The sequence below is a fragment of the Gordonia sp. OPL2 genome, assembly GCF_003797825.1.
GTDB lineage: Bacteria > Actinomycetota > Actinomycetes > Mycobacteriales > Mycobacteriaceae > Gordonia.
In genome coordinates this window covers 56630-171972 of record NZ_RKME01000001.1, presented here as the reverse complement: position 1 = coordinate 171972, position 115343 = coordinate 56630, and the positions used below count along the sequence as shown (strand labels likewise).

Here is a 115343-nt window from a genome sequence, read left to right as displayed (position 1 = left end):
AACAGCGCCCGGGTGAGGTCGGCGAGCGTCAGGGCCCGCTCGATTCGTCGCCCGATGTCCATGAACAGCCACCCGGCGTCGTGCACCATCGACTCCGCCTGGAGTCCCGCGAGGGCCAGCACACCGTGCAGCACCTCGTCGTGGGCGAGCCGCAGTTCCGATCCCGGCTCGAGGCCGGAGTCGGTGGCGTGACCGGTGGAGTCGGAGACCTCGTCGACGCCGAGGCGGTCGGCACGGACCTGCGCGCCGAGCCGTTCGATGGCCCGCTCCACCGGCGCGAGCACCATCCAGGTGCTCGTCGACATCTGGTCGCGGACCGCCCTCGCCGACGACACAAGCCGATCGATGGAATGCGCGATGGTGCCAGGGACCGCCCGCGCCACGGTCAGATCCGTGATCGTGGCGATCGCCTCGTCGACCCGGTCCGCGGTCGGTGCCGTGTCGGCGTCGTCCGCGAGCAACGCGGCACTGTCGAGATAGCGGGCGGTCCCGGTGATGATCGCGGTCGCGTGCAGGATCATCGGCACGGCGGCGGGCCCGCTCATCCACGGGCGGTACTGGACCTCCTGATAGCGCTCACGGGCGACCTTGGCCAGTCGCGTCGTCGATTCGACGCGCTCGCCGTAGCGTCCGAACCAGAACAGATCCGACAGCACACGCGGGCTGGCCGCGGCAGCGATGTCGGAGTAGCCGGTCCGTGTGGGACGCCCAGGTGCGGGCACGACGAGGACGTCGTCGTCGGGAGCGGCGCGTGTCGACGACTTGCGCGAGACGTGGCCGCCGACATCGGCACTGGTCACCCAGACATCCTTGGCCGCAGCCACGTGATGTGCCGATCCGGCCGGGCCGTCGGCGAGGACCGATCCGAGCCCGCCCGGCAGGACGGCGTACGTCGGCCCCTGCGCGACACTGAACGCGCGCACGCCGACCGGTGCCGCGCGCAGCGTCGCGGCGCCGAATCCGCCGCGCGCGGCGGTCATCGACGGGGCCATCGACGTGGGTCGCAACGTGCGGGCGACCCACTGCCACGTCTGCGACTCGATGCGATCCCGCAGATGGGCGCGGGTGGCGGAGTCGATCAGCGGCATCACGTACTCGTCACCGGACCGGATGTCGGTGATCACCAGATCGTCGAGATCGGCGAGGATCTTGCCGCGCTGCAGATCGTCACCGGCCCACAGTGTCGGCACCGACGGGAGGGCCAGCTCCTCGTCGAGCAGGACCGGCGCGAGCCGCTCGAGGACGGTGTGCATCGCCGGGTTCTCCAGCACCCCGCTGCCCAGGGTGTTGACCACGGTCACGTTCCCGCGCGAGATCGCCTCGACGAGGCCGGCCACACCGAGCCGCGAATCGGTGCGCAGATCGAGCGGGTCGGCATACTCGGCGTCGATCCGACGCAGCAGCACGTCGACCCGTTTGAACTTCCCGAGCGACCGCATGTAGACGACCCCGTCGCGCACGGTGAGATCGGTGCCCTCGACCAGCGGCAGACCGAGCACGGAGGCGAGGTAGGCCTGGTCGAACGCCGTCTCGGACATGCTGCCCGGACTCAGCACCGCCACCGTCGGGTCGTCGACGCCCGGCGGCGCGTAGTCGAACAACGCGAGTCGCAGCGTGCCGGCGAAGCTCGTCATCGCCCGCGGCGCGCACTGTTGGAACAGCTGCGGGAACGTCCGCGACAGCAGCCGCCGGTCGACGATCGCGAAGCCGATGCCCGACGGGGCCTGGGTGCGGTCCGCGTAGACCTCGAACCGGCCCTCCGGAGATCGGACGAGGTCGAGTGCGTGCAGGAACAGACCGTGCGGCCCGGGCACCTCCAGTCGCGCCGCCTTGCGGATGTATCCGGGGTGTCCGAAGACCATCTCGGGAGGAATCAGCCCGGAGGTGATGGTCTTCTGGTCGCGGTAGAGGTCACGCAGCAACAGATCGAGGAGCATCGACCGCTGGGTGACGGCCTTCTCCAACTCCGACCACTCGCTGCCGTCGACGATCAGCGGGACCGGATCGATCTGCCAGTCCCGGGCGACGGTCGTGACACCGTCGAACTGGTTGTAGACGACACCCTCGTCGCTGACGGCGGTGGCCAGGCGGGCGGCGGCCGCATGCAGACGGGCCTCGCCGCGGGCGGCATATCCGTCGACGAGATCGGTCCACGCGGTCCGGGTGCGGCCCGCGCTGTCGAGCATCTCGTCGAACGGGATCTCCGACGACGAGGTGCCGTCGTGAGCGAGCCGGTCGATCTCGAAGAGTGCGGAGCCGTCCGGCCGATATCGGTCGAAGACCTCGGGCAGAGCACCGCCGATCGGGCTGCCCGACGAAACAGTCACCGGAGAACTGTACGTGCCCGACGCAGGTCGAGGATGGCCGGGACCCCGGAATCGGTGGCCAGCCGGGCCTGACGTTCGCGCAGGAGCCCGACGTCGACGGCACCGGTCGTGTGTCCCGTCGACTCGAAACGCCCGTTACGGCGAGACTCCGCCTCGACCGCGTTGACCGGCGGACGATCGTAGGCCCGTCCCCCCGGGTGCACGACGTGATACGTCGCGCCGCCCACGGACCGCTCGCTGACGGTGTCGATGAGGTCGAAGGTGAGCGGGGTGTCGATGGTGATCGTCGGATGCAGGGCGCTCGGCGGCTGCCACGCCCGGAAGCGGATGCCGGCGACCCGTTCCCCGGTACGCCCCGTCGGTCGTAGCGGGATCGGGAAGCCGTTGCAGGTCAACAGGAATCGATCGTCCTCACCGCCGAGCACGCGCACCTGAACGCGCTCGACGGACGAGTCGACGTACCGGGCCGTGCCGGTTCCGGTCGATTCCTCGCCGAGCGTGTTCCACGGCTCGATCGCCCCCCGCAGCTCGACCTCGTGATCACGGATCGCGACGGTACCCAGCCGCGGGAAGCGGAACTCGGTGAACGGGTCGAGCCATGCGGTGTCGAACGGATATCCCGCCTCGCGCAACTCCTCGGCGACGAGCGCGATGTCGGCGATGAGGTGGTGGGGCAACAGGTATTTGCCGTGCAGGTCGGCACCGTGCCGGATCAGCCGGCCACGGTAGGGCTGCTCCCAGAACCAGGAGACGAGCGATCGCACGAGGAGCGACTGCACCATGGCCATCTGATGGTGCGGTGGCATCTCGAACGCCCGCAGTTCCAGCAGGCCGAGGCGGCCCCGCGAGGAGTCGGGACTGTAGAGCTTGTCGATGCAGAACTCGGCGCGGTGGGTGTTCCCGGTGATGTCGGTCAGCAGGTGACGCAACGCCCGGTCGGTGACCCACGGATTCGGCGGCGCGTCGGCGGCCACACCGCCGGCCGCCTTCACCGCGAGCCGGTCGATCTCGGCGAACGCGATCTCCAACTCGTACAACGACGACTCGCGGCCCTCGTCCACCCGGGGTGCCTGCGAGGTCGTACCGACGAACCGGCCGGAGAACAGGTAGGACAACGCGGGATGCCGCTGCCAGTACGTCAGCATCGACACGAGCAGATCCGGTCGACGCAGCATCGGCGAGTCGGCGGGCGTGCGTCCGCCGAGGGTGATGTGGTTGCCGCCGCCGGTGCCGCCGTGGCTGCCGTCGAGGTCGAAGGTCTCCGTGCCGAGCCGTGCGTGTCGAGCATGTTCGTAGAGCGACTCGAGGAGTTCGGACTGTTCACCGAAACTGTGCGTCGGCTGGATGTTCACCTCGATCACCCCGGGGTCCGGTGTCACGGTGAGCGTGGTGAGGCGTCCGTCGGCCGGCGGTCCGTAACCCTCGACGACGATCGGTGTGCCGATCGCCGCGGCCGCCTCCTCCAGCATCTCGATGACCGCCAGGAACTCCTCCAGCGCAGCGGTCGGCGGCAGGAACGCGTGCAGCACATCGTTGCGGACCTCCGCGACGATGGCTGTGCGCGGGACGAATGCGGACGGATCCACCTCAGTCACGGTCCACCCGAGCGCCTGGGCCGGATCGTCGGGCAGGGCGTCGGGGCGAGCCGACGGGTCCACCTCGAAGACGGTCGGCGCGGGCCCCCAGGACAGTGAGTTCAGCGGCAGACGGAGTCCGGCCGGGGAGGTGCCCGGGGTCAGCACGAGCCGGCCGCGGCGGGTCGTCCAGCGTGCGGACTGCCAGGCGGAATCGTCGTCGCTGCGACTCAGCGGCAACACGAATGCGGTCGGCCCGGCCACCGAACCGTCGAGTCGCCGCAACAGTGCCTGCCGGGCGGCGGTGGAGTCGTCGACCGGTCCGAGGTCCTCCTCGAGTTCTTCGGCCTCGGCGGCCGCCACGGCTAGTTGCGTCGCGCGCACCGTCCGCAGGGTCGGGTCGTCGGCAGGGTCGCCCGGGGGCAGGGTGGACAGCTCGCGCATCCGGACCAGCGGGTCCTCGAACGCGGGCATCACCTGCGACAACGGGAGTCCGAGGCGGGACGCGAACGCGATCAGCAGCTTCTCCGCCACGCCGGAGGACGCCGATGCGTCCGGTCCCCCGCCGTGCGTCTCGGTCTGCATGCTCGCCTCGGCGGCGGCACGATCCGACCAGGGGTCGGCGAGTAGTTCCGGACGACGCCAGATCGGCAAGCCGTCGGTACGCCACATGAGCGCGATCTGCCAGCGCGGCAACGGTTCCCCCGGATACCACTTGCCCTGGCTGCGTTGCACGAGCCCGGTCGGCGCGTAGGCCGCCTGCAGCCGGCCCGCGAGGTCGGAGGCGAGTTGCCGTTTGTGCGGGCCGTCGGCGGCGGTGGTCCACTCGGGATCGGTCTGGTTGTCGATCGAGACGAAGGTCGGTTCGCCTCCCATCGTCAGCCGGACGTCGTTGCGTTCCATCGTGGTGTCGAGGGCGGCACCGAGTTCCTGGACGCGCTCCCACTGCGACGGTGTGTACGGCAAGGTCACCCGCGGGTCCTCGTGGAACCGAGTCACCGTGTTGGAGAAGTCGAGGGTGGCGTGACAGGGGCCGGTCGCACCGGTGATCGGTGCCGCACCACCGGGATTGGGCGTCGCGGCGAGCGGGATGTGCCCTTCTCCGGCGAACAGGCCGGAGGTGGGATCCATCCCGACCCAGCCGGCGCCGGGCAGATACACCTCGGTCCAGGCATGCAGGTCGGTGAAGTCGGCGTCCGGTCCGGACGGACCGTCGATCGACTTGACGTCGGAGGTGAGCTGCACGAGGTAGCCGGAGACGAATCGCGCGGCGAGGCCGAGTTCCCGCAGGACGGCGACGAGCAGCCATGCGGAGTCGCGACACGATCCGATCCCGCTCGCCAGAGTGTGTTCGGGTGTCTGCACACCGGCCTCGAGACGCACGGTGTAGCCGACGGCCTGCTGCACCGCCCGGTTCACCGAGACCAGGAAGTCGATGATCCGCACGTGTCCGCTGGGCCGGTGCGCGGCGGCGAACTCGGCGATGGACGGGTGCACCGGCGCGCCCGCGAACTCACCGTCGGTGACCCCGACCGGGCGCAGGAAGATCTCGAGGTCGTCGGCGAGTTCGTCGGGATAGTCGAAGCCGTAGTCCTCGGCCCAGTCCTCGATGAAGAAGTCGAACGGGTTGATCGCGGTCAGGTCGGCGATGAGGCTCACGGTGACCGAGAGGGTCGGCGACGGCTCCGGGAACACCAGACGGGCCATGTAGTTGCTGAAAGCGTCCTGCTGCCAGTTCAGGAAGTGCTCTGCGGGTTCGACTTTCAGCGAATACGCCTCGATCGGTGTCCGCGAGTGGGGAGCCGGCCGCAACCGCACCACATGCGGGTAGATCTTGACCGGGCGATCGAACGCGTAACTCGTCCGGTGCTCGAGGGCCACCTTGATCGTCATGGTCAGAAATCACATCACAGATACCGACCCGATGCCGGATGTGCGGGCCGGATCACCGGCCCGCACCGGCGGCGTCACCGGAGGGCGGGATACTCAGCCCGCGTTGTCGGCGGTCTGCGCGGCGTCGTCGGCGCCCGGACGGTTGCGCGCCACCGGCTTCGCGTCGATCCCGGACTCCTTGCGCTGCTGCGCGGTGATCGGCGCGGGAGCGTCGGTCAACGGATCGACACCGCCACCAGACTTCGGGAACGCGATCACCTCGCGGATCGAGCTCTCACCGGCGAGCAGTGCGGTGATCCGGTCCCATCCGAATGCGATACCGCCGTGCGGGGGCGCGCCGTAGGCGAAGGCGTCGAGCAGGAAGCCGAACTTCTCCTGGGCCTCGTCGTGACCGATGCCCATGATCTCGAAGACCCGCTCCTGCACGTCGCGCTGATGGATACGGATCGACCCACCGCCGATCTCGTTGCCGTTGCAGACGATGTCGTAGGCGTAGGCCAGCGCCGCGCCGGGATCGGTGTCGAGCGTGGCGAGCGATTCCGGCTTCGGCGCGGTGAAGGCGTGATGCACGGCGGTCCAGGCCCCGGATCCGACGGCGATGTCGCCGGAGGCAGTGGCGTCGTCGGCCGGTTCGAACAGCGGGGCGTCGACGACCCAGGTGAACGCCCAATCGTCGGCGCCGGTGGGCACCCCACTCGTTTCGCTCCCGGCGCCGGGGATCAGGCCGAGGCGAGAGGCGATCTCGCCACGGGCCGCTCCGAGGAGAGCGCGCTGCGCCTTCACCGGTCCGGCCGCGAAGAACACACAGTCGCCGGGTGCGGCCCCCACGTGCGCGGCCAGTCCCGCGCGCTCCGTGTCGGACAGGTTCTTGGCGACCGGACCACCGAGCTCTCCGTCCTCACCGACGAGGACGTAGGCCAGCCCCTTTGCCCCGCGCTGCTTGGCCCACTCCTGCCACGCATCGAGTTGGCGTCGCGGCTGCGAGGCCCCGCCCGGCATGACGACGGCACCCACGTAGGGGGCCTGGAACACGCGGAAGGGGGTGTCGGCGAAGAAGTCCGTGCACTCGACGAGTTCGATGCCGAAACGCAGATCCGGTTTGTCACTGCCGAAGCGGCGCATCGCGTCGGCATAGGTGATGCGCGGGATCGGCGTCGCGATCTCGACCCCGATCAGTTTCCACAGCGCGACGAGGATCTCCTCGGCGAGAGAGATGACATCGTCCTGGTCGACGAAGCTCATCTCGAGATCCAGCTGGGTGAACTCGGGCTGGCGATCGGCGCGGAAATCCTCGTCGCGGTAGCACCGCGCGATCTGGTAGTACCGCTCCATCCCGGCCACCATGAGCAGCTGCTTGAACAACTGCGGGCTCTGCGGCAGCGCGTAGAAGGTGCCGGGTTGCAGACGTGCCGGCACCAGGAAGTCGCGAGCGCCCTCCGGCGTCGAGCGGGTCAGCGTCGGGGTCTCGATCTCGACGAAGTCGTGGTCGGCGAGCACGCCGCGGGCAGCTGCGTTCACCTTCGAGCGCAGACGGAGGGCATGCGCGGGCTTGTCGCGACGCAGGTCGAGGTAGCGGTGGCGCAGTCGCGCCTCCTCGCCCGGCGCGTCGTCGAGTTGGAAGGGAAGGGGCGCCGAGGCGTTCAGCACCTCGAGGGCCGTCGCGTTGATCTCGATCGCGCCGGACGGGAGGTTGGCGTTCTCGCTGCCCTCCGGGCGCACCTCGACGACGCCCGTCACCGCGACACAGAACTCCGCGCGCAGGCGGTGTGCGGCTTCGGCGACCGACTCGTCACGGAAGACGACCTGGACGAGACCCGAGCTGTCCCGCAGATCGATGAAGACCACGCCGCCGTGATCACGGCGACGGGCAACCCAGCCGGCGACGGTGACGGTCTGCGAGGCGTCGGCGCTGCGAAGCGAACCGGCCAGATGCGTGCGGAGCACTCAGAGTCCTTCCAAGGGGGTACGAGATGGATCTCGGGTCATCCTACTTTCGCGCCGTTGACCTGCCCGCACCCGCCCGCGCTCGGGTCCTGTGGCCCGTTCCCGGATCCCGACACGCGCCGGTGTGCGATCGATCCGGCCACCGCCACACCGCCGGCGAATATGCTCGATGCTGCCGTCCCCGACGTCCCCTGTCCGGGCCGGGACGCGGTGTTCGCCGGACCGAGGAGCTCTCATGACATTTCAGGGTGGTGGGCCACTGGACACCGGCAACGTGTCGGGCGGCGGTGGTGGCGGTGGCGTGGGACGGATCGCGCTCGGCGGCGGCGCCGGACTCGTGATCACCCTCATCGCCCTGTTCTTCGGGATCGACCCGGGCTCGATCACCGGTGGCGCGGGTACCGGAACGTCGGCGAACAGCCAGAACTCATCCGAGATCGATGCACAGATCCGCTCGTGCACGATCGAGAAGGCCAACACCGACGACATCTGCCGGATCGTTGCGACCACGAACAGCCTCGATCAGGTCTGGTCGGAGCAGATGCGCGGCTACACGCCACCGAACACGAAGATCTTCTCCGGGTCGGTTAACACGGGATGCGGTGCGGCGACGTCGGCAACGGGGCCGTTCTACTGCCCGGCCGACAGCACGGCGTACTTCGATCCGACATTCTTCGCCCAGCTGAAACAGATGGGCGGCAGCGACGGTCCGCTCGCCCAGGAGTACGTCGTCGCCCACGAGTACGGCCATCACGTACAGAACCTGACCGGCGCACTCCAGAAGGGCAACCGCATGGGTTCGCAGGGTCCGCTGTCCGGCTCGGTTCGTGTCGAACTGCAAGCCGACTGCCTCGCCGGTGTCTGGGCCTATCACTCGGACAAGGGGCCCGATGCGATGCTCGAGCCGCTGACCCAGGATCAGATCGCCACTGTCGTGCAGACCGCGAAGGCCATCGGCGACGACACGATCCAGGGAGCCAACTCGAATCCGGAGGGCTGGACGCACGGATCGGCACAACAGCGTGTCCGGTGGTTCGGCACCGGATATGAGTCCGGCGATCCGCGCCGGTGCGACACCTTCGCCACCAACGATCTGTGAGCGCCCCGGCGCCCGGCGCAACCCGTACCCCATCCGTCGTCGACCGGCTCGCGGAACGCCATCTCGCCGATCAGGCCGGGCTCGATCCGTTCTTCGCGACAGAGATCGGTGTGCCCGGCCAGGACGACCGCCTCACCGACTTCTCCCCCGGTGCCTGCTACGCCCGTGCTGCCGCCGCCCGGGCCGCCGTCGGATCGCTCGAGTCGGCGCCGGTGGCCGACGAGGTCGACCGCGTCACCGTGGCGACGATGACCGCGTCGCTCCATCGCGAGATCGCGCTCGCCGAGGCGGGTGAGCACATCGGCGACTGCAATGTGATCGCCTCGCCGCTGCAAGCGGTGCGCGACGTCTTCGACCTGATGCCCACCGACACCGCGGAGGCACGCGAGATCTTCCTGGCGCGACTGTCCGGTATCCCCGACTGCGTCGACGGCATCATCGACGGACTGCGGCATCGGATCGCGCACGGGCCGCCTCTCGCCCGACGGCAGGCCGTCCTGGTCGCGGAACAGTCCGACGCGGCCGTTGCCGGAATCGCGGCCGACACCACCGCCCTCGCCGACGACCCCCGTCTCGCCGACGCGACCGCCCGGGCGCTCGACCGCGCCGGGTCGGCGTTCGCCGCGCTGGCCGTGATGCTGCGGACCGAGGTCGCGCCGTCCGCGGTGACCGACGACGCGGTCGGACGCGAGCGCTATCTCCGGTTCCTGCCCGCCCACCTCGGCGCCGACGTCGACCCGGACGAGGCATACGCGTGGGGTCTCGATCGTCTCGCCGCCATCGTCGACGAACAGGCCGCACTGGCCACCGAGATCGTCACGGGCGGCGGGGTGCGGGAGGCGATGTCACACCTGAACACGCTGCCGCAGTACGCCATTCATGATCGTCATGAGTTCGTCGGATGGATGCAGGAGCTGTCCGACCGGGCCGTTGACGCCCTGGCCGGGATCCACGTCGACCTGCCGCCCCGACTGACGAGACTCGAATGTCGGCTCGCACCGTCGGAGACGGGGATCATCTACTACACCCAGCCGAGCGCGGACCTGACCCGACCCGGCCGCATGTGGTGGTCGGTCCCACCCGAGCAGACGGTGTTCCACACCTGGCAGGAGACCACCACGGTCTTCCACGAGGGTGTGCCGGGTCATCACCTGCAGCTCGGCTCGGCCATCGTCTCCGACGACCTCAACGCATGGCGCAAGCTCGCCTCGTTCACCTCCGGCCACGGCGAGGGCTGGGCGCTGTACGCGGAGAGACTGATGGGCGAGTTGGGTTGGCTCGACGATCCCGGCGACCGGATGGGCATGCTCGACTCGCAGCGACTGCGCGCGGCGCGGGTCGTCGTCGACATCGGTGTGCACTGTCGCCTGCCCGCGCCAGCCGCACTCGGCGGTGGCACGTGGGACGCCGACAAGGCATGGCGGTTCTTGACCGGGTCGGTCGCGATGGATCACGCCGTGCTGCGCTTCGAACTCCACCGCTACCTCGGGTGGCCGGGGCAGGCACCGTCGTACGCACTGGGACAACGGGTCTGGGAACAGACCCGTTCGTCGGCCCTGCGTGCACACCCGGACTGGACGCTGCGGGACTTCCACACTCGTGCCCTCGCCCTCGGCGGGGTGTCGCTCGATGTGCTGGCCGACGAGCTGACCGCCGGCTGAATGGGGACTCTCTAGCCGAGCAGTTGTCGTATCTCGGCCAGGACGTCGTCGAGTGCGACCTGACGCTGCTCCCCGTTCGAGAGGTCTTTCACCTCGATTCGACGCTCCTCGAGCTCGCGATCACCCAGCACCAGCGCGAGACGCGCTCCCGAACGGTCGGCCGCCTTCATCGCGCCTTTGAGCCCGCGATCCCCGTAGGCCAGGTCGACGCTGATCCCTGCCGCTCGGAGTTGCCCTGCGACACCGACCAATTCGGCTTTCGCGTCGGCGCCCAGCGGTACCCCGAACACCTGACAGCGCGCGACGTCGGCGTGCGCGACACCCTCGGCCTCCAGCGCCAGCATCGTCCGGTCGACGCCGAGTCCGAAACCGATGCCCGAGAGATCCTGCTTTCCGCCGATCTGGCGCATCAGACCGTCGTAGCGGCCTCCGCCGCCGATGCCCGATTGCGCGCCGAGCCCGTCGTGGACGAACTCGAAGGTGGTCTTGGTGTAGTAGTCGAGGCCCCGGACGAGACGCGGGTTCAGTTCGTACGGCACGCCCAGCCGCGTGAGGTGGGTCAGCACCAGATCGAAGTGGGCGCGGGCGTCGTCGCTGAGGAAGTCGACGAGCAGTGGGGCGTCCGCGGTGGCCGCCTTGACCTCCGGCCGCTTGTCGTCGAGCACGCGCAGCGGGTTGATCTCGGCACGCCGGCGCGTCGGCTCGTCCAGGTCGAGGCCGAAGAGAAACTGCTGCAACGCCTCTCGATAGGGTCCGCGGCTCTCGGCATCACCGAGGGAGGTGATCTCGAGACGGAAGCCGGACAGACCGAGGCGACGGTAGCCCTCGTCGGCGATCGCGATGACCTCGGCATCGAGAGCCGGGTCGTCGACACCGATCGCCTCCACACCGACCTGCTGGAGCTGGCGATAGCGTCCGGTCTGCGGCTTCTCGTACCGGAAGAACGGCCCCGCATAACAGAGTTTGACCGGGAGCTGCCCCCGATCGAGTCCGTGCTGGATGACCGCGCGCATCACCCCGGCGGTGCCCTCCGGGCGCAGCGTCACCGACCGGTCCCCCCGGTCGGCGAACGTGTACATCTCCTTGCTGACGACATCGGTCGACTCTCCGACACCACGGGCGAACAGCCCTGTGTCCTCGAAGATCGGCAGTTCGATGTGCCCGTACCCGGCGAGCCGGGCGGCCTCGGTCAGGGTGTCGCGGACCCGACGGAAGTCCGTCGATGACGGCGGGAAGTAGTCGGGAATGCCTCTCGGCGCGGCGAACTCGGCGCTCACAGTCCGTATCGTCCCTTCTTGACGGTGCCCGAGGCCGAGAGGTCGGCCAGGAACGGGTTCCCCGCACGCTCGGCACCGATGGATGTCTGGGGTCCGTGTCCGGGAAGGACCTGGGTGTGATCGGGCAGCGGCAACAGCTTCTCCGCGATCGAGTCGAGCAACTGCTGATGATTCCCGCCAGGCAGGTCGGTCCGACCGATCGACCCGGCGAACAGCACGTCACCGGAGAAGCAGACCGGCACGACCGAGGGGATCCTCGAGGTCGTGTCGGCGGCATCCTCCTCGCCGGGATCGACCTCGACCGGGACCTCGATGCCGAGCAGGACCGAACCCTGCGTGTGCCCGGGCGCGAGATCCACCGAGATCCTGATGCCGGCGACGTCGATCTCCTCGCCGTCGACGAAGTCGATGACCTTCTCGGGCTCCCGGAACTCGAGGGAGCCGATCATGTCGCCGAGCGCCCGACCGAGCCCCACACCGGGGTCGGCGAGCATCGGCCGATCGTCGGCATGGATGTAGGCGGGGATGGAGAACTCGTCGCACAGTTCGGCGGCGTTCCAGGTGTGGTCGAGGTGACCGTGGGTCAGCAGCACGGCCACCGGCGTCAGGTCGTGCTCGGCGAGCAGCTCCCGGACCCGGGGCGCCGCGTCGTGCCCCGGATCGACGATGACCGCTTCCGCCCCTGCCTCCGTGGCGAGGATGTAGCAGTTCGTCTGGAACATGCCAGCCGCGAATCCGGTGATCAGCATCCGTCCATTGTGGCAAACGCCGTCGGCACACTCTGACGACAGCCCGTGCCGGCGATCTCGAGGAGCGGTGGAGATGTCGGTGCAGGTGTTGGCCGAGGACTCACCCGGCCATGGAACTCTCAGGTTCGACTGGCAGACTGGCCACTCGATGTAGCATCAGCGCCGATCGCATGCCCGGCCCCGGCCGGTGGCATGCCATCCCCCGGGGGAACCAGCTACGGCACACGAGTTCAGGAGGGTCCAACCGCGTGTCCACGAACGAGGAGCGTCGCGAAGCAGCCAAGCGCAAGCTCGAGGAACGTCTCGAGCGGGAGCGGCAGGAGAAGCGCCGACGCAAGATCATCATCGCCTCGGTGTCGACGGTGGTGGTGGTCGCGATCGTGGCGACGGCGACCACGCTGATCGTCAAGAAGGTCCTCGACGACCGCGAGGCGGCGCGCTGGACCTCCTGTGCCTTCGAGGATCAGCCGAGCCGCTTCGATCAGCTCCCCAAGGAGGTACCCGCCGAGGTGCCTGCGGATCAACGCGCCCAGGCGCAGGCCTACCTCGATGAGATGAAGGCGGGCGAGTCCAAGCAGCGCACGTCACCGAAGCCTGCGGAGAAGGAACTCAAGGAAGGCACCGCCGACCTCACTCTGAACACCAACCAGGGCGCGGTGCCGATCACGCTCGAGCGCACCGGCGCACCCTGCAACACTGCCGCGATGATCTCTCTGGCGGAGAACAAGTTCTATGACAATTCGCCCTGCCACCGGTTGACCGCAAGCGACACACTGAAGGTCCTGCAGTGCGGCGATCCGACCGGAACCGGCGCCGGCGGCCCGGGATGGTCGAGTCCCGACGAACTCCCGACCGACCTCAAGCCCGCGGGCCAACCGGACCCAATGTCGGGTACCGCACCGGTCATCTACCCGCGAGGCACCGTCGCCATCGCCAACAGCAACAATCCGCAGACCGGGCAGTCGAACACCGGCTCGAGCCAGTTCTTCCTGGTGCTGCAGGACAGCCAGTTGGCGCCGAACTACTCGGTGGTCGGCACGGTGGATCCGGCCGGCCTGACAGTGCTCGACAAGATCGCGGCGAACGGCCTGATGCCCGGGCCCAACGGCAATGCCCAGGACGGCCGGCCGAAGGAGCCCGTCGACATCACCACTGCGACCGTGGGCGGCGCAACGCAGGACTGACCACCGACCTCGGTGGCCTCAGGCCGCCGAGGTCACCCGGTACACGTCGTAGACGCCCTCGACGTTCCGCACGACGTTGAGCACGTGACCGAGATGCTTCGGGTCGCCCATCTCGAACGTGAACTTGCTGATCGCAACCCTGTCTCGGCTGGTGGTCACCGACGCCGACAGGATGTTGACCCGTTCGTCGGCGAGCACCTTCGTCACATCCGACAACAGGCGATGACGGTCCAGGGCCTCGACCTGGATGGCGACGAGGAAGATCGACGACGGGGACGGCGCCCACGAGACCTCGATGATCCGCTCGGACTGCTCGCGGAGCGACTGCGCGTTCGTGCAATCGGTGCGGTGCACGCTGATACCGCCGCCGCGGGTGACGAACCCCATGATCTCGTCCCCGGGAACGGGCGTGCAGCATTTGGCCAGTTTGGCCATGACGTTGTCGAGGCCCTCGACGACGACGCCGGCGTCACCGCCCTGCCGGGTGCGGGTCGGCAGGGTGGACGGCGTCGAGCGTTCGGCGATCTCGTCGACGGCGTCGTCGAGCCCGCCGAGGGAGGCGACCAGTCGATTGACGACATGTCGTGCGGAGACGTGGTTCTCCCCCACCGCGGTGTAGAGCGCCGTGACGTCGGCATAGCGCAACTCCTTGGCGATGGATGCCAACGATTCGGCACTCATCAAGCGCTGCAACGGAAGTCCGCCTCGGCGCACCTCCTTGGCGATTGCTTCCTTGCCGGTCTCGAGCGCTTCTTCGCGACGTTCCTTGGCGAACCACTGCCGGATCTTGGCCTTGGCCCGCGGCGACACGACGAAGTTCTGCCAGTCCTTCGACGGTCCGGCGTTGGGCGCCTTCGAGGTGAACACCTCGACGACCTCACCGTTCTCGAGGGTGCGTTCGAGCGCGACGAGCCGGCCGTTGACCCGGGCGCCGATACATCGATGGCCGACCTCGGTGTGTACCGCGTAGGCGAAATCGACCGGCGTCGATCCGGCCGGCAGAGTGATCACGTCGCCCTTCGGCGTGAAGACGAAGATCTCCTGCACGGCAAGGTCGTAGCGCAGCGACTCCAGGAACTCACCCGGATCGGCGGCCTCACGCTGCCAGTCGAGGAGCTGGCGCATCCACGCCATGTCGTCGATCTCGGCGGCATCGGATCGTTTCGGGTTCTTGCCCTTCCGATAGCCGCTCTCCTTGTACCGCCAGTGTGCGGCGATGCCGAACTCTGCCGTGCGATGCATCTCGGCGGTGCGGATCTGCACCTCGAGGGGTTTGCCCTCGGGACCGATCACCGTCGTGTGCAGCGACTGGTACACCCCGAAGCGGGGTTGGGCGATGTAGTCCTTGAACCGTCCGGCCATCGGCTGCCACAGCGAATGCACCACGCCGACGGCCGCATAGCAGTCGCGGACCTCGTCGCACAGGATGCGGATCCCGACCAGATCATGGATGTCGTCGAAGTCGCGGCCCTTGACGATCATCTTCTGATAGATCGACCAGTAGTGCTTGGGGCGACCCTCGACGGTCGCCGAGATCCGTGCCGAGCCCAGCGCGTTGTTCACATCCGCGCGGACACGGGCCAGGTAGGTGTCGCGCGACGGCGCGCGATCGGCCACCAGACGAACGATCTCCTCGTACCGTTTGGGATGCAGGATCGCGAACGAGAGGTCTTCGAGTTCCCATTTGACCGTCGCCATGCCGAGCCGGTGTGCGAGGGGTGCGATGACCTCCAACGTCTCCCGGGCCTTGCGCGCCTGCTTCTCCGGCGGGAGGAAACGCATGGTCCGCATGTTGTGCAGCCGGTCGGCGACCTTGATCACCAGCACACGCGGATCACGGGCCATCGCGATGATCATCTTGCGGATGGTCTCGGCCTCGGCAGCACTGCCCAGAGCGACCTTGTCGAGCTTGGTCACTCCGTCGACCAGGTGGGCGACCTCCGCACCGAAGTCCTTCTCGAGCTGTTCGAGCGAGTATCCGGTGTCCTCGACGGTGTCGTGCAACAACGCGGCCACCAGTGTCGTGGTGTCCATGCCGAGGTCGGCGAGGATCGTGGCCACGGCGAGCGGGTGCGTGATGTACGGGTCGCCGGACTTGCGCGTCTGGCCCTCGTGACGCTCATCCGCGACGTCATAAGCGTGCTGCAGCAGCGCGACGTCGGCCTTCGGATAGATCTCGCGATGCAGGGTGACGAGTGGTTCCAGCACCGGCCGCACCGGGCTTCGGGTGGCGGTCATCCGACGGGCGAGCCGGGCGCGGACCCTCCTCGACGCCGAGGAGGACGGCGTGGCCAGGGAATCGCCGTTGGTCATCGTTCCCGGCCGTGACGGTCCGCCCGTCTCGACCGGTGATCGGTCGTTCGCGGGCGTCACATCGGCGGCGGGTGATCCTGCCGCGTCGCCGACGCCGTGACGGGCGTCGGTGTCGGTGTCGTCGTGCATCGGGACCTCCTCCCGGCTCCGTTCGTATGCGTCGGCATCAACGCGGGCGCCCCGCCATCGTCCGTCTCCACCGGAGACGCCGAGACGGTGCACCCTCATCCTGCCGAACGCCGGATGAGGCGAGTCTAGTCCGGCCGTACCGCACGGAACCGCCGACCGCGACGTCGCGCGGGCTCGGGCGGCGTCTGGTGCGCCTCAGTCGAGGGTGACAGCGTGAACCGGCAGGTCGGCACCGAGGCCATCGGCGATCGTCGCCCGCCCACCGAGACCGTCGAGCTCCATGATCACGGCGACACCGACCACCTCGGCACCCGCCCTGCGCAGCAGGTCCCCGGCCGCGACGACGGTGCCGCCGGTGGCGAGGACATCGTCGACGAGCAGCACCCGCAGGCCGGTGATGTCGATTCCGCTGGCGGGGATCTCCAGACTGGCCGATCCGTACTCGAGCGCGTAGTCGATGTGGTGAACCGGCGGCGGCAACTTGCCGCCCTTGCGCACCGCGAGCACACCGACCTCTCGTTGCCGGGCCACGGCACCGCCGAGAAGGAAACCGCGGGCGTCGATGCCCGCGACGAGGTCGATGTCGCCGCAGCGATGAGTCAGTGCGGTGACGATCGAGGCGAGCCCGGCCGGATCGGCCAACACCGGGGTGAGGTCTTTGAACGTGATGCCGGGCGCCGGGAAGTCAGGGACCGTGCGGGCGTGTTCGTCGATGGCGGTACGGGCGTCGTCGAGCGCCCGGGCCGTCACCTCGTCGAGTCCCGTGTCCTGCGTGCCCGCGTCGTCGGTCCCAGCGTCCCCGGTCACTGCGTTGCCGGTTGCTGCATCGTCACTCACGTACCGTCCACCGATCCATGTTCCATCCGGTCCCGTTGCGGCCCAGACCGGCCACCACATTATCGACCAGCCCGTTCCAGCGCTGCACCCGCGGCGCGGCGAACAAGGGGATCGACGGGAGTGCCGACCACGCGGCGTTCTCGATCGCGCGGACCAGCGGCAACCGGTCGGCGGCGAGGTCGGCCGTGACGAGCGCGTCGACGGCGCCACTGACCTCGGGACTGCGGAATCCACCGAGATTCAGCGGGTCCCCACCACGGAGCTGATACGCGTCGCGTGACGGGTTGGCGGCGCCCGCAGCGGCGAAGCCCGCCCCGTTGGCGACGATCAGCGCGTCGACGGTGCGGCCCAGAGCGCCGGGGGTGATGTCGGGTGCCCCGGCGTCCACCACCTCGATCCCCACCCGCCGGCAGGATTCGGCCATCGCGGCGACCATCTTCTGATGCCGCGCCGTCGGCGCGAGGTACCCGACCCGGACCCTCATCGAGGCACGTCCCGCCTCGGCCTGTCCGTCACCGCTGAGCGCGCGTGCCCGCGGCAGGTCGGGGCGCGCGTACGCGCGACCGAACGATCCATTCAGTTGTCCGGCCAGATTGTCCGACGGCGGCAGGACGCGGAGGTTCCAGACCTGTGCCCCCTGTCCGAACTGCCGCGCGAGGGCGTCTCGCGGGATGCACGATGCCAGTGCCTGGCGCGCCCGCAGCGTGCCGAGGGCACCTCGCTGGGCGAGGACGACCTCTTCGACGGCAAGTGCTCGATTCGGCTGCGGAAGCGGTTGCACGGCAGCATCTCCGGACGGACGGATGTCGTCGTCATCGGTGAGGCCGCCGGTGACGTCCACGATGTCGAACGAGCCGTCGGCGAGCTTGCTGTCGGTGTCGGTGCCCCGTCCCCAGATGGCGATCCGCTGTGTCTGAGGGGCATCGCCCCACCACGTGTCGTTCGGGACCAGCACCAACCCACCCGACTCCGAGTACCCCTCGATCCGGTACGGACCCGAGGACGGGAACCTGGTCTCGTCGATCGGCCCGGGCGTCAGTGCGAAACCGGAGTTCCAGGCCTTGGCGATCTTCGTGGTCACCGCACGATTCCCGCCCCGTAAGGGATCCAACACTCCGGCGACACCGGCGTCACGGGCGACGACATGCGCCGGGAGAAGGGTGCCGGCACCGAACAGCGAGAGCCAGTCGCGATAATCGCGGCCCGGGGCGAAGGCGACCGTCGCGGTGCGATCGCCCGCTGCACAGTCGATCCGATCGATGTCGCGGTAGCCCGCTGTGGTCGCCGGCCGGAAACCGGGGAACCGGCCGCTCATCGCCGCCCAGGCCAGAACCAGGTCGTCGCAGTCGAGCGCCTGCCCGTCGGAGAAGCGCGCCCTAGGGTCGAAGTCGTACCGCAGCGTCAGACCTTCACCGGGAACCGGTGTGACGGTGCCGATGTCACGGTCCGGCGTCACCTGGCCCTGCGCTCCCAGATAGCTGAATCCGGGCAGCATCCGGGTCGTCGCCATGAGTACACCGTCGGCGTTGCCGTCGACGGTGTTCGCGTTGTAGCTGCTGATGCGTGCGTCGACCACGTAGTCGATGGTCGGCGGTCCGTCGTCGCCGCACGCGGTCAGCAGACCGGTCAGCGTCACGAGCACCGCCGCCAGTACCGTCACCGTCACGGGCAGGCCGGGTCGTCGGCGGGCCTGGCGCCCGGTCTGGTCGGTCACGACCCGTAGGTTAGCGCGACCGACGACGTTTCCCGGTGGGGCTCTGCGGTGCGTCGGCGTCGTCGCGACGTGCCGCACGGCCGCTCGACGACCGGCCCCGCACCGGACGCGGTGCATCGGACAGATCGTCGCCTGCCGCCACGCGTGCGCGGCGATCGAGGACGCGCTTCGTGTGGCGCGCGATGTCCTTGCGTCGTTCCTTGAGGGTCACCAGCAGCGGCGCCGCCAGGAAGATCGACGAGTAGGCACCGACGACGACACCGACGAGCTGGATCAGCGCGAGATCCTTCAGCGTGCCGACCCCGAGGAGCCACACCGCGATGACCATGAGCGCGATGATCGGCAGCACCGAGATGACGGTGGTGTTGATCGAACGCATGAGTGTCTGGTTCACCGCGAGGTTGGCCTGCTCACCGTAGGTGCGCCGGGTCGTCTGCAGGACCGATCTCGTGTTCTCGGCGACCTTGTCGAAGACGACGACGGTGTCGTAGATGGAGAAGCCGAGGATCGTGAGGAGACCGATGACCGTGGCCGGGGTGACCTCCCAGCCGACCAGCGAGTAGACGCCGGCAGTGACGATGATGTCGAAGAACAGAGAGGCGAGGGCTGCTGTGGACATCTCGCGGTCGAATCGCACCGCGATGTAGACGAACACGATCACCAGGAACACCGCGAGCGCGATCAGCATCTTCTGCGTGATCTCGCCACCCCAGGTGGAACTGACATCCGACGAACTGACCTCTGCGGCAGTCAGTTCCGGGGAGAACTTGTCGGCGAGGGCTCGGGTCACCTGTTCGGTCTGCTGGATGCTCAGGGTCTCGGTACGCACCTGGATCGTCTCGCTGGACCCGGATCCGGCGGTCTGCACGGACTCCGGTGCGTCTCCGAGCGTCTGGGAGAACACCTCCTCGACGGCATCGGTGGTCACACCGGCCGAGACCGGGATCGACACCTGGGTACCGCCCTCGAACTCGATGCCCAGGGTGAACCCACGGATCGCGATCGATCCGATACAGATCGCCAGGATGACCGCGGTGACGATGTACCAGGTGCGGCGTGCGGCGATGATGTCGAACGCGCCGGTACCGGTGTACAGCCGCGAGAGGAACGAGCGGTCCTTCTCGGCGACGAAGTTCGCGTCGGCGGTGGGGGTATCGACCGGCTCGCTGTCCTCGACGACCAGGTCGGGGGTGGATGCGGTCCGCCCGCCCCCGCTGCGTCCGGAGTTCGGACGCGCCGGTCCTTGCGGCCCAGGGGTCTGCATGCTCATTTCGCCGATCCTTCCGACGCGGTGACCTGCGACGACCGTTGCGCGACGCGGCGCTGACGGGCCACCTCGCTGACCGCGCCGAGTCCGTTGACGTTCGGTCGCGACAAGAACTCCGAACGACTCGCCAGGACGACGAGCGGGTGGGTCACGAGGAACACGACCACGACGTCGAGGATCGTGGTCAGACCCAGCGTGAACGCGAACCCGCGCACCTCGCCGACGGCCAGGATGTAGATGACGGCCGCCGCGATGAAGCTGACGGCGTTGCCGGACCAGATCGTGCGCCTCGCGCTCGCCCAGCCGCGCGGAACCGCGGACCGGAAACTTCGGCCCTCGCGCATCTCGTCCTTTATTCGTTCGAAGTAGACGACGAACGAGTCCGCGGTCATACCGATGCCGATGATCAGACCGGCGATACCGGCGAGGTCGAGCGTGAAGCCGATCCAGCGCCCCAGCAGGACGATGATGCCGTAGACCATCAGCCCGGACAGCAGCAGCGACAGCACCGTGAGGATGCCGAGCATGCGGTAGTAGAGGAGGGCGTAGAGCAGCACCGCGATCAGGCCGACCGCACCGGCGATGAGGCCGGCCTTCAGCGACGAGAGACCCAGCGTCGCAGAGACCGTCTCGGCATCGGACGCCTCGAACGAGAGCGGCAGCGAACCGTACTTCAGGACGTTGGCCAGGTCCTTGGCCTCCTGCTGGCTGAAGTTGCCGCTGATCTCGGTCTGCGGCGTGGTGATGGCGCCACGGATCTGAGGTGCGGAGACGACCTTGGTGTCCAGGGTGAACGCGGTCTGCTTGCCGACGTTCTGTCCGGTGTACTGCGGCCAGAAGTTCTGTGCCTCACCCTTGAACTCGACCTGCACGATCCACGAGCCGGCCTGCTGGGTGGTACCGGCGGTCGCGTTCTTGATGTCACGACCGTCGATGATCTCGGGCCCGAGCAGATAGACCTCGGTGCCGTCCTGCGAACACGCGACCAGGTATTGGTCGGGCAGATCATTGCCGAGCAACGGGTCGTTGGCGCCGGGCGAACAGTCCATCTTCGCCATCTGCGCGGTGAGGGCGTCGAGATTCGCCCCCGCCGGCGCCTGACGCAGTTTGCGCTGCTCGTCGATCGCGGCCGCCGACGTCTCGCCGTTCTCGTCCTCCGCGTCCGGTTGATCGTCTTTCGCGGGCTGCGGGGTCGCCGGCTGCACGTTCTCCACCGGCCGCACGAACAGCCGCGCGGTCTGGCCCAGGGTGCGGGCCTGCTTGCCGTCGTCGCCGGGAACGGTGATGACCAGGTTGTTGCCGTTGACCACGACCTCCGAACCGGACACACCGAGCCCGTTCACACGCTGCTCGATGATCTGTTTCGCCTGGTCGAGCTGCTCCCGTGAGGGCGGCTTGCCGTCAGGGGTACGGGCGGTCAGCGTCACGCGGGTGCCGCCCTGCAGATCGATACCGAGCTTGGGGGTCGGCGATCCGCCACCGGTGAAGAAGACCAGTCCGTAGACAACGGCCAGCAGCACGAAGAAAGCGGTCAGGGGTCTCCACGGCGGCACCTCACGGGGAAGTCCCGACCGCTTCGCCGACGCCCGGCGAGGTGTGGTCACTGCTGTTCTGGTCTCCTCAGGAAAGCACGCTCAGGCGCCAGGCCCCCGATGCGCGCGGACGATCCGGTCGGTCGCCCACTCTACTGACTGTGCGGTAACCCCCGGGTCCCGGTGTCCGCGCGGAAGCACCGCGGACGGGAGGTCCCGTCCGCGGTGTGCGTCACTTGTCGTCGGTCGGCTTGTCCGCCGGTCGGTCCGCGATGATCGTGTCGTCGGCGGGGGTGTCGGCCGGGTCGGTCGACGGGGTGTGATCGATCGACTCGGGCTCGATCTGCTCGGGGCGTTCGGTCAGCGCGCCCGGATAGGTGGCCGCGGCCTCGTCGGTCGGCACCACACGCACCACGGCGAGACGGTTGAACCGGGTGACGACGCCGGTGGCGATCTCCAGGTCGACGAAGTCCGATGCCGAGTCGTCCACGACGGTCGCGAACATGCCGGAGGTGAGCTGCACACGCGCGCCGGTGGCGACGGAGTTCTGCATCTCCTGCATCTCGGACATGCGCTTCTTCTGCTTGCGGATGCTCAGGAACATGAACCCCGCGAGCAGGGCGAGCAGGAGGGGGAAGAAGAGGGACTCCATGGTGACAGCAACAATCCTTGTCGGTTCGGTCGTGGTGTTTCTGGGTGGTATGTCGGATTCGGCGGGTCGGCCGACGGCCGCACGAGGGCGCGCTCGGATGCACCAACTCCTCCGGCGGGCTCTCACCAGTGTGCCATGCCCGCGTCGGAGGATGTCCCGAGCGGTTACAGATCGTCGAAGAGACTGCCCGTCGCGTCCTCGCGCGAGCGCACCCCGAAGCTCGCGTTCATGGCACCGGCGGGTGGCGTCAGCCCGAGGTGATGCCAGGCGGCGGCAGTCGCGACACGTCCCCGCGGGGTGCGCGCCATCATCCCGGCGCGGACGAGGAACGGCTCGCAGACCTCCTCGACCGTCGTCGGTTCCTCCCCGACGGCCACCGCCAGCGTCGACACGCCGACCGGGCCTCCCCCGAAGCCCCGGACGAGCGCATTGAGGACGGCACGGTCGAGCCGGTCGAACCCGAGGTCGTCGACGTCGTAGACGGCCAGTGCGGCACGGGCGATCTCGACGGTGATGATGCCGTCGGCGCGGACTTCCGCATAGTCGCGGACGCGGCGCAGCAGACGGTTCGCGATCCGTGGAGTACCGCGCGAGCGACGGGCGATCTCGGTCGAGGCGTCGTCGAGCAGCCGGATACCGAGGATGCCCGCGGACCGACGCAGGACCCGGATGAGCTCGTCGGTCTCGTAGAACTCCATGTGCGCGGTGAAACCGAAGCGGTCGCGCAGGGGGCCGGTGAGCGAACCGGACCGCGTGGTTGCCCCGACCAGGGTGAACGGCGCGACGTCGAGCGGGATGGACGTCGCCCCCGGCCCCTTGCCGACGACGACGTCGACGCGGAAGTCCTCCATCGCGAGATAGAGCATCTCCTCGGCGGGCCGGGCGATGCGATGGATCTCGTCGATGAACAGCACGTCGCCCTCGACGAGGTTCGACAGCATGGCGGCCAGATCCCCCGCCCGTTCGAGGGCCGGGCCGGAGGTGACCCGGATCGCCGCCCCCATCTCGCTGGCGATGATCATCGCCAGCGACGTCTTGCCGAGTCCAGGTGGCCCCGACAGCAGGATGTGATCCGGTGTCCCGCCGCGGCCCTTCGCGCCGTGCAGGACCAGTTCGAGCTGCTCGCACACCCGCGGCTGACCGATGAAGTCCGCCAACGACCGTGGCCGCAGCCCGGCGTCGAAGTCACCGTCGGAGTGCAGCTCGCCCGCGCTCACCTCGCGCTCGTCGGGATCCGGGGGCAGTTCGTTCATCAGGCGGTCTTCCCCAGCAGTGCCAGCGACTTGCGCAGGACCGTGGACGCGTCGGCGTCGGGCGCATCGGCCAACACGGCAGCGACCGCCTTGTCCGCGGGGCCGGTGGTGAACCCGAGCCCGACGAGCGCCTCGGCCACCTGATCACGCACCGCACCCCCACCGGTCACCGGCCCGGCCGTGCCCTGCGCCGCAGGCGCATCGACCTTGTCCCGCAGTTCGACGACCAGACGCTCGGCGACGCGCTTGCCGACACCCGGGACGGTCGTGAGGGCTTTCACATCGGACTCGGCCAATGCCCGCCGCAGCGCGTCGGGTTCGATGACGGCGAGGGTGGCCATGGCCAGACGCGGGCCCACCCCGGTCACGGTCTGCAGCAACGCGAACAGCGCCCGCGCATCTGGCTCGGTGAACCCGTAGAGAGTCATCGAGTCCTCGCGGACGATCATCGAGGTGAGCAGCGTCGCCTCCTCGCCGCGACGGACCGAGGCCACGGTTGCGGGGGTGACCAAGACCCGATAGCCGACGCCCGCGCAGTCGACGACGACGTGATCGAGCGCGATGTCGATCACCGGCCCTCGTACGGATGCGATCATGCCGCTCCCCCCTTGCCCGCGCGCGCCCGTCCCGTCGTGCGACCGGCCGACGCCTGCGCGACTCGCTCGCGGTGGCGTCGGGCGAGCTCCTCCGCCGTCTTCTGTGCCTCGATCATCTTCTCCGTCATCGGACCACGCCAGCAGTGACAGATCGCCAGCGCCAGCGCGTCGGCGGCGTCGGCGGGCCGTGGTTTTGTCTGCATTCCGAGAATTCGCGTCACCATCGTCGTGACCTGCGCCTTGTCGGCGCGTCCGCTGCCGGTCACGGCGGCCTTGACCTCGGACGGTGTGTGGAACCGCACCGGTATGTCGCGCTGCCCGGCGGCCAGCGCGATGACGCCTCCGGCCTGGGCAGTGCCCATCGCCGTCGACACCTGGTTCTGGGCGAAGACCCGCTCGATGGCCACGACGTCGGGTCGGTGCACGTCGAGCCAGTGGGCGGCGGCGGTGTAGATGGCGAGCAGCCGGTCCGCGAGTTCCATGTCGCTGGGAGTGCGCACCACGTCGACGTCGAGCGCGGTGACCGCTCTGCCTTTCCCGGACTCGACGAGCGCGATCCCGCACCTCGTCAGTCCGGGGTCGACTCCCATCACGCGCACGCGGATCCTCCGTCTCGCCGAACCGAACAGTTGTTCGAGATTCTATCGGCAGTCACCGACGACCACGGCGAGCAACACGCGCGGACCATCAGACGACAGCAGGGACAATGGCGGGTGCCATGCCGAGCCTGCAGCCCATCTCCCCCGACGCCCTCGTCGAGCTCGTCTCCGACCTCGCCACGGACGGGCCGGGGCGGCGGATCGTCGCGGTCGACGGCGCCGACGCCGCGGAACCGGTCGCGCTGGCCACAGCGGTCGCCGACCACGTGGAGGCATCGGGGCGCGCCGCGTCGGTCGTGGCCATGGCCGATTTCCTCCGTCCCGCATCGCTGCGACTGGAGTTCGGTCACGCCGACGCCGAGAGTTACCGCACCATCTGGTTCGACCATGCCGCAGTGCGGCGCGAGGTCGTCGACGCGCTGCGGTCGAAGGGGCAGTGGTTGCCGAGGTTGTGGGATCCGGTCCGGGATCGCTCGTTCCGTGACGGGCCGCGCACCGCCGCCATCGATCAGGTCCTGGTCCTCGCGGGTCCGATGGTGCGCAGCAGCGGACTCGTCGTCGATGCGACGGTCGCACTGATCATGAGCGAGGGCGCACTGCGCCGACGCACCCCGGAGGGCGACCTGTGGACGATTCCGGCGCTACTCGAGGACGCCTGCAGCGCACCTGCGCCGGACATCGAGGTCCGCTACGACCACCCCGAGCGGCCCGCGTTCCGGCGGACGAGCTGATCCTCCAGCGGTCGCTCCCGTCAGGCGTCGAGCTCGGCGAGGACGTCGTCGCTCACGTCGACGTTGCTGTAGACGTTCTGGACGTCGTCGGAGTCCTCGAGTGCGTCGATCAGTTTGAAGACCTTGCGGGCGCCGTCGGCGTCGACCGGAACCTCCACGGACGCACGGAAATCGGCCTCCGCCGAGTCGTAGTCGATGCCGGCGTCCTGCAGGGCGGTGCGTACGGCGACGAGATCGGTGGGCTCACTGACGACCTCGAAGGACTCCCCGAGGTCGTTGACTTCCTCGGCACCCGCGTCGAGCACCGCGAGGAGGACGTCGTCCTCGGACTGTCCGTTCTTGTCCAGGGTCACCACGCCCTTGCGGGTGAAGAGGTAGGACACCGAGCCCGGATCGGCCATGTTGCCGCCGTTGCGGGTCATCGCCGTGCGGACCTCACCCGCGGCGCGGTTCCGGTTGTCGGTGAGGCATTCGATCAGGACGGCGACACCGTTCGGGCCGTAACCCTCGTACATGATGGTCTGCCAATCGGCGCCACCCGCCTCCTCGCCGCCGCCTCGCTTGCGGGCCCGCTCGATGTTGTCGTTGGGGACCGAGGACTTCTTCGCCTTCTGGATGGCGTCGTAGAGAGTCGGGTTGCCGGCCGGGTCACCACCGCCGGTGCGCGCCGCCACCTCGATGTTCTTGATCAACTTGGCGAACATCTTGCCGCGCTTGGCGTCGACGACCGCCTTCTTGTGCTTGGTGGTGGCCCATTTGGAATGGCCGCTCATGAGACTCCCGCATCCTTCTCGACAACGATGGCGGCCCGCTCGCGCACGCTCCGGCGACGGCAGGCCCAACGTCAAGATCTTACCGGGCCGGGTCGGCGGGCCGGCCCCGACTCGTCCCGGCCGCCGGTGCCGGGTACCCGATCACCCGGTCGCCGACCGCACCATGTCCACGAAGAACCGGTGCACGCGGCGGTCACCGGTGACCTCGGGATGAAAGGAGGTCGCGAGCACCCGACCCTGCCGGACCGCGACGATCCGGTCCTTGGCCGGCCCGTCGGGCACCCGGGCCAGGACCTCGACGTCCGGTGCGATCGACTCGACCCAGGGCGCCCGGATGAACACCGCGCGCATCAACGGCTGCTCGTGGCCGTCGGTGATCCCGTCGAACCGCAGGTCGGTCTCGAAGCTCTCCACCTGACGTCCGAAAGCGTTGCGACGCACCGTGATGTCGAGGGCGTCGAGATGGCCGGCATCCGGGCGGGTGTCCAGGATGGTGCTGGCCAGCATGATCATCCCCGCGCATGAACCGTAGGCGGGCATCCCCCCGGCGAGCCGGTCCCGCAGCGGCTCGAACAGCTCGAACACGGTGAGCAGGTGGCTCATCGTCGTCGACTCCCCACCGGGGATGACGATCGCATCGACCTCATCGAGTTCGGTGGGCCGACGCACGGGGCGCGCCTGGGCCCCGGCCTCGGTCAGCGCGGCGAGGTGCTCGCGGACATCGCCCTGCAGGGCGAGGACCCCGATCACGGGCGATCCGGCGGCGATCGCTGCGGTGTCGTCGCGCGGGTCGGCCGCGCTCACCGGTCCTGCCGCGCGTGCTGATCGGCCGGCATGTCGCGACCGGTTCGGCTCAGTCCCTCCTGGGTGACCGCCGCGACCATCCGGCCCTCGCGATCGAAGATCCGACCCTGGGTCAGGGCGCGCCCCGCATCGGCCGATGGCGACGTCTGGTCGTAGAGCAACCACTCATCGGCGCGGAAGGGCCGCATGAACCACATCGCGTGGTCGAGGGATGCGGCCTGCGGTTCGACACCGGGGTGCGGCACCTTCGACGACCCGAGCAGCGTCATGTCACTCATGTACGCCAGCGTGCCGACGTGGAAGACCTGATCGTCGGGCAGCCGATGCCGGTAGCGGAACCAGACGCGTTGCTGAGCGGCGAAGTAGTCGGACGTGGTCAACAGCTCCCTCGGCACGACGCGGATGTCGAAGTTCTTCCATTCCTTGAACACCGCCTTCGCCTCCTCGGGGAGATCGGTCATCCGGTCCGGCAGACCGTCCGGCGCGGGCGCCGGGGGCATCCGGTCCTGGTGCTGGATGCCGTGGTCGGTACGTACGTGGAACGACGCCGACATGGTGAAGATCGCCTCGCCGTTCTGGATACCGGTGACGCGGCGGGTCGTGAAGGACCGGCCGTCGCGGATCCGGTCGACCAGGAAGACCGCCGGGATGTCGGGATTGCCCGGTCGAAGGAAGTATCCGTGCAGCGAATGGACGGCGAAGTCGTCCGACACGGTGCGCGTCGCCGACATCAGCGCCTGCCCGGCCACCTGTCCACCGAAGGTCCGCTGGAGGTGACTCGGGAACGCCGGTCCCCGAAAGATGTCGGTCTCGATTGCCTCGACCTGAAGGATCTCTTCGATGGTTGCCACGCCGAACAGTATCTATCGGACAGGCGCCTCCGGGCGATCCGGGTGGCCTCGGCGACGACCGCGAGCAGGCATCTGTAACGCCACCCCCGGTCCCGGACGACAACCCGGGTGCCGCGGCCGTTCCCGAAACCCCCGACCCGGGAACGGCCGCGGCGCTGTGTCGGTGCCCGTCGTCTGTTGGTGGTCAGTCGCGGTCGGTCATGACGTCGTCGATCACAACTCGTCGAGGGAGATGAGGCCGTCCTGGACCGCCCGGGCGACGAGCGCGGCCTTGGTCGGCGCCGCGCGATCGATCTCCGCGTACTTGGCGCGAATCCGTGTGAGATGTGTGTTGACGGTGCCGAGGGAGATGAAGAGTTCCTCGGCCACAGCAGGTTTCGAGTCGACCATCAGCCAGGTGCGCAGCACCTGCACCTCTCGGGTGGTCAGCGACGGGCGCTCCAGATCAGCGATATCAGCCGACGACTCGGCGCAGGCGCAACGGGTGGCCTGTGCCCCGCCATGCCCGGCCGGCGTCACCAGCATCATGTGTGCACGATCGGTCGAGGCGCCGCGGGATCGTGTGATCGTCTCGCCGACGCCGGGTGTCCGGTGTCCGTCCCCCGGAAATCCGGGTAGCGGGCTGCCGGGCAGCGGCATCCGACGCTGCGCCAGGCGAGCCAGTGCCTCTTGGCGTCGTCGGTTCGCCTCGACCCGACGACGTGTATCCCGGTCACGCTCGATCGCTCCGGCGCGGACAGGAGAGTGATGCTGCGGAATGTACTGGGCGGTGACTGTCATGGCGTGTCCTCACTCGTCCGGGGGCATCTCCGTCGTTCTGCCCCGCTGTCGTGAGTTAGACGCTACGAATCGGCGTCAGGTTCCAGGATGCGCAGAACTACTCGGATTCCGGTGGGGACTACTCACCTGACCTGCGACGACCGCACCCGGCGTCGGAGGAGTCCTCAGTCGGTCTCCTCGACACCCTCGTCGGAGGTGGCCTCCTCGAAGGTGCCGTCCTCGGACACGGTCGCGCCGACTTCGACCACCACGACGGTGACGTTGTCGTGGGCTCCGAGCGCGAGTGCACCCTCGACGAGTGACTCGGCGGCGACCTCCGCACTCTCGGCCCCGCCGAGGATGTCGGCGATCTCCTCGTCGGGCAGCTCGCCCGTGAGTCCGTCCGAGCAGACCAGGATGATGTCGCCGGGAAGTGCGGCCAGCGAGAAGAAATCGGCCTGGGGTTCGGCCATTCCCGCGCCGAGCGCACGGGTGATGACGTTGCGCCGCGGGTCGACCCGCGCCTGCTCGCGGGTGATGAACCCCGCGTCGACGAACTCCTGCACCTGGGAGTGGTCGACGGTGAGCTGCTCCAGGACGCCGCTCTGCAGACGATAGGTCCGTGAGTCGCCGATGTTGAGCACCAACCAGTGTGGCTCGCCCTCGTGGGTGACCAGGACCGCGCCGGTGGCGGTCGTCCCCGCTCGACGATCGGATTCGGTCGCGATGGCGCCGATCTTGCCCTGCGCCACCGCCAACAGTTCGATCAGCTGGATCTGTGTATCGGTCTGCTCGCCCATCGCCGGGATGTCGGCCAGGGTCACCAGGGCCGCCTCGCTGGCGATCTCACCGCTGTCGTGGCCGCCCATGCCGTCGGCGAGCAGATAGATGCCGGGTGCGACGAGAGCCGCGTCCTCGTTGGTCTCGCGCACCCGGCCGACGTTGCACACCACTGCCCAGTCGAGCCGGAGTCCGCCGAGTGTGTGGGTGCCGCAACGGGATGCGTCCCGCACAATGGTCGCCGAGTCCATGGTCAGCAGATCCTACGGCAGATCGGACTACCAGCCCCGTTCGGCGAGCCGATGCGGTTGCGGGATGTCATCGACATTGATCCCGACCATCGCCTCTCCGAGCCCGCGCGACACCTTCGCGAGCACGTCGGGATCGTCGTGGAAGGTCGTCGCCGCCACGATCGCCGCCGCACGCTGCGCCGGGTTGCCCGACTTGAAGATCCCCGATCCGACGAACACACCCTCGGCACCGAGCTGCATCATCATCGCCGCATCGGCCGGCGTCGCGATACCGCCCGCGGTGAACAACGTCACCGGCAGCTTGCCCGCCTGCGCCACCTCCGCCACCAACTCGTACGGCGCCTGCAATTCCTTTGCCGCCACATACAATTCGTCACTCGGCAACGACGTCAACCGCCGGATCTCATCACGAATCCGGCGCATGTGCGTCGTCGCGTTCGAGACGTCACCGGTGCCGGCCTCGCCCTTGGAGCGGATCATCGCCGCCCCCTCGGTGATCCGCCGCAACGCCTCACCCAGATTCGTCGCGCCGCACACGAACGGCACCGTGAACGCCCATTTGTCGATGTGGTTGGCGTAGTCGGCCGGGGTCAGCACCTCCGACTCGTCGACATAGTCGACACCGAGGCTCTGCAGCACCTGCGCCTCGACGAAATGCCCGATCCGCGCCTTGGCCATCACCGGGATCGACACGGTCGAGATGATGCCGTCGATCATGTCGGGGTCACTCATCCGCGACACACCGCCCTGCGCACGGATGTCTGCGGGCACGCGCTCGAGTGCCATGACGGCGACCGCACCGGCGTCCTCGGCGATCTTCGCCTGCTCGGGGGTGACCACGTCCATGATCACGCCACCCTTGAGCATCTCGGCCATCCCCCGCTTGACCCGCGCGGTGCCCTGCCCGACCGTGGGCGCCACGTCGCGGTGGCCGTTGGCCCCCGTTCCGTTCGCAGCCGCGCCGTTGAGGCCGTTCACGGCGTCCGGTCCGGGAGTGTTCCCTGACTGGGGTTGACTCACTGATGTCTCCTGGGTCGTCATGTCCGGCGCGCAGGCCGGCACCGCATCGATGCGGATGTCACCCTCAAGTCTAGGCGAGCGTGTCGACACGATTCATCGGCCACCTCGGTGTACGCCCGTCGCCGACCGGGCTCGTGGCTCGGTGGGCGTGCCGCCGAGGCACCGGGGCGGTCAGGAGCCGCTGCTCGGCGTGACCCGTTCGATGATCTCGAAGAACTGCGGCAGTTCGGCGGTACCGCCCAGGTGCAACCACCGGACGAGACGCCGTTCGGCCAGATTCCGGGTGTCGCGCACGGCGTCGTTGTAGAAGCGACGCGCCATCATCACCCGCGTCTCGGCGTCGGCGAGTTCGACGACGAGTCCCTGCGGGCGGCTCTGGGTGTCGGTCTGGGCGAGCAATCCCGACACCCGGTTCTCCGCCTGCTCACGGAACTGCGGTGCTGCGTGTTCGGCCTGGTCTGCGGCGACGGCGAGCGCCTGGCCCGCGGCACGAGCGTCCTCGTCGTAGCTGGCGATCATCCCGGCCGCGATGGCCCGGGCGACGACGGAACGCCGGGCGAGCGCCGCGTCGAGTGCCTGCCGGGCGAGGTCCACACGCACGTTCAGTCGGTCGAGGCGGTTCGCGGTCTGGAACGCCCACCCGCCGGCCAGGACGGCGAGCAGGATGATCACCCCGACGATCACGATGGTCAGGCCTGAGATGGTCACGAGCTCCCCCTGTGGTGTCTGATCGGCGGCGCGGGTCTGGGTCGAACCCTAGGGCGTCGGACCCCGGGGCGTCGACGCCTGGGGCGCTGCACCCCGGGCGTTCGAACGCGGTTGTGCGGCTTGAAGGTCCGGGCGTCGGCCGCTGTACTCAGTCGGACACGACGACCGGTCCGGTTCCGACGGTCACGGTGTCGTACACCCGCAGGATCTGATCGGCGACCCGTGACCAGTCATACCGATCGGCGCGGCGGCGGCCGGCCTCGACCAGTTCGGCCCGCGCCTCGTCGTCTCCGAGCAGTTCGATGACCGCCTCCGCGAGATCGTCCGACGATCCCGTACGGACGAGTCGTCCGGCGCGACCGTCGTCGAGGACCCGGCGGAACGCGTTGAGATCGCTCGCGACGACCGCGGCACCCGCGGCCATCGCCTCGACGAGGACGATGCCGAAGCTCTCGCCACCGAGATTCGGTGCGCAATAGACGTCCGCCGAGCGCAGTGCGCGCGCCTTGGTGTCGTCGTCGACCTGCCCGAGGAACACCAGGTGCTCGGCCAGCGCGCCCGCACGGCGGCGGAGAGCGCGTTCGTTCCCGCCGCCGACGACGAGGACCCGCACGTCCGGAAAGCTCTCCACCACTGCGGGTAACGCACGCATGAGGATGTCGATACCCTTGCGCGGCTCGTCGTAGCGGCCGAGGAACAGGATGGTGTGACCCGGCCAGGGGTGTCCGTCGAGCGGGCGCGCGTTCTCGAAGAACGCCACGTCGATCCCGTTGGGGATCTCGACCGCGTCGGAGCCCAGCGATTCCATCTGCCAGCGGCGCGCGAGTTCGGACACGGCGATCTTCCCGGAGATCCGTTCGTGATAGGGCCGCAGGATGCCCTGGAACACGGTGAGCCACAACGATTTCGTGGTCGACGTGTGGAAGGTGGTGACGATCGGTCCGGACGCCACCATCAGCGACAGCATCGAGATGCTCGGCGCATTCGGTTCGTGGACGTGCAGGACGTCGAATCCGCTCTCGTCGACCCACTTGCGCAGCCGCAGATAGCCGGTCGGACTGAAGCTCAGACGCGACACCGATCCGTTGTACGGAATGGCGAGAGCCGGTCCCGCGGAGACGACATAGTCCGGCAGTGGCGTCTCGGGGGCCGACGGCGCGAGGACGCTCACCTCGTGTCCACGCTCGATGAAGACCTGCGCGAGTTCGACCACGTGGGCCTGCACACCGCCGGGCACGTCGAACGAATACGGGCAGACCATCCCGATTCTCATCGTTCGACCTCGCCCGCCGCGGCCTCCCCCGTCGGGGTCTCCTGCCTGGTCAGTCGCGCACGCCGCTCATCGGACCAGTCCGACTCCCACAGCGGCTGCAGCATGTGCCAGTCCTGCGGGTGCGCCGCGATGTTCGTGGCGAACACATCCGCGAGGGCCTGGGTCGCTGGTCCGACCCCGCCGGACACGTCGATCGGACGACCGCAGGAAGCGATCGAGGTGGGCGACTCGGTGAACCAGTGATGGACCGGGATGAGCGCGGCACCCGTCTCGATGGCCAGCCGTGCCGGTCCCGCGGGCATCCGTGTGCGCTCGCCGAAGAAGGTGACGGGAACGCCGTGTCGGGCGAGATCGCGTTCGCCGAGCAGGCAGATGATCTTGCCGGCCCGCAGACGTTCGGCGAGCAGCCCGAACGGCGGCTGTTCCCCGCCGCTGAGGGGGAAGATCTCGAAACCGAGGGACTCGCGGTACGCGACGAACCGGTTGAACAGAGATTCCGGTCTGAGCCGCTCGGCGACCGTGGCGAACTGACCGTAGTGCTGCACGAGCCAGACTCCGGCCATGTCCCAGTTCCCGCTGTGCGGAAGAGCGAGGATGACGCCCTTGCCCTTGGCGACCGCGTCGTCGAGGATTCCGTGGTCCTCGTCGGGCAGCGTCATCGTTGCCGCAGTCGTGGCCAGATCCTGGGCCGGCAGCCGGAACGCCTCACACCAATAGCGGGCGTAGGAGCGTACGGCGTCGGCGACGAGGTCGTCGGGCACCTCGTCCGGTGTGGTCGCGATGACGCGGGCGAGGTTGCGTCGCAACTGTTCCGGGCCACCGTTGCGGCGACCGGCAAGCTCGCCCGCCCGGTCGAACAGTCCGCGTGCCAGGGATTCCGGAGCGTGGCGCACCGCGGCCCACCCGGCCGCGTAGCCCAGATCCGAGAGCCTCGCGCTGACCCGGCTCATCGGTGCATCTCCCCCGTCGTCATGGGTGTCAGTGTGCCCCGGCCTGGGGTTGGGTGCCCGATGTCGGGGGCTCCTCGTCGGGAGTCGTGTCGGCCGGCACGGTCTCGTCGTCGGAGGAGGTGGCCAGCGGGATGAGATCCCGGGCACCCGGCGAGTTGTGGATCGACCACATCCGCTGTCCGACGGTGATCACCGAGAGCACGGCCAGGGCCCACATGGCGATGTGGATCGCCCAGGACAGTCCCAGACCGGTGAGTCCCGAGCCGACGAGCACGATGATCAGTCGGTCCGGGCGTTCGATCCAGCCGCCGTCACCATTGAGGCCGCTGGCCTCGGCACGCGCCTTCGCGTAGGAGATCACCTGGGAGGTGACCAGGCAGATCAGGGTCGCGACGAGCAGGAGCTGATGCGGCTCAGTGAAGACACACCACCACGCGAGCCCGGCGAAGATGGCACCGTCGGCGATGCGGTCACAGGTGGCGTCGAGGACGGCACCGAACCGCGTGCCACCCCCGCGGGCCCGTGCCATCGCGCCGTCGAGCATGTCGAACATGACGAACAGCCAGATGACCAGCGTGCCGGCGAACAGATACCCCATCGGGAAGAGGGTCAGCGCCGCGGCGATCGTGGCCGCCGTGCCGATCAGGGTCATGACGTCCGGACTGAGACCGGTGCGCAGCAGCGCACGACCGAGCGGCAGGGTCACCTTGGACACCGAGGCCCGGCCCCGGATGCTCAACATCTGACCGCTCCCTTCGTCCGCGACCCGGTCTCCGGGATCACAGTTGTTCTGACCAGGCCGACGACAGCAACGACCGCGTGTCGCGCAGCAACTGTGGCATGACCTTCGTCTCCCCGACAACCGTGATGAAGTTCGCGTCGCCGATCCAGCGCGGGACGATGTGCTGGTGGAGGTGTTCGGCCAGCGACCCGCCCGCGGCGTAGCCGAGGTTGAGTCCGACGTTGAACGCGTTCGGGTTCGACACCGCCTTGATCGTGCGGATCATCCGCTGCGTGAACGCCATGAGCTCCGCGGATTCGTCCGCGGTCAGCGCCTCCAGATCGGCGACCTGCCGATACGGGACGATCATCGTGTGACCGGGGTTGTACGGGTACAGGTTGAGCACGGCGTACACCGACTTGCCCCGGGCCACGATCAGCCCGTCCTCGTCCGACATCAGCGGGATGTCCAGGAACGGATGACCGGTCGACTTCGACGACGGCGGCGGATCCGCGGTGATGTAGGTCATCCGGTGCGGACTCCACAGCCGCTGCAGCCGGTCCGGGTCCCCGGTTCCGCAGTCCCGGATCTCGGCCGGGTCCCCCTCAGACGTCATCGGTCCCCTCGGCCGGTCCGACGAGCTCCGACACGGCCTCGGCCGTCGGGGACTCGTTGCGGCGCTCCGCGATCCATTCGGCGATGAAATCGGCGGCCCGATCAACGGGGACACCGTTGACCTGGGAGCCGTCGCGGAACCGGAAGCTGACCGCATCGGCGCTGACGTCGCGCTCGCCGGCGAGGAGCATGAACGGCACCTTACCGGTCGTGTGGTTGCGGATCTTCTTCTGCATCCGGTCATCGGAATGGTCGACCTCGGCGCGCACGCCACGACGCCGCAGTCCGTCGACCACCGTCTGCAGGTGATCGGCGAATGCCTCCGCGACCGGTATGCCGACGACCTGGACCGGGGCCAACCAAGCCGGGAAAGCACCGGCATAGTGCTCGGTGAGCACCCCGAAGAACCGTTCGATCGAGCCGAACAGGGCGCGGTGGATCATCACCGGGCGATGCTTGTTGCCGTCCGGTCCGGTGTATTCGAGCTCGAAACGCTCCGGCTGGTTGAAGTCGAGCTGGATGGTCGACATCTGCCAGTTGCGACCGAGGGCGTCCTTCACCTGCACCGAGATCTTCGGTCCGTAGAAGGCGGCGCCGCCCGGATCGGGCACGAGGTCGAGCCCGGATTCGCGCGCCACCTCCGCCAGGGTGTTGGTCGCGATCTCCCACGATTCGTCGTCGCCGACGAACTTCTTGGGATCCTTGGTGGACAGCTCCAGGTAGTAGTCGTCGAGGCCGTAGTCCTTGAGCAGGTCGAGAACGAACGTCAGCAGCGACCGCAGTTCGTCGCGCATCTGCTCGCGCGTGCAGTAGATGTGCGCGTCGTCCTGGGTCATCCCACGCACACGGGTGAGGCCGTGCACCACGCCCGACTTCTCGTACCGGTAGACGGACCCGAACTCGAAGAGCCGCAACGGCAGCTCGCGATAAGACCGCCCGCGCGACCGGAAGATCAGGTTGTGCATGGGGCAGTTCATCGGCTTCAGGTAGTAATCCTGTGCCGGCTTGCGAATGCTGCCGTCCTCGTTGAACTCCGCGTCGAGCTGCATCGGCGGGAACATGCCGTCGGCGTACCACTCGAGATGGCCCGAGACCTCGTAGAGGTGCGACTTGGTGATGTGCGGGGTGTTGACGAACTCGTATCCGGCCTCGGTGTGACGGTGACGCGAGTAGTCCTCGAGCTCCTTGCGGATGACGCCGCCCTTGGGATGGAACACCGGCAGCCCCGACCCGAGTTCATCGGGGAAACTGAACAGGTCGAGCTCGGCGCCCAGCTTGCGATGGTCTCGGCGTTCGGCTTCCGCGAGCAGCTCCAGGTACTCGTCCTGGGCCTCGGTCGATTCCCAGGCGGTGCCGTAGATCCGCTGCAGATCGGCGTTGTCCTGATCGCCACGCCAGTAGGCGGCGGAGCTGCGGGTCAGCTTGAAGGCGGAGATGTACTTGGTCGTCGGCACGTGCGGGCCACGGCACAGATCGCACCAGATCAGTTCGCCGGTGCGGGGATTCAGATTGTCGTAGGCGGTCAGTTCGGCACCGCCGACCTCCATCACCTCGCTGTCGGCGGCGGCGCCCTTGTCATCGATCAGCTCGAGCTTGTACGGCTCGGCGGCGAGTTCCATCCGGGCCGCGTCCTTCGACGCGTAGACCCGTCGCGAGAACCGCTGCCCCGACTTGATGATCTGCTTCATCTTCTTCTCGAGCGCCGCGATGTCCTCCGGGGTGAACGGCTCGGCGACGTCGAAGTCGTAGTAGAAGCCGTCCTTGATCGGCGGACCGATGCCGAGCTTGGCGTCGGGGAACAGGTCCTGCACTGCCTGCGCGAGGACATGCGCGCAGGAATGGCGGATCACGCTGCGGCCGGCCTCGGTGTTCGCCGCCACCGGCTCGACGTCGGTGTCGAGCTCGGGCGCCCAGGACAGATCGCGCAGGGCTCCCGCCGCATCGCGGACGACGACCACTGCCTCGGGCCCCTTGTTGGGCAGTTCGAGTTCGCGTAGCGCCGTGCCCGCGGTGGTCCCGGCCGGCACACGGATGGTGGCGGAGTGGGGCACCTGGCGTTCGTCGGGCACGGGGAGGCTCCTAGCAGTCGTAACACGCCGCGCGTGTCGGTTGGGTTCGGTTGCAGTCTGATCGTATCTGCGCGGCCTCGCGCGCCCGCACCCGCCGACCGATTGGCGGCATGGGCGGATCGGTCAGGAGAAGATCGGGCTGTCGAGCCACCCGGCGTCGATGTTCACCCACCCCGCGATGAGCCCCAGCGCTCCGAGCAGCCACAGGGTCGCGACCACGATCGCCGCGGTGCCCAGCCACACCGCGGTCTGCACCGACCAGTGCTGCCGACCGATCCAGTCGATCCACGCGTCGTATTTCCCCCGCGCGAACGTCAGTAGACGGTGTGCCCACGCGAACTCCGAGGCGAGGATACCCAGACCGAGGAAGACGATGAGCCATCCCGGTCCCGGGTACGGGATGGCGACGATCCCGCCGGCCAGCACGATGGCGCCGACGATGCCGACACCGATCCGGTAGGTGCGATACAGCTTCGGGTTGCGCCGGATGAGATAGCGCCGTTGACGGCCCCAGAGCCGCAACCGTTTCCAGGCCGACATCTTCCCCTGTTCCGTGACCGATCTGAGAAGTTTTTCGCCCGCCACCCTACGCGACGGGCACTGCCGGGTCCGTCGCGCACGCACGGGGCGCGGGAGTGACGGTCCGTCGCAGGTGACGGTCGACGACCAGCGTGGCGACGATCGTGATGAGCAGCACGAGCGGGTAGCACCCCGCATAGAGGATCACGGCGAGACGGTCGTACCACTGTGGATCCGGCCATCGCGGCATCATGAAGAGTCCCAGCGCGATCGCGTGATCGGAACCCAGTCGCGGACCGCTGTTGTACCAGTGATGCCACCACGTGAACGACAACGTCACGATCCCCGCCGGACCCAGCCAACGCCACCAGGCCGACCATCCGGAGTCGCACAGCCCCCGATAGGCGAGGTCGAAGGCGACGACGAACAAGGGGACGAACCACACCCAGTGATGGCCCCACGAGAACGGTGAGACGGTGGCCGCTGTCATGCCGACGATGGTCACGGCGAGCAGCTCCTGCCCGCGCCGGTGAGCCACAAGAGCGGCCCAGATCCCGAGTCCGGCGGCGACGAGAGCGATCGGCATCCACAGCCACCACGGCGCCTCGTACAGCGGGATGCCGCGCACCGGGTGGGCGAATCGTCGGACGTCGAAGTAGGCCAGCATCTGTGAGAGGAACCCGTTGACCGACTGATTGGCGGGTGAATCGACGCGGCCCACCCGCGCCGCTCCGCCGACATGATCGGTCCAGTACCCCCACGCGTCGCGCGGGATCACCAGCAACCCGACGACGATCGTCGCGGCGAACGTCGCCACCCCGGTCGCCAGCGCCCGCCACTGCCGTCCGGCCGCGAGATAGAACAGGAAGAAGCCCGGGGTCAGTTTGAGACCCGCGGCGATCCCCACACCGATGCCTTTGAGTCGCGATCCGGGCCTGATCAGCTCCAGCAGGACAAGATCCGCGACGACCAGTGCCATCAGGAAGATGTTGATCTGTCCCAGCCAGATGGTCGTGCGGACGGGTTCGAGCACGGTCGCGCACACGGTGAGCAGCGCGCCGAACGTCCAGAGTCGCCCGTCGAGCCGGTATCCGAGGCTGCGGAAGCCCAGCACGATCACCAGCATCAACGCCGCCGCGGTGGCCACCCACCAGACGACGGCTGCGGTCATCTGGGTCATCCACGCGAACGGGATCAGCACGAGCGCGGAGAATGGCGGATAGGTGAAATCGAGGCCCCAGAGCACCGGCCCCGCGTAGAGCGGATGGTCGTCGAGCACGGTCTGCGACCCCGCCCGATACACCCGGAGATCGGTGTAGTTGCTGAACAACCCGTAGAACGGATTGGTCGGGGACACCGCGGTCAGATGCCAGACGACGACGGCGAGCGCGGCCAGTGCGGTCACGCCGATCAGCCACCAGGTGATCTCGGGTGCGGCACGCCGGTCTCCCGCTCGGGGATTCTCGGCGGTACCGGCGCGCACGAAGCGAACGTACTCGCAGGTGGCACCCCGGGGCGAGGCGAATCGCCGTGTCGCCGGAAAGGTCGTTTTTGCGCCGCGATCGACGCGGTGCGCTCAGGATCTGCGGTAGGTGACCAGCTGCACCCCACTGGCGAGGGCACCGTGGCTCTGCAGTGTGAGGCCGGTGGCGTGTGCGGTGTCGGGGAACACCCGGAATCCGGAGCCGAGGATGACCGGGAACACGGCCAGGCGCAGTTCGTCGACGAGTCCCTCTGCCAGCAGATGGTGGACGAGGGTGCGGCTGCCGGCGACGAGGACGACTCCGTCGGTCTCGTCGCGCAACTGCTGGACGGATTCGGTGAGCGGTCCCTCGAGCACCTGCGAGTTGGCCCAGGAGAGCGTGGACAGCGTGCTCGTCACGACCCGTTTGGGCATCGTGTTCATCTTGTCGGCGAATCCGTCGTCGTCCTCGTAGTGCGGCCACGCGCCGGCGAACGACTCGTAGGTGCGTCGCCCGAGCAGATGTACTCGCGCCTCGAGGATCTCGCCCAACTTGGCCCGCCGCAGCTCGGGTGTGTGGAAATCGAAGGTCCAGCCGGTGTGGGGGTAGCCCTCCTCGCCGCCCGGCGCCTCCATCACACCGTCGACGGACACGAACTCCGACACCACGATCTCGCCCACCGGACCTCCACCTGGTGCCGACCGCACCCTCGCCATGACCGTCGTCCCGCCGACGAGGTCGCCGACGACGCGACCACTGGAACACGTCCCTCCGATCAGTTCACCAGAATGTGAAACAAGTCACAGGGAGATGGACCAGAATCAGTCATGCGCATCCGCTGGTCGGTCCTCTGTGCCCTGGTCCTGGTCACGGCTCTCGCGGCGTGTGGTTCTGACGGCGCCTCTAGCGGCACGTCGTCGGCGCCGTCCTCGGCCGCGTCGACCGATCCGGCGAAGGCCGAGCAGATCGTGCGCATCGTCGAGGACGTGATGGCCGCCAAGCACCTGAAGGCCGCCATCGTCCGCGTGACCGCCGACGGCAAGGAGGTGGTCACGCGTGCGTTCGGTGAGTCGATGACCGGAATCCCCGCAACCCCTGACATGCACTTCCGCAACGGTTCGGTCGCGATCGCCTATGTGTCGGCGGTACTGCTGCAGTTGGTCGAGGAGAAGAAGGTGTCCCTCGACGACACCATCGGGCGGTGGGTGCCGCAGATACCGAACAGCGACAAGGTCACCCTGCGTCAACTGGCGACGATGACGTCCGGATACCAGGACTACGTGTTGGGCAACGCCGGGTTCGAGACCGAGGAGCTCACCAACCCGTTCAAGGCCTGGACGACCGATGAGATGCTGTCGTACGCCATCGACAAGCCGCTGCTCTATCCGCCCGGTACGAACTGGAACTACGCGCACACCAACTACGTGATCCTCGGACTCGCGTTGGAGAAGATCACCGGCCGGTCCATGCAGGATCTGATCAAGGAACGGATCCTCGATCCACTCGGTTTCGCGAACACCCGGGCGGACCTCACCGCCGTCATCCCGCAGCCCGTCCTGCACGCCTTCAGTTCCGAGCGACGGGGCATCCTGAACCTGCCGCCGACGACACCGTTCTACGAGGAGACGACCTTCTGGAATCCGTCGTGGTCCATCACCCACGGCGCCATCGAGACGTCGAACATCTACGACGTCGAGGCCACCGCACGGAAGTTGTTCGCGGGTCAGACCCTGTCGCCCGAGTCGTATCAGACGTTTGTGTCGACCGCCTTGCGCGGCACGACCCGTCCGCAGCCGGGCTGTTCGACGTGTATGGCGATGAGTGAGCGGTACACCTACGGGATGGGTGTGGTGATCACCGGCGACTGGATTCTGCAGAACCCGCTCTTCAACGGTTACGCCGCGGTCACCGGATACCTCCCGTCGCAGAAGATCGCGATCGCGGTCGCCGTGACGTTCCTGCCGGAGGCATTCGGTCCCGACGGCGGCTACGAGAACGGCGGGAACACGATCTTCGCGCGCGTCGGAGAGTTGATGGCGCCCGACGACGCGCCTCCGCTCCCCAAGGACTGATGAGCCATGCCGGACACGTCGTACGCGCCGTGTGGCGAGCTGAGCCTGGCGTACCAGGTGGTCGGCGACGGCCCGATCGAGCTCGTCTTCGTCGGGCCGATGGTCACCCACCTCGAGCTGTTCTGGACGGTGCCCGAGTTCAAGGCGTTCTTCGATCAGATCGGGACCTATTGTCGCGTATTGCTTTTCGACAAGGCAGGCGTCGGTCTCTCCGATCCCCTCCCCCGGGTGCGCACGCTCGACGACCGGGTCCGCGAGATCGAGGCGGTGATGGACGCAGCCGGTTTCGACCGGGCGGCCGTCCTCGGCATGAGCGAAGGTGGTTCCCAGGCCGTCTTCTTCGCCGCACAACGACCGGAACGCACGCGGGCGCTGATCCTCTACGGTTCGTTCGCGTTCCTGGCCGGCGCGGAGTGGCGAGCCATCGATGGCGATCCCGTCGAACTCCGCTCGCGGATCGCCGGTGAATTGGGTGAGGACTACACACCCGCACTGGACAAGATCGTCGGTCTCCAGGAACTGGCCCGCGCCACCGAGTCCGCATGGGGCACGGGCGCTGCGGCGAAATCCATGTTCCCGTCGATCAGATCGGTGCGTCAGCTCGCCATGGTCGAACGGATGTGCGCCAGTCCGGGAATGGCCCGCGCCACGCTGCGGTCGAACATGACGATCGATGTCCGGCCGATCCTGTCGACCCTGAGCACGCCCACACTGGTGATCCACGCGATCGACGAGACCATCCCGATCCAATGCGGGCGCTACCTGGCCGACCACATCCCCGACGCGCGATGGCTGGAGGTGACCGGCGTCGACCACGCGCCGTGGGCCACCGAGCCCGACCGCATCCTGACGTCGATCGAGGAGTTCCTCACCGGCGGCCATGCGGCGCCGGCACAGTCGCATCGAGCGCTGCGCACCGTGTTGTTCACCGACATGGTCGCGTCCACCCGGTATGCCGAGGCCGCCGGCGACGAACGGTGGCGGGCGGTCCTGCAACGATTCGGTGAGGTCACCGGAGATCACACCAGCCGGTTCGGCGGAACGGTCGTGAAGAGCACGGGCGACGGCTTTCTCGCCACCTTCGACGGCCCGACGCAGGCCATCCGCTGCGCCGAGGCGCTGCGGGCGGACACCGAGATGCTCGGGATCGAGATCCGGGCCGGTATCCACGCCGGCGAGTGCGAACTCATCGACGACGACATCGGGGGTATCGCCGTGCACATCGCGGCGCGGATACTCGGTCACGCGGGCGCCGGGGACATCCTGGTCTCACGGACGGTGCGTGATCTCGTGGTCGGTTCGGGGACCGGGTTCGCCGATCGCGGAACCGTCGAGCTGCGCGGCATTTCCGGGACGTGGCAGTTGCTGGCCGTCGAACGACATGGACCGCGAACCGGTTCTGCGGAGGCCGAATTGGTGTCCACTCCGACTCCGGGAGCGCGCTCCACGATGCGCCGTGCGGACCGCGCGGTGGCGATGATGGCGCGGCGGACGCCGTGGATACTTCGTGGGGTGGCCCGACTTGGTCCGACCGAGGGCCGTGAGTGAGCAGGTGTTCGAGATGGTGGTCCCGGCTGGGATCGAACCAGCGACCTTCCCGGTGTGAACGGGACGCTCTTCCACTGAGCCACGGGACCGTGTGCGGCGCGGAGAGCGCCGGTGCACGAGGAGGAAGATTACACGCAGACGACCACCTACCCCAAATCCGGGTGACGACGTCGTGTCGATTCGACCCACCGCGCGAACCCACGGCGCTGACCAGGCGATTTGGCGAGGCGCGAGGTCGTCGGATAGTGTTCTGCTTCGCGTCGAGAGCAACAAAGATCCACAAGATCGCTCCCGACCACGCGGATGTAGCGCAGCTGGTAGCGCATCACCTTGCCAAGGTGAGGGTCGCGGGTTCGAATCCCGTCATCCGCTCGGCGCGAGTGCGAGTCGACTCGCATCTGGCGGTGTGGCCGAGTGGTGAGGCAACGGCCTGCAAAGCCGTGCACACGGGTTCGATTCCCGTCGCCGCCTCTGAGATCACCAACTTCATAGTCTCGCGCGATTAGCTCAGCGGGAGAGCGCTTCCCTGACACGGAAGAGGTCACAGGTTCAATCCCTGTATCGCGCACCAGAAACGAAGCCCGCCGGATTCCGGCGGGCTTCGTTCGTCGTCGGTCAGCTCACGCGTGCACGCGCAGCCCCCTCGCGATCGTCGGCCATGCGCGATGCAGGTCCTGATTCCAATATCCCCACGAATGCAGGCCGGCACGGAAGTCGTACGTCGCCTTCACCCCCGCACGGTCGGCCTGGGCCTTGAACCCTTCCGTGCACTTGAGGACGATGCCCTCGAGGATGCCGCCGACCGGTGACGCGAGACCCGCCAGGCCCAGCGCCGGGTCCGGGACGCCGTTGCCGACGGCCACGTAGATCGGCTTGCCACGGAGTACCGACACATGTCGCGCGGGATCATGCTCGGTCCAGTCCGTGTCGTGCAGCGGTCCCCACATGTTGTCCGGGTTCCCGCCCCGCGTGACGACCGACGCCGCGGTGGCCTGCCGGAGCTCGGCGCTCCCCTGATCCAGGCATCCGCTGAACGCCACGACACCCGAGTACAGCTCCGGATGCCGAACCGCGATCGACATCGCCCCGAGCGCGCCCATCGACAGTCCGCCGATCACGTTTGTCCCGTTACCGTGGAACCGCGAATCAATGAGGGGCGGAAGCTCTTCGGAGAGAAATGTCTCCCACTTGTTCAGCCCCAGGACCGGATCGTCGGAGATCCAGTCCGTGTAGTACGAGCCCGTCCCACCGATCGGCAGCACGACATTGACCGGTTTGTCGGCCATGAACGTCGCGATGTCCGTCTGATACGTCCACCCGCTCTGCGTGTAGTTGGTGTACACACCACCGTCGATACCGTCGAGCAGATACAGCGTGGGTCGCGGGACATCCCGCTTCTGCGGGAGCAGGACCGACACCCGGATCGGGCGATCCATCGCCTTCGAGAACACCGTCAGCTGAGCACGATTCGGTTCGATCATGGACACCGCGAGAATGCGGGAGGCGCCCGCCTCACCCTGCGGTGCCGCACCCACCAATCCGGCCGCAGCCAGACTCCCCACGATCACCGCACACACGGCGATCACCACCGCGACAGCCTTCTGCCACATCCGTCATATTCCTTCTTTCCCCCCGAAAGATTCCAACCCCTTCCGCGATTATGGTGCACGACCGTCCACTGAGATGCAGAACGTGGTACCTCCGGGACGCAGGTGACCACAGAGGCGACGACGGAGCATTTCATCCGAATGGATGAGAACCGACGATCAGACAGATGACGTCGAACGTCACGGTGTGCGATACGTTCGCCGTCACCTACCGCGCCGACGGCTCGCTTCCGACCGCCAACGGTCGCTCTGCGTCGGAGGGGGTGCGGGGTTTCGAGGTGGTCTCGCTACGCGTCGGGCTCGCTACGCTCGCTCGCCGCCACTCGACCAACAAGAGCGGCGCGGGGGTGTCACGCCCTGGTGGGGTCCGCCTCGTCGTGTCCCACGAGTCCCAGTGCGCCGAGGCACATCTCATCGAGGGTGTCGAGCAGCGCGACCTCGTCGGCATCCTCACCCTGGACCAACCACAGGTACAGAGAATGGTCCACCATGGCGGCCATCGTCCGAGCCGCCATCGTCGGATCGAGATCTCGGCGGGCGTGTCCGTCCTGTTGCCATCGCGCGATCGCCGCCGACGTGCGGTCGATCCACTGTGCACGGTGGTGATGGCGCAACTCGCGGAACTCGTCGTTGAACGTCGCGACCTGCTCGACGATGGCCATCATGCGGGCGTTGCGCCGGTAGGCCTCGTAGTAGGCACGGTTGGCGGCGATGAGCCGATCGACGGGCGTCGCCTGCGAGACCGACGGTTCCCGCGCGTGCATGTCGGTGAACAGGCGGGTGCTCAACTCTCGGAACACGTCCTCCTTCGACAGGAAGTACCGATAGAACGTCCCGTACGAGACGGCCGCCTCCTGTGCGATCAGTTCGACCCGCGCCTCGAGGAATCCCACCCGCTCGAACACCCGCTGTGCGGCGTCGAGCAAGGCGTCACGCGTCGCCCTCCCCCGGGGTGAGAGCGACTCGAGCGGGGCCGGGGCCGTCGGGGTGTTGACAGACGACTTGGCCACGACCGAGACTATCCACCACAGATGACATGACAGTCAAGTCATGTTTGGCGGGTTCGCCCTCGTCAGGGGCAGATCCTGGTTGCACAACTCAACGGAAGGGGTCCTCGTGACCGCGAAGAACACCACGTTCGATCTCCGTGGCATCAACCATCTCGCCCTGGTCTGCGCGGACATGCGGCGCACGATCGACTTCTACTCCGGCGTTCTCGGAATGCCACTGGTCAAGACCCTCGATCTGCCGGGAGACCTCGGACAGCACTTCTTCTTCGACTGCGGTGGCGGGAACACGGTCGCCTTCTTCTGGCTCGCCGACTCCCCCGACGCCGCGCCGGGAATCGCGGCCCCCAAGGGCCGACCGGACGAGGGTGAGCTCGCGAGCGCCGTCGGATCGATGAATCATGTCGCGTTCGCCGTACCGCCGGAGGAGTTCGACGACTACCGCGTACGTCTGGAGGCCGCCGGCGTCGCGGTCAGTCCGGTGCTCAACCACGACGACAGTGCATCCGGGGTGTCCCGCCACGTCCACCCGGGGACCTTCGTCCGCTCGTTCTACTTCCAGGATCCCGACGGCGTGCTGCTCGAGTTCGCCTGTTGGACACGCGAGTTCACCGAAGCCGACGTGGCGCACGAACCCCGGACGGCCGCCGACCGTCGCGTGTCATCGGCGCACTGACCCGGCACCGACCCACGGTCGTCCACCCACCACCACCGATCCGCCCACCCGAGAGGAACCCGATGCCCCGCCTGCCCGAGGTCCGTCGCGCCGACGTCACCGACGAGAAGATCCTCTGGTTCTACGACCGGTTGTTCGGTCCCGACAAGGATCCGGCGGTCGAGCACGGCACCATCCACGCGACGCCCGGAGACTGGTGGACCGTGTTCGCGAACTCACCCGAGGTCTTCCGGCATGCGGTCCGGGGATTCTCGTTGTACCGCAACGCGACGATCGACCCGCTGCTCCGCGAACTCGGCCAGGGCCGAGCCGGATTCGCCCGCGGCAGCCAATTCGTGTTCTCCCAGCACTGCAAGCAGATGCGGTCGCTGGGCATGCCGGAGGACAAGATCGCCGCCATCCCCGCCTGGCAGGTCAGCGATCGGTTCTCGCCACTCGAACGCGCGGTCCTGGCCTACACCGACGGCCTCGTCCTCGACGGCGGTCGGGTGCCCGACGGCGTGTTCGACGCACTGGCCGAGCATCTGTCGCCCGAGGAGATCATCCAGCTCACCTACATCACCGCGATGTACGACATGCACGCCACGATGAGCAAGGCCCTGCGCCTGGAGTTCGACGACGTCCCCGAACGTGTCGAGGAGGTCCGTGTACCCGAAGGGGTGGCGGTCGCGGATCTCTCCGCCGACCTCGCCGGCGAATGACACCCACCTGACCGGCCACCCTGCGTAGGCTGTCGCGCATGGATGTCGAGGCCGTCTTCACCGGCGTCGCAGTGACGTTCGAGGCCATCGGCGCCATCGCGATGATCGTCGGGTTCGTCATCGCAGCCGTGCTGGCGGTGCGCGCGCTGCGGCGGCACGAGGGTGGGCGGGTCGCGTACACGGTGCTGCGCAACACGATCGGCGCGGGGATTCTGCTCGGTCTCGAGGTGCTCGTCGCCGCCGACCTCATCCGCACCATCACGTCCAAGCCCTCGATCGAGGACGCCCTCATCCTCGGACTCATCGTGCTGATCCGCACCGTGCTGTCGATGTCCATCCAGATCGAGATCGAGGGTTCGCTGCCGTGGCGACGAGCGCTGCTCACCAGCGGAGGACAACTGATCGGCGACGCGGTGGCGCGGGATGCCGCGGCCTCGGCGGCCCACGGACGCGACCGGCGGGCGTAGATTGCCTCTGTGCACGACAGCCTGCTGATCGAGATCCTGACCGACCCTGCCGGGGCCGACGCCGTCGCCGAAGTCGCGGCGGCGACCTTCCCCCTGGCCTGTCCGCCGCACTCCACCCCTGACGACATCGCGGGATTCATCCGCGACAACCTCGATCCCGAATCGTTCGCCGGACACATCGCGAATCCGAACAGCGACGTGCTCGTGGCCCGCGCGGCCGTCGGAGGACCTCTCGTCGGCTACAGCCTCGTCCATCACGAGGCACCGGCCCATCCGGACGTCGCCGCCGTCGTCACCGAGCGACCGGTCTCCGAGCTCTCGAAGATGTACGTTCTCCCCGATCATCACGCGCGGGCCGGCGGCGCGGCACCCTCGCGGTCACTGATGCGGGCGGCTCTCGACAGCGCCCGCGAGCGCGGGAGCGTGCTGATGTGGCTCGGAGTGAACCAGGAGAACGAACGCGCGCAACGCTTCTACACGAAGTCCGGATTCACCCGGGCCGGCGTCAAGACATTCGACCTGAACGGCACGGTCGAGCACGACTTCGTCTTCGTCCGGCCGCTGATCTGATCCGCGCCTTTGGCAAGGTCGGGGTATGACACTTCCAGACGGCATCGACGGCGTGCGGTTCGGAGAGGTCGCCGGCCTCGACGCACTGATCGTCGAGACACCTCACGCGTCGGCCGCCATCTCCCTGTTCGGCGGCCAGCTGATCTCCTTCCGCCCCACCGGCGACGGGCAGGATCTGCTGTGGCTCTCGCCTCACCTGGCCGCTCCCCCGACGCCGCTGCGCGGCGGGGTCCCGGTCTGCTGGCCGTACTTCGCACGGGAGGGCCAGCCCGATGATGTGCCATCGCACGGATACGCCCGCACCGCACGCTGGAAACCCGTCGGCGGCCACAGCACCGCCGACGGCACCGAGATCGTGCTCACGCCGCTCGGGCTCGACGACCTCGACCTCCGGCTGCGGATGACCGTGCGCATCGGCGCGACACTCCACCAGGAGATCCACACCCACAATCCCGGCACTGTGCCCTTGACACTCACCGAGGCGCTCCACAACTACTTCCGGGTCGCCGACGTCACCGCGGTACGGGTGCAGGGGCTGGACTCACTCGCCTACCTGGACAAGTTCGAGGCAGCGAGTCGTCATGTCCAGCATGGCGATTGGGTACTGCCGGAGGACCCGGCACGCAGTGATCGGGTCTACCCGAACGCGCCCGGCGACTATCGGATCGTCGATCCGGGACTCGAGCGGGTGATCGAGGTGTCCGTACACGGCGGACGCACCGCGGTCGTGTGGAATCCCGGCCCCGAGGTGGCCGCCGGGATGGCCGATGTCGGGTCGTCGTGGCGTGAGTTCGTCTGTGTGGAGGCCGCCAATGCAGGACCGGACGTCGTCGAGGTGTCACCGGGCGGGACGCACACGCTCGGGCAGAGGATCTCGGTATCACGTCTGCGCGGAGGCTCGGGCGGCTGACGACTCCGACCACCGACCCCGCGTACCGACGAAACCTCAGGTGGCTGGAGGAGTCAGACGGCCGATTCCGCGAACCGGGAGAGCGCGAGCAGGCGCGAGGTCGCGCGCAGATACTTCTTGCGGTACCCGCCGGCCAGCATCTCCTCGGTGAAGATCTCGTCGAGTTTGCTGCCCGACACCGTCACCGGGATGTTGGCGTCGTACAGCCGGTCGGCGAGCACGACGATCCGCAGCGCCACCGATTGGTCCTTCGCAGGGTGCACGCCGCGCATGCAGACCAGCGACACACCGTCGACGAGATCCTTGTACTTGGACGGATGCAGGGTGCTGAGGTGATCGCACAGGGCGTCGAAGTCGTCGAGCGTCGCTCCCGGGGTGGAACCCGCGAGTTCTTCGAGCTCGGCGTCGGATCGGGGCTCGGGCGCCGGTGGGAGATCTCGGTGGCGGTAGTCGGGGCCGTCGACCCGGATGGTCTCGAACACCGACGACAGCTTGCGGATCTCGCGCAAGAAATCCTGCGCGGCGAAGCGCCCCTCACCCAACTGCCCGGGCAGCGTGTTCGACGTGGCCGCGATCGACACGCCCTTCGCGGTGAGTTCGGTCAGCAGTCGCGACACCAGCATCGTGTCGCCCGGGTCGTCGAGTTCGAACTCGTCGATGCACAGGACCGTGTGCTGCGACAGCCGCTCGACGGCGTTGACGAATCCGAGCGCACCGACCACGTGGGTGACCTCCACGAACGTGGCGAAGGCCTTGGGTTCGGGCATCGAGTGATAGATCGACGCGAGCAGGTGGGTCTTGCCGACGCCGAATCCGCCGTCGAGGTACAGCCCGATGCCCTGCCCCGTCGCCGACTTGCGGGAGAACAGCCCACGCTTGCCACCGCGGACCTTCGTCGCGCGCGCGACGAAATCGCGCGCCTTGGACACCGCCTGCGCCTGCGAGGGCTCTGCGGGGTCGGGGATGTAGGAGTCGAAGCTGACCGAGTCGAACGTCGACGGTGGCACCATCTCGCCGACGAGTGCCTCGGGTGCAACCGCGGGATTCCGGTCGCAGAGTCGTGCCGTCATACGGGGAGCGTAGCCACCTCCGACATGATGGAGTCATGTTCGGTCTACAGAAAGCGACTCAGGTCACATCCGACCCGGATGACCTCACCACCCTGCGCTGGCTCGCCGAGCAGTACGCGTATCCGACGCGGCCATCGTCGGCGCCCTGCCTCGCCCGGCCCCACCTCCGCGTCAACATGGTGAGTACCGTCGACGGCGCGGTCACCTTCGACGGTCGTTCGGGTGAGCTGGGCGGTCCGGGCGACAAGGCGATCTTCCGGGTGCTGCGCGCGCTCGCCGACGTGGTCCTCGTCGGGGCGCGGACGGCGGTGACCGAGGGCTACGGTCAGCCCGCTCCCGACGAGGTGTTCGCCGCCGATCGCCGCACCCGCGAGCAGACGCCCGCACCAGCACTCGCACTGGTCTCCCGATCATTGTCCATCCCAGCCGATTTCGGCCCTGTCGGCCATTCGGACACGGTCATCCTGACCTGTCGTACCGCCGACGCCGAGCGCCGAGGTGCACTGGTCGCAGCGGGTGCCACGGTCATCGACTGCGGCGACGAGTCGGTCGACATCGACCGGGTGCTCGATCTGTGCGCCGAACGCGGATGGGTACGTGTCCTGGGTGAGGGCGGACCGTCGCTGCTCGGCACGTTCATCGACGCCGACGTCGTCGACGAGGTGTGCGTGACCACGAGTCCCACGCTGGTCGCCGGGGACGCCGGCCGCATCGCCCATCACTCGGCGCCGGGGCGGAAGCACCCGATGCGACCGGCAACGATCCTCACCGACGAGGACGGATTCGTCTTCACGCGGTGGACACGGGACGTCGGCGGGCAGGCGTGACACCGGACAGCCGTGCGATGGTGGCCCCGCGTCGGGTGACTACGCTCGCGGTCATGCGACGAGCACACCGGCGGGTCCGCGGCCCCGGACGGCGCACCGCACTGATCTGCGCTGCCGCGGCGACGTCCCTTCTCGTCGGGCTGACCGGCTGCGCCATCGGACCCGACACCGGACCCGAGGTCGTGACCGGTGGTGATGGTGGCGGACAGGCCCCGCCGTCGTCGTCGGGCCCGGCTCCCCTGCCGCCGCTCGCGGCCCCGCGCAACGATCTCGACTGGTCGGACTGTGGGCGGGCATCGGCGGGCCGATTCGGGGTCGCCGCGCCCGGTGGCATCCGCGTGGAGTGCGCGGAGATGGACGTGCCGGTGGACCCGAACCGTCCCACCGGCGACACCATCTCGATCAGCCTGACACGTGCGAAGACAGGGACCACACCGGCCGGCGCGGCGCCTCTGGTCCTCACGTCCGGGTCCGATCTCCCCTCCTCGCGCACACTTCTGTTGATGGCCGGTGGGCCTGGACGGACACTGCTCGACAAACATCCCGTGGTGGCGATCGATCGACGCGGTACGCCGGAGAGCAGCGCGCTCGACTGCATGACCCGGGTCGAGCGCAACACTCTGGGCAACAACGGCCTCGCCGGTGCATCGCCGTCGGATCAGGACGAACGGATCACGAGGCTCGCCCGTGCCGCGTCGTCGGCATCGGACGGGTGCACCGAGACCCTCACGCCGCACCAACTCGACTTCGGTGCGGCCTTCGCCGCATCCGACATCGAGGCGCTGCGCACCCGATGGGGTGTCGATCATCTCGGATTGGTCGGAGTCGGTGAAGGCTCCGACGTCGTCCTGGCCTACGCCAGCAACTACTCCGGACGAGCGGGCCGGATCATCCTGGACACGCCGACACCGTTCGGCGCCAATGCCCGGGACCGGGGCGCCACCCAGGCGACCGGCGTCCAGGCCTCGCTGCGGGCGTTCGTTCAGCAATGCGGGTCGTCGGGGACGTGTCCGCTGGGCGCCGACGGTATGGCCACCATCGGTGACGTCCTGGCGAAGGGCAGGACCGGAGGTCTCGCCGGTATCACCGACACGGAGGCGCTCAACGCGATCACCACGGCGCTGGCGCTGGCCGCCCCGGATCGTCCCCAGGCGGTGACCGACGTCGCGTCGGCCGTTGCGTCGGCCGGGCGCGGTGACACCGGAGCCCTCGCCGACCTCTCCCGGCGTGCCGACGGGTTACGCACCACTGACGGCCAGCTGGTGGCCCGGTGCAACGACGTCACCGGCCCGGTCGGCCAGAACGAGATCCCCGGCCTCATCGATGCATGGTCGAGGCAGAATCCGCTGACCGGTGCCAACAGCGCGCTGTCGCTGTTGCGGTGCAACGCGTGGGCGACGTCGAACCCGGTCAATCCCCCGACGGCCCTCCCGGTCGACCCACTCGTCCTCAACGGGGCCAACGATCCGATCAACGGTGGTGGTGGTGCCGAGGCACTCGGTGGACTGTTCATCAAGGCCGGGTCCACCCCGACGACGGTGTCGTGGGACGGACTGGGGTACTCGGTCCTCGCCCGCAGCGCGTGTGCCGCCGACGTGGTGGCGCAGTATCTGGGTGAGGCGCCGTTGGGCGAACCGACCGACCGCGGCTGCCCCACCTGATCGGCGTCGGCGAATCGTCCCCGCTCCGGGCGCAGGCTGTCGTCGCCGGGCAGGCCCGACGTAGTACGGTTCGCGGGTGGCGATTCTCGACAGGTACCTCCACCCCCAGATGACTCCCCAGCGGATCATCCCGATCGTGCTGTGGCCGATCACCATCATGATGATCTTCCACCGGTCGGTGATCCTGGGTGTCAACGGTGACCGCACCGATGACTTCAAGCCGGTCTATCAGGCGGCTCTGCAGTTCCTGAATCGTCAACCGGTGTACGGCGAAAACCTCAACACCGTCGATCCGCACTACCTGTACCCGCCGTCGGGAACGCTGCTGATGGCGCCGATGGCGATCATCGATCCCGAACGGGCACGGTGGTTGTTCATCGCGATCAGCGTCCTCGCCCTGGTCGGCAGCGCCTATCTGCTGGCACGCCTGTTCGGCTACTCGGCGCGGTCCTGGGTCGTCCCGGCGGTGCTCTTCTTCTTCTTCAGCACCGAAACCGTCGCGCACACACTGGTGTTCACGAATTTCAACTCGTTCGTCCTGCTCGGGATGCTCGCGTTCATGGTGCTGATGATGAATCGGCACGACCTGTGGGCCGGCGTGCCGATCGGACTGGTCCTCGCGGTGAAACCGATCATCGCGCCATTGCTGCTGCTGCCGTTGCTGAATCGGCAGTGGCGCATCCTGGTGACCGCCATCGGCATCCCACTCGTCCTCACGGCGATCGCCTGGCCGCTGAGCGTGGACCCGATGTCGTTCATCGACCGCACCATGCCGTATCTGGGCGAGGCCCGTGACTACTACAACAGCTCGATCGCAGGCAACGGCGCCTACTTCGGAGTCGCCGATTGGCTGGTCGTTCTCCTGCGGATCGCGTTCGTGGTGATGGCGATCTTCGCGCTGTGGTTCCTCTATCGGTACTACCGCCGCAGCGACGAACTGCTGTGGCTGACCACCTCGTCGGGCGTCCTGATGGTCACCACGTTCCTCGTCGGGGCACTCGGCCAGGGCTACTACTCGATGCTGCTGTTCCCGTTGCTGATGACCGTCCTGCTGCCGGGTTCCGCGGTGCGCAACTGGCCGGCCTGGCTGGGCGTGTACGGCTGCATGACGTTCGATTCGTTCTACTCGGTGCGGTGGGAGGCGTTCGGGCGCCAACTCGAGTTCAACAAGGTGACCTGGGGTTGGTCGCTGCTGATGATCGCGGTCTTCTGCTCGCTGCTGTTCCGGTATCTCGACATGCGACGCGACGGGGTCACCGGCCTCGACGACGACGGATCGGCGACGACACCCGAGCCGGTGACGACCGATGCCACCGACGACGGTGGCGGCAGTCCCGAGGCTGTCGCTACCGTGGAGAAATGAGCCCGAACACCCCGGCCGAGTCCCACGCCAGCGACGCCACCCAGATCAGCGACAGCGAGTGGCGTGAGCGGTTGACGCCCGCGGAGTACCGAGTGCTGCGTCAGGCCGGCACCGAGGCCCCCTTCACCGGTGAGTACACCGACACCACGACCGTCGGTGTCTACCGCTGCCGGGCCTGCGACGCCGAGCTGTTCCGCAGCGAGCAGAAGTTCGAATCCCATTGCGGCTGGCCGTCGTTCTTCTCGCCGCTGGCGGGTGACGCGGTCGTCGAACGGGTCGACACCTCACTCGGCATGCGCCGCGTCGAGGTGCTGTGCGCGAACTGTGGCAGCCATCTCGGACACGTCTTCGAGGGCGAGGGCTACGACACGCCCACCGACCTGCGGTACTGCATCAACTCGATCAGCCTCACGCTCGAGCCCGCCGAGGACTGAGCACTCCACTTCTCGATCGGCCCTTCAGGGCAGCCTGTCGATCAGGGCAGGGCGTCGATCAGTGCTGTCGGCTCGACCCGGGGGCCGGTGAAGAACGGGGTCTCCTCCCGAACGTGCAGACGCGCCTCGGTCGCGCGCAGGTCCCGCATGAGGTCGACGATCCGGTGCAGTTCCGGCGCCTCGAACGCGAGCAGCCACTCGTAGTCGCCCAGCGCGAACGAGGCCACTGTGTTCGCCCGGACGTCCTTGTACTCGCGTGCCGCCTTCCCGTGGTCGGCGAGCATCTTGCGTCGCTCCTCGTCCGGCAGCAGGTACCACTCGTAGGAGCGCACGAACGGGTAGACACAGATGTAGTTCCCGGGCTCCTCACCGGCCAGGAACGCCGGGATGTGGCTCTTGTTGAACTCCGCCGGACGGTGCAGTGCGACGTTGCTCCACACCGCGTCGCAGGCCTTGCCGAGGATGGTCTCCCGACGGAACCGTGCGTACGCCGACTGCAGCTGCTCGACCTCCTCGGCGTGCCACCAGATCATGAAGTCGGCGTCGGCCCGCAGGCCGGAGACGTCGTAGACACCGCGCACCACAACACCGGAGTCCTCGAGCGACTTCAGGAAGTCGGTGGCATCTGCCTTCACCTGGTCGCGGTCGTCGCCGAGTTCACCGGGGCGCACCGCGAACACCGAGAACATCAGGTAGCGGACGGTGGCGTTGAGTTCTGCATAGTCCAAGCGGCTCATGACTGCCATCGTGCCACCGTCGCCGACGGCGAAGTCAGTCAGGTCAGCTCGTCGAGGAGTGCTGTCACCGCACGTCCGGCCCGGCCGATGCAGGCCGGCACACCGACGCCGGCGTAGGCCGAGCCGGCGAGGACCACGCCCGGTGGGCGCAGACGCTCGGCCTCGGCCATCGCCGCGAGGTGCCCGGGCGCATAGACGGGCAGACCGTCGGTCCATCGCTGGACGACGACGTCGACGACCGCCGACGACGGGGCCGACACCCCGGCCGCCCGGCACACCTCGTCGAGATCCTCGAGCGCCTCCGTGCGAATGCGTTCGTCCACCCCCGGCTCCACACCGTCATCCGGGATCGCCGCCCGGTAGCGACCGAACGACGCCCGCACCGACACCGGACCGTCGTCGCCGGACAGATGTGCCCATTTCTGCGAGCTGAACGTGAAAGCCTTGGCGCGCAATCCTTCTCCAGTACCGACCAGGACACCGGAATGATCGGGCAACGGGGTGCCGGGCGCGAGTGCGATCGAGACCACCACCGACGAGGCGCGCCGCACGCCCTGCAGAGATCGAGCGAGCTCCGGCGCCGCCCGCTGCAGCACGCGACCGGCATGCCAGGCCGGCAGCGCCACCACCACACCGTCGTAATCAGCGGAGCCGGACCGTCCGAGGTCGAGTGTCCACCCCTGCGCGGACCGCTCGAGACCGCCCACCACCGAGTTGAGGCGGAACTCGGCGGCCGCTGCCTCGATCAGTGCGTCGATCAGAACCCGGTAGCCGCCGAGGAGTGTCCCGAAGACCGGGCCGCCACCTGCGCTCCGCCCCACCAGATCCGCCACCGCCGACGTCAGATTCGGCGCACCCTCGTCGAGACGCGCCGCGAGTGCCGGAAGCGCTTCGCGCACACCGATGTCGGTGGACAGACTCGAGTACACCCCGCCGAGCATCGGGTCGACGCTCCGCGTGACGACCGTGGGTCCGAATCGGTCGGCGATCACTTCGCCCAACGACGGGTCGGCGCCCTGGTCCCATCGCCAGGCCCGGTCCGCCTCGGCCGCGAGCCGGTCCAGGTCGGCGGGGTCGACCAGGCCGCTCACCGCGTCGACGCTCGCCGGGACACCCATCAGTGCCGGCGTCGGCAGAGGATGAAGCCGTCCGGCCGACCACACCGCGGGTCGTCGGGCGGTCGGCGACACGACCCGGTCGGCGAGACCGAGCTCGCCGACGAGGTCGACCGCCTCGGGACGACGGACGATGAATGCCTCCGCACCCACGTCGACCGCACGTCCGCCGACGTCGACCGTGCTGAGGATGCCGCCCGGTCGGGCACCGGCCTCATGGACGTCGATCTGCGCGTCCGCGCCGAGCGCCTGTCGCAACCGGTACGCGGCGGTCAGGCCGGAGACACCGCCCCCGACGACCGCGATCCGCCGCGCCCGTGGGGCCATCAGATCGAGTGGATCAGCTCGACGGCCCGGGTGAGCACGTCGGGATCGGTGCCCGGCAGGACTCCGTGACCGAGGTTGACGATGTGGCCGACGGCACCCGCGCGCACCGCCCGCTCACCGTCGGCGACGACACGCCGGACCTCGCGCTCGACGACCTCCGGCCCGGCGAACAGCAACGTCGGGTCGAGGTTTCCCTGCACGGCCTTGCCCGGGCCCACCCGTCGAACCGCCTCGTCGAGCGGCACCCGCCAGTCGACCCCGATCACCTCGGCCCCGGCGTCGGCCATGGCCCCCAGGAGCTCTCCGGTGCCGACGCCGAAATGAATCCGGGGCACACCGAATTCGGCCACCTCGGCGAACACCCGTGCGCTGTGCGGCGCCACATAGGTCTCGTAGTCGGCGAGCGAGAGCATCCCCGCCCACGAGTCGAACAACTGGACGGCATCGACCCCGGCGGCGAGTTGGACGCGCAGGAACGCGATGGTGATGTCGGCGAGCCGACCCATCAGCGCGTGCCAGACGTCGGGCGACCCGTGCATCATCGCCTTGGTGCGCTCGTAGTTGCGGCTGGGTCCACCCTCGATGAGGTAGGACGCGAGGGTGAAGGGGGCCCCGGCGAAACCGATGAGTGCGACATGTTCCGGCAGTTCGGCCAGCAGCAGCTCGATGGCATGGGCGATCGCGCCGACGGACTCGGGCTCGAGTCGGGGCACCGCCGAGACGTCGGCGGGTGAGCGCACGGGCTGGGCGATCACCGGGCCGGTACCGGCGACGATGTCGAGATCGATGCCGGCGGCCTTCAACGGCACGACGATGTCGGAGAACAGGATCGCGGCGTCGACGTCGTGGCGACGGACCGGCTGCATGGTGATTTCGCAGACCAGCGCCGGGTCGAAGCACGACTCGAGCATCCCGTGATCGGCGCGGATCGCGCGGTACTCGGGCAGCGATCGGCCCGCCTGCCGCATGAACCACACCGGGCGTCGTTCGGGTGTCCCACCGGTCGCGGCGGCCACCAGGGGGAATCGGTTCGCGCGTCGCGCGTGGGATCGCGTTGTCTCGGACATCGGTGCCTACTCTGCCATGCGTCGGCGCGCCTCCGACCACCGCGGGTTGGCCCGACCTACCGTCGGATTCGTGACCTCTTCTGGAGCTCCGACGGAGCCTGCTGACTTCCGCGCCGCGGTGGCGTCACTGCACGCCGCGCGGATCCGGCCGGAGATCGAGGTCGGCCCGATCCGTCCACCGCAACGTCTCGCCCCGTACAGCTATGCCATCGGCGCCGAGGTGCGCCAGAGCGGCGACGACTCCGACGACGTCCCGGTCGATTCGCCGGGTAGTTCGTTCGGTCGTCTCATCCTGCTCTACGACCCCGCAGGCCAGGATGCCTGGAACGGCACGATGCGCCTGGTCGCGTACGTGCAGGCCGAGGTCGAGGCTGCTCTGGCGATGGATCCGTTGTTGCCGGAGGTCGCCTGGAGCTGGCTCTCCGACGCCCTCGGGGTACCGGCCGGGGAGTCGGCGAGTACGCCGGGTACCTCAGCGGATCGGACGATCGACGTGACGGCTCTCGGCGGAACCGTGACCTCGACGACGTCGGTGCGCTACGGCGACATCGCCGGACCACCGCGTGCCCATCAGCTCGAACTCCGCGCCTCGTGGACCGCGACCGGACTCGAGATCGGCGGCCACCTCGAGGCGTTCTGCGAGGTGCTCTCGTCGGCGGCCGGTCTGCCCCCCGTCGGGGTCACCGAACTGGGTTCGGCCTGAGCCGGCGGGAGGTCCGCCATGAACAACGGTGACGATCGCACGGACGGGTCTCCGGCAGGTCCCCGTCCGGACACCACCGCGGACCCTGTCGAGCCGGTGACCACTCCCCTGCTGCGTCCCGCCGACGGCGTTCCTCCGGTCCTCATCACACCGGAGGAGTTCGCGGAGGCCGCCGCGCGGATCGCCGACGCCGACGGGCCGATCGCGGTCGACACCGAACGCGCCTCTGGCTACCGCTACTCCCAGCGCGCCTACCTGGTGCAGATCCGGAGATCGGGAGCCGGGACCTTCCTCCTCGATCCGATCGAGCATCCCGATGCCCTCGCACCGGTGATCGCCGCTCTCGACGGCCCCGAATGGGTACTCCACGCCGCGGATCAGGACCTTCCCTGTCTGCGCGAACTCGGCTTCGTCTGCCGCGAGCTCTACGACACCGAACTCGCCGGGCGGCTCCTCGGCCTGGCGAAGGTCAACCTCGCCGCGATGGTCGCCGAGTTCCTCGGACTGGGACTCGTCAAGGGACATGGCGCTGCCGACTGGTCGCGTCGCCCCCTGCCCGACGACTGGCTCAACTACGCCGCCCTCGACGTCGAGGTGCTCATCGAGCTGCGCGACGCGATGGATTCGGCGCTCGCCGATGCGGGCAAGGATCGCTGGGCACGTGAGGAGTTCCGGTTCGTGCTCGACCGACCCGCGCCGCCGCCGCGTACCGAGCGGTGGCGCAAGACGTCGAACATCCACACCATCAAGAACGTCCGCACCCTGGCTGCGGTACGCGAATTATGGACGGCGCGTGAGGAACTCGCGCAGAAGCGGGACGTGGCCCCGGGACGCATCCTGCCCGACTCCGCCATCGTCACCGCAGCGACGGCCGATCCGAGTACGCCCGCGGAACTGACCCGGCTCCCGGTCTTCGGTGGTCCCCGGCAGCGCAGGCAGGCCGGTGTGTGGCTGTCGGCGTTGCAGCGCGCCCGCAGGCTGCCCGACGATCAGTTGCCCTCGCGGAAGACACCCTCGGTGGGCCTGCCCCCGGTCAACCGATGGGATCAGCGCAATCCGGAGGCAGCCGAACGCGCCGCCGCGGTCCGGCCCGCAGTCCGCGAGGTGGCCGAGGCCCATCGCATTCCGGTGGAGAACCTGCTCGCCCCGGAGACGGTCCGCCAGCTGTGTTGGGACGGCGTGTCCCTTCCCGCCACCGCGGAGGCGGTGGATCGTCGACTGGCCGACGACGGGGCACGGACCTGGCAGCGGGAACTGACGGCGGCACCGATCGCCGAGGCACTGAATTCGGTTGCGCCGAAGGCCGACCCCGACGATTCAGGTCCCTAGTCCGCAATCGACGCGGACCAGGGGCCCTTATCGACGATCACTGATCGGCGTCGGGCGCGTTCGACAGCTCGTGGCCGGAGAGGTCGGCATCGTCGTCGAGTCCGGGCACCGACTGCATGCCCGCCACGGTCGCGGTGATCGTGCGCGCCAGATCCTGGGCGGTCAGCCCGAACTCGGCGAGGAGCTGTCCGCGTGACGCGTGCTGGACGAACTGCTGCGGGATTCCCCGATGCTGCACGGGGACGGCGACGTCCGCCGAGGACAACGCGTCGCTGATCGCCGACCCGACCCCGCCGCGCACACCGCTGTCCTCGAGGGTCACCACGAGACGATGCCGGGTCGCGAGTTCGGCGATCGATCCGGGCACCGGGAGCACCCAGCGCGGGTCGACGACCGTCGCGTCGATTCCCTGACGACCGAGCCGCTCGGCGGCGTCGACGGCCAGCGCACAGAATGCACCGACCGCGACGATGAGCACGTCACCGGTGGCCTCCCCGACGCCCGGTGCGGCACGATAGAGCACGTCGACACCGTCGTCGAGCCGCTCGACCGCCCGGATGTCCTCGGGCACAGCACCTTTGGAGAAACGCAGTGCGGTGGGTCCGTCGGAGACGGCGAGCGCCTCGTCGAACTCCTCACGCAATCGGACCGCATCACGCGGGGCAGCGACGGCCAGACCCGGCACGAGCGACATCAGCGACAGGTCCCACATCCCGTGGTGGCTGGGGCCGTCGGGGCCGGTGATGCCCGAACGGTCCAGGACGAGGGTGACGGGCAGGCGCAGCAGCGCCACGTCCATGAGGAGCTGATCGAAGGCGCGGTTGAGGAACGTCGAGTAGATCGCGACGACCGGATGCAGCCCACCCAGCGCCAGACCTGCGGCCGAGGTCACCGCATGCTGCTCGGCGATGCCGACGTCGAACATGCGGTCCGGGAACTTCTCGCCGAACGGGGTGAGTCCTGTGGGCCCGGGCATCGCCGCGGTGATCGCGACGACGTCTGATCGACGGGATCCCGCCTCGACGAGGGCCGCGGAGAACACCGACGTCCAGTCCTGCGGGGACACACTGGTCGCCCGACCGGTCCGGGGATCGATGATGCCCGTGGAGTGCATCTGGTCCGCCTCGTGGTTCTCCGCCGGGGCGTACCCCATCCCCTTGCGTGTCACCGTGTGCACGATGACCGGCCCGCCGAACGACTTCGCGTGTCCGAGAGCGAATTCCAGGGCACCGATGTCATGCCCGTCGACCGGACCCACGTACTTGAGTCCGAGGTCGGTGAACATCGCCTGCGGGGCGATGAGGTCCTTGAGGCCGCTCTTCATGCCGTGGAGCACCGCATAGGCGGGCGGTCCGACGACCGGGACCTGTTTGACGACCTTGCGGCTCTCGTCGAGGAACCGTTCGTAGCCCGGTTGCAACCGCAGCCCGGACAGGTGACTGGCCAACCCGCCGATCGTCGGAGCGTAGGAGCGACCGTTGTCGTTGACGATGATGACCACCGGGCGATCGCCGGCGGCGATGTTGTTGAGCGCCTCCCAGCACATCCCGCCGGTGAGCGCGCCGTCGCCGACGACGGCGACGACGGTCCGGGTGTCCTGGCCGGTCAGCTCGAACGATTTGGCCAGACCGTCGGCGTACGACAGCGCCGCCGAGGCGTGCGACGATTCGACCCAGTCGTGATCACTCTCGGCGCGGTCCTGATATCCGGTCAGGCCGTCCTTTTGACGCAGGTCGCCGAACCCGTCCTTGCGGCCGGTGACGATCTTGTGCACATAGCTCTGGTGGCCGGTGTCGAAGATGATCGGGTCGCCGGGTGAGTCGAACACCCGGTGCAACGCCAGCGTCAGTTCGACGACGCCCAGGTTCGGGCCCAGATGTCCGCCCGTCGCGGAGACCTTGTCGATGAGGAATTCCCGGATCTCACCTGCCAGGGTGACCATCTCGTCCGACGACAGCGTCCGCAGGTCGGCCGGCGAACCGATTCCGTCGAGCACGCCCATCGAGTCCTCCATCATGTCCTTGAATCCAGCTCACACCGCGCCGGGCTGTCGGCGGGCGTCGCACCGGGCTCACCCCCGAGCACGGTCCTGTGGAGAACAGTCTACGGACCTCCGCACGGTCGCCCGGTCGGGCGAGCGCCGTTGCGGCGCCGAATCGGTCACATCCCGCGGTGAGCCGGGACGAGACAGGCGATCGCCTCCACGTGGTGGGTCAGCGGGAAGGCGTCGAAGGCACGGATGTCGCGGGGCCGGTATCCCTGCTCGGCGAACAGGGCGAGATCGCGTGCGAACCGACCGACGTCACAGCCGACGTGCACGATGACCCCCGGATCGGCGTCGGTGACCGCATCGATCACCGCGGCGCCCGCGCCGGTCCGCGGAGGGTCGAGCACGACGACGTCCGGACTCGGCAACGCGGCCGACGTCGTCGCCACCTCACCGCGGTGCAGCGTGACGCGGTCGTCGTCGGCGAAGGTCTCCGCGGCGGAGGCGAGCGCGAGTGGGTCGGACTCCACGACGTGGACGCCGGCCGGCGCGGCTCCCCCGATCTCCTGGTCGAGGAGTGCGGCCGCGAAGATCCCCGCCCCGCCATACAGGTCCCAGGCCACCGCCGCACCCGCCCTCGGGCGGACACCGGCGGCCGCGATCATGCCGACGATGGTGTCGGCGTACACGCCCGGCGCCGCACGGTGGGCCTGCCAGAACGCCGTCACGGGGATCTGCCAGACGCGGTCGCCGACCCGGTGAGCGGCCGTCGTGTCGCCCTCGACCACCCGCTGCGCACGGTCGGATTCGCGTCGGCGACGCGCCGACTGGGTGGCGGTGCGGTCGCCCCGTCGTCCACGGGCACGGCGGGCAGGCGGCGCCACCGGTGCGAGTTCGGTCACATGCCGGCGACCGTGCATGTCGGCGACGATCGCGAGCTCGGCACCCGGCGTGAGCGCGAGGTCGTCGAGCCCGTCCACGAGGCCCGGTGTGGGTGCGGCACATCGGTGGCCGGTGACGATCCGCGAGCCGTGAAAGGCGTGCATCCCGGCGCGCCCGTCGTCGTCGACGCCGAGTCGGGTGCGGACCCGCCACCCGGTGCCGTCGTCCCCCAGCGATCGGACGACGACGTCGTCGACGCCGGCCGCCGTGAGGTCCGCGTCGTCGAAACGGCCGATCCGGCTGAGTGCATCGGAGACGATCTGCGCCTTCAGCGTGCGGGCGTGCGACACCTCGATGTATCCGAGGTCGCAGCAACCGGCGCCGTGCCGGGCGGCGTCGCACGGCGACACCACACGATGCGGCGACGGCTCGAGGATCTCGATGACCTCGGCCCGCCGGAAACTCGCCCGGCGATCGTCGACGACCTGTGCACGGATCAGTTCACCGGGCACGGCGCCGCGGACGAACACCACCTGCCCGTCAATTCGTCCGACGGCCTCACCGCCGTTGGCCGGCCGGTCCGGCCGCACGACGATCTCGGGTGTCGGATCACCGGAGTCGTGGGGCGAGCTCACCGGGGTTCCGAGTCGCCGCCGAGGGCCCGACGGGTGTCGCCGGGGGCCGAATAGACGAGGTCACGGTTCTTGAGCCGGTCGGACGAGGTGAGCTGCCACGGCACCGAGGTGACCATCACGCCGGGTTCGAACAGCAGGCGGCCCTTCAGTCGCAGCGCGGACTGGTTGTGCAGGATCTGTTCCCACCAGTGCCCGACGACGTATTCGGGGATGAACACGGTGATGACGTCTCGTGGCGACTCCCGGCGGACCCGGCGCACGTACTCGATGACCGGGCGGGTGATCTCGCGGTACGGCGAGGCGATCACCTTGAGTGGCACCGTGATGTCGCTGGCCTCCCACTGCGACACGAGTTTGCGGGTGTCGCGGTCGTCGACGTTGACCGTGATCGCCTCGAGGACGTCGGGTCGGGTCGCACGGGCGTAGAGGACCGCACGCTTGGTCGCGAGGTGCAGCGTGGACACCAGGACGATCGAGTGGGTCCGGCTCGGCAGCACCACGTCCTCCTCCTGTCGCTCGAGCTCGCGTTGCACCGTCGCATAGTGGTGGTGGATCAGCTTCATCAGGATGAAGAGCAGCACCATGGCGAGGATCGCGATCCACGCTCCCGCGGTGAATTTGGTGAGGAGGACGACGATCAGAACGGTCGCGGTCATCACCAGGCCGATCGAGTTGATGACGCGGGACTGCATCATCTTCCTTCGTGCCCGCGGGTCCGTCTCGGTCCGCAGGTGCCGTGTCCAGTGCCGGACCATGCCCGTCTGACTCAGGGTGAACGACACGAACACACCGACGATGTAGAGCTGGATCAGCTTGGTGACCTCGGCGCCGAACGCGACGACGAAGATGATCGCGACCAATGCCAAGAACACGATCCCGTTGGAGAAGGCCAGGCGGTCGCCGCGCGTGTGCAGCTGTCGGGGCAGATAGCGATCCTGGGCCAGCACCGAACCGAGGACCGGGAACCCGTTGAACGCGGTGTTCGCGGCGAGCATCAGGATCAGCGCGGTCGCGGTGGCGACGAAGTAGAAGCCGGGCGTGAAGGAATCGAACACCGCATGGGCCAGCTGCGCGATCATGGCCTTCTGCTGATAGCCCTCGGGGGCCCCGATGAGGTCCTGGGCCGGGTTCATCACATACTTCGCGCCGATCTGCTGGGCGAGCAGGACGATGCCGAGCAGCAACACGATCGAGAACGCGCCGAGCATGAACAGGGTCGAGGCGGCGTTGCGCGACTTGGGTTTCCGGAACGCCGGAACACCGTTGCTGATCGCCTCCACACCGGTCAGTGCCGCACAGCCGGAGGAGAAAGCCCGGGCGATGAGGAACACGAAGGCGATACCGACGAGATGATCCTGCTCGGCCCGGATGGTGAAGTCCGCGGTCTCGGACTCGATGTCCTGGCCGAGGACGAAGATCTCGATGAAACCCCAACCGAGCATGGCGAGCACACCGATGATGAACGCATAGGTGGGTATCGCCAGGACCGAACCCGATTCCTTGATGCCGCGCAGATTCACCGCCGCGAGCAGCACGATGGCCGCCACACAGAACCAGACCTTGTGTTGGGACACGAACGGAATCGCCGAACCGATGTTCTCCGCCGCCGACGAGATCGAGACGGCCACCGTGAGGATGTAGTCGACGAGCAGCGCGCTGCCGACGGTGAGGCCGGCGTTGGGACCGAGATTGACGGTGGCGACCTCGTAGTCGCCGCCGCCCGAGGGGTAGGCGTGGACGTTCTGCCGGTAGCTGGCGACGACCACGACCATCACGACGGCGACGGCGAGCGCCACCCACGGCGTGAAGGCGAGCGCGCTCAGTCCGGCGACGGAGAGGACGAGAAAGATCTCTTGGGGCGCATAGGCCACCGACGACATGGCATCGGAGGCGAACACCGGGAGCGCGATGCGCTTGGGCAACAGGGTGTGACCCAGTTTGTCGCTGCGGAACGGGCGGCCGAGCAGCAACCTCTTGGTCGCGACGGACACCTTGGACACGGTGGACACCAGGCAACACTAGAGCGTGTAGTAGACAAAGGCCATAAGAGGCCTGCTTCGGTGATCATCCCGCCCGCCGGGCGGGCCGTACGGGTAGGTTCGATGCGTCCGCGCGCTGCGCGTGGACGACGACCACTGCCCTTCGGGCCGGTCGTCCCGGCCGGATCTCGACGCCTCGGGAAGGGTGGATGTGCAGGTAGTCATCATGGGATGCGGGCGTGTGGGGTCGGCGCTGGCGATGGCGATGCAGAAGCGCGGCCACCAGGTCGCCATCATCGATCGCGATCACTCCGCCTTCGTCCGTCTCAGTCCGGATTTCCGGGGTACCAAGGTGATCGGGGTCGGCTTCGACCGTGATGTGCTGACCCGCGCGGGGATCGAACAGGCCGATGCGTTCGCGGCCGTGTCGTCGGGCGACAACTCGAACATCATCGCCGCCCGGGTCGCCCGCGAGACCTTCGGCATCGACCGGGTGGTCGCCCGTATCTACGACGCCAAGCGAGCCGAGGTCTACGAGCGACTCGGCATCCCCACCGTCGCCACCGTGCCGTGGACCACGGAGCGATTCGTCTCGGCTCTCGGCGAGACGTCGACGACCACCGAATGGCGCGACCCGTCGGGCTCGTTGGCCATCGCCCAGCTCGACATCGACGAGTCGTGGATCGGTGTGACCATCGGCAAGTTCCAAGAGCAGACCGGCGCCCGGATCGCCTTCCTCAACCGGGTTGGACGACCGATTCTCCCAGATGTGAAAACTGTTCTGCAGCAAGATGATCTGGTCTTCGCAGCGATCTTGATCGACAATCTCGACGATGCCCGGGCGGCGGCACGACAGCCCCGGACCAGCACGGACTGACCCGAGTTCTGAGGAAGGAAGACGATGAAGGTCGCCATCGCCGGTGCCGGCGCGGTCGGACGGTCGATCGCCCGCGAATTGCTGCTCAACGGGCACGAGGTCACCCTTTTCGAGCGCAACACCGGACACATCGAGCCCGACGCCGTCCCTCAGGCGACGTGGGTACAGGCCGACGCCTGCGAGCTGAGCAATCTCGAGCAGGCAGAACTGCAGACGTTCGACGTGATGGTCGCGGCGACAGGCGACGACAAGGCCAACCTCGTCGTCAGTCTGCTGGCCAAGACGGAGTTCGCCGTCAATCGCGTCGTCGCCCGGGTGAACGATCCCCGCAACGAATGGTTGTTCGACGAGGACTGGGGCGTCGACGTCGCGGTGTCGACGCCGCGCATCCTCGCCTCCCTCGTCGAGGAGGCGGTGTCGGTGGGTGATCTGGTGCGACTGATGACGTTTCGGCAGGGTCAGGCGAATCTGGTGGAGCTCACCCTGCCGCCCAACACACCGCTCGCCGGCAAACCCGTCCGCAAGCTCGATCTGCCACGCGACGCGGCGCTCGTTGCGATCCTGCGCGGTGGCCGGGTGATCGTGCCGCAGTCCGATGACCCGATCGAAGGGGGCGACGAGCTGGTCTTCATCGCCCCGGCCGAGGCGGAACCCGCCCTGCACGAGGCGATGCAGCTCAGCTGAGCGGCGCCCGAGGCGTCGTCGGAGGATCAGCGCAGCGGCTGTTCGGGGGACCCCACTTCGGTGGGATCCTCCTCGGGCTGAGGGTCTGTCCGGTCCTCTTCTCGGGTGGCGCGCCGGACCAGGACGATGGTTGCGAGGACGGCCAGTGCCGTGAGCGGCCACCCCATGCCGATGCGCGCGACCGCCAGCCATCCCGTGCTGCCGTGATCGTAGAGCTCGGATTGCGTGATGTAGCGCGCCGCGAACACCAGAGCCCAGAACGCGGTGGCGATGTCGTAGGCGATCAGTGTCCGGCGGTGCTTGCGCCACCCCATGCCCTCGCCACTGATGAGATTCCAGGCGACACCGACCAGAGGCCATCGCACGACGATCGACAGGACGAACACGATCGCGTAGACCAGCGTGGTCCAGATGCCGAAGAGGAAATACCCTTTCGCGTCGCCGACGCGGTGGGCGATGAAGACACAGATGGCCACGCCGATGAGACCGGAGATCGCGGGGTTGAGCGGCTCGCGGCGGATCAGCCGCACGCAGAAGATGAGAGCGGCGACGACCAACGCCGCGATCATCGCCGACTGCAGTCCCCAGATCGCGTTGACGGGCACGAAGACGGCGATCGGCACCGTCGAGTAGATCAGGCCGGATACGCCGCCCATCTGCTCGAGGATCGATGGCGACGACCCGTCCTCCGAGGACCCCGCGGGACCGTCGGCGGGGGTGTCACTCGTCGTCCGGGCCATACAGCTCGTAGTAGGGGTTGTAGATCAGCTTGGTGCCCTCGTGCTCGGCGAGCCGTCCGCGTACGGTCAGCTTGCGCCCGGGCTCGATACCGGGGATGCGGTTGCGTCCGAGCCACTTGAGCAGCACCGTGTCCGAGCCGTCGAAGAACTCCGCCTTCACGCCTGCCTTGGCGCTGCGCGAACACGTCTCCACCGATCGCAACTCGCCGTGCATGGTGACCTCGTCACCACGACAACACTCGGCGGCGCGCTGGGCTCCGGTCGCGCGGGATTCCTCGGCGATCTGTTCGGCGTCGGCGTCACCGAGGTCCTCGGTGAGCCGGCGCGTCAAACGCTTGAGATAGCCGGTGGTAGCCATCACACCCTCCTGGGTGACTCATCTCTACGAGACGTCGGGCGTTAGCTGACGGCCCTGCTTGCTTCTCGCCAGGGTAATCCCGACCGTGCTCTCTGTACAACGTCGGGCATGATCATGGCATGCCCGACATCGAGGGGTCGGATCCGAGGGGTCCGCAGCTGCTCATCGGCATGCCGGGCACCGGATCCGACGCCGACTACGTGCGCCGTGCCTTCGGTCCTGCGGCCGATGAGACCGGTCTCACACTCGTGGCGCTCGAACCGACGCGACGGCTCGTCGCCGACCATCTCCGACGCCTGGACGAGCTGGCGGACGAGTACGGTCCACCGGTGGTCGGCGGGGTGTCCATCGGGGCGGCGATCGCTCTCGCGTGGGCGTTGCGCAATCCGTGTCGGGGGGTCTGGGCGGCGCTGCCGGCATGGACCGGGGACCCCGCGACGGCGCCCGCGGCGTGGAGCGCGACCGCGACCGCACGGACGCTGCAGACCGACGGTCTGGAACACACGATCGCGGTGATGACGGCGACGAGCCCGCCGTGGCTGGCCGCCGAACTCGGGCGCTCGTGGCGAGCACTGCATCCGCATCTGCTCGATCAACTCGCCGAGGCCGCGTCGTTCCACGCTCCCGCTCTCGACGAGATCGCCACGTTGACGGCGCCGATCGCGGTCACCATCGCCGTCGACGACCCGGTTCACCCCGGTCAGGTGGGGCGGGACTGGGCCACGACGGCACCACGCTCGTCACTGACCGAGGTCGGTCTCGCGGAGTGGGGCAACGATCCGTCGGTACTCGGATTCGCTTGTGCACGAGGCTGGTCGGCGATGCGCGGATCGGCCTGAGCCGACGGGGAGCAGCGCTGACCCGGCCGACGATTCACAGACCGACGGCGCTCACTGACGGCGGTTGCGCCGGAATCGCTGCATCGCCGACCCCGACGAGCGCGGTGCCTCGTCCTCGGGATCGGGTTCGACGTCATGGCCCGGCTCGTCGTCCCGCGACGGTGCAGGCTCCTCGCCGTACACGGTCGCCGCGGCCAACTGGTCGATCGCACCACCGGCCGGTGGTGCGTCCGCCGACTGCCCGCCGGCCGGAACCGATGACTCCGGCTGCTGGGCCGCCGACTGCTCGGCCTGCATCTGCTCCTGCGCGGCCGCGACCTGCTCGGCCAGCACCGGCGGGAGCACGATCGGCAGGGCGTCGCGGGGCGGGTGCGGATCGGTCCCCCGACGCACGACCGACTCGGCGAGCACCGCCCGCGCGAGGCGGCCGAGTTCGTCGGCGGTCTCGTCGGGCCCGCTCGCGATGCAGCGCACCATCCACCGCGGACCGTCGACGCCGACGAAGCGATGAGCTGCACCGGGAACGGTCGCCACCACCTCGCGCCCCCAGTGCCCGTCCTCGATCGCCACCTGAGCACCTTCGTCGCGCAGCGATCCGGCGAGCTCGGTCACCACCTCCCGCCACAATCCGGGCGACTTGGGTGCGGCGAAGGCGCTCACACTGATTCGTCCGTGCGGAGTCACGAGATAGACGGCCTCGGGCTGATGCTCCGCCGACATCTCGACGGTCACCTGCCCACCCTCGACGACGGGTACCAGCACGGACCCGAGGTCGAGGTGCGAGTTCTCCAGGTCCTCCGGTGGTGTCGCGAGAGCCTCGATGTCGTAGGGGCCCTGTGCGGAACCGATCGTCAGATCGTTCTCGTCGTCACGTGCCATCTTCTCGTCCACTCCTCGGGTCCGGATGGGAAGACGACGCCGTCAGGCGCCGCTCTCGCCGTCGATGTCGGGGGCGACCTCCGCCAGGATCGCGTGGCCACCGCTCGATCCGTAGCCGCCGGCTCCGCGGCTCGTCTCGTCGAGTTCATCGACCTCGACGAAGTCGGGCAACTCGACACGCTGGACGAGTAGCTGCGCGATCCGGTCGCCACGCCCGATGGTGATCGTCTCGGCGGGATCGAGATTGATCAGGCAGACCTTGATCTCGCCGCGGTAGCCGGCGTCGATCGTGCCCGGGGTGTTGACGATCGAGAGACCCGCGCGTGCTGCCAGACCTGACCGGGGATGGATGAGACCGACCGTGCCGGCCGGGAGCGCGATCGCGATTCCCGTAGGCACCAGTTGGCGGCGTCCGGGTGCGAGCTCCAGATCGATCGTCGAACAGAGATCGACACCCGCGTCACCCGGGTGTGCCCGTGTCGGCAGGGGTATGCCGGGATCGAGGCGACGGACCGCGACGGGCCCGATCGGATCGGGTCGGCCTGATGCAGTGGTGGAAGGATTCGGCGCCACGAGGGAAGACTACGCTGGTCGCGTGAGTACCCCAGCATCACCCGAGAATCCGACGGGCCGCCCCTCCGGCGACGACGCCGGCACCTCTGCCGGAAACGGGAATCCACCGGCGCCAGAACACAAGTCGGGTTCTGATCGCTACCTGGAACGGCTGTACGTCCCGCTGTGGTGGTGGTTGGCGGCCGCCGTTGTGACCGGTGTTGTCGGCTACGAGATCCAGTTGTCCGCCCGCAATTCCGTGTGGAGCATCGCGGGGTATGTGGCCGTGGGTCTGTTGTGCGCCTGGATGCTGTGGTCGCTGGGCCGGGCGTCGGTCAGGGTGACCGCCGACGGTCAGTTGCAGGCGGGTCGGGCACGGCTTCCGCGTGCGGTCATCGCCCGCGGGGCGACAGTGCCGGCCACCGCGAAGAGTGCGGCGCTCGGCCGTCAGCTCGATCCCGCGGCTTTTCTCGTCCACCGGGCGTGGGTGAAGACGATGGTGCTGTTGGTGCTCGACGATCCGGACGATCCGACGCCGTATTGGCTGGTGTCGACGCGGAATCCGGCTGCGGTGCTCGCCGCACTCGACGTGCCGGATGCGGCCGCGGAGGCGGGGATCGCCGACTGATGTCGGTGGCGGGGCCGCCGGGCGACCCCGCTCGCCGCTACTTCGGACGTTCGTTCGGTCTGGGCTGGGATGCGGATCCGGCCGGGCTGCCGCCGGACCCGCCGGGCGGTGTCAGGCGCAGTCGACGCAGATCAGCGAGGAGCCGTTCTCGCGGGCGAGCCGGCTGCGGTGATAGACGAGAAAACAGCTGGTGCAGGTGAACTCGTCGGCCTGCTTGGGGATCACGCGAACCGACAGTTCCTCGCCGGACAGGTCCGCACCCGGCAGTTCGAAAGATTCTGCGGTATCACTCTCGTCGACGTCGACGGCCGAGGACTGCGCTTCGCTGCGCCGCGCCTTCAGCTCCTCGAGGGAATCCTCGCTGATGTCCTCGGTCTCGGTGCGTCGCGGCGCGTCGTAATCAGTAGCCATTGTGTGCCTTACCTGGTGTGAGAGTGTGAGGGGCGCTCCGCCGATGCCGGCTTGTGGCCGAGCAAACGAGAGGTGCCTGAGCCCGCCGGGATTGTCTTGCCGGCGGCGTCACTACAACGTCATGACCGGTGCAATTCGTTACCCAGAACCCCGCGGATCGTCGTGATCTTTGTCACAGTCGGATCACGTTCTCTCCGCACGTCCCCCTGTGGCTTAGGAGGTCGGGCGCCCGAAGCTTAGTGCACCGATGCGGCTGGGTCAACGATCTCTTCGCGGAGATCATTCCCGCGGGTGTCGCGCCACCCCGCGCCCGTCCGCCGTTCCTCCGTCGCAAACGGCGTGCGGCCTGCCTCCGCACCCGGTGGCGGCACACCCTCTACAGTGGTGCCGCAAGGCCGACGGAGTGAAGGAGCCAGTTCACGGTGGTGTCGCAGATTACCGCGGGAACCCCGGTCGACCCGCGCGGTCGCCCGTTCCGTCGTCGCCGCTATATCCCTGCGGTCATCGCCGCGGTCGTGCTGCTCGTCGGCGCCCTCATCGTGTGGGCGGTCGCGCTGAGCGGTTCCGGTGAGGCCGCCGTGCCGACCGCCTGCAACCAGCCCTCCCCTGCCTCTGCGTCGGCATCGCCGGCCCCGGCAGGGGCACCTGCCTCCGCGGCCCCGCCGACACTCACCGGCGTCGACCGTCAGGAGATGCTCCAGGTCGCGCCCGCGGCACTGTCGACCTTCCAGGTACGCGTCCTCAACGCCTCGGCGCAGCGGGGGGCCGCCCAATCCGTCTCCGACGATCTCGCCGCCCAGGGATTCAGTCCCGTCCCCGACACCCCGTACGCCGACGACACGCTCTATCCCGACCAGGATCTCGCCTGCTACGGACAAATCCGATTCGGTCCCGCCGGAAAGGCGAGCGCCGCCGCGGTGTGGCTCGCACTCCCCTGCGCTCAGCTCGTCGACGACGGCCGGCAGGGCACGTCCGTCGACGTCGCACTCGGTGAGTACTACGAGGGCCGGGAGCAGACGCAGGACGCCCAGGCGGCACTCGAGGCGTTGCGCTCAGCCGACCCGAAGAACCCCCAGACCGGCGCTGATCCGGCCTTGGTCGCCGCCGTGCATTCGGCCTCCTGCTGAGAGGCGATCGCGCAGAGCGCAGCCCGGGCATCCATACCGTCCGCCGATCGCGCAGAGCACCCCGCGCAGCACGACCCCGATCTCTCGCCGAACACGCAGAGCACCCAGCGGAGCACGACCCCGATCCCGCTGATCGAGTAGAGCACCGAGCGCAGCACGACTCTGATCTCCGCTGATCGAGTAGAGCACCGAGCGCAGCGAGGCGCTCGTATCGAGATCACCCCCGCACACCGTCGCCGCAGCTCAGTCGGGCATCGCCCGTCGTGCCCCGACGTCGTCGAGCAGTCGCACGAATGCCTCGGCGATCCCGGGCGCAGCAGCGATGGTCACATGCCCGTCCGACGACCGCGACTGCGGCGGCGGAGTGTGCACCACGGCTCCCGCCTCGGCGGCGATGAGTCCACCCGCGGCCCAGTCCCATGGACTCAGCCCGTGCTCGTAATGGGCGTCGACGGCGCCGCTGGCGACCATGCACAGGTCCAGCGCAGCCGCACCCACCCGGCGCAGATCACGGATCCGGGGCAAGAGATCGGCGACGATGGCGCCCTGCGCCCCGCGACGGCCCGCACCGTAGGAGAAGCCGGTGGCGACCAGCGCCAGATCCAGCCGGTCGATCGGGTTGCACGACAGGGCGACGGGCCCGTCGCCGGTGTCGATCCTCGCGCCGCCGCCGGCCGACGCGGAGTAGGTGACCGCGCGGGCGACATCGACGACCGCGCCTGCCACGGAGCGACCGTCCACCTGCGCCGCGACGGAGACGGCATACGCAGGAATGCCGTACATGAAGTTGACCGTGCCGTCGATCGGGTCGACGACCCATCGCACACCGGACGGCACGTCGACCGAGCCGCCGGCCTCTTCGCCCAGCACCTCGTCGTCCGGGCGCAGCGCGCGCAACTCCCGCCGGATCAGCTGCTCGGTCTCGGTGTCGGCGAGCGTGACCGGATCGGTCGGCGTCGACTTGGTCGCGACCGGGGCCGGTCCATCGGTGGGGGTGTCACCGGCACGCAGATCGTGGCCGGGGTCGGCACCGAAGAGCTGGGGCCGGCGTATGCGCACGTGGTCGGCTGCGCTCTCCGCCACGTCGATCGCGACACGTTCGAGTTCGGCGAAACCGGCGGTATCCGTCACGCACCTATGTCAACACACCCGCGCGCGCACCGCCCACACGGGACCGGCGGGCGATTCCCCCGGCGCCGTCGAGGTGTCGGATTCGTGTCGACGGCAGCACGGCAACGTCGGGCTGGATAGCCTTAGACCACAGCAGTTCCCGTTGGTTCATCCAGAGAGGACATCGATATGACCGACGTCGAGACAGCGAGCACCGCCACGGATACGTCGGCCACGACACTCGGCTTCGGCGTGGATGTCGGCGGATCCGGGATCAAGGGCGGGATCGTCGACCTCCAGACCGGTCAGCTCGTGGGCGAGCGGTTCAAGGTCCTGACCCCGCAACCGGCCACCCCGCAGTCGGTGGCCGGGGGCGTCGCCGAGGTCGTCGAGCACTTCGGCTGGGCAGGACCGGTCGGTATCACCCTCCCCGGCGTCATCACCGATGGCACGATGCGGACCGCCGCCAACATCGACAAGAGCTGGATCGGCACCGACGTCTACGACCTGTTCGGCAGCGCACTGGGCGGACGAGCAGTCTCCGTGCTGAACGACGCCGACGCGGCCGGCATGGCCGAGGACCGGTTCGGTGGCGGGGCGGACGTCGACGGCGTGATCATGTTGCTCACCCTGGGCACCGGCATCGGAACCGCACTCCTCATCAACGGCACACTCGTTCCCAACACCGAGCTCGGTCACCTGGTCATCGACGGCAAGGAGGCCGAGCACCGCGCCTCGTCGAAGGTCAAAGAGGACAAGGGCTGGTCGTACGAGAAGTGGGCCGGCAAGCTGTCGAACGTTCTCGAGGTCTACGAGGCGCTCCTGTGGCCGACGTTGTTCATCGTCGGCGGCGGCATCAGCCGGAAGTCGGACAAGTGGATTCCACATCTGACGAACACGACACCGGTGGTCCCGGCGACGCTGCTCAACACGGCGGGTATCGTCGGCGCCGCGATGGCCGTGGACGCCGGCCTGCGCACGTGATCGCCGACGGTCTCCAGCAGCGTCGTCTCCGCGGTGCGACAGCCCACTGACCTGGGCTTTGCCACACCACGAGATGCGATGTCGTTACAATGGTCCACACCGGTCATCACGGACCGAGAAATCCAAGCCCTGCTCCGCGTCGGCGCATGCCGCCGTGAGTGATTCACGATAGTCAGTTCCGAAAGGTTGTACGTGGCAGCCACCAAGACCCGACAGGCCGACGTCGACGACTCGACAGACGCGACTACCGCCACGGAGAACGCGCCGGCCAAACCCGCAGCCAAGAAAGCCGCCAAGAAGGCACCCGCTCGCAAGGCCACTGCGAAGAAGGCGGCCAAGAAGGCTCCGGCCAAACGCGGCGCGAAGAAGGCCACCAAGCCGGCCGGCGCCGACGACGCCGACAGTCCCGACGACGTCGAGGATGATGCCGGTTCGATCGATGACATCGACGCCCCCGACGGCGAACTCGACGAGGACGTCGAGATCGACGACGATCTGGACGTCGATGACGAGGACGACGACGAGTCCGACGACAGCGACGACGAGACCGAGGCGGAATCCACTCCCGCCGCCGCCGCCGATTCCGCGAAGCCGGCGACAGCTCGTGCCAAGGCCGCCGAGGAGAAGGAGGCCGGCAAGACCGCCGGCGACTTCGTCTGGGACGAAGAGGAATCCGAGGCACTGCGTCAGGCTCGCAAGGACGCCGAACTCACCGCCTCCGCCGACTCGGTCCGCGCCTACCTCAAGCAGATCGGCAAGGTCGCGCTGCTCAACGCCGAGGAGGAGGTCGAGCTCGCCAAGCGCATCGAGGCAGGTCTGTTCGCGACGGAACGGCTGCGCCGCATCGTCGATTCGGGCGAGAAGCTCAGCACCGCCTCCAAGCGAGACCTGAACTGGATCTCGCGTGACGGCAACCGCGCCAAGAACCACCTCCTCGAGGCCAACCTCCGACTCGTGGTCTCGCTCGCCAAGCGCTACACCGGACGCGGCATGGCGTTCCTGGACCTCATCCAGGAAGGCAACCTCGGTCTCATCCGCGCCGTGGAGAAGTTCGACTACACCAAGGGCTACAAGTTCTCCACGTACGCCACCTGGTGGATTCGTCAGGCGATCACGCGCGCGATGGCCGACCAGGCCCGCACCATCCGCATACCCGTCCACATGGTCGAGGTCATCAACAAGCTGGGCCGCATCCAGCGCGAGTTGCTCCAGGATCTGGGCCGCGAGCCCACCCCGGAGGAACTCGCCAAGGAGATGGACATCACGCCGGAGAAGGTGCTGGAGATCCAGCAGTACGCGCGTGAGCCCATCTCGCTCGATCAGACGATCGGCGACGAGGGCGACAGTCAACTCGGCGACTTCATCGAGGACTCCGAGGCCGTGGTGGCCGTCGACGCGGTGAGCTTCACGCTCCTGCAGGATCAACTGCAGTCGGTGCTCGAGACGTTGTCCGAGCGCGAGGCCGGTGTCGTGCGCCTGCGGTTCGGGCTCACCGACGGTCAGCCCCGCACCCTCGACGAGATCGGACAGGTCTACGGAGTGACCCGCGAGCGCATCCGTCAGATCGAGTCGAAGACGATGTCGAAACTGCGCCACCCGTCGCGGTCGCAGGTGTTGCGCGACTACCTCGACTGACCGAGGCAGAGCTCCCACGAGGGGACCATCGCACCAGCGATGGTCCCCTCGCTCGTCCCGTCCGTCTCCCGATCCCGCCGCGTGTCCGGATCGGGATCAGATCACGGGCGCGAACGTGCCGTCGGCGCCCGGCCGGAACGGACGGACGTCGACGACGGCATCGACCGGCAACATCCCGTAGAGGTGGGGAAATCGCATGCCGTCGGGATCGGCGGGTACCCCCGACTCCCAGACGACCGGCACGCTCAGTCGGCGCGGGTCGATGACGAGCAGCACCAGATCTGTTCTCCCGGCGAACAGTCGGTTTGCGGGGAGGTGCACCTGATGCGGCGCCGAGAGGTGGATGAATCCGTCGTCGGCGAAGGACGCGGGTTCACGGTGTCCGGCCGCTCGGGCGTCGACCCATTCCGTTTCGGTACACAGATGCAGGAGGACGGCTCCCGAGGACGGGTCCGGACCGGTGTACGGCATGTCGGCGGTGGTCATGTCCTCTGCTCCTGCCATCTGACAACCTTCCTGTCAAGAGTTGTGCCCGCACCGATTCCCACACGGTCCCGAATGCCGGTTTTCCGACCGCGACCACCTACGATTCTCCGCATGCTGGTGACCCGACCGACCGTCGACCTCCTCCGGGTGGCGTCGATGCTGTGTCAGGTGCGTCGCGGCGTGATCGCCTGATCCCCCTGCGACGCGCCTAGCGATCTCGTCATCCCTCACTCATCGAAAGTCACCGACTCGTCATGAAGACCATCGTCCTGATCGCCATCGTCGGATTCGCCGCGCAACTCGTGGACGGCAGCCTCGGCATGGCCTACGGCGTCACCACCACGACCCTGCTGCTGGCGATCGGCACCAATCCGGCGGCGGCGTCGGCCACCGTGCACCTCGCGGAGATCGGCACGACGCTCGTGTCGGGCGTCTCCCACTGGAGGTTCGGCAACGTCGATTGGAAGGTCGTCCGCCGGATCGCCGTTCCCGGTGCCATCGGCGCGTTCCTCGGCGCGACGATCCTGTCCACTCTGTCGACCGAGGCCGCGGCGCCGATCATGGCGATCATCCTGCTCCTGCTCGGGCTGTACATCTTGCTCCGGTTCACCTTCCAGGGCATCCCGCGCCACAACCTCGGCAAGCCGTTGCGCAAGCGCTTCCTCGGACCACTCGGCTTCGTCGCCGGGTTCGTCGACGCCACCGGCGGGGGCGGCTGGGGTCCGGTGGGCACACCGGCCATCCTCGCCAGCGGCCGCCTCGAACCCCGCAAGGTGATCGGATCGATCGACACGAGCGAGTTCATCATCGCCGTCGCCGCGAGCCTCGGCTTCCTGTTCAGCCTCGGCTCGCAGGGCATCAACTTCGCCTGGGTCGGCGCCATCCTGGTCGGTGGTGTGATCGCCGCGCCGATCGCCGCATGGCTGGTCCGCCACATCCCGCCCCGACTCCTGGGGTCATCGGTCGGCGGTCTGATCATCTTCACCAACACGCGCAGCCTGTTCCGCAGCGACCTCGTCGACGTCCCGCAGACGGCGCAGACCGTCATCTACGGGATCATCATCGTGGCATGGGCCGCGGCCTTCGCCTACTCTCTGCAGCAGTACCTCGGCGATCGCGAGAACGAGTCCTCGGACGCGGTGTCACGGGTGCGCGAGGAACAGGAACACGAGTCGATCGCGGCCCGCTCGGACGAGGGCGACGCCGTGGCGGCGAGCTGATCTCGCCGCGGCAATGGGTCCCGCCAAGTGATCCAGGTCGCACTCCGCGTAACACTTCGATGCGCCGATGTTGCCGTCAGGAAAGTCGTTGTTACGGGTGAGTGACGACACACCCGGGCGACGCGAGGAACAATACGAAACCCCCAAACGTCTGAAAGGGTGAGGGTGACGCACACACCGATGCGTCGGCTCACGAAGGGAAAGGCGACCGGCACCGCACGGAACCGCCGGACCGGGACGGAGGAATCATGTCAGACACCGCCACCACACCCCCGATCTACATGCCGCTGACCGCTGCCGACCGCTGCGACCGCTGCGGCGCTGCCGCAAAGGTGCGGGCAGTACTGCCCGCCGGCGGAGAACTTCTCTTCTGCCGCCACCACTTCAACGAGCATGAGACCAAGCTGGTGGAGCTCTCGGCCACCGTCGTGGAATCCGAGGGCGAACTCGTCTGATCCACAGCTGACAACGACTGAGCAGAGGGCCCGACCGGTCATCCGGTCGGGCCCTCCGCTGTCGGTCGCTGTGGCGTCAAGGTCGTGCGGTCAGCGCCACTCGCGCAGCGCAGCGATGCGCTCGCGCAGCTGATCCGCCGTGGCCATCGCGGTCGGCGGACCACCGAGGCGGGTACGCAGTTCGTTGTGCACCATTCCATGCGGCTTCCCGGTCCGGTGATGATGCATCGCGACCAGGGTGTTGAGTTCCTTGCGGAGCGCGTGCAGATTCTCGCCGGCCGGGCGTGCCGGTTCCGCCGGCACCGCCGCGGGGGTCACCGTCGCGGCCGCCGATCGCTCCGCCACCTGTTCGGCCTGGCGCTTGCGGAGGAGTTCGCGGACCTGATCGGCGTCGAGGAGTCCGGGCAGCCCCAGGTACTCCGACTCCTCCTCACTGCCGGAGAAGGTCGCGGTGCCGTACGAGGCACCGTCGAAGATCAGCTGGTCCAGTTCGGCATCGGCGTGCAGCGACTGGAACGCCTTCTCCTCCTCGCCCGGCTCGTCCTTCTGTTTGTTGGCGTCGATGAGCAGCGCGTCATCGAGGCCATCGCTCTCCCGGTGCGGTTTGCCGAGCACGTGGTCACGCTCGGCCTCCATCTGACTCGCCAGATTGAGCAGCACCGGGACCGACGGCAGGAACACGCTGGCCGTCTCGCCGGGCCGGCGTGACCGCACGAATCGGCCGATCGCCTGCGCGAAGAACAGCGGCGTCGACGAACTCGTCGCGTAGACACCGACCGCCAGCCGTGGGACGTCGACGCCCTCGGACACCATGCGGACCGCGACCATCCACTCGTCGTCGGAGGCGGCGAACTCCGCGATCCGCGACGACGACTTCGGGTCGTCGGACAGCACGAGTGTCGGTTTGCGGCCACTGATCGCGGTGAGCAGTTCGGCGTAGTCGCGGGCCACCGTCTGATCCGTGGCGATCACGAGTCCGCCGGCATCGGGGACTCCGGCCGCCCGCAGCTGCTTCAGACGCGTGTGCGCCGCCTCGAGAACAGAGGGAATCCAGTCGCCGTGCGGGTCGAGCGCTGTGCGCCACGCTCGAGCGGTGTGCTCGGCCGACAACGGTTCTCCGAGCCGGGCGGTGAACTCCTCGCCCGCGCTCGTGCGCCAGCTGGCCTGACCGCTGTAGGCGAGGAACACCACGGGACGGACGACACCGTCGGCGAGCGCATCGGCGTACCCATAGGTGTGGTCGGCCTTCGAGCGCAGGACACCCCCGCCCTCGGGCTCGTAGGTGACGAACGGGATCGGTGAATCGTCGGAACGGAACGGGGTACCCGTCAACGCAAGCCTGCGCGTCGCATCGGAGAAGGCCTCGCGGATGGCCTCGCCCCACGACTTCGCGTCTCCGCCGTGGTGGATCTCGTCCAGGATGACCAGGGTCCGCCGGTTCTCGGTGCGCACCCGGTGCCGGGTGGGGTGTGCTGCGACCTGCGCGTAGGTGAGGGCCACCCCGTGATAGTCGGAGCTCGTCTGGCCGGTGGAGTTGCTGAAGCGCGAGTCCAGGGCGATGCCCACACGCGCGGCGGCCTCCGCCCACTGGTGCTTGAGGTGTTCCGTCGGTGTCACGACGGCGATCTGATCCACCGTCCGATCGGCCAGCAACTCACTGGCGACCCGCAGACCGAAGGTGGTCTTGCCGGCGCCCGGCGTCGCGACGGCGAGGAAGTCGACCGGCCGGCGGGTCAGATACCTCGTCAGGGCACGGCGCTGCCACGCACGCAGCGGCGGGCCCGCCGGGGCGGCGACGTCGTCGATGGTCGGGTCGTCGGCTGCTGAGGTCACTCCTGCACTGCTCCTGACACCAGTTCGATCACTCCGGGCGGCACGCTCCGGCGCATGAAACGTCCCCTCGGGCATGCGATCACCACACGAGGGGACGTCCGCCATGCTACCGGGGGCCACCGACGACAGCGCGCCCGACGCGCAGTCCGTGGCCCGACGTGGGCCGACAGACCCCGCCCGCCGACGGTCGGGTTCGTCACGGCGACGCACCGCACCCGGACCGGTCACCCGTTTGTTTCCGCGATCAGGGATGATCGAGCCATCAGCAGTCGTGAGCGGAACCCAGCACCGATCACCGAGGACAGCACGTCGTCGGCCGATGCCCGCTACCGGCGTACCCGTCGCGGCGAGGCCCCTATACCGCCGACCTCACCGACGATCCCGCTCATCGATCCCGGGACGCCGACGACCCCCCTCCCGGCACGCCCGCCCCAGCAGAACGCCGCGCCTCGGGCCCGGTCCGCCCGGCAGCCGGCACCGGTCGATCCCCGCACGGCGAGCCCCGGGATGTCCGCGTCCGGGAGATCCGCCCCGGGGGCGTCGGCCACCGGGAACCCTGCCTCGGAGTCCGGCGATCGCGACGACGCCACCACCGATCACGATCACAGCGCCTCGTCGGACCCCGGTCACGACAATCCGATCGACGTCCCCCACGAACCCGGGCCGCCGGTCCTGCCCAATCTGCACGTACTCGTGTGGCGGACCACCAAGAAGGCCTGGGACGACGGCATCGTCGGCTGGGCGGCGCAGGCCGCCTTCTGGCAGGCGCTGTCGTTGCCGCCGCTGATCCTCGGGCTCCTGGGCAGCGTCGGCTACGTGTCCGGCTGGTTCGGCCCGGACACCGTCGACGTCATCTACGACCGGATCATCTCGTTCGCCAACCGCACCTTCTCCGAGAGCGTCGTCACCGACCTCATCACGCCGACCGTCGACAACGTGCTCGGGCGCGGACGTGTCGGGGTCATCTCGGCAGGCTTCCTCATCTCCCTGTGGGCCGGATCGTCGGCGGTCTCCTGCTTCGTCGCATCCATCGTGCGCGCCCATGATCAACACGAGGTGCGGAACCCGGTGTGGCAGAGGATCTTCGCGTTGCTCCTCTACATCGGGTTCCTGCTGGTGTCCGTCTTCGTGCTTCCGCTGGTCGCGCTGGGACCGAATTATCTGCACGAGATCGTGCCGGACTCGTGGGACCCGATCATCACCAATCTGATCGACTACGGCTATTTCCCGTTCGTCGCGGCGCTGCTGCTGATCGTGCTGACGACCCTCTATCACCTGGCGCTGCCGAATCCCCTGCCGTGGCATCGCCTGGTCGGCGGAGCCATCGTCGCCGGGGTGTTCTTCTGGGTGGCGAGTTACATCCTGCGCATGTACCTGACCGCGATCACACGGGCGGGCTACACCTACGGTGCGCTCGCCACACCCATCGCGTTCCTGCTGTTCACGTTCTTCCTCGGCTTCGCGATCGTCGTCGGCGCGGAATTCAATGCCGCGGTGCAATCGCTGTGGCCGGCCAAACCGTCGCCGACGACCCAGGTGCGCGACTGGGTCTCCTCGCAGACCTCCGATTTCACCGGACAGCTCAAGACGCTGCCCGATCGGCTCGCCACCGGGCCGATACGCCGGGGCCGGACGACCGCCGAGTCCGGGCGGCCGACGAAGCCGCGCGACCACCCGGACCCCTGAGGGTCACTCCTTGCGCATCCGCGCGTAGATCTTCTTGCACTTCGGGCAGACCGGTGAGCCTGGTTTGGCCGACCGGGTCACGGGGAATGTCTCCCCGCACAACGCCACCACGTGATTGCCCATGACCGCGCTCTCCGCGATCTTGTCCTTCTTCACGTAGTGGAAGAACTTGGGGCGATCGTCATCACCCTGGTCGGTGCTGTCGGCATCGGGCCGTTCGTCGACATCGGTCTTCTCGTCGAGGTCCGGCCGCTCGATTGTCTGAGTTCCCATACAGACCATTGTGCGTCACCACAACGCCGAAAGGGGGACCGCTCCGAATGACCTCTGTGAGACATCACCCGGACGGTTCCCTGTGCAGGGGGCGCGAGTGCATCCGTGACATCGAAGTGGGATGGTGGAGACATGGGCAGAGAAGGATCTACGGGGCACGGAACCGACCCCGAAGCCTTTCTGATCACCCACGCGCAGCAATCGCTGGAGGATCAGCACCGCACGCGTGTGCGCAAGTACTTGACGCTGATGGCTTTTCGCGTCCCCGCCCTGGTGATCGCCGGGATCGTCTACAGCTCGACCGGTTCGGGTCTGCTCGCCCTGGCGATCGTCGCCGCCTCCATCCCGATCCCGTGGATAGCAGTGCTCATCGCGAACGACCGGCCGCCCCGCAAGCGTGGCGAGGTTCCCCAGTACAAATACGGCGCCGACCATTCCGTGGTCGGCCCGCCGCCCCTGGGCGGCCCCGGGCCATCGTTGGAGTCGCGGATCGTCGACTCGACGGCAGAGCCATCCGACGACGTCCGTCGCGACGAGCACGACCGTCGTTCCCGCTGACCCACACTCTCAGCAACTTCTCATGTACCCGGCTGCACTCGCCGGCGTATGCGCAGGTCAGCGACGGCGAACGCGACCGCGGGTCGAGGTGTCCCGGGAACTTTCGCCCACCTGTTCGCGTTGAACCCCTTGAACGCACTCAAGTCAGGAGGCCGAATGTCACGCTCGACAGTTTCACGCCCGACCACGACTACTGGATTCACCGATGATCCCGCCCGGACCCGCCCCGCGATGACCGAACAGGATCTCGACGCCCAGTCACCGGCAGCCGACCTCGTCCGCGTCTATCTCAACGGCATCGGCCGTACGGCCCTGCTCAACGCCGAGCAGGAGGTCGAACTCGCCAAGCAGATCGAGGCCGGGCTCTATGCCAAGCACCTCCTGGCGACCAAGAAGCGGCTCTCGGCCACCAAGAAGCGCGATCTGGCGATCATCGTGCGCGAGGGTGAGTACGCCCGTTCGCATCTGCTGGAGGCCAACCTGCGTCTCGTCGTGTCGCTCGCGAAGCGCTACACGGGTCGCGGCATGCCGTTGCTCGACCTGATCCAGGAAGGCAACCTCGGCCTGATCCGCGCCATGGAGAAGTTCGACTACGCCAAGGGTTTCAAGTTCTCGACGTATGCCACGTGGTGGATTCGTCAGGCCATCACCCGCGGCATGGCCGATCAGAGTCGCACGATCCGCCTTCCCGTCCACCTGGTGGAGCAGGTCAACAAGCTGGCGCGCATCAAGCGGGAACTGCATCAGCAGCTCGGCCGCGAGGCGACCGACGACGAACTGGCCAACGAGTCCGGCATCCCGGCCGAGAAGATCGCTGATCTGCTCGACCACAGCCGCGACCCGGTGAGCCTGGACATGCCGGTCGGAAGCGACGAGGAGGCCCCGCTCGGCGATTTCATCGAGGACGCCGAGGCGACCTCGGCGGAGAATGCCGTGATCGCCGGCCTGCTGCACTCCGACATCCGGTCGGTGCTGTCGACGCTCGACGAGCGTGAACAGCAGGTCATCCGGATGCGCTACGGTCTCGACGACGGCCAGCCGCGCACACTCGACCAGATCGGCCGCATGTTCGGTCTGTCGCGCGAACGCGTGCGCCAGATCGAACGTGAGGTCATGGGCAAGCTGCGTCAGGGGGAACGCGCCGAACGTCTGCGCGCCTACGCCAGCTGATGATCTAGCATCGCGGTGTCCGCCGGCGTGTGCCGACGGAGCACCGTCTGATCACCCCAGTCGTCTCGGCCCGGTGTCCGCTCGTGTGGGCACCGGGCCGACACGTATCAGGGCGTTGAGGACCGAGACGCCGTCCGGCGACGCCAGGATCGGGTCACACAGCACCTCGCGGACCTCCGGGATGTCGTCGACGAGGGTCGAGATCCGCAACAGCAGATCGGCCAGTGCGTCACGGTCGACCGGCGGCTCCCCCGCATAGCCTGCGAGCAACGGCGCCGACCGCGGCTCGTCGACGAGTTCGGCCGCGTCCAGCGCCGACAGCGGTATGGCGCGGTATCCGTGATCGCCGAGCAGATCGAACGTCCGTCCCGACAGACCGAACGAGATCAGCGAACCGAACGACGGGTCGTCGCGCACCCGGATCATGGTCCCGATCCCCTTGGGAGCCATCTTCTGGACGTGCAGCACCCGATCGCCGGTCAGATCTGTCAGTTCGGTGAACGCGGTCACGACGGCGGTGGCGTCGGGCAGGTCGAGTCGCGCTCCCTCCCGGTCGAGCCGTCCGCGCCAGGTGTCGGAGGTCGCCTTGACCGCCACCGGGAAGCCGAGGTCCCGGGCCGCCGCCGACGCCTCGTGCATGGTGCTCACCTCGCGGAACGGCACGATCGGGATGCCGTACCAGCCGAGCAGCGTCGCCGATTCGACATGCCCGAGGGTCTGTCCGCCCTGATCGGCCGGAGTCTGTGTCCCCGGGTGTGCCCCGCCGGGAACGTCCATCGCCTCGCGCACGAACGTCCGCGCGGCTTCGGGATCCGTGCCGTCGGGTCGATGGATCTCCGACTCGGGACGCCGGCGCCAGCGGGCGTACTGCCACAGCCGTGCCAGCGCGTTCGCGGCTCGTTCCGGGCTGCCGTAGGACGGGATCGACCCGGCCTGTGGGAGACCGTTGGGTCCCGGCTTCATCAGTCCTGGCGGAATGCCTTCGACGGCGAGGAACGTCGTGACGATGGGTTTCGGTCCATCGGCGGTCGGTGTGTTGGCGGCCGCCATCAGCGCCCGCGCATGCCAATCGGCATCGACCGCGACAGGCGGCACGAAGACCACGATCACCGCGTCCACGGACGGATCGGCCATCGCGTCGGTGACCGCAGCCTCGAATGCGTCCTCGGTGGCGCCGGCTCCGAGGTCGATGGTGTCGATGACCTCGAGGCCACCTCCGCGGGCGGTGTCGGCAGCCAGGCTGCCCAGGACCGACGAGTTGCCGATGATCCGCGTCCGCGGTCCACGAGGAATCGGCTGATACGCGAACACCGTTGCGCAGTCAAACAATTCGGAGATGGTGTGCACCTGGATCACACCGGCCTGTTCGAGCACCATCTGGGCGATCTGGTCGTCGAGACTCGAGGCCGACGACCGCGCCGCGCGTGCCGCGGTCATCGCACCCTTGCCGGACTTCACCGCGACGATGGGTTTCGACCGCGACACCCGGCGCGCGATCCGGGAGAACTTCCGCGGATTACCGAAGCTCTCCAGGTAGAGCAGCACGACATCGGTGGAGGTGTCCGAGTCCCAGTACTGCAGGAGGTCGTTGCCGGACACGTCGGCGCGGTTGCCCGCCGAGACGAACGTGGACAGACCGATCTGCCGGCGCGCGGCGGTGTCGAGGATCGCGATGCCGAGGGCACCGGACTGGCAGAAGAACCCCACGCGGCCGGCCGCCGGTATGCGGGGCGCCAGCGTTGCGTTCAGCGCCACATCGGGATCGTTGTTGGCGACCCCCAACGCATTCGGCCCGACCAGACGCATGCCGTGCTCGCGAACCTGGTCGACGAGCCTGCGTTCGCTCTCCAGTCCTGCCTCCCCGGCCTCGCCGAAGCCCGACGAGACGACGACGAGCGTACGGACTCCCTTGACCAGGCAGTCGTCGAGGACGTCGTCGACAGTCGCCGCGGGCACAGCGACCACCGCGAGGTCGACCGGGTCGGGGATGTCGCGGACGGTGCGGTAGGCGCGGATACCCCGGACCGACGGTGGGCGCGGGTGGCCGCGACGTTGCGCGGGCGTGGACCGCGCCGGACCGGGACCGTGCGATCGGGCCGCCCCGTCGGCCTCCTCCGCGGAGGCGTCGTCGGCGTCGTCGGGGGCGCCCGGACCGTTCACCGGGAACACCGGCCCGGTGAATCCTCCGGCGATGATGTTGGCCAGCAACGCGTTTCCGACCTTCTTGCGATCGGTGGAGGCACCGATCACCGCGACCGACGACGGGCGCAGCAGATTGGCCACGCTGCGCGCCTCCGACGCGCGTTCGCGGGCGTTGCGCACCGACGTCATCGCCTCGGTCGGGTCGATCAGGAACTCGACGTGCACGGTGCTGCCGTCGAAACTCCGCGAAAGCTGGTAGCCCGCGTCGCGGAACACCGCGACCATGTTGGGGTTCTCGCTGAGCACCTCGGCCTCGAATCGGGTGAAACCGTTCTCCGCCGCGGCGCCGGCGAGATGCTCGAGCAGTATCGGTCCCAGGCCGCGTCCCTGGTGGTCGTCGGCGACCACGAACGCCACCTCCGCTGACTCCGGTTTGCCGTCGAACTCGAGACCCTCGTACAGACCGATCGCGATGATGTCCCCACCGAGGACGGCGACCAGGGCGACCCGCTTCTGGTAGTCGACCGTCGTCATCCGCGCCACCTCGCGGGGAGGGAGGGTCGGTGTGGGGCCGAAGTACCGCATGTAGCGGGTCCGTTCCGACAGACCGCCGTGGAAGCGCACCACCCGGTCGGCGTCGTCGGGCACGATCGGCCGCAGGTGCACGACACCGCCGTCGGACGCCAACACGTCGGCGATCCAGTGCCGCGGGTAGTCCCACGGTTCGCGCGGTTGCGGCTGCTCGGCGATCGGCGCGCCCTCTGCCGCCGGTGTCAGGTCCTGATCAGTCACGCGGGTCCTCCGGATCGAGACCGTGCAGCGGGTACACCGCACGACGGGTGGCCAGGATGGCCCGGTCGGTCTGGCGTTGGGCGGAGTCGCTGATCCCCTCGGGCGGCGGCTGGCCGGTGTCCCCGTCCCAGGCCACGAAGTCCACGTCTCCCCCGTCGCCCATGACCGCGACCGGCGACTGCGCGTACTCCGAGTGCACCTGCTCGGCGATCTGTTCGGCCGTGGCGCACCAGGAGTCGTCGATGGCGGTGTCGACATCGACATCGCGGTCGAGGACGACGGCGAGCAGATGCGCCCAGCTGCGCGGCACGACGTTGACGACTCCGTAGCCGCCTCCCCCGACGGCGATCCAGCGCCCGTCGCAGTACTTCTCGGCGAAACCCCGCATCGCCTGCATGGCCGCCCGCTGCCCGTCGACCGTCAGTGCGAGGTCGGTGAGCGGGTCGGCGCGGTGGCTGTCGACGCCGCACTGACTGATCAGGATCTGCGGGCGGAACTGCTCGAGCACCGACGGCACGACCGCATGGAACGCCCGCAGCCAGAGCCGGTCGGTGACGTCGGGCATGAGCGGCAGGTTCACCGCGCTGCCCTGTCCCGCATCGTCGCCGACCTCGGTGGGCCAACCGGTGCCGGGCCACAACGTCGCCGGGTGCTGGTGCAGCGAGACCGTCAGCACACGCGGATCGGCGGCGAACGCCGCCTGCACACCGTCACCGTGATGTGCGTCGATGTCGATGTAGGCGATCCGGTCGAATCCGTTGTCCAGCAGCCAATCGATCGCGATCGCACAGTCGTTGTAGATGCAGAATCCGGCCGCGCGGGCACGCATCGCGTGGTGCATCCCGCCGCTGATGTTCACCGCCCGGCGCACCGAGCCCGAACCCACCGCCTGCGCGGCGGCGAGTGTGCCGCCGACCAGCAGTCGAGCGGCCTCGTGCATTCCGTCGAACACGGGGTTGTCGGCGTCACCGAGTCCGAAGAGGCGTTCGAGGAGCGGGCCGGACAGCGAGGCCGTGCCCGAGCCGACGGCGCGGACCGCGTCGATGTAGTCGGTCGAATGAACGACGGTCAACGCCGAGTCGTCGATCTGGAGGGGCGCCCGACTGTCGACGCCGTCGAGGACACCGAGGCTCTGGGCCAGCGTCATCGTCAGGGCCAGCCGGACGGGGTTCATCGGGTGGGTGTGTGCCCACTTGTAGGACAGGAAGTCCTCGCTCCAGATGACTGCCGCCGCCTCGTCGCCACTTGTCCGCGTCACGAACCCAGGCTAGTGGGTCGCCGGGCGCGCCGACGACGTTCACGGTCCGCCCACCGTGGACGGGCGCGTCCCCGGCCGGGACCGATGACGCGGGCCGCGGATCCCGACAATTCACCCGACGCGACGACACATGGGCAACAGATTCCAGGTGCTGGTCAAGGTACCCTTGGGCATAGACGAAGGGACTGCGCACAGTGAACGATCTTGTCGACACCACCGAGATGTACCTGCGGACGATCTATGACCTCGAAGAGGAAGGGATCGTCCCCCTCCGCGCACGCATCGCCGAACGGTTGGAGCAGAGCGGTCCGACCGTCTCGCAGACGGTCGCGCGTATGGAACGAGACGGTCTGCTCCACGTCGCCGGAGACCGGCACCTCGAGCTGACCGACAAGGGCCGTGAGCTCGCGATCGCGGTCATGCGCAAGCATCGGCTCGCCGAGCGACTGCTCGTCGACGTCATCGGCATGCCGTGGGACGAGGTCCACGAGGAGGCCTGCCGCTGGGAGCACGTCATGAGCGAGAACGTGGAGCGTCGTCTGCTCACCGTTCTCGACAACCCGACGACCTCCCCCTACGGAAACCCGATCCCGGGGCTCGAACTCCTTGGCGCCCAGCAGGCCCCCCTCGGCGACAGCGCGACCCGGCTCTCCGATCTCCCACAGGGGGATCCGGTCGTCGTGATCGTGCGCCGGCTGTCCGAGCACGCCCAGTCCGATCACGCACTCATCAGCGACCTTCGCGACGCCGGTGTCGTCCCCAACGCACGAGTCACGGTCACCCTCACGCCCGGCAAGGCCGTGCTGAGCTCACCCGGACACGACGGTCTCGAACTGTCGGACGAGATGGCGCATTCGGTGTTCGTGGAGAAGGTCTGATCGACCGCTCTCAGCCGGCGTCCCGTTCGAGGGTCGGCGCCGGCAGTGGCACACCGAGCCGCTCGGCGATGTCGTAGCAGTCGTCGATCATGTCGTCGAGCAGTCGTGGGGCGAGTCCGCCTCGCAGCGCACTGTCGAGGAGGGTGGCCAACGACCAGCGGGGGTCGGCACGCAACGCGTGATCGAGTGCCACGCCCGCATGCCCACCCTCGCCGTTGATGTAATGCAGGTGCGCCAGCATCGTCGCCGCGCTGGCCTGCGCTGAGCCGCGGAGCCGGCGCGCGAGTTCACGCCAGAGCGACTCCGCCGCCCCGCGCAGATCGGTGACCGCGAAACTCAGTGCGGCGTCCCGGACCGGCAGCCGGGTCAGTGCGACACCCAGACGGGTCACCTCCGCACAGCCGAGATCTGCCGCCTCGTCGGGTCGTCGCGGACCCGAGGCCACGATCACCTGGTGGACGACGACGCGCAACAGGGTCGCATCATCCATCTCGTCCGCATCGTCGACGCAGGCTTGTCCGGCGGCGTCGTCGAGATGTGGTCCGGTGCAGTGCTCGAGCGGGGCGAGCATCGCCTCCATGTCGGAGCGACGCGCGAGCACCCCATGTCCGGTCCGCACGGCTCGCGCAAGTGCGGTCGGACTCGACTGAGGGTCGCCCAGGCGCCCCCGCGTCGGGGCGTCGCCCGCGATCGGGATGACCGCCCCGGGGCCGCCGGGCTCGCGGCCTGTTTCCCAGACGGTGAGCCAGCGACCACCCTCTGCCAACTCAGGGACAACGAAACCTGTTGCGATCCCGCCGATCTCGGCGAATCGACGGTCGGCGATCGCACACACCCGCCGATACCTGAGGTCGGCGGCGGGGAACCTGTCGTCGACGATCACGAGTACGGCCGCCCGCACGTCGTTGCGCACGCAGACGTCGGCGAGGCTGCTGAACAGCTCGGCGAGGGCCGGGACCGGCTCACCGTCGCCGTCGACGACGAGGTCATGGCGCATCGCGGTCCGCACGATGCGGGGGTCGTCGCCGAACGCCAGGATCACAATCGAGCGGTCGGGGATGAATCCGAGCAGCCCCGGCACAGCGGTCAGCAGGCCGGTGGGGGACAGCGGGCGGGCACTGGGAATGGGTGACATGCCCGAATCGTCGCGGGCGGGCCGGCCGCGTCCGCCGTCATCGACCCGTCACGGGCGGGTTGTGCACAGAGCCCGAACACTCCACAGATCTACCTGCACCGATGCGTCGCGAGAGCGCGAGACGGCTCAGCCGAAGGCGGCGTCGACTGCCGCGTCGAACAGTGCGTCGAGTTGGGCTCCGGCCTCGGGTGACATCGCCTCGCCACCCTGCTGCCGGTAGTCGACGAGTACGCGCACATCCTCACGTTGCGCCATGAGCGTTGTCGTCGACGTGATCATCGGCGCCGCTCCCGGCCCGCCTGTGGAGATCGTGCGGCGGATCGCCCCGGTCTGCACCGCGTCACGGCCGGGTGCCGGGACGACCTCGGTGGTCACCGCCGACTCGGCCGTGGGCACCGAGCCCGATGTCGTGTGCGGGCAGCGGCCCGCGAGTTCGGTCACATCGTCGACCGTGTCCCCGGCATGAGCGACCGCCGAGGTGAAGGTGGCTGTCGGGGTCGTCGGCGAGGGCCCGACGAGCACGACCGCACCGTCGGACGGAACGGCGACGGGAGTGCACTCGGCCGGGACCACCGACCCGTGCAGCGGACGTCCGGTGAGGTCGGCGAGGGCGGCGGGGACCGCGGGGGCCGGGACCCGGCTCGCGGTACCTCCGGGGAAATCGCGGGGCGACACGGACTTCTCCGCGAGATCGCCCGCCCCGGCCGTGGCCTGCCCGTCGACACTGCACCCGGACAGTGCAAGACACAGCGCCACGACCACGAACGGCACGAGAGCGACTCCCCGACGCGCTCTGAGGCGTTCTGTTCCGGTCACAAGGTCCCACTGTGCCACCGCCGGGTCACCATCACGCGCACCGACACCCAGCGGTATCGGCGACCCGGGCACGAGCGGCGGGAATCGACCCCCACCGATCGTTGTTGAACTCACCGATACCGCGTCAACCGGGGGAATTGGCCTCGGACCGCTCTGATGCGGGAGAATCTTCTCCACACGACACCGAGGAGGGACGACTCATGGACGACAAGTCCGTCGAGCGCAGTTCGCTGTACTCACTCGAGTTCCCCGCACCCCAGGTCACCGACCACGAGGGCACCGGCCCCGTGCTGGTCCACGCGTTGAACGGGTTCGCCGACGCCGGCCATGCGGTCGCGCTCGCCGCCCAGCACCTGCGGGATGCCCTGGACTCCGAACTGGTGGCCACGTTCTCCAGCGACGAACTGATCGACTATCGCTCGCGTCGGCCCACCATCAGCTTCAACGGCGACACGTTCACCGACGTCGAGATGCCGTCGTTGACCATGCACGCCATCCGCGACACGGCCGGACGACCGTTCCTGTTGCTCGCCGGGTCCGAACCCGATCTGCGCTGGGAGCAGTTCGTGGAGGCCGTCCGTGGCCTCGCCGAGCGCTTCGGCGTCACCGACGTGATCGGACTGAACGCCATCCCGATGGCGGTCCCGCACACGCGGCCCCCGTCGATCACCGCCCACGGCAGCGAGCCCGAGCGTCTCGGTGATCTCCCGCGCTGGGGATCGGCGATGAAACTGCCGGCCAGCGCCTCGATGCTGCTCGAGCTCCGCATGAGCGAACACGATTACCGCGCCGCCGGACTGTCGGTCCACGTGCCGCACTATCTGTCGCAGGCCGATTACCCGGCGGCCTCGGCGCGACTGCTCGACGCCGTGGGTGAACTCACCGGCCTCGAACTGCCGATCACGGCGCTCGACAACGCGGCGGCCAAGGTGCGGACGCAGATCGATGCCGAGGTCTCCGGCAATGCGGAGATCGAGTCGGTCGTCACCGCGCTCGAGGCGCAGTACGACACCTTCACCCAGGCTCAGGAAGAGCGTGCGTCCCTGCTGGCGGCCGAATCCGACCTGCCCAGCGGAGAAGAACTCGGCGCCGAACTCGAGAAGTTCCTGGCCGAGCAGATGCGTGACGGTGGCGAGGACGACGACCGGTTCGGGACCGGTCCGTTCGGCGGGCCGGACGAGCCAGGCGGTCCCCCATCACCGATGTGACCGCCGCCGGTGAGGTGTACCTGACACCGGCCGCCGACGAGGACACCGCCTTCGAGAAGTTCACATCCTGGTGGAACGACCGCGGCATCGAGCTCTACCCCCATCAGGAGGAGTCACTGCTCGAGTTGATCTCGGGCGGCAACGTGATCCTCGCGACCCCGACTGGGTCGGGCAAGTCCCTCGTCGCCTCGGGGGCCATCTATTTCGCGCGGTGCCGGGGCGAGCGCGCCGTCTACACCGCACCCATCAAGGCTCTGGTCAGCGAGAAGTTCTTCGAGTTGTGCGCCACCTTCGGCGCCGAGGACGTCGGCCTGCTCACCGGCGACGCCGCCGTCAACGCGAATGCGCCGATCATCTGTGCCACGGCGGAGATCGTCGCGAACCTCGCACTGCGCGACGGCCCGCGCAGCGACATCGGCATGCTCGTCGCCGACGAGTTCCACTACTACGGCGAACCCGACCGCGGCTGGGCGTGGCAGGTGCCCATCCTCGAACTCCCCCACACCCAGTTCCTGCTGATGTCGGCGACACTGGGCGACGTGTCGTTCTTCGTCGACGACCTGGGGCGGCGCACAGGGCGGCCGACGACGGCGATCACCGGCACCGAACGTCCGGTGCCGCTCGAGCACAGCTACGCGATCACACCGATACACGAGACGATCGAGGAACTGATCGCCGCCGGCCGTGCCCCGATCTACGTCGTCCACTTCACCCAGGCGGCCGCCGTCGAGCGGGCACAGGCACTGCTGTCGGCGAAGATCGCGGACAAGGCCGAGCGAGCGGTGATCGCCGACGCCATCGGCGACTTCCGCTTCCACACCGGATTCGGCTCGACCCTGTCGAAGCTGTTGCGCGCCGGGATCGGCGTCCATCACGCCGGCATGCTGCCCCGCTATCGACGGCTCGTGGAGCGGCTGGCCCAACAGGGACTGCTGAAGGTGGTCGCCGGGACCGACACCCTCGGCGTCGGCATCAACGTTCCCATCCGCACGGTGCTCTTCGCCTCGCTGAGCAAGTACGACGGCACTAGGGTGCGGCGTCTGCGCGCCCGTGAGTTCCATCAGATCGCCGGCCGGGCCGGCCGTGCGGGATTCGACACCGTCGGCTACGTCGTCGCGCAGGCCCCCGAGCACGACGTCGAGAACGCGCGGGCTGTCGCGAAGGCGGGCGACGACCCGAAGAAGCTCCGAAAGCTGGTGCGCAAGAAGCCCCCTGAGGGTTTCGTGTCGTGGGGCGAGAAGACCTTCACGCAGTTGATCGACGCACCCGACGAACCCCTGCGATCCCATTTCCGGATGACCACCGCCATCCTCATGGAGGTGCTGTCGCGACCCGGCGACTGCTTCGCCGCGATGCGTCACCTGCTCGAGGAGAGTCACGAACCACGCAATCGCCAGCTGCGTCATATCCGGCACACCATCGAGCTCTACCGCGGCCTGCGCGAGTCGGGCATCGTGGTGCAGCTCGACGCCCCCGACGAGGACGGCCGCAATGTCCGGCTGTCGGTGGACATGCCCGAGAACTTCGCGCTCACCAATCCGCTGTCCTCGTTCGCCGTCGCCGCCTTCGAGATCCTCGATCCCGACTCGGCCACCTACCCTCTCGACGTGGTGTCGATCCTGGAGTCGACGCTCGAGGACCCCCGTCCGCTCGTGTTCGCGCAGCGCAAGGCCGCCCGTGACGCAGCGCTGGCCGAGATGAAGGCCGACGGGGTCGAGTACGAGGAACGCATGGCCCGCCTCGAGGAGATCACGTGGCCACGCCCGCTCGCGGATGAGATCGAGTTCGCCTACGGCGTCTATCGCCGCGGGCACCCGTGGGTGTCGTCCTATCCGCCCTCCCCGAAGTCCGTGCTGCGCGAGATGCTCGAGCGCGCCATGACGTTCAACGAACTCATCTCGGCCTACGGACTCGCCCGAAGTGAAGGCGTCGTCCTGCGCTACCTGTCCGACTGCTATCGCGTTCTGCGGCAGGGGCTGCCGAACACGGTGAGCACGCCTGCCGTCATCGAGATCACCGAACAGCTCGGCGAGACCGTCCGCGGGGTCGACTCCAGCCTCGTCGACGAGTGGGAAGAGCTGACGCTCGCCGGCAGTTGACGCATGTCGGTTCGGGTCTCGCCGGCACGGCAGACGATCCGTGGCAGCTCGACAACTTCGGCGCTTCCGTCCAGGTCACTCAGTCACGCCGCACCGCGCCCGTCCCGTCGACGATCTCGGAGATCACCCCGGCCAGGGTCCGGTAGGAATCCGCCCGGCCCGCCGACTCGCGGAACACCAACCCGACCCGTCGACCCGGTCGCGGACGGGCGAAGGTGGCGGTGGCCAGGGAGCCACCGTCGGTCTCGGTTGCCACCGCCGTCTGCGGTATCAGGGTGACGCCCAGCCCACCTTCCACACACTGCACCGCCGTGGCGAGCGAGGCCGCCCGCGTCTGACCGAGTTCGGGTGCGATACCGGCCAGCCGACACACCTCCAGGGCCTGATCTCGCAGGCAGTGCCCTTCATCGAGGAGAAGCAGCGGCAGATCCGCCAACGACGCCGGATCGACTCGGCGGCGGCCCGCCAGCGGATGCCGGGCAGGCAGCGCGAGCACGAAGTCCTCTGTGTACATGGGGATCTCCATCATCCCGCGCTCGGCGGTGGGCAACGCCATGATCGCCACATCGAGTGATCCGTCTCTCAGCTGACGAAGGAGCCGCACGGTCTGGTCCTCGACGATCTGGAGGGAGAGCGACGGCAATCGTTCACCGATCCCGCGCAGCACGATCGGCAGGATGTACGGCGCCACAGTGGGAATGAGCCCCAGTCTCAGTCCGCCCACCAGCGGATCCCCATGGCCCGACGCCTCGGCCACGAGGTCGTCGACGGCGTCCACCGCCGCGATCGCCCTGGGCAGCAACCGCTCTCCTTCCGGTGTCAGAAAGACACGCCGCGTGGTCCGCTCCACCAATTGCACCCCGAGTCCCGACTCGAGCGCACTCAGTGCCTGCGACATCGTGGGTTGGCTGACATCGAGATCTTCAGCGGCAGAACCGAAGTGGCGACGTTTCGCGATCGCGACGAAAGCCCGGAGACCGGTCACCGACGGCTGATAAGTTCCATTGGGCATGCCTATCAATATAGTGCCTATCATCACGTTTCGCTCTAGCCCAGAATCCGGCACGATGGTGCATGTCTGATGACGAATTCCTTCGCGCACATGACGTACCGATCCGCACACCACAACGAGGAGCGAAACAGCGCATGGCTCTGCTCACAATCGGCGATCAGTTCCCCGCCTACGACCTCACCGCCGTCATCGGTGGCGACCTGTCGAAGGTGAACGCACAGCAGCCCGACGACTACTTCACCACGGTCACCAGCGAGGACCATCCGGGCAAGTGGCGAATCGTCTTCTTCTGGCCCAAGGACTTCACCTTCGTCTGCCCCACCGAGATCGCCGCTTTCGGCAAGCTGAACGATGAGTTCGCCGACCGTGACGCCCAGGTGCTCGGCGCCTCGGTGGACAACGAGTTCGTGCACTTCCAGTGGCGCGCACAGCATGACGACCTCAAGACGCTGCCGTTCCCGATGTTGAGCGACCTCAAGCGCGAACTGGCCTCCGCTGCAGGCGTTCTCAACGCCGATGGAGTCGCCGATCGTGCCACCTTCATCATCGATCCCAATAACGAGATCCAGTTCGTCTCGGTCACCGCCGGTTCGGTCGGCCGCAACGTCGACGAGGTGCTGCGCGTGCTCGACGCGCTGCAGTCCGACGAACTGTGCGCCTGCAACTGGCGCAAGGGCGACCCGACCATCGACGCCGGTGAACTGCTCACCGCGAGCGTCTGAGAGGAGACCGCATGAGCATCGACAACCTGAAGGACGCACTTCCGGAGTACGCCAAGGATCTGAAGCTGAATCTCGGCTCGATCAGCCGGACCACTGCCCTCACCGAGGAGCAGCTGTGGGGCACGCTGCTGTCGACCGCAGCGGCGACCCGTAATGCCAAGGTCCTGGCCGAGATCGCCGACGAGGCTGCCGACACCTTGTCGGCCGAGGCCTACAACGCGGCACTCGGCGCGACCTCGATCATGGGGATGAACAACGTCTTCTACCGTGGTCGCGGCTTCCTCGGCGGAAAGTACGACGATCTCCGTCCCGGCCTACGCATGAACATCATCGGCAACCCCGGTGTCGACAAGGCACTGTTCGAACTCTGGTCGTTCGCGGTGTCCTCCATCAACGGCTGCGAACACTGTGTCGGCGCCCACGAGAACACCCTGCGCGAGGCGGGCGTCGATCGTGAGGCGATCTTCGAGGCGTTGAAGGTCGCCTCGATCGTCGCCGGCGTGGCGCAGACGATTGCGACGACCGAGGTCCTCGCCGCCGTCTGACCCGAACACGCGAACGACGACGGGCCCACCGGACTCCGGTGGGCCCGTCGTCGTCGGTCCGGCGCGCTCAGGAGAGCGCGGCCCGCATCCGGTCGGCGAGTTCGGTGACCTCGTCGGTGGTCATGACGAATGCCGGCGAGATCTGCAGGGCTCCCTGACCGGCGGCCCGGCCGCTGACCCCGTGGTCGCGCAGTCGGCCGATCGTCGGGATCGCCTGTGCCGGATCCGCCAGTTGCACAGCCGACACCGCCCCCATGCCGGTCCGGACCTCGGCGACCGACTCCAGATCCGCGAGAGGCGAGAGCGCGCGCGCCAGATCGCCTTCGAGACGCGAGGCCTCGGCGAGCAGCCCCTCCTTCTCGATGATGTCGAGGTTGGCCATCGCCGCTGCCGCCGCGCCGGCGTGGCCGCCATAGGTGTAGCCGTGGCGCCACCAGACGCCGCCCGCGTAGAACGGTTCGGCGATATGCGGGGCGATGAACACCGCACCCATCGGCACGTAACCCGACGTGAGGCCCTTGGCGGTGGTCATCAGGTCGGGTTCGAGGTCGAATCGGGACGACGCGAACCACGAGTCGCCGCCGATACGGCCGAATCCGGTGACGACCTCGTCGGCCACGAACAGCACGTCGTGATCGCGGCAGATCTGGCGCACCTCGGTGAGATAGCCCTCGGGTGGGGGGTACACGCCACCCGCGCCGATGATCGGCTCACAGAAGAAGGCGGCAACCCGGTCGGCCCCGAGCCGCTCGATGAGTCCGAGCAGGCTCTTGGCGTTGTCCCACTCGACGGTCTCGGCGTCGGCCATCAGCTCGCCGTACCCCTCGCGGTTCACCGGAATCCCGGCCAGCGCGGTACCGGCGACATGCATGCCGTGATACGCCTTGGTGCGGCCCACGATGATGTTCTTCTCGGGCTTGCCCTGTTCGTGCCAGTAGCGCCGCGCCAGCTTCGCCGCGGTGTCCACCGAATCGCTGCCACCCGAGGTGAAGAAGATCTTGCTGCCAGGGACGGGGGCGATCTCGGCGAGCCGGTCGGCGAGATCGACCGTGACGTCGGCGGTCAGATCACCGAATCCCGAGTAGTGCGCCAGCCGGCCCAGCTGATCGGCGACCGCCTGCGCCACCTCGGTGCGTCCGTGTCCGATGTTGGTGAACCACAGACCCGCGGTGGCGTCGAGGTACTCGCGTCCCTCGGCGTCCCAGATGCGTGTCCCCTGCCCGCGACTCACCACGAACGGACCATTCGAGGTGACGGAGCCCATGTCGGCGAAACCGTGCCAGAGTGAACCTGCCATGCCCCAATCATGCAGGGTGCCCGGACGACGAGCCGAATCAGGTCCGGGCGGCCACCGACGGCCGCCCGACGACTCCGCGGGCGGGAGAATATCCTGAGACCATCATGCCCGCGCCGACAACCGACGACAGACGACAGCTCGCCGACCAGATCTCCGAACTCACCATCGTCGATGCCCATCGACTGCGCCGTCGGCTCGACAAACTGGGTCGGTCCCCACAGTCCGCGGCATGGACGAGCCTGACCGGCGACGTCGCGTCGGCGCAGCGACGGATCGATCGTCGGCGGGCCGCCGTGCCCGTCATCTCGTTCCCACCGGAACTGCCGGTCTCCGAGGCGCGCGCCGAGATCGCCGCGGCCATCGCCGACCATCAGGTCGTCGTCGTCGCCGGCGAGACCGGATCCGGCAAGACGACCCAGCTCCCCAAGATCTGCCTGGAACTCGGCCGCGGTGTCCGCGGCGCGATCGGCCACACCCAGCCGCGGCGTATCGCAGCGAGTTCGGTCGCCCGGCGGATCGCGGACGAGACCTCGACGGAGATCGGTGACGCCGTCGGCTACTCCGTACGCTTCACCGACCGCTCCGGCGCCGACACGCTGGTCAAGGTGATGACCGACGGAATCCTGTTGCGTGAGATCGGGTCCGACCCCCTCTTACGCCACTACGACACGCTGATCATCGACGAGGCGCACGAGCGCAGCCTCAACATCGACTTCATCCTCGGCTATCTCAAGCGACTGTTGCCCCGACGTCCGGACCTGAAGGTCATCATCACCTCGGCGACGATCGAACCGGACCGGTTCGCGCGGCATTTCGGCAACGAGACAACCGAGGTACCCATCCTGGAGGTGTCGGGGCGGGCGTACCCGGTCGAGATCCGCTATCGGCCGTTCGGCGACTCCCGCGACCCGGACTCCGACCATCGCGATCTCGATCAGGCCCAGGCGATCGATCAGGCGGTCGGTGACCTGTGGTCGTCGCGCCGCACCGGCGACATCCTGGTGTTCCTGCCGACCGAGCGGGACATCCGCGAGACCGCGGACGCCCTCGGCCACCGCGTGTCGGCCGGCGCCGAGATCGTGCCGCTCTTCGCGCGGCTCTCCATCGCCGACCAGCAACGCGTCTTCGCGCCGTCCTCGGGCCGACGCATCGTCCTGGCGACGAACGTCGCGGAGACGTCACTCACGGTCCCGGGTATCCGCTACGTCATCGACACCGGAACCGCACGCATCTCCCGCTATTCGACCCGATCCAAGGTGAACCGGCTTCCGATCGAACCCGTCTCGCAGGCCAGTGCGCGGCAACGGGCCGGTCGATGCGGCCGCGTGGCGCCGGGCATCTGCATCCGCCTCTACGCCGAGGACGACTTCGACGCCCGACCCGCATTCACCGACCCGGAGATCCTGCGCACGAATCTGGCGGCAGTGATCCTGCAGATGGCCGCCCTGCGCCTCGGCGACGTGTCGGAGTTCCCGTTCGTCCAGCCCCCGGACGCGCGCGCCATCCGTGACGGCATGGCCGTCCTCACCGAACTCGGCGCCATCCGGGAGACCACCCGCGACGACCACGAACCGGTGCTGACGCCGGTCGGCCGCGACATGGCCCGCATCCCGGTCGATCCGCGGCTCGCACGCATGCTCATCGCAGGTCACGAATTCGGTTGTCTCGACCACATTCTCGTGATCGCCGCGGCACTCTCACTACCGGATGTCCGCGAGCGGCCGGCCGAGAACCGCGAGGCCGCCGACGCCGCGCATCGTCGATTCGCGGTTCCCGGGTCGGAGTTCCTCACCTACCTGGAGTTGTGGTCCTACCTCGAGGAACGACGACGGGAGCTGTCGGGCAACCAGTTCCGCAGACTCTGTGAGCGCGAGTTCCTACATTTCCTGCGGATCCGGGAGTGGACCGAACTGCACCGACAGTTGTCGCGCATCGTCGCCGACCTCACGTGGAAGGTCCCCGAGACCGGTCGCGATGCGGACGCGATCCACCGCGCGATCCTCTCCGGCCTCCTGGGCAACATCGCGGTCCGTCAGGGCGACACTCGGGAGTTCACCGGAGCCCGGAACACGACGCTCGCGATCTTCCCCGGGTCCTCGCTGGCCCGCAAGCCACCGTCGTTCATCATGGCCGCGGAGATCATCGAGACCTCACGCCTGTTCGCCCACACCGTCGCCGGTATCGACCCGCTCTGGGCGGAGAAGCTGGCGGGCGACCTGGTGCGGCGCACCTACAGCGAGCCACACTGGTCCGGGAAGCGAGGCGCGGCGATGGCCTACGAACGCGTCACCCTGTACGGGGTCCCGCTGGTGGCCCGACGACGTGTTCCGTTCGGCGCCATCGACCCCGTCACCTCGCGCGAGATGTTCATCAGGCACGCCCTGGTCGAGGGTGACTGGCGCACCGATCACGGCTTCTTCCAGCACAATCGGGACCTCCTCGAGGCCGCCGCCGATGTCGAGCACCGTGCCCGCCGCCGGGACGTGGTCATCAGTGAGCAGCAGCTGTTCGACTTCTACGACTCCCGTGTGGGCGCCGACGTCGTGTCGACCCGGCACTTCAACACCTGGTGGAAGGCTGCCCGACGCTCCGATCCCGGCCTCCTCGACCTGCGGCCCGAAGACGTCGCAGCCGATGTCGCCGTCGCCGACACCGACTTCCCGGGTGCCTGGCAGCAGGGTGAAACCCGTCTCGAACTGCGCTATCGCTTCGAGCCGGGCGCACCCGACGACGGGGTCACCGTCGTCATCCCTCGACCGCTTCTCGACCATGTGCGCACGGCCGGGTTCGACTGGACCGTGCCCGGACTACGATCCGAACTCGCGACCGAGCTCGTCAAGTCGTTGCCGAAGTCTGTGCGCAAGTCGATGGCCCCCGCACAGCGTTTCGCCGACCTCGCGTTGTCCCGCCTGACCCCGCGCGGCGAACCGCTGATGGTGGGACTGGCCCGCGAACTCTCGGCCATCACGACGATGACGGTGTCCGCCAAGGATTTCGACCTCGAACGCATCCCCGCGCACCTGACCATGAACTTCGCCGTCGTCGGCCGCGACGGCACCATGATCGCGGGTGGCAAGTCGCTGGCAGCACTCAAGAAGCAGTTCGCGGACACCGAGGACGAGGCTCCCGTTCGCCGCCAGGTGTTCACGGACTGGACTTCCGACGGGATCGGCACGCTGGCGCACGAACTGACGTCGACGGTCGCCGGGCAAGCGATCACCCGATACCCGACGCTCGAGGTCGCCACCGACCGCGACCGTGTCGTCGGCGTCCGGCCCGCGCTGGCCGCCTCCACCGCCGAGCGGGACCGACGGCTCACCGAGGCCGTCGTCGCGCTGCTCGAGTTCCGTCTACCGGCTCTGTCGCGCAAGATCACCGGGACCTTGGACGCGGCGGGACGCCTCGCGCTCAGTCAGAGTCCGTATCTGCGGCCCGACGACCTGATCGGTGACTGCACCCGTCGTGCGATCCGCGATCTCGCGGCCACGAGGGATCTCACGTCGATCCGGACTTCCGAGCAGTTTGCCGAACTGGCCGATCACCTGCGGCCGACCGTGGCCGAGAAGGCGCCTGAGATCTTCCGTTCGGCGACCGAGGTCTTGCGGCGTGTGGCCCCGCTACGACGCGAGATCGACGGTCTCAGTGGAACACTCGCCGCCGACGATGTCGCCGAACAACTGTCGGAACTGGTCTTCGACGGTTTCGTGGCCACGACGCCACACCGCCACCTCGCGAACATCCCGCGATATCTCGAGGCAGCCGAACACCGACTCGCCGATCTGCCTGTCGCCCCATCACGCGATCGCGACGGGGTGGCCGCCATCGACAGGGTCGTGGCCCGATGGAATCAACGGTCGGCGCAGCTTCCGGCCGCGCGTCGCGCAGCGCTCGACGAGTTCGCGCACTGGCTGATCGAGGAGCTGCGGGTCGGCATCTTCGCCCAGCGACTCGGCACCGCCTATCCCATCTCGGAGAAGAGAGCCGTGCGGGCGATCGCCGAGTTCCGCTGAGACGACGAAGCGGTCAGGTACCTGCCGGGTCGACCGACTTCTCCTGGGTGAGGTCGCCCTGCAGGTCGTCGATCTCCCGCTGGAAATCCTCCAGCGAGTCGAAGGACCGGTAGACCGAGGCGAAGCGCAGATAGGCGACCTCGTCGAGATCGCGCAGAGGCCGGAGAATGGCGAGACCCACCTCGTTGCTGGGGATCTCGGCCGACCCGGATGCGCGGACCGCGTCCTCGACCTGCTGCGCCAGCTTGGCGAGGGCGTCCTCCGCGACATCACGCCCCTGGCATGCGCGGCGAACCCCGCGCATGACCTTCTCGCGACTGAACGGCTCGGTCACGCCGTTGCGTTTGACCACGGACAGGACCGCGCTCTCCACCGTCGAGAACCGGCGACCGCACTCCGCACACGAACGGCGTCGTCGGATCGCCTGCCCCTCGTCGGCGACACGCGAGTCGATGACCTTGGTGTCTTCGTTCTTGCAAAACGGGCAGCGCATGTCATCCTCACGCACATCTCGGGACACACCGGCGCACCGCATGCCCGTTGCGCCGTGCCGGTTTCCGGCCGGACCCTGTGCCACGAGGATACCGCCCCGGACTCAGCGGTACGCGGGCGCAACCAGCGCCTGCCCGACGCGCAGGCCGGCGCCCGAGAGGTTGTTGCGCTCGACGATCTGATCGATCACCGACTGACGCGGCAGATCGGGCGCGACGCGGTCGGCGATCGAGCTGAGCGTGTCGCCGGCACGGACGTGTACGACCTCCGTGCCGACCGGCGTCGGGGCCACCGAGGCGGCGTAATTGGAGCCCACGATCGCGATCACCCACACCATCAGGGCGAGTGCGGCACCGACGACGACGGCAGCCGCGGCGGTCCGGCGCCGTACGTAGACCCGCTGATCCACCGCGGGAGCAGCGCATCGGGTACCCGCGGCCCGCGAGGTCGGGACCGGGCCCGCCGGACGACGATCGACCGGTCGTGTCGGTTCGACCCGTGCCATACGGCGAGGGCGGGTACCGGCGGCCGCTTGCCGCGGCTCACGGACCGGGGTACCGCTCGACGCCCCGGCGACCCGGCGGCGGGCCGGAGTCGGGGTCTGGTCCGACTCCGCGACATCGACGTCCCCGGCGTGGACGGAGCGGGTGGTGCGCGTGAGAGTTGCCGTGCTCATCATGACCTCCTGGCGTTCCCGGCCGATCGGGTGATCGATCACGTGTTCGATGGAACGCATGTTCGATTTCTAGCACGAAGCTCCGACAAAGTCTCGACACACGTCGAACAAATGTTTGAAGATGTCGGTCGGGTCCATTAGTGTCGGCACTACAGGACCCCAACAGCCAGCAGTTTTGCGTCACGCCTGGCGATCCGGGTGACCCAGAGACATTCCGATATAGAGGCACTGTGATGTGAGCGCACGCCGATGTGGACGCACGCCGAAGTCGACGCACTCCGACAACTCACCACCATCCCGACAGGAAGGACTCACCGATGAGCGAGAAGGCCGGCGGGCGGCGTGGAGCCGCCCGCGGTTCCGACACCACGACGGTCGGCACCGACCCGGACGCCGGAAGCCCGGACATCGCCGACCCCGCGGTCGCCGAGGCCACCCTGACCCCGCGGCAGCGCGGTGTGCTGGAGTTCATCCGCCGGTCCGTCCGTGAACGCGGTTACCCGCCGAGCATCCGGGAGATCGGCGATGCCGTCGGCCTCACATCGACCTCTTCGGTCGCCCACCAATTGCGGACCCTCGAGCGCAAGGGCCTGCTCAAGCGCGATCACAACCGGCCGCGTGCGGTCAACATCCAGGACGGCGACCACACTCCGCCCGGCGGATCCGCGGCGGCCGCCGACGACGACACCCTGCCCACGCCGACCTTCGTGCCGGTGTTGGGACGCATCGCCGCGGGCGGGCCGATCCTTGCCGAGGAGGCCGTCGAGGACGTCTTCCCGCTCCCCCGCGAGCTGGTCGGCGAGGGCTCACTCTTCCTGCTGAGGGTCGTGGGCGAGTCGATGATCGACGCAGCGATCTGTGACGGCGACTGGGTCGTGGTGCGCCAGCAGAACGTCGCCGACAACGGGGACATCGTCGCCGCGATGATCGACGGCGAGGCGACCGTGAAGACGTTCAAGCGCAAGGACGGTCACGTCTGGCTCATGCCGCACAACGATCTGTTCGAACCGATTCCGGGCGACGACGCCGCCGTTCTCGGCAAGGTCGTCACGGTGATGCGTCGGATCTGAGCCGCCGCGGAATCAGGTCGGCTGCAATCAGGTCGGCTGCAGTGCGGCGGACGCGGCCGCTCGCGCGGCGGCGGGATCGGACGTCGCCAGCGCGGCGTCGGCCGCGATGCGGCACTGATCGACGGTGACCCCGGCGAGGCGGACCCCGACCGCGGCGGCCGCGGCGGGCGCGGCCGACAACGACGTGACACCCATACCGACGAGCACGCACGCGAGCAGCGGATCCGCGGCCGCCTCGCCACACACCCCGACCGGCTTGTCGGCCTCGAGACCTGCCCGCGCGACCATCCCGATCAACGCGAGCACGGCCGGCTGCCACGGATCGGTGAGGGTGGCCAGTTCCGCGGACATCCGGTCGGCCGCCATCGTGTACTGAGTCAGGTCGTTCGTACCGATGGACACGAAATCCACCTCGGCGAGGATCGACGGAGCGAGGATCGCCGCGGCCGGCACCTCGACCATCACTCCGGCAACCATTCCGCGCTGCCGGACCTGGGCCGCGAACTCGGCGGCCTCGGCGGCCGATGCGATCATCGGAGCCATCACCCACGGTGTGGTGCCGATTGCCACGCCGGCGGCGGCGATCGCATCGAGCTGCGCCGCGCGGATCTCGGGATGGTCGATCGCGATCCGATTGCCACGGACGCCCAGTGCGGGATTCGCCTCGTCCGCCGGTGTGACGAATTTCAACGGCTTGTCCGATCCCGCGTCCAGTGTCCGGATGACCACCTTCTGCCCGGGGAACGCCTCGAGGACCTCGCGATAGAGCGAGGTCTGCTCGGCGACCGACGGTTCGTCGGGACGGTCGAGAAAGGCCAGCTCGGTCCGGAACAGACCCACCCCCTCGACGGGATGGCCGGTGGCGGTGCGAGCCGAGGTGCCGTCGGCGACATTGGCCAGGATCGAGATCGAGCGACCGTCGGCGGTCTGTCCGGGCCCCTGCCATTCGGCCATGGCCGCGGCCGCACGGCGACTCGCCTCGACGGCCGCCACTGCGGCCGCCTCGTCCGGTTCCACCTCGAGGGTGCCCGCGGTTCCGTCCACGAGGACTGCGGCGCCGGCAGCGATCACGCCGAGGCCGGCGACCGCCACCACACAGGGAATTCCCAACTGCCGGGCGATGATCGCCGTGTGAGAGGTCGGCCCGCCGAGGCGGGTGACCAGGGCGATGATCTTCACCGGGTCGAGTCCTGCGGTGTCGGCCGGGGCGAGGTCGTCGGCGAGCAACACCGACGGTTCGTCGGGCTCCGGTACACCCGGCTCGGGGACGCCGAGGAGCTCGGCGACGACGCGATCCCGGACGTCGTTCAGATCGGTGACACGCTCGGCCATCAGCCCACCGAGCTTGGTGAACATCGCCGCGAACTGCTCGGTCGCCGCCGTCGCGGCCGCAGGTGCGGCGGTCCCCTTGCCGATCAGCGCCGACGCGGCGCCGACCCATCCGCGATCCTCGGCGAGCCCGGCCGTCGCGCTGAGCACTTCCGCGGCCGCCCCGGACGAGTGGGAGGCACGTTCACGAAGTCGTCCGGCGACCGCGGAGGCCGCATCGGTGAATCGTTTGGTCTCGACCTCACGCTCCTCCGGGGGCACCGGAACGGCGGTCGCGGGGTCATATGCGGGTCGCTCACCGGGCCACACCGCAGGCCCATAGGCCTGACCGCTGACGACCGGGGTTCCGTTCAGTACCTGTGTCTGCTCCACCGAAATCCTCTCGTTGCGCCCACCAAACGTCCGCATGTGGATTGACGCCGCATTCGACCAGTTCTGTGATTCAAGTTACAAGAAATCCTTGACTTGTCAACACAAACAGGCGTAAACACAGATATAGCAACATCAAAAGCCACACAAATCCACAGGCCTACGGGCCCCGGATCAGATGAGGAATCGTGTACGCCGAAGAACGCCAGCAAGCGATCGCCGATCAGGTGCGCGCCAACGGTCGTGCGTCCGTGACCGCGCTCGCGACGCTGTTCGACGTCACCAGCGAGACCGTCCGGCGTGACCTCGCGGTCCTCGAACGCTCCGGCCACCTGCAGCGGGTCCACGGTGGGGCGGTACGCCCCGGGACGACACCGGTTCTCGGCGAACAGGGCATCGACGAGCGCCAGATGACCCGGACCGATCAGAAGCTCGCCATCGGCCGGACCGCGACACGCTTCCTCCCGCCGGACGGCGGGTCGGTCTTCTTCGACGCCGGCACGACGACCTACCAGGCCGCACTGGCCATGCCCCGGGACCGGCGCCTGACCTTGATCACACACAGCATCCCGATCGCAGCGGCGCTCGCCGACAACCGCAGCTCCGATCTCCACGTCCTCGGCGGACGGGTGCGCGGGCTGACCCAGGCCACCGTCGGCGCCGAGACGGTGGCGGCTCTCGAGCGGCTGCGCGTCTCGACGGCGTTCGTCGGCAGCAACGGCATCAGTCAGTCCCACGGACTGTCGACCCCCGACCCGGACGAGGCCGCCATCAAGTCTGCCATCGTTCGTGTCGCCAATCGCGTTGTGGTACTGGCGGATTCGTCGAAGATCGATCGGGAGGACCTGTCTTCGTTCGCCGACCTCAACGACGTCGACGTGCTGGTCACCGACGACGACATCGACCCGGTCACCTCGGCGGCGCTCTCCGCGCGCGGCATCGATGTGGTGATCGCATGAGCGAGAGAGACGACATGACATCGCCGGTCCCGGCCGCACTCACAATCCTCACCGTCACCGCCAATCCCAGCCTCGACCGCACCCTCGAGCTGACCGCCCCGTTGACCCGAGGCGGCGTCCAACGCGCGCAGGCGGTACGCGCCGAGCCGGGCGGCAAGGGCGTGAATGTTTCCCGGGTGGTCGCCGAGGCGGGCATCAGCACCCGCGCGATCCTGCCGGCCCGCGGCGGGGACCCCCTGCTCACCGCCCTCGACGACGTTGCGCTCCCCTACCTCGCGTTCGCGATCGAGGGCGAGGTGCGGTCGAACATCACCGTCGCCGACCCCGATGGCACGACGACGAAGATCAACGCGCCCGGCCACGCCCTCGACGCCACACAGGCGGACCGCCTCGCCGAGTTGGTGGTCGAGAACGCCCGCGGCGCATGCTGGGTAGCCCTGTGCGGCTCTCTGCCGCCGGGTCTGCCCGACACCTGGTATCGCACGGTGATCGATGGCCTGGTCGACCTCGGATGCCGGGTGGCGGTCGACACCTCGGGCGCACCCCTCGCAGCTACCGTCAGCGGGCGGGTCGACCTGCTCAAGCCGAACGACGAGGAGCTCGCGGAGGCCACCGGGGCCGACCCGGCACGGCTCGTGGCCGCCACCGCCCGGGGCGACTACGAGCCCCTCATCGCCGCAGCGCGGACACTCGTCGACCAGACCGGCGCCGCGATCCTGGCGACCCTGGGCGCCTCCGGCGCGATGCTCATCAGCGCGTCCGGGATCTGGTTCGCGACGCCGCCGCCCATCGTCCCGCGCAGCACGGTCGGTGCCGGCGACTCCGCCCTCGCGGGCTACCTCATCGCCGAGACACGCGGTGACGACGAGCCCGACCGGCTCCGCACCGCGGTGGCGTACGGCTCCGCGGCCACCGCTCTGGCCGGGACCCAACCGCCGTCACCCGACTCGCTCGACCTCGACGGTGTCGAGATCACCGAACTCTCGGGAGCCGCCCCGAGGAGATGACGCCGAACGACCACCGCGCACCCCGCGCCAGATCCCGCCGAACCCCGCTCGACGACAAAGGAAAACCCATGTCAGAACAGATCATCACGACGCAGACGGTGCGTCTCGACATCGATGCCGGCGCCGAACCCGCCGCCGTCATCGGCTATCTCGCCGATGCGCTCGCCGACGCAGGACGCACCACCGACGCCACCGACCTCGCCCGCGGCGCCCTCGAACGAGAAGCCAAATCCGCGACCGGGCTCCCCGGCGGCATCGCGATCCCGCATGCCCGCGCGGAGTCCGTCACAGCGGCGAGCCTCGCGATGGCACGCCTGTCCCAGAAGGTCGACTTCGGCGCACCGGACGGGCCGGCGGATCTGGTGTTCCTCATCGCCGCGCCTGCCGGCGGTGCCAGCGAGCACATGAAACTGCTCAGCTCGCTCGCACGGTCGCTCGTGCGGCCCGACTTCGTCGCGGCGCTCCGTGCGGCGGAGAGCGACGAACGGGTCGTCGAGCTCGTCGACGAGGCGATCAACCCGCCCGCGACCCCGGCGCCAACCGCGGCCGCTCCCACGACACCGGCCGCTCCGACGACGCCGGCCGCCCCTACGACACCTGCGGCCGCGTCGACGACCCCGATCGCGTCGCCCACCGACAAGCGCCCATCGATCGTCGCGATCACGGCATGCCCGACCGGCATCGCGCATACCTACATGGCTGCCGACGCACTGAAGTACGCCGCCGAGCGCGCCGACGTCGACTTCCATGTCGAGACCCAGGGGTCGTCGGCGACCACGGCATTCGATCCGTCGGTGATCGCCGACGCCGACGCCGTCATCTTCGCCACCGACGTCGGCGTCAAGGGCAAGGAACGCTTCCACGGCAAGCCCGTCATCTCCTCGGGCGTCAAACGTGCCATCAACGAGCCCGACACGATGATCGCCGAAGCCGTTGCGGCATCGACCGATCCACGTGCCGCGGTGGTCACCGCCGGCGACGGGGACACCGGCGCCGACCGATCCGGCGAGGCCGGTGGCGTCGGGCTGGGCAAACAGACCCAACAGGCCCTGATGACCGGCGTCAGCTACATGATCCCGTTCGTCGCGGCCGGCGGTCTGCTCATCGCCCTGGCGTTCCTGCCCTTCCTCGGCGGCTATGAGATCGCCAACGGCACCCTCGACACGAGCGGGGCACTCAACGACGGACAGTTCATCGCGCTGAACAACAGCCTGTGGGATCTGCCCGCCGGCGGCCTCGGCCAGTACATCGGCGCGGTACTGTTCGCGGTCGGCGGACTCGCCATGAGCATGCTCGTTCCCGTCCTGGCGGGCTACATATCCTTCGCCATCGCGGACCGTCCCGGCATCGCACCCGGATTCGTCGCCGGTCTGGTGTCGGTGGCGGTGGGCGCCAGCTTCATCGGTGGCCTGGTCGGCGGTCTGATCGCCGGTGTCGCCTGTCTGTGGATCTCACGACTGCCGTTGCCGCAGTGGGCACGTGGGCTGATGCCGGTGGTGATCATCCCGCTGCTCGGCAGTCTGATCATCGGCGTCCTGCTCTACATGCTGCTCGGCAAGCCCCTGGCCTGGGTCACCGAGCAGATGACCGAAGGCCTCAACAGCATGTCCGGAGGCTCGGCCATCGCGCTGGGCATCGTGCTCGGACTGATGATGTGCTTCGACCTCGGTGGCCCGGTCAACAAGGCGGCCTACCTGTTCGCCACCGCCGGACTGGCGATCGGCGGGACCGCACAACTCGAGATCATGGCGGCCGTCATGTGCGCCGGAATGGTCCCGCCGCTGGCGTTGGCGCTGGCGACCGTGTTGCGACCGCGACTGTTCACCGAGCCGGAGCGTGAGAACGGCAAGGCTGCTTGGTTGCTCGGTGCGTCGTTCATCTCGGAGGGCGCGATCCCGTTCGCGGCCACCGACCCCTTCCGCGTGATCCCGTCGATGATGGCGGGCGGTGCACTGTCCGGCGCGCTGGTCATGGCATTCGGTGTGACCCAGCGTGCACCGCACGGGGGAATCTTCGTCTTCTTCACCATGAACCACTGGTATCTGTTCCTGATCGCGCTCGCCGCGGGAACCGTACTCAGCGCCATCCTCGTGATCGTCGCCAAGCAGTGGCACACCGAGCGTGACCGTGCCACGGTGGTGTCGGAACTCGAAACCGTCCCCGCCTGAGCCCGACTCAGGACACACTGGACCGATGACCTGATCATCCGACCACCACGATGGGGTGTCCGACACGGGCACCCCATCGACCACTGAGCGCCATCCTCACCCCTCCATCCACTCTCGTCCCCGAAGACTCACACCAAGGAGTGACCATGCCCAGCACCACCGTCGCCGTCGGGTCCGCCGTCGGTCTGCACGCCCGTCCCGCCACGATCATCGCCGAGGCGGTCGGCGATGCGGGGAGCACCGTGACCCTCGCCCTGGAGGGAGGCGAACCGGTGGATGCCGGCTCCGCCCTGATGATCATGACGCTGGGTGCGGAGAAGGGCACCACCGTCGTCGTCACCGCCGAGGACCAGGCCACCCTCGATGCGATCGCCACCTTGGTCGCGAAAGACCTCGATGCCGAGTAGGTAGCGTCCGGCCGGTGCCACGGCGCGTTCTCGATACCGCCCACCGCTGAGGGGCCATCCGGTACCGCCGACGAGCCCGCCGACCGTGTCCTCGAATCCGCCGACCGGGTCCTCGAATCCGCCCACCGGGTCCAGAATCCTGCCGACCGTGTCCACGTTTTCGCCGACCGTGCCCGGTCCATGACGGCGGGACCCGATCGACGAGATCCTGGACCCGATCGGCAGGATTCTGGACCCGCTCGGCGGATGTGCGGGCCCGCTCGGCGCGGCGCTAACCCGTCGTGAGGTCGTCCAGTGCGCCGGCGAAGGCGGCGGGGACCCGGACGCGCATGGTGGTGCCGGCGGCGGTGTGCTCACTGGAGAGCACCTCACCCTCCTCGTGAATACGGGAGATGAGATCACCACGGGTGTAAGGAACGTCGATGGTCAGTTCCACGTCGCCGCGCCCCACGAACTCGCGCACCCGGTCGAACAGTTCGGGCAGACCTTCCCCGGTCCGCGCCGACACGAACACCGCATCGCCGAGGGCGCCACGCAGTTCCGCCATCCGGGTCGCATCGATCGCGTCGATCTTGTTGACCACCAACAGTTCCGGCGGTGGCGCCACGTCCTCTTCGGCGACCACCTCGTTGATCACCCGGCGCACGGCCGAGATCTGCTCGGTGGGAAACGGATCCGAACCGTCGACGACGTGGAGAACGAGGTCGGCGTCGACGACCTCCTCCAGGGTCGACCGGAAGGCCTCGACGAGTTGGGTCGGCAGATGGCGGACGAAGCCGACGGTGTCGGTGAACACGACTGCCCGACCGTCGTCGAGGGTGGCACGCCGGGTCGTCGGGTCGAGAGTTGCGAAGAGGGCATCCTGCACCAGGACACCCGATCCGGTCATCGCATTGACCAGACTCGACTTCCCCGCGTTGGTATAGCCGGCGACAGTGAGTCGGGGGATGGCGGTCCGCTCACGCGCTGCCCGCATGACCGTGCGCGACTTCTTCATCCCACGGATCTCGCGCCGCAGCTTCGCCATCCGTTCGCGGATGCGCCGACGATCTGTCTCGATCTTCGTCTCGCCGGGTCCGCGCAGACCGACGCCGCCGTTGCTGCCGGCGCGGCCGCCCGCCTGTCGGGACATCGACTCACCCCAGCCGCGAAGTCGCGGGAGCATGTACTCCATCTGGGCGAGTGAGACCTGTGCTTTGCCCTCACGGGATGTCGCGTGCTGCGCGAAGATGTCCAGGATGAGGGCGGTCCGGTCGATGACCTTGACCTTGACGATCTTCTCGAGCGCGGTCAGCTGCGCAGGTGTGAGTTCGCCGTCACAGATGACGGTGTCGGCTCCGGACGCGAGCACGGCCTCGCGGAGTTCGTCGGCCTTGCCGGAACCGATGTAGGTCGCCGAGTCGGGGCGCGAGCGCCGCTGGATGAGCGCATCGAGCACCTGCGAGCCCGCGGTCTCGGCGAGTGCGGCCAATTCGACCATGCTGGCGCGCGCCTGGGCCGCGCTGCCCTCGGTCCACACGCCGACGAGGACGACGCGTTCGAGTCGCAGCTGGCGGTACTCGACCTCGGTGACGTCGGTGAGCTCGGTGGACAGGCCGGCGACACGCTGCAGTGACGCGCGCTCTTCGAGTTGGAGTTCACCCGTGGTGGGCTGCGTCAGGCCGCGCAGGATGTCGGCCCGGGACCCCGGAGTGGTCTCGCTCTCCGGCAGGTCGGCCAGGTCGTCCTCGGACAAGGACTCGGGAAACGGTGTGGATGCTGATTCGGTCATGAGTAGGACCATGATCTCACGGGCCGGGGCCGCGAGGCATCCGGTTTTCCGGCCATGCCCTCGTCAGGCGTGTGGCCGGTCCCAGCCGGAGTGCAGCGTTCCGTCGGCGACCAGCATCGACGGTCCGCGCAACGTCGCACCGTCAGCCCGGATACCGACCTCCACCCGGCCTCCCGGAACAGTGATGAGCAGGGTGCCGACCTTCTCGTCCCGCGCGGCGAGCACCGCGGCACCGGCGGCGACCAGACCCGTCCCGCAGCTGCGCGTCTCGCCGACGCCGCGCTCGAAGACGCGCATCGCAGCGGGTAGCCGTCCGGTGGCGTCGGCCACCCCGGCCGGTGTCACGAGTTCGACGTTCGCGCCGTGCGGAAAGGCCTCGTCGTCGAGCATGACGCCGTCGGTGAAGTCGACGGCGTCGAGTGCCTCCGACGTCATGTCCGGCACGACGCATGCGAGATGCGGATTCCCGACATCGACCATGAGACCGCGGTAGGCGTCGTCCCCGATCCGGACCAGCGATTCGCCATCCGTGGCGACCGTCCCCATCTCGACGGTGACGTCGGCGTGGACCGCGTCGTGGGAGTGCACGATCACCGGTCGGGCGCCGGCCCGTGAGCCGACGACGAACTCGTCGTCGGACATCAGCCCGGAGGCGCGCAGATGGTGGGCGAACACACGCACGCCGTTGCCGCACATCTCGGCGATCGAGCCGTCGGCGTTGCGGTAATCCATGAACCAGTCGTCGGGGTGGACGCCGTCCGGCAGTGCGTCGAGAACACCCCTTTCGACGAGTGCCGCCGATCGGACCACCCGCAGCAGACCGTCGGCACCGATCCCGCGTCGTCTGTCGCAGAGCGCGGAGACGAGCGGCACGGTCAGGTCCAGCGCAGCGGCCGGATCGGTGAGGATCACGAAGTCGTTCTGCGTGCCGTGACCCTTGACGAATCGAAGGTGTTCGGCGGCCTGGGGCTGTGCCATCACCCCACCAGGATACGGGTGCGGTGATGGCGACCCCGTCGGCCGACGACACGCACCGCGATTCTCACCGACCGGCCACATGCAGGGCAGCGGACAGGAGATCGACGCGGGCGGCATCGAGCCACGTGATCCGGTGATCGCGACGAAACCACGACCGCTGGCGTCGGACATACCGTCGAGTCCCGATGAAGGTCAGTTCCTCGGCGGTCTCGATGTCGTGCTCGCCGCGCAGTGCCGCGAGGACCTGTGCGTAGCCGATGGCACGCGAGGCGGTCAGACCGTCACGCAGACCGTTGTCACACAGAGCCCGGACCTCGTCGACCAGTCCGGTCTCGAACATCAGGCGAGTGCGCAGGCGAATCCGCTCGTCGAGCTCGGCGGTGTCCCGGTCGAGGGCGATGATGCGTGTCCGCCACCGCGGTTCACCGATCGTCGGTGCCGACGCCGCGAACGGTCGGCCGGTGAGTTCGACGACCTCGAGAGCGCGGACGATCCGACGGCCGTCGGTGGCGAGAATGGATGACGCCGCGGCCGGATCGACCTCGGCGAGTCGGGCGTGCAGTGCCGCGACCCCGATCTCGTCGAGAAGCGCCTCGTATCGGGCCCGCACGTCGGGGTCCGTCGCGGGGAACCGCCACTCGTCGAGCAGGCCCTGGATGTACATCATCGACCCGCCGACGAGGACCGGAGTGCGACCGGCCGCGCGCAGGCGCTCGACGTCGTCCGCCGCTGCCTGCTGATACCGCGCGACGGTGGCCGTCTCGGTCACGTCCAGCACATCGATCTGGTGATGCGGGATGCCGCGACGTTCATCCACCGGCAGTTTCGCGGTCCCGATGTCCATCCCGCGGTACTGCTGCATCGCATCGAGATTGACGATCTCACCGCCGAGACGCTCGGCGAGATCGAGGGCGAGGTCCGACTTCCCTCCCGCCGTCGGGCCGACGACGGCCACGGGCGTCGGGCCCTCGGTGTCGTTCGGTTCGAGAGTCGGCGACGAGCCGGCCGTCATCGCGGGTTCCAGACCGCCACGGCGTAACCGACGCCGAACGGCGCATCCGCAAACAGCAGTTCGCCGTCGAGGTCGTCGTCGGCGCACAGCGCGGCCGTCACCTGCCACGCCGGCCGTCCCGACACCCCTTCCGCGGCGCACTCCGCGGGTTCGAGGCCTGCCAGCGTCGCGCGGTCGGCACGGGCGAGCGCGTCGTCGATCCGCTGCTGCAGGTCGATCGACGATGCGCGCAGCCCACCCCCTGGCGCACGAGCGGTCATCGAGGTCGCGCCGTCGCCGACGACGAGCACACCGACGGGTTCGGCGACGGCATCGATCCGGGCGCGGAGTTCGGCACCGATCCGGGCGCACTCTCCGGCCCCGCTGTCGGGCGCGACGATCACCGGGGTGACCTCGTCGACGCCGGTCTCCCCCCGTAGCCAGCCGGCGATCAGCATGGTCAACGGCATGTCCGGGTCGATCCCGACCGGGTCCCCCTCGCATGTCCCGCGCGTCCGAGTCAGGTTCACCGGCACGTCGACGCCGAACCGCGCGAAGGTGCCGCAGGGGCCGCGTCCGCTGCGCCCGGGGTCCGCGGCGCCGATCGCGACCCACCGGGACGCAGCAGCGGCGAGTCCACGCCCCGCCGACAGCGTTGCGGTCCGGACGGGATCGGTGTCATCGGCGTGCGGTCCGGCGATCGCCGGCACCAACAGCGGAGCACTCGGCACGAAGACCACGGACGCCAGCACGTCGTCGACGGTAGTCCAACCCACCCCGGACACCACCGGTGAGTCGGTGACGTGGACGGACTCCGCGGACGCAATGTCGTGGCAGCGGCCCCACGACGAGGCCTGACCTGTTTGAATGGGAAGACCCATGTGTCGGCACCGACCGCCGATGCACGGTTTCGATGCAACGGCAGCCGTGACGCGCGGCACCACACCTGCGGGAGAGGGCACCTGCACATGACGAACCCGACCGATCCGACCACGACCTCCGACGCGGCGCCGGAGACGGCCGCCGCAGGCGCCGGTGCGCCGCCGGCGCCGCACCCGGCACCCAAGCCCGGGCCGAAACCCGGCCCGCGTCCCGGCCCGCATCCGCGTCCGGCCGACACACCGGTCGTCCCGACGCTGGTCCCGCACGGCGACCCGCACAAGTTCGGGCGGATCGACAGCGAGGGCGTGGTCTGGCTGCGCACAGGCGACGGTGAACGCGAGATAGGTTCCTGGCAGGCCGGTTCGATCGAGGACGGACTCGCCCACTTCGCGCGCAAGTTCGACGACCTCGCGACCGAGGTGGAGATCCTGGAGGAGCGGCTCGCCGCCCGCTCCGGCGACCCACGCAAGGCCCAGACCGCGGCCAAGCACCTCCTCGACGCCCTCCCCACGGCCGCGGTGATCGGTGACGTCGCCGCGCTCGAGGAACGACTCACGGTGATCGTCGGCAGTGCCGACGAGGTCGCCGACTCCATCAAGGCCGAACGCGAGAAAGCCCGTTCTACAGCGATCGCCCGCAAGGAGGAACTGGCCACGGAGGCCGAACAGATCGGTGCCGAGTCCACGCAGTGGAAGGTGGCCGGCGACCGGCTGCGCGCCATCCTCGACGAGTGGAAGACCATCAAGGGCGTCGACCGCAAGACCGACGACACCTTGTGGAAGCGCTACGCCAAGGCGCGCGACGCGTTCAACCGCCGCCGCGGGGCGCACTTCGCCGAACTCGACCGGGAACGGGCCGGGGCCAAGGCACGCAAGGAAGAACTGATCACCCGCGCCGAGGAGCTGTCCGGCTCGACCGACTGGGGGCCGACGTCGGCCAGGTTCCGCGAGCTGCTCACCGAGTGGAAGGCGGCAGGCCGCGCACCCCGCGACGCCGACGACGCGCTGTGGCAGCGCTTCAAGGCCGCACAGGACGTGTTCTTCTCCGCCCGCAACGCGGCGACCTCCGAGCGCGACAACGAGTTCGCGGCCAACGCGGCGGCCAAGACCGCGCTGCTCGACGATGCCGAGAAGACGATCGACCCGACGTCGGATCTCGAGGCGGCCCGGCGTGACTTCCGATCCTTCCGGGACAAGTGGGACGAGGTCGGCAAGGTACCGCGCGAACAGATGAGCAGCCTCGAGGGCCGCGCCCGCGCGTTGGA

At 68.5% G+C, this 115343-nt stretch carries 101 protein-coding genes and 4 tRNA genes (2 of these 105 running past the window's edge); 44 read left to right on the top strand and 61 right to left on the bottom strand.

What is annotated here, in order from left to right; translation table 11 throughout:
* The 3 genes from EEB19_RS00805 to aspS form a co-directional block, all read right to left on the bottom strand.
* Positions 1-2327: the 5' portion of a circularly permuted type 2 ATP-grasp protein gene (locus EEB19_RS00805; protein ID WP_262365349.1), read on the bottom strand. It extends 448 nt beyond the left edge of the window; only the first 2327 of its 2775 coding nucleotides appear in the window; it begins with the start codon at positions 2325-2327; its stop codon lies beyond the left edge, outside the window.
* Entirely contained in the window at positions 2324-5794 is a 3471-nt protein-coding gene (locus tag EEB19_RS00800; RefSeq protein WP_187582264.1) for a DUF2126 domain-containing protein, read from the bottom strand. Before EEB19_RS00800 ends, EEB19_RS00805 begins: the two co-directional genes overlap by 4 nt.
* A 93-nt stretch (positions 5795-5887) precedes the next feature.
* Positions 5888-7738, bottom strand: coding sequence for an aspartate--tRNA ligase (aspS, locus tag EEB19_RS00795; RefSeq protein ID WP_187582262.1), 1851 nt, complete (start codon positions 7736-7738; stop codon positions 5888-5890).
* A gap of 235 nt (positions 7739-7973) precedes the next feature.
* Between aspS and EEB19_RS00790 the strand changes: the two genes are divergently transcribed.
* The gene (locus EEB19_RS00790) at positions 7974-8837 is read left to right on the top strand and encodes a neutral zinc metallopeptidase (RefSeq protein WP_187582260.1); all 864 of its coding nucleotides are present in this window, start codon (positions 7974-7976) and stop codon (positions 8835-8837) included.
* Complete coding sequence (locus EEB19_RS00785; RefSeq protein ID WP_187582258.1) at positions 8834-10498, top strand: DUF885 domain-containing protein; 1665 nt, start codon at positions 8834-8836, stop codon at positions 10496-10498. The genes EEB19_RS00790 and EEB19_RS00785 overlap by 4 nt, the downstream gene beginning before the upstream one ends.
* 11 nt (positions 10499-10509) lie before the next feature.
* Here EEB19_RS00785 and hisS read toward each other — a convergent pair whose 3' ends face one another.
* Together hisS and EEB19_RS00775 are read right to left on the bottom strand one after the other, a co-directional pair.
* Positions 10510-11775 (bottom strand): histidine--tRNA ligase, encoded by a 1266-nt coding sequence (gene hisS / locus EEB19_RS00780; protein ID WP_187582256.1) that lies wholly within the window; start codon positions 11773-11775, stop codon positions 10510-10512.
* Positions 11772-12524, bottom strand: a complete 753-nt coding sequence (locus EEB19_RS00775) for an MBL fold metallo-hydrolase (RefSeq protein WP_187582254.1) — start codon at positions 12522-12524, stop codon at positions 11772-11774. The genes hisS and EEB19_RS00775 overlap by 4 nt, the downstream gene beginning before the upstream one ends.
* Positions 12525-12772: 248 nt before the next feature.
* Here EEB19_RS00775 and EEB19_RS00770 point away from each other — a divergent pair, with 248 nt between their 5' ends.
* Positions 12773-13708, top strand: coding sequence for a peptidylprolyl isomerase (locus EEB19_RS00770; RefSeq protein ID WP_187582252.1), 936 nt, complete (start codon positions 12773-12775; stop codon positions 13706-13708).
* 18 nt (positions 13709-13726) lie between these two features.
* Here the strand turns inward: EEB19_RS00770 and EEB19_RS00765 are convergent, their stop codons facing one another.
* The 9 genes from EEB19_RS00765 to ruvC form a co-directional block, all read right to left on the bottom strand.
* Positions 13727-16150 (bottom strand): bifunctional (p)ppGpp synthetase/guanosine-3',5'-bis(diphosphate) 3'-pyrophosphohydrolase, encoded by a 2424-nt coding sequence (locus EEB19_RS00765; RefSeq protein WP_187582250.1) that lies wholly within the window; start codon positions 16148-16150, stop codon positions 13727-13729.
* Positions 16151-16345: 195 nt separating this feature from the next.
* Positions 16346-17047, bottom strand: coding sequence for an adenine phosphoribosyltransferase (locus EEB19_RS00760; RefSeq protein ID WP_187582248.1), 702 nt, complete (start codon positions 17045-17047; stop codon positions 16346-16348).
* Complete coding sequence (locus tag EEB19_RS00755) at positions 16980-18653, bottom strand: ABC transporter substrate-binding protein (RefSeq protein WP_262365390.1); 1674 nt, start codon at positions 18651-18653, stop codon at positions 16980-16982. Before EEB19_RS00755 ends, EEB19_RS00760 begins: the two co-directional genes overlap by 68 nt.
* A 58-nt stretch (positions 18654-18711) precedes the next feature.
* The gene (gene secF / locus EEB19_RS00750; protein ID WP_187582244.1) at positions 18712-19971 is read right to left on the bottom strand and encodes a protein translocase subunit SecF; all 1260 of its coding nucleotides are present in this window, start codon (positions 19969-19971) and stop codon (positions 18712-18714) included.
* A complete protein-coding gene (secD, locus tag EEB19_RS00745; RefSeq protein ID WP_187582242.1) occupies positions 19968-21572 on the bottom strand; it encodes a protein translocase subunit SecD in 1605 nt (534 codons plus the stop codon). Before secD ends, secF begins: the two co-directional genes overlap by 4 nt.
* A gap of 160 nt (positions 21573-21732) precedes the next feature.
* Positions 21733-22152, bottom strand: coding sequence for a preprotein translocase subunit YajC (gene yajC / locus EEB19_RS00740; protein ID WP_187582240.1), 420 nt, complete (start codon positions 22150-22152; stop codon positions 21733-21735).
* 164 nt (positions 22153-22316) lie between these two features.
* Entirely contained in the window at positions 22317-23405 is a 1089-nt protein-coding gene (gene ruvB, locus EEB19_RS00735; protein WP_187582238.1) for a Holliday junction branch migration DNA helicase RuvB, read from the bottom strand.
* Positions 23405-24001 (bottom strand): Holliday junction branch migration protein RuvA, encoded by a 597-nt coding sequence (gene ruvA, locus EEB19_RS00730; RefSeq protein WP_187582236.1) that lies wholly within the window; start codon positions 23999-24001, stop codon positions 23405-23407. Before ruvA ends, ruvB begins: the two co-directional genes overlap by 1 nt.
* Complete coding sequence (gene ruvC, locus EEB19_RS00725; RefSeq protein ID WP_187582234.1) at positions 23998-24600, bottom strand: crossover junction endodeoxyribonuclease RuvC; 603 nt, start codon at positions 24598-24600, stop codon at positions 23998-24000. The genes ruvA and ruvC overlap by 4 nt, the downstream gene beginning before the upstream one ends.
* Positions 24601-24719: 119 nt before the next feature.
* Here ruvC and EEB19_RS00720 point away from each other — a divergent pair, with 119 nt between their 5' ends.
* On the top strand, positions 24720-25331 hold the full coding sequence (locus EEB19_RS00720) for a hypothetical protein (RefSeq protein WP_187582232.1): 612 nt from the start codon (positions 24720-24722) through the stop codon (positions 25329-25331).
* A 20-nt stretch (positions 25332-25351) separates the two neighbouring features.
* On the opposite strand, the gene EEB19_RS00715 is transcribed toward EEB19_RS00720, so the two are convergent.
* From EEB19_RS00715 to EEB19_RS00645, 15 genes are all read right to left on the bottom strand, one after another.
* Positions 25352-26104 (bottom strand): YebC/PmpR family DNA-binding transcriptional regulator, encoded by a 753-nt coding sequence (locus EEB19_RS00715; RefSeq protein WP_187582230.1) that lies wholly within the window; start codon positions 26102-26104, stop codon positions 25352-25354.
* A 141-nt stretch (positions 26105-26245) separates the two neighbouring features.
* Positions 26246-26872: a pyridoxal 5'-phosphate synthase glutaminase subunit PdxT gene (gene pdxT / locus EEB19_RS00710; protein ID WP_187583025.1), complete on the bottom strand. Its 627-nt coding sequence runs from the start codon at positions 26870-26872 to the stop codon at positions 26246-26248.
* Between the two features lie 32 nt (positions 26873-26904).
* The gene (locus tag EEB19_RS00705) at positions 26905-27759 is read right to left on the bottom strand and encodes an acyl-CoA thioesterase II (RefSeq protein ID WP_187582228.1); all 855 of its coding nucleotides are present in this window, start codon (positions 27757-27759) and stop codon (positions 26905-26907) included.
* A gap of 213 nt (positions 27760-27972) precedes the next feature.
* Positions 27973-28539 carry a helix-turn-helix transcriptional regulator gene (locus tag EEB19_RS00700; RefSeq protein ID WP_187582226.1) on the bottom strand — a complete coding sequence of 189 codons (567 nt, stop codon included), beginning with the start codon at positions 28537-28539 and terminating at the stop codon, positions 27973-27975.
* 164 nt (positions 28540-28703) lie between these two features.
* Complete coding sequence (locus tag EEB19_RS00695) at positions 28704-29549, bottom strand: PP2C family serine/threonine-protein phosphatase (RefSeq protein ID WP_187582224.1); 846 nt, start codon at positions 29547-29549, stop codon at positions 28704-28706.
* 27 nt (positions 29550-29576) lie between these two features.
* The gene (gene pdxS / locus EEB19_RS00690; RefSeq protein WP_187582222.1) at positions 29577-30569 is read right to left on the bottom strand and encodes a pyridoxal 5'-phosphate synthase lyase subunit PdxS; all 993 of its coding nucleotides are present in this window, start codon (positions 30567-30569) and stop codon (positions 29577-29579) included.
* A 171-nt stretch (positions 30570-30740) separates the two neighbouring features.
* The gene (locus EEB19_RS00685; protein WP_187582220.1) at positions 30741-31277 is read right to left on the bottom strand and encodes an NUDIX hydrolase; all 537 of its coding nucleotides are present in this window, start codon (positions 31275-31277) and stop codon (positions 30741-30743) included.
* Positions 31278-31425: 148 nt separating this feature from the next.
* Entirely contained in the window at positions 31426-32550 is a 1125-nt protein-coding gene (locus EEB19_RS00680) for a glycosyltransferase family 4 protein (protein ID WP_187582218.1), read from the bottom strand.
* Positions 32547-33500 (bottom strand): phosphatidylinositol mannoside acyltransferase, encoded by a 954-nt coding sequence (locus tag EEB19_RS00675; protein ID WP_187582216.1) that lies wholly within the window; start codon positions 33498-33500, stop codon positions 32547-32549. The genes EEB19_RS00680 and EEB19_RS00675 overlap by 4 nt, the downstream gene beginning before the upstream one ends.
* A gap of 28 nt (positions 33501-33528) precedes the next feature.
* The gene (gene pgsA, locus EEB19_RS00670; protein ID WP_187582214.1) at positions 33529-34242 is read right to left on the bottom strand and encodes a phosphatidylinositol phosphate synthase; all 714 of its coding nucleotides are present in this window, start codon (positions 34240-34242) and stop codon (positions 33529-33531) included.
* A gap of 37 nt (positions 34243-34279) precedes the next feature.
* Complete coding sequence (locus tag EEB19_RS00665; RefSeq protein WP_187582213.1) at positions 34280-34837, bottom strand: HIT domain-containing protein; 558 nt, start codon at positions 34835-34837, stop codon at positions 34280-34282.
* On the bottom strand, positions 34827-36905 hold the full coding sequence (gene thrS / locus EEB19_RS00660) for a threonine--tRNA ligase (protein ID WP_187582211.1): 2079 nt from the start codon (positions 36903-36905) through the stop codon (positions 34827-34829). The genes EEB19_RS00665 and thrS overlap by 11 nt, the downstream gene beginning before the upstream one ends.
* 123 nt (positions 36906-37028) lie before the next feature.
* Complete coding sequence (locus EEB19_RS00655; RefSeq protein WP_187582206.1) at positions 37029-37445, bottom strand: TIGR02611 family protein; 417 nt, start codon at positions 37443-37445, stop codon at positions 37029-37031.
* A 46-nt stretch (positions 37446-37491) separates the two neighbouring features.
* Positions 37492-38907 carry a glycosyltransferase 87 family protein gene (locus tag EEB19_RS00650; RefSeq protein WP_262365348.1) on the bottom strand — a complete coding sequence of 472 codons (1416 nt, stop codon included), beginning with the start codon at positions 38905-38907 and terminating at the stop codon, positions 37492-37494.
* Between the two features lie 93 nt (positions 38908-39000).
* Positions 39001-39567, bottom strand: coding sequence for a dihydrofolate reductase family protein (locus EEB19_RS00645; RefSeq protein ID WP_187582202.1), 567 nt, complete (start codon positions 39565-39567; stop codon positions 39001-39003).
* Between the two features lie 147 nt (positions 39568-39714).
* On the opposite strand from EEB19_RS00645, the gene EEB19_RS00640 reads away from it, so the two are divergent.
* Entirely contained in the window at positions 39715-40959 is a 1245-nt protein-coding gene (locus tag EEB19_RS00640) for a serine hydrolase (protein ID WP_187582199.1), read from the top strand.
* A gap of 6 nt (positions 40960-40965) precedes the next feature.
* Positions 40966-42507, top strand: a complete 1542-nt coding sequence (locus EEB19_RS00635) for an adenylate/guanylate cyclase domain-containing protein (RefSeq protein WP_187582197.1) — start codon at positions 40966-40968, stop codon at positions 42505-42507.
* Positions 42508-42521: 14 nt separating this feature from the next.
* Here the strand turns inward: EEB19_RS00635 and EEB19_RS00630 are convergent.
* Positions 42522-42596: transfer RNA gene (locus tag EEB19_RS00630), tRNA-Val, on the bottom strand.
* 210 nt (positions 42597-42806) lie between these two features.
* On the opposite strand from EEB19_RS00630, the gene EEB19_RS00625 reads away from it, so the two are divergent.
* From EEB19_RS00625 to EEB19_RS00615, 3 genes are all read left to right on the top strand, one after another.
* A tRNA-Gly gene (locus EEB19_RS00625) sits at positions 42807-42879 on the top strand.
* Positions 42880-42907: 28 nt separating this feature from the next.
* Positions 42908-42978 (top strand) — tRNA-Cys (locus tag EEB19_RS00620).
* 25 nt (positions 42979-43003) lie between these two features.
* Positions 43004-43078, top strand: a tRNA-Val gene (locus EEB19_RS00615).
* 49 nt (positions 43079-43127) lie between these two features.
* Here the strand turns inward: EEB19_RS00615 and EEB19_RS00610 are convergent.
* Both EEB19_RS00610 and EEB19_RS00605 read right to left on the bottom strand, forming a co-directional pair.
* Positions 43128-44117, bottom strand: coding sequence for an alpha/beta hydrolase family protein (locus EEB19_RS00610; RefSeq protein ID WP_187582195.1), 990 nt, complete (start codon positions 44115-44117; stop codon positions 43128-43130).
* A gap of 347 nt (positions 44118-44464) precedes the next feature.
* The gene (locus EEB19_RS00605; RefSeq protein ID WP_187582194.1) at positions 44465-45124 is read right to left on the bottom strand and encodes a TetR/AcrR family transcriptional regulator; all 660 of its coding nucleotides are present in this window, start codon (positions 45122-45124) and stop codon (positions 44465-44467) included.
* Positions 45125-45230: 106 nt separating this feature from the next.
* On the opposite strand from EEB19_RS00605, the gene EEB19_RS00600 reads away from it, so the two are divergent.
* The 5 genes from EEB19_RS00600 to EEB19_RS00580 all read left to right on the top strand — a co-directional run bounded on the left by EEB19_RS00600 (position 45231) and on the right by EEB19_RS00580 (position 48445).
* The gene (locus tag EEB19_RS00600; RefSeq protein WP_187582192.1) at positions 45231-45797 is read left to right on the top strand and encodes a VOC family protein; all 567 of its coding nucleotides are present in this window, start codon (positions 45231-45233) and stop codon (positions 45795-45797) included.
* A 62-nt stretch (positions 45798-45859) separates the two neighbouring features.
* Positions 45860-46498, top strand: coding sequence for a carboxymuconolactone decarboxylase family protein (locus EEB19_RS00595; protein WP_187582190.1), 639 nt, complete (start codon positions 45860-45862; stop codon positions 46496-46498).
* 38 nt (positions 46499-46536) lie between these two features.
* The gene (locus tag EEB19_RS00590; RefSeq protein ID WP_187582188.1) at positions 46537-46965 is read left to right on the top strand and encodes a DUF1622 domain-containing protein; all 429 of its coding nucleotides are present in this window, start codon (positions 46537-46539) and stop codon (positions 46963-46965) included.
* Positions 46966-46974: 9 nt separating this feature from the next.
* Positions 46975-47535 carry an N-acetyltransferase gene (locus tag EEB19_RS00585; protein WP_187582187.1) on the top strand — a complete coding sequence of 187 codons (561 nt, stop codon included), beginning with the start codon at positions 46975-46977 and terminating at the stop codon, positions 47533-47535.
* Positions 47536-47560: 25 nt separating this feature from the next.
* A complete protein-coding gene (locus tag EEB19_RS00580) occupies positions 47561-48445 on the top strand; it encodes a D-hexose-6-phosphate mutarotase (protein ID WP_187582186.1) in 885 nt (294 codons plus the stop codon).
* Between the two features lie 53 nt (positions 48446-48498).
* Here EEB19_RS00580 and zapE read toward each other — a convergent pair whose 3' ends face one another.
* Positions 48499-49515 (bottom strand): cell division protein ZapE, encoded by a 1017-nt coding sequence (gene zapE, locus EEB19_RS00575; protein WP_187582184.1) that lies wholly within the window; start codon positions 49513-49515, stop codon positions 48499-48501.
* A gap of 35 nt (positions 49516-49550) precedes the next feature.
* Between zapE and EEB19_RS00570 the strand changes: the two genes are divergently transcribed.
* The 4 genes from EEB19_RS00570 to msrB all read left to right on the top strand — a co-directional run bounded on the left by EEB19_RS00570 (position 49551) and on the right by msrB (position 53800).
* The gene (locus EEB19_RS00570) at positions 49551-50342 is read left to right on the top strand and encodes a pyrimidine reductase family protein (RefSeq protein WP_187582182.1); all 792 of its coding nucleotides are present in this window, start codon (positions 49551-49553) and stop codon (positions 50340-50342) included.
* Between the two features lie 53 nt (positions 50343-50395).
* Positions 50396-52003 (top strand): alpha/beta hydrolase, encoded by a 1608-nt coding sequence (locus EEB19_RS00565; RefSeq protein WP_187582180.1) that lies wholly within the window; start codon positions 50396-50398, stop codon positions 52001-52003.
* A 76-nt stretch (positions 52004-52079) separates the two neighbouring features.
* A complete protein-coding gene (locus EEB19_RS00560; protein WP_187582178.1) occupies positions 52080-53366 on the top strand; it encodes a glycosyltransferase family 87 protein in 1287 nt (428 codons plus the stop codon).
* Positions 53363-53800 (top strand): peptide-methionine (R)-S-oxide reductase MsrB, encoded by a 438-nt coding sequence (msrB, locus tag EEB19_RS00555; protein ID WP_187582176.1) that lies wholly within the window; start codon positions 53363-53365, stop codon positions 53798-53800. Before EEB19_RS00560 ends, msrB begins: the two co-directional genes overlap by 4 nt.
* Positions 53801-53841: 41 nt before the next feature.
* Here msrB and hemQ read toward each other — a convergent pair whose 3' ends face one another.
* The 3 genes from hemQ to hemE are packed head-to-tail and all read right to left on the bottom strand — an operon-like array spanning position 53842 to position 57046.
* Complete coding sequence (hemQ, locus tag EEB19_RS00550) at positions 53842-54537, bottom strand: hydrogen peroxide-dependent heme synthase (protein ID WP_187582174.1); 696 nt, start codon at positions 54535-54537, stop codon at positions 53842-53844.
* A 38-nt stretch (positions 54538-54575) separates the two neighbouring features.
* Entirely contained in the window at positions 54576-55979 is a 1404-nt protein-coding gene (gene hemG / locus EEB19_RS00545) for a protoporphyrinogen oxidase (RefSeq protein WP_187582172.1), read from the bottom strand.
* The gene (gene hemE, locus EEB19_RS00540; RefSeq protein ID WP_187582170.1) at positions 55979-57046 is read right to left on the bottom strand and encodes a uroporphyrinogen decarboxylase; all 1068 of its coding nucleotides are present in this window, start codon (positions 57044-57046) and stop codon (positions 55979-55981) included. Before hemE ends, hemG begins: the two co-directional genes overlap by 1 nt.
* Positions 57047-57116: 70 nt before the next feature.
* Between hemE and EEB19_RS00535 the strand changes: the two genes are divergently transcribed.
* Positions 57117-57749 carry a DUF3000 domain-containing protein gene (locus tag EEB19_RS00535; RefSeq protein ID WP_187582168.1) on the top strand — a complete coding sequence of 211 codons (633 nt, stop codon included), beginning with the start codon at positions 57117-57119 and terminating at the stop codon, positions 57747-57749.
* An 18-nt stretch (positions 57750-57767) separates the two neighbouring features.
* Entirely contained in the window at positions 57768-59078 is a 1311-nt protein-coding gene (locus tag EEB19_RS00530) for a ribonuclease D (RefSeq protein ID WP_187582166.1), read from the top strand.
* Between the two features lie 37 nt (positions 59079-59115).
* Here the strand turns inward: EEB19_RS00530 and dxs are convergent, their stop codons facing one another.
* From dxs to EEB19_RS00515, 3 genes are all read right to left on the bottom strand, one after another.
* A complete protein-coding gene (gene dxs / locus EEB19_RS00525) occupies positions 59116-61080 on the bottom strand; it encodes a 1-deoxy-D-xylulose-5-phosphate synthase (RefSeq protein WP_187583021.1) in 1965 nt (654 codons plus the stop codon).
* Between the two features lie 158 nt (positions 61081-61238).
* Positions 61239-62582, bottom strand: coding sequence for a class I SAM-dependent RNA methyltransferase (locus EEB19_RS00520; protein ID WP_262365347.1), 1344 nt, complete (start codon positions 62580-62582; stop codon positions 61239-61241).
* Positions 62579-64591, bottom strand: a complete 2013-nt coding sequence (locus EEB19_RS00515; RefSeq protein ID WP_187582164.1) for an APC family permease — start codon at positions 64589-64591, stop codon at positions 62579-62581. The genes EEB19_RS00520 and EEB19_RS00515 overlap by 4 nt, the downstream gene beginning before the upstream one ends.
* Positions 64592-64772: 181 nt before the next feature.
* Between EEB19_RS00515 and EEB19_RS00510 the strand changes: the two genes are divergently transcribed.
* Both EEB19_RS00510 and EEB19_RS00505 read left to right on the top strand, forming a co-directional pair.
* Entirely contained in the window at positions 64773-65438 is a 666-nt protein-coding gene (locus EEB19_RS00510; RefSeq protein WP_187582162.1) for a TrkA family potassium uptake protein, read from the top strand.
* 24 nt (positions 65439-65462) lie between these two features.
* Positions 65463-66122 (top strand): TrkA family potassium uptake protein, encoded by a 660-nt coding sequence (locus EEB19_RS00505; protein WP_187582160.1) that lies wholly within the window; start codon positions 65463-65465, stop codon positions 66120-66122.
* Positions 66123-66148: 26 nt separating this feature from the next.
* On the opposite strand, the gene EEB19_RS00500 is transcribed toward EEB19_RS00505, so the two are convergent.
* Positions 66149-66778, bottom strand: a complete 630-nt coding sequence (locus tag EEB19_RS00500) for a DUF3159 domain-containing protein (protein ID WP_262365389.1) — start codon at positions 66776-66778, stop codon at positions 66149-66151.
* Between the two features lie 64 nt (positions 66779-66842).
* Positions 66843-67220, bottom strand: a complete 378-nt coding sequence (locus EEB19_RS00495) for an OB-fold nucleic acid binding domain-containing protein (RefSeq protein WP_187582156.1) — start codon at positions 67218-67220, stop codon at positions 66843-66845.
* 119 nt (positions 67221-67339) lie between these two features.
* On the opposite strand from EEB19_RS00495, the gene EEB19_RS00490 reads away from it, so the two are divergent.
* On the top strand, positions 67340-68059 hold the full coding sequence (locus EEB19_RS00490; RefSeq protein WP_187582154.1) for an alpha/beta fold hydrolase: 720 nt from the start codon (positions 67340-67342) through the stop codon (positions 68057-68059).
* 51 nt (positions 68060-68110) lie between these two features.
* On the opposite strand, the gene EEB19_RS00485 is transcribed toward EEB19_RS00490, so the two are convergent.
* Positions 68111-68938, bottom strand: coding sequence for a DUF3710 domain-containing protein (locus EEB19_RS00485; RefSeq protein ID WP_187582152.1), 828 nt, complete (start codon positions 68936-68938; stop codon positions 68111-68113).
* Between the two features lie 42 nt (positions 68939-68980).
* Positions 68981-69511 carry a dUTP diphosphatase gene (gene dut / locus EEB19_RS00480; protein WP_187582150.1) on the bottom strand — a complete coding sequence of 177 codons (531 nt, stop codon included), beginning with the start codon at positions 69509-69511 and terminating at the stop codon, positions 68981-68983.
* A gap of 22 nt (positions 69512-69533) precedes the next feature.
* On the opposite strand from dut, the gene EEB19_RS00475 reads away from it, so the two are divergent.
* Positions 69534-70118 (top strand): DUF3093 domain-containing protein, encoded by a 585-nt coding sequence (locus EEB19_RS00475; RefSeq protein ID WP_262365346.1) that lies wholly within the window; start codon positions 69534-69536, stop codon positions 70116-70118.
* A 111-nt stretch (positions 70119-70229) separates the two neighbouring features.
* Here EEB19_RS00475 and EEB19_RS00470 read toward each other — a convergent pair whose 3' ends face one another.
* Complete coding sequence (locus EEB19_RS00470) at positions 70230-70529, bottom strand: DUF4193 domain-containing protein (RefSeq protein WP_187582146.1); 300 nt, start codon at positions 70527-70529, stop codon at positions 70230-70232.
* Positions 70530-70951: 422 nt separating this feature from the next.
* Between EEB19_RS00470 and cei the strand changes: the two genes are divergently transcribed.
* Complete coding sequence (gene cei, locus EEB19_RS00465) at positions 70952-71656, top strand: envelope integrity protein Cei (RefSeq protein ID WP_187582144.1); 705 nt, start codon at positions 70952-70954, stop codon at positions 71654-71656.
* A 243-nt stretch (positions 71657-71899) separates the two neighbouring features.
* Here the strand turns inward: cei and EEB19_RS00460 are convergent, their stop codons facing one another.
* Positions 71900-72787 (bottom strand): inositol monophosphatase family protein, encoded by an 888-nt coding sequence (locus EEB19_RS00460; protein ID WP_187582142.1) that lies wholly within the window; start codon positions 72785-72787, stop codon positions 71900-71902.
* A gap of 168 nt (positions 72788-72955) precedes the next feature.
* Here EEB19_RS00460 and ppgK point away from each other — a divergent pair, with 168 nt between their 5' ends.
* Both ppgK and EEB19_RS00450 read left to right on the top strand, forming a co-directional pair.
* Positions 72956-73750 carry a polyphosphate--glucose phosphotransferase gene (ppgK, locus tag EEB19_RS00455; RefSeq protein ID WP_187582140.1) on the top strand — a complete coding sequence of 265 codons (795 nt, stop codon included), beginning with the start codon at positions 72956-72958 and terminating at the stop codon, positions 73748-73750.
* A gap of 192 nt (positions 73751-73942) precedes the next feature.
* Positions 73943-75385, top strand: coding sequence for an RNA polymerase sigma factor (locus tag EEB19_RS00450; RefSeq protein ID WP_187582138.1), 1443 nt, complete (start codon positions 73943-73945; stop codon positions 75383-75385).
* Positions 75386-75481: 96 nt separating this feature from the next.
* Here EEB19_RS00450 and EEB19_RS00445 read toward each other — a convergent pair whose 3' ends face one another.
* Positions 75482-75856 carry a DUF952 domain-containing protein gene (locus EEB19_RS00445; protein ID WP_187583017.1) on the bottom strand — a complete coding sequence of 125 codons (375 nt, stop codon included), beginning with the start codon at positions 75854-75856 and terminating at the stop codon, positions 75482-75484.
* A 269-nt stretch (positions 75857-76125) separates the two neighbouring features.
* Between EEB19_RS00445 and EEB19_RS00440 the strand changes: the two genes are divergently transcribed.
* Both EEB19_RS00440 and EEB19_RS00435 read left to right on the top strand, forming a co-directional pair.
* Positions 76126-77091 carry a sulfite exporter TauE/SafE family protein gene (locus EEB19_RS00440; protein WP_187582136.1) on the top strand — a complete coding sequence of 322 codons (966 nt, stop codon included), beginning with the start codon at positions 76126-76128 and terminating at the stop codon, positions 77089-77091.
* Between the two features lie 248 nt (positions 77092-77339).
* Entirely contained in the window at positions 77340-77546 is a 207-nt protein-coding gene (locus EEB19_RS00435) for a hypothetical protein (protein WP_187582134.1), read from the top strand.
* Positions 77547-77636: 90 nt separating this feature from the next.
* Here the strand turns inward: EEB19_RS00435 and EEB19_RS00430 are convergent, their stop codons facing one another.
* On the bottom strand, positions 77637-79379 hold the full coding sequence (locus EEB19_RS00430; protein ID WP_187582132.1) for a DEAD/DEAH box helicase: 1743 nt from the start codon (positions 79377-79379) through the stop codon (positions 77637-77639).
* 507 nt (positions 79380-79886) lie between these two features.
* On the opposite strand from EEB19_RS00430, the gene EEB19_RS00425 reads away from it, so the two are divergent.
* Entirely contained in the window at positions 79887-81065 is a 1179-nt protein-coding gene (locus EEB19_RS00425; protein WP_187582130.1) for a YihY/virulence factor BrkB family protein, read from the top strand.
* Between the two features lie 3 nt (positions 81066-81068).
* Here EEB19_RS00425 and EEB19_RS00420 read toward each other — a convergent pair whose 3' ends face one another.
* Positions 81069-81338, bottom strand: a complete 270-nt coding sequence (locus EEB19_RS00420) for a DUF3039 domain-containing protein (protein WP_187582128.1) — start codon at positions 81336-81338, stop codon at positions 81069-81071.
* A gap of 132 nt (positions 81339-81470) precedes the next feature.
* Here EEB19_RS00420 and EEB19_RS00415 point away from each other — a divergent pair, with 132 nt between their 5' ends.
* Positions 81471-81896, top strand: coding sequence for a DUF3099 domain-containing protein (locus tag EEB19_RS00415; RefSeq protein ID WP_187582127.1), 426 nt, complete (start codon positions 81471-81473; stop codon positions 81894-81896).
* A gap of 156 nt (positions 81897-82052) precedes the next feature.
* On the top strand, positions 82053-83066 hold the full coding sequence (locus EEB19_RS00410; protein WP_187582124.1) for a sigma-70 family RNA polymerase sigma factor: 1014 nt from the start codon (positions 82053-82055) through the stop codon (positions 83064-83066).
* A gap of 51 nt (positions 83067-83117) precedes the next feature.
* Here the strand turns inward: EEB19_RS00410 and EEB19_RS00405 are convergent, their stop codons facing one another.
* Together EEB19_RS00405 and EEB19_RS00400 are read right to left on the bottom strand one after the other, a co-directional pair.
* Positions 83118-86000: a bifunctional GNAT family N-acetyltransferase/acetate--CoA ligase family protein gene (locus EEB19_RS00405; protein WP_187582122.1), complete on the bottom strand. Its 2883-nt coding sequence runs from the start codon at positions 85998-86000 to the stop codon at positions 83118-83120.
* Positions 85993-87258 carry an acetoin utilization protein AcuC gene (locus EEB19_RS00400; protein WP_262365345.1) on the bottom strand — a complete coding sequence of 422 codons (1266 nt, stop codon included), beginning with the start codon at positions 87256-87258 and terminating at the stop codon, positions 85993-85995. The genes EEB19_RS00405 and EEB19_RS00400 overlap by 8 nt, the downstream gene beginning before the upstream one ends.
* Before the next feature lie 194 nt (positions 87259-87452).
* Between EEB19_RS00400 and EEB19_RS00395 the strand changes: the two genes are divergently transcribed.
* Positions 87453-88136: a metal-dependent transcriptional regulator gene (locus tag EEB19_RS00395; protein WP_187582120.1), complete on the top strand. Its 684-nt coding sequence runs from the start codon at positions 87453-87455 to the stop codon at positions 88134-88136.
* Between the two features lie 10 nt (positions 88137-88146).
* Here EEB19_RS00395 and EEB19_RS00390 read toward each other — a convergent pair whose 3' ends face one another.
* Positions 88147-89271, bottom strand: coding sequence for a DUF4192 domain-containing protein (locus EEB19_RS00390; protein WP_187582118.1), 1125 nt, complete (start codon positions 89269-89271; stop codon positions 88147-88149).
* A 126-nt stretch (positions 89272-89397) separates the two neighbouring features.
* Positions 89398-90042, bottom strand: coding sequence for a hypothetical protein (locus EEB19_RS00385; RefSeq protein WP_187582116.1), 645 nt, complete (start codon positions 90040-90042; stop codon positions 89398-89400).
* Between the two features lie 245 nt (positions 90043-90287).
* Here EEB19_RS00385 and EEB19_RS00380 point away from each other — a divergent pair, with 245 nt between their 5' ends.
* Positions 90288-91295 (top strand): PAC2 family protein, encoded by a 1008-nt coding sequence (locus EEB19_RS00380; protein WP_187582114.1) that lies wholly within the window; start codon positions 90288-90290, stop codon positions 91293-91295.
* Positions 91292-93394, top strand: coding sequence for an RNA helicase (locus tag EEB19_RS00375; RefSeq protein WP_187582112.1), 2103 nt, complete (start codon positions 91292-91294; stop codon positions 93392-93394). The genes EEB19_RS00380 and EEB19_RS00375 overlap by 4 nt, the downstream gene beginning before the upstream one ends.
* A gap of 79 nt (positions 93395-93473) precedes the next feature.
* On the opposite strand, the gene EEB19_RS00370 is transcribed toward EEB19_RS00375, so the two are convergent.
* Positions 93474-94406 (bottom strand): hydrogen peroxide-inducible genes activator, encoded by a 933-nt coding sequence (locus tag EEB19_RS00370; RefSeq protein ID WP_187582110.1) that lies wholly within the window; start codon positions 94404-94406, stop codon positions 93474-93476.
* A 134-nt stretch (positions 94407-94540) separates the two neighbouring features.
* Between EEB19_RS00370 and EEB19_RS00365 the strand changes: the two genes are divergently transcribed.
* Entirely contained in the window at positions 94541-95128 is a 588-nt protein-coding gene (locus tag EEB19_RS00365; protein WP_187582108.1) for a peroxiredoxin, read from the top strand.
* 11 nt (positions 95129-95139) lie between these two features.
* Positions 95140-95673, top strand: a complete 534-nt coding sequence (locus tag EEB19_RS00360) for an alkyl hydroperoxide reductase (protein WP_187582106.1) — start codon at positions 95140-95142, stop codon at positions 95671-95673.
* 67 nt (positions 95674-95740) lie between these two features.
* On the opposite strand, the gene EEB19_RS00355 is transcribed toward EEB19_RS00360, so the two are convergent.
* Entirely contained in the window at positions 95741-96970 is a 1230-nt protein-coding gene (locus EEB19_RS00355; protein ID WP_187582104.1) for an aspartate aminotransferase family protein, read from the bottom strand.
* 104 nt (positions 96971-97074) lie between these two features.
* Between EEB19_RS00355 and hrpA the strand changes: the two genes are divergently transcribed.
* A complete protein-coding gene (hrpA, locus tag EEB19_RS00350; protein ID WP_187582102.1) occupies positions 97075-100980 on the top strand; it encodes an ATP-dependent RNA helicase HrpA in 3906 nt (1301 codons plus the stop codon).
* Between the two features lie 13 nt (positions 100981-100993).
* Here the strand turns inward: hrpA and nrdR are convergent, their stop codons facing one another.
* Together nrdR and EEB19_RS00340 are read right to left on the bottom strand one after the other, a co-directional pair.
* A complete protein-coding gene (gene nrdR, locus EEB19_RS00345; RefSeq protein ID WP_187582100.1) occupies positions 100994-101473 on the bottom strand; it encodes a transcriptional regulator NrdR in 480 nt (159 codons plus the stop codon).
* Between the two features lie 102 nt (positions 101474-101575).
* Positions 101576-102208 carry a LysM peptidoglycan-binding domain-containing protein gene (locus EEB19_RS00340; RefSeq protein ID WP_262365344.1) on the bottom strand — a complete coding sequence of 211 codons (633 nt, stop codon included), beginning with the start codon at positions 102206-102208 and terminating at the stop codon, positions 101576-101578.
* Positions 102209-102465: 257 nt separating this feature from the next.
* Here EEB19_RS00340 and lexA point away from each other — a divergent pair, with 257 nt between their 5' ends.
* The gene (gene lexA / locus EEB19_RS00335) at positions 102466-103218 is read left to right on the top strand and encodes a transcriptional repressor LexA (RefSeq protein ID WP_187582099.1); all 753 of its coding nucleotides are present in this window, start codon (positions 102466-102468) and stop codon (positions 103216-103218) included.
* A gap of 27 nt (positions 103219-103245) precedes the next feature.
* On the opposite strand, the gene EEB19_RS00330 is transcribed toward lexA, so the two are convergent.
* A complete protein-coding gene (locus tag EEB19_RS00330) occupies positions 103246-104919 on the bottom strand; it encodes a putative PEP-binding protein (RefSeq protein WP_262365343.1) in 1674 nt (557 codons plus the stop codon).
* 185 nt (positions 104920-105104) lie between these two features.
* On the opposite strand from EEB19_RS00330, the gene EEB19_RS00325 reads away from it, so the two are divergent.
* From EEB19_RS00325 to EEB19_RS00310, 4 genes are all read left to right on the top strand, one after another.
* Positions 105105-105875, top strand: coding sequence for a DeoR/GlpR family DNA-binding transcription regulator (locus EEB19_RS00325; RefSeq protein ID WP_187582095.1), 771 nt, complete (start codon positions 105105-105107; stop codon positions 105873-105875).
* Entirely contained in the window at positions 105872-106882 is a 1011-nt protein-coding gene (locus EEB19_RS00320; protein WP_262365342.1) for a 1-phosphofructokinase family hexose kinase, read from the top strand. Before EEB19_RS00325 ends, EEB19_RS00320 begins: the two co-directional genes overlap by 4 nt.
* Positions 106883-106950: 68 nt before the next feature.
* Positions 106951-109050 (top strand): fructose-specific PTS transporter subunit EIIC, encoded by a 2100-nt coding sequence (locus EEB19_RS00315; RefSeq protein ID WP_187582093.1) that lies wholly within the window; start codon positions 106951-106953, stop codon positions 109048-109050.
* Between the two features lie 146 nt (positions 109051-109196).
* Positions 109197-109457: an HPr family phosphocarrier protein gene (locus EEB19_RS00310; RefSeq protein WP_187582091.1), complete on the top strand. Its 261-nt coding sequence runs from the start codon at positions 109197-109199 to the stop codon at positions 109455-109457.
* 271 nt (positions 109458-109728) lie between these two features.
* On the opposite strand, the gene hflX is transcribed toward EEB19_RS00310, so the two are convergent.
* The 4 genes from hflX to EEB19_RS00290 form a co-directional block, all read right to left on the bottom strand.
* Complete coding sequence (gene hflX / locus EEB19_RS00305) at positions 109729-111228, bottom strand: GTPase HflX (protein WP_187582089.1); 1500 nt, start codon at positions 111226-111228, stop codon at positions 109729-109731.
* Between the two features lie 63 nt (positions 111229-111291).
* Complete coding sequence (dapF, locus tag EEB19_RS00300; RefSeq protein WP_187583009.1) at positions 111292-112206, bottom strand: diaminopimelate epimerase; 915 nt, start codon at positions 112204-112206, stop codon at positions 111292-111294.
* Positions 112207-112270: 64 nt separating this feature from the next.
* Positions 112271-113218: a tRNA (adenosine(37)-N6)-dimethylallyltransferase MiaA gene (miaA, locus tag EEB19_RS00295; RefSeq protein WP_187582087.1), complete on the bottom strand. Its 948-nt coding sequence runs from the start codon at positions 113216-113218 to the stop codon at positions 112271-112273.
* A complete protein-coding gene (locus EEB19_RS00290; RefSeq protein WP_316245451.1) occupies positions 113215-114078 on the bottom strand; it encodes a hypothetical protein in 864 nt (287 codons plus the stop codon). Before EEB19_RS00290 ends, miaA begins: the two co-directional genes overlap by 4 nt.
* 87 nt (positions 114079-114165) lie before the next feature.
* Between EEB19_RS00290 and EEB19_RS00285 the strand changes: the two genes are divergently transcribed.
* Positions 114166-115343, top strand: partial view of a DUF349 domain-containing protein gene (locus EEB19_RS00285; RefSeq protein WP_187582085.1) — the 5' portion only. It continues 220 nt past the right edge of the window; 1178 of the gene's 1398 nt are visible here — the first part of the coding sequence; the start codon lies at positions 114166-114168; its stop codon lies off the right edge, out of view.

Excerpts from the sequence above, each read along its gene's own strand:
- EEB19_RS00800 (WP_187582264.1), bottom strand. The coding sequence starts at position 5,794 with ATGACGATCAAGGTGGCCCTCGAGCACCGGACGAGTTACGCGTTCGAT.
- EEB19_RS00790 (WP_187582260.1), top strand. The coding sequence starts at position 7,974 with ATGACATTTCAGGGTGGTGGGCCACTGGACACCGGCAACGTGTCGGGC.
- EEB19_RS00775 (WP_187582254.1), bottom strand. The coding sequence starts at position 12,524 with ATGCTGATCACCGGATTCGCGGCTGGCATGTTCCAGACGAACTGCTAC.
- EEB19_RS00765 (WP_187582250.1), bottom strand. The coding sequence starts at position 16,150 with ATGCACGACGACACCGACACCGACGCCCGTCACGGCGTCGGCGACGCG.
- EEB19_RS00760 (WP_187582248.1), bottom strand. The coding sequence starts at position 17,047 with ATGTGGTGGCCGGTCTGGGCCGCAACGGGACCGGATGGAACATGGATC.
- secF (WP_187582244.1), bottom strand. The coding sequence starts at position 19,971 with ATGAGCATGCAGACCCCTGGGCCGCAAGGACCGGCGCGTCCGAACTCC.
- yajC (WP_187582240.1), bottom strand. The coding sequence starts at position 22,152 with ATGGAGTCCCTCTTCTTCCCCCTCCTGCTCGCCCTGCTCGCGGGGTTC.
- ruvB (WP_187582238.1), bottom strand. The coding sequence starts at position 23,405 with ATGAACGAACTGCCCCCGGATCCCGACGAGCGCGAGGTGAGCGCGGGC.
- ruvA (WP_187582236.1), bottom strand. The coding sequence starts at position 24,001 with ATGATCGCATCCGTACGAGGGCCGGTGATCGACATCGCGCTCGATCAC.
- EEB19_RS00720 (WP_187582232.1), top strand. The coding sequence starts at position 24,720 with ATGCCGAGCCTGCAGCCCATCTCCCCCGACGCCCTCGTCGAGCTCGTC.
- EEB19_RS00715 (WP_187582230.1), bottom strand. The coding sequence starts at position 26,104 with ATGAGCGGCCATTCCAAATGGGCCACCACCAAGCACAAGAAGGCGGTC.
- EEB19_RS00700 (WP_187582226.1), bottom strand. The coding sequence starts at position 28,539 with ATGACAGTCACCGCCCAGTACATTCCGCAGCATCACTCTCCTGTCCGC.
- EEB19_RS00695 (WP_187582224.1), bottom strand. The coding sequence starts at position 29,549 with ATGGACTCGGCGACCATTGTGCGGGACGCATCCCGTTGCGGCACCCAC.
- EEB19_RS00680 (WP_187582218.1), bottom strand. The coding sequence starts at position 32,550 with ATGAGAATCGGGATGGTCTGCCCGTATTCGTTCGACGTGCCCGGCGGT.
- EEB19_RS00675 (WP_187582216.1), bottom strand. The coding sequence starts at position 33,500 with ATGAGCCGGGTCAGCGCGAGGCTCTCGGATCTGGGCTACGCGGCCGGG.
- pgsA (WP_187582214.1), bottom strand. The coding sequence starts at position 34,242 with ATGTTGAGCATCCGGGGCCGGGCCTCGGTGTCCAAGGTGACCCTGCCG.
- EEB19_RS00665 (WP_187582213.1), bottom strand. The coding sequence starts at position 34,837 with ATGACGTCTGAGGGGGACCCGGCCGAGATCCGGGACTGCGGAACCGGG.
- EEB19_RS00655 (WP_187582206.1), bottom strand. The coding sequence starts at position 37,445 with ATGTCGGCCTGGAAACGGTTGCGGCTCTGGGGCCGTCAACGGCGCTAT.
- EEB19_RS00640 (WP_187582199.1), top strand. The coding sequence starts at position 39,715 with ATGCGCATCCGCTGGTCGGTCCTCTGTGCCCTGGTCCTGGTCACGGCT.
- EEB19_RS00635 (WP_187582197.1), top strand. The coding sequence starts at position 40,966 with ATGCCGGACACGTCGTACGCGCCGTGTGGCGAGCTGAGCCTGGCGTAC.
- EEB19_RS00610 (WP_187582195.1), bottom strand. The coding sequence starts at position 44,117 with ATGTGGCAGAAGGCTGTCGCGGTGGTGATCGCCGTGTGTGCGGTGATC.
- EEB19_RS00595 (WP_187582190.1), top strand. The coding sequence starts at position 45,860 with ATGCCCCGCCTGCCCGAGGTCCGTCGCGCCGACGTCACCGACGAGAAG.
- EEB19_RS00590 (WP_187582188.1), top strand. The coding sequence starts at position 46,537 with ATGGATGTCGAGGCCGTCTTCACCGGCGTCGCAGTGACGTTCGAGGCC.
- EEB19_RS00580 (WP_187582186.1), top strand. The coding sequence starts at position 47,561 with ATGACACTTCCAGACGGCATCGACGGCGTGCGGTTCGGAGAGGTCGCC.
- zapE (WP_187582184.1), bottom strand. The coding sequence starts at position 49,515 with ATGACGGCACGACTCTGCGACCGGAATCCCGCGGTTGCACCCGAGGCA.
- EEB19_RS00570 (WP_187582182.1), top strand. The coding sequence starts at position 49,551 with ATGTTCGGTCTACAGAAAGCGACTCAGGTCACATCCGACCCGGATGAC.
- EEB19_RS00565 (WP_187582180.1), top strand. The coding sequence starts at position 50,396 with ATGCGACGAGCACACCGGCGGGTCCGCGGCCCCGGACGGCGCACCGCA.
- msrB (WP_187582176.1), top strand. The coding sequence starts at position 53,363 with ATGAGCCCGAACACCCCGGCCGAGTCCCACGCCAGCGACGCCACCCAG.
- hemQ (WP_187582174.1), bottom strand. The coding sequence starts at position 54,537 with ATGAGCCGCTTGGACTATGCAGAACTCAACGCCACCGTCCGCTACCTG.
- hemG (WP_187582172.1), bottom strand. The coding sequence starts at position 55,979 with ATGGCCCCACGGGCGCGGCGGATCGCGGTCGTCGGGGGCGGTGTCTCC.
- hemE (WP_187582170.1), bottom strand. The coding sequence starts at position 57,046 with ATGTCCGAGACAACGCGATCCCACGCGCGACGCGCGAACCGATTCCCC.
- EEB19_RS00530 (WP_187582166.1), top strand. The coding sequence starts at position 57,768 with ATGAACAACGGTGACGATCGCACGGACGGGTCTCCGGCAGGTCCCCGT.
- dxs (WP_187583021.1), bottom strand. The coding sequence starts at position 61,080 with ATGGGCGTGCTCGACGGAATCGGTTCGCCGGCCGACCTGCGGACGCTG.
- EEB19_RS00505 (WP_187582160.1), top strand. The coding sequence starts at position 65,463 with ATGAAGGTCGCCATCGCCGGTGCCGGCGCGGTCGGACGGTCGATCGCC.
- EEB19_RS00500 (WP_262365389.1), bottom strand. The coding sequence starts at position 66,778 with ATGGGCGGCGTATCCGGCCTGATCTACTCGACGGTGCCGATCGCCGTC.
- EEB19_RS00495 (WP_187582156.1), bottom strand. The coding sequence starts at position 67,220 with ATGGCTACCACCGGCTATCTCAAGCGTTTGACGCGCCGGCTCACCGAG.
- EEB19_RS00490 (WP_187582154.1), top strand. The coding sequence starts at position 67,340 with ATGCCCGACATCGAGGGGTCGGATCCGAGGGGTCCGCAGCTGCTCATC.
- EEB19_RS00485 (WP_187582152.1), bottom strand. The coding sequence starts at position 68,938 with ATGGCACGTGACGACGAGAACGATCTGACGATCGGTTCCGCACAGGGC.
- EEB19_RS00470 (WP_187582146.1), bottom strand. The coding sequence starts at position 70,529 with ATGGCTACTGATTACGACGCGCCGCGACGCACCGAGACCGAGGACATC.
- ppgK (WP_187582140.1), top strand. The coding sequence starts at position 72,956 with ATGACCGACGTCGAGACAGCGAGCACCGCCACGGATACGTCGGCCACG.
- EEB19_RS00445 (WP_187583017.1), bottom strand. The coding sequence starts at position 75,856 with ATGCCGTACACCGGTCCGGACCCGTCCTCGGGAGCCGTCCTCCTGCAT.
- EEB19_RS00440 (WP_187582136.1), top strand. The coding sequence starts at position 76,126 with ATGAAGACCATCGTCCTGATCGCCATCGTCGGATTCGCCGCGCAACTC.
- EEB19_RS00435 (WP_187582134.1), top strand. The coding sequence starts at position 77,340 with ATGTCAGACACCGCCACCACACCCCCGATCTACATGCCGCTGACCGCT.
- EEB19_RS00425 (WP_187582130.1), top strand. The coding sequence starts at position 79,887 with ATGTCCGCGTCCGGGAGATCCGCCCCGGGGGCGTCGGCCACCGGGAAC.
- EEB19_RS00420 (WP_187582128.1), bottom strand. The coding sequence starts at position 81,338 with ATGGGAACTCAGACAATCGAGCGGCCGGACCTCGACGAGAAGACCGAT.
- EEB19_RS00415 (WP_187582127.1), top strand. The coding sequence starts at position 81,471 with ATGGGCAGAGAAGGATCTACGGGGCACGGAACCGACCCCGAAGCCTTT.
- EEB19_RS00410 (WP_187582124.1), top strand. The coding sequence starts at position 82,053 with ATGTCACGCTCGACAGTTTCACGCCCGACCACGACTACTGGATTCACC.
- EEB19_RS00390 (WP_187582118.1), bottom strand. The coding sequence starts at position 89,271 with ATGTCACCCATTCCCAGTGCCCGCCCGCTGTCCCCCACCGGCCTGCTG.
- EEB19_RS00380 (WP_187582114.1), top strand. The coding sequence starts at position 90,288 with ATGGACGACAAGTCCGTCGAGCGCAGTTCGCTGTACTCACTCGAGTTC.
- EEB19_RS00370 (WP_187582110.1), bottom strand. The coding sequence starts at position 94,406 with ATGCCCAATGGAACTTATCAGCCGTCGGTGACCGGTCTCCGGGCTTTC.
- EEB19_RS00365 (WP_187582108.1), top strand. The coding sequence starts at position 94,541 with ATGGCTCTGCTCACAATCGGCGATCAGTTCCCCGCCTACGACCTCACC.
- EEB19_RS00360 (WP_187582106.1), top strand. The coding sequence starts at position 95,140 with ATGAGCATCGACAACCTGAAGGACGCACTTCCGGAGTACGCCAAGGAT.
- EEB19_RS00355 (WP_187582104.1), bottom strand. The coding sequence starts at position 96,970 with ATGGCAGGTTCACTCTGGCACGGTTTCGCCGACATGGGCTCCGTCACC.
- hrpA (WP_187582102.1), top strand. The coding sequence starts at position 97,075 with ATGCCCGCGCCGACAACCGACGACAGACGACAGCTCGCCGACCAGATC.
- nrdR (WP_187582100.1), bottom strand. The coding sequence starts at position 101,473 with ATGCGCTGCCCGTTTTGCAAGAACGAAGACACCAAGGTCATCGACTCG.
- EEB19_RS00340 (WP_262365344.1), bottom strand. The coding sequence starts at position 102,208 with ATGCGTTCCATCGAACACGTGATCGATCACCCGATCGGCCGGGAACGC.
- lexA (WP_187582099.1), top strand. The coding sequence starts at position 102,466 with ATGAGCGAGAAGGCCGGCGGGCGGCGTGGAGCCGCCCGCGGTTCCGAC.
- EEB19_RS00320 (WP_262365342.1), top strand. The coding sequence starts at position 105,872 with ATGAGCGAGAGAGACGACATGACATCGCCGGTCCCGGCCGCACTCACA.
- EEB19_RS00315 (WP_187582093.1), top strand. The coding sequence starts at position 106,951 with ATGTCAGAACAGATCATCACGACGCAGACGGTGCGTCTCGACATCGAT.
- EEB19_RS00310 (WP_187582091.1), top strand. The coding sequence starts at position 109,197 with ATGCCCAGCACCACCGTCGCCGTCGGGTCCGCCGTCGGTCTGCACGCC.
- hflX (WP_187582089.1), bottom strand. The coding sequence starts at position 111,228 with ATGACCGAATCAGCATCCACACCGTTTCCCGAGTCCTTGTCCGAGGAC.
- dapF (WP_187583009.1), bottom strand. The coding sequence starts at position 112,206 with ATGGCACAGCCCCAGGCCGCCGAACACCTTCGATTCGTCAAGGGTCAC.
- miaA (WP_187582087.1), bottom strand. The coding sequence starts at position 113,218 with ATGACGGCCGGCTCGTCGCCGACTCTCGAACCGAACGACACCGAGGGC.
- EEB19_RS00290 (WP_316245451.1), bottom strand. The coding sequence starts at position 114,078 with ATGGGTCTTCCCATTCAAACAGGTCAGGCCTCGTCGTGGGGCCGCTGC.